This window comes from Sphingobacterium sp. 2149, assembly GCF_031455655.1.
Classification (GTDB): Bacteria; Bacteroidota; Bacteroidia; order Sphingobacteriales; family Sphingobacteriaceae; genus Sphingobacterium.
The window spans coordinates 1-115,343 of record NZ_JAVDTD010000016.1 but is presented as its reverse complement, the minus strand read 5'-3'; the positions used below and the strand labels follow the sequence as shown (position 1 = coordinate 115,343).

At 40.8% G+C, this 115,343-nt stretch carries 88 protein-coding genes and 4 tRNA genes (1 of these 92 running past the window's edge); 55 read left to right on the top strand and 37 right to left on the bottom strand.

The window, feature by feature from the left end; all coding sequences use genetic code 11:
• The 6 genes from J2X77_RS21150 to J2X77_RS21125 form a co-directional block, all read right to left on the bottom strand.
• A protein-coding gene (locus J2X77_RS21150; RefSeq protein WP_209578676.1) for a glycerophosphodiester phosphodiesterase family protein crosses the window boundary here: on the bottom strand, positions 1–116 show its beginning. The gene continues 724 nt to the left of window position 1, outside the view; the window shows 116 of its 840 coding nt (coding positions 1–116); the start codon lies at positions 114–116; its stop codon lies off the left edge, out of view.
• Between the two features lie 27 nt (positions 117–143).
• Entirely contained in the window at positions 144–1,337 is a 1,194-nt protein-coding gene (locus tag J2X77_RS21145) for a metallophosphoesterase family protein (protein WP_310082354.1), read from the bottom strand.
• Positions 1,338–1,403: 66 nt separating this feature from the next.
• Complete coding sequence (locus J2X77_RS21140; protein WP_310082352.1) at positions 1,404–3,056, bottom strand: SusD/RagB family nutrient-binding outer membrane lipoprotein; 1,653 nt, start codon at positions 3,054–3,056, stop codon at positions 1,404–1,406.
• 12 nt (positions 3,057–3,068) lie between these two features.
• Positions 3,069–6,722, bottom strand: a complete 3,654-nt coding sequence (locus J2X77_RS21135; RefSeq protein WP_209578679.1) for a SusC/RagA family TonB-linked outer membrane protein — start codon at positions 6,720–6,722, stop codon at positions 3,069–3,071.
• Positions 6,723–6,838: 116 nt separating this feature from the next.
• Complete coding sequence (locus J2X77_RS21130; protein ID WP_209578680.1) at positions 6,839–7,819, bottom strand: FecR family protein; 981 nt, start codon at positions 7,817–7,819, stop codon at positions 6,839–6,841.
• A gap of 62 nt (positions 7,820–7,881) precedes the next feature.
• Complete coding sequence (locus J2X77_RS21125) at positions 7,882–8,502, bottom strand: RNA polymerase sigma factor (RefSeq protein ID WP_209578681.1); 621 nt, start codon at positions 8,500–8,502, stop codon at positions 7,882–7,884.
• Positions 8,503–9,076: 574 nt separating this feature from the next.
• Between J2X77_RS21125 and J2X77_RS21120 the strand changes: the two genes are divergently transcribed.
• The 3 genes from J2X77_RS21120 (at position 9,077) to J2X77_RS21110 (ending at position 12,903) form a co-directional block, all read left to right on the top strand.
• Positions 9,077–11,002, top strand: coding sequence for a heparinase II/III family protein (locus tag J2X77_RS21120; protein WP_209578682.1), 1,926 nt, complete (start codon positions 9,077–9,079; stop codon positions 11,000–11,002).
• 150 nt (positions 11,003–11,152) lie between these two features.
• A complete protein-coding gene (locus J2X77_RS21115; RefSeq protein WP_293939505.1) occupies positions 11,153–11,800 on the top strand; it encodes a hypothetical protein in 648 nt (215 codons plus the stop codon).
• A gap of 14 nt (positions 11,801–11,814) precedes the next feature.
• Positions 11,815–12,903 (top strand): Gfo/Idh/MocA family oxidoreductase, encoded by a 1,089-nt coding sequence (locus tag J2X77_RS21110; RefSeq protein ID WP_310082349.1) that lies wholly within the window; start codon positions 11,815–11,817, stop codon positions 12,901–12,903.
• Positions 12,904–12,951: 48 nt separating this feature from the next.
• Here the strand turns inward: J2X77_RS21110 and J2X77_RS21105 are convergent, their stop codons facing one another.
• The 9 genes from J2X77_RS21105 to J2X77_RS21065 form a co-directional block, all read right to left on the bottom strand.
• Positions 12,952–14,472 (bottom strand): RagB/SusD family nutrient uptake outer membrane protein, encoded by a 1,521-nt coding sequence (locus J2X77_RS21105; protein ID WP_209578683.1) that lies wholly within the window; start codon positions 14,470–14,472, stop codon positions 12,952–12,954.
• Positions 14,473–14,607: 135 nt separating this feature from the next.
• Positions 14,608–17,859, bottom strand: a complete 3,252-nt coding sequence (locus tag J2X77_RS21100; protein ID WP_310082347.1) for a TonB-dependent receptor — start codon at positions 17,857–17,859, stop codon at positions 14,608–14,610.
• A 138-nt stretch (positions 17,860–17,997) separates the two neighbouring features.
• The gene (locus J2X77_RS21095) at positions 17,998–18,315 is read right to left on the bottom strand and encodes a hypothetical protein (RefSeq protein ID WP_209578685.1); all 318 of its coding nucleotides are present in this window, start codon (positions 18,313–18,315) and stop codon (positions 17,998–18,000) included.
• A 124-nt stretch (positions 18,316–18,439) separates the two neighbouring features.
• Positions 18,440–18,814: a hypothetical protein gene (locus J2X77_RS21090; RefSeq protein ID WP_293886544.1), complete on the bottom strand. Its 375-nt coding sequence runs from the start codon at positions 18,812–18,814 to the stop codon at positions 18,440–18,442.
• 108 nt (positions 18,815–18,922) lie between these two features.
• Complete coding sequence (locus J2X77_RS21085) at positions 18,923–19,684, bottom strand: hypothetical protein (protein WP_209578687.1); 762 nt, start codon at positions 19,682–19,684, stop codon at positions 18,923–18,925.
• 7 nt (positions 19,685–19,691) lie between these two features.
• Positions 19,692–20,345: a hypothetical protein gene (locus J2X77_RS21080; RefSeq protein ID WP_310082344.1), complete on the bottom strand. Its 654-nt coding sequence runs from the start codon at positions 20,343–20,345 to the stop codon at positions 19,692–19,694.
• Complete coding sequence (locus J2X77_RS21075; RefSeq protein WP_209578689.1) at positions 20,329–21,018, bottom strand: hypothetical protein; 690 nt, start codon at positions 21,016–21,018, stop codon at positions 20,329–20,331. Before J2X77_RS21075 ends, J2X77_RS21080 begins: the two co-directional genes overlap by 17 nt.
• A gap of 16 nt (positions 21,019–21,034) precedes the next feature.
• Positions 21,035–24,532 carry a DEAD/DEAH box helicase gene (locus tag J2X77_RS21070; protein WP_310082343.1) on the bottom strand — a complete coding sequence of 1,166 codons (3,498 nt, stop codon included), beginning with the start codon at positions 24,530–24,532 and terminating at the stop codon, positions 21,035–21,037.
• A 10-nt stretch (positions 24,533–24,542) separates the two neighbouring features.
• Positions 24,543–26,282, bottom strand: coding sequence for a hypothetical protein (locus J2X77_RS21065; protein WP_310082342.1), 1,740 nt, complete (start codon positions 26,280–26,282; stop codon positions 24,543–24,545).
• A gap of 575 nt (positions 26,283–26,857) precedes the next feature.
• On the opposite strand from J2X77_RS21065, the gene J2X77_RS21060 reads away from it, so the two are divergent.
• The 8 genes from J2X77_RS21060 (at position 26,858) to J2X77_RS21025 (ending at position 39,420) form a co-directional block, all read left to right on the top strand.
• Entirely contained in the window at positions 26,858–27,928 is a 1,071-nt protein-coding gene (locus tag J2X77_RS21060) for a S41 family peptidase (RefSeq protein WP_293939494.1), read from the top strand.
• A gap of 34 nt (positions 27,929–27,962) precedes the next feature.
• Positions 27,963–29,054, top strand: coding sequence for a DKNYY domain-containing protein (locus J2X77_RS21055; protein ID WP_293939492.1), 1,092 nt, complete (start codon positions 27,963–27,965; stop codon positions 29,052–29,054).
• Positions 29,055–29,422: 368 nt separating this feature from the next.
• A complete protein-coding gene (locus J2X77_RS21050) occupies positions 29,423–30,886 on the top strand; it encodes a hypothetical protein (protein ID WP_310082340.1) in 1,464 nt (487 codons plus the stop codon).
• A gap of 127 nt (positions 30,887–31,013) precedes the next feature.
• Positions 31,014–31,541 carry an RNA polymerase sigma factor gene (locus J2X77_RS21045; protein ID WP_293879525.1) on the top strand — a complete coding sequence of 176 codons (528 nt, stop codon included), beginning with the start codon at positions 31,014–31,016 and terminating at the stop codon, positions 31,539–31,541.
• A gap of 98 nt (positions 31,542–31,639) precedes the next feature.
• Entirely contained in the window at positions 31,640–32,587 is a 948-nt protein-coding gene (locus J2X77_RS21040) for a FecR family protein (RefSeq protein WP_209578697.1), read from the top strand.
• Between the two features lie 67 nt (positions 32,588–32,654).
• On the top strand, positions 32,655–35,999 hold the full coding sequence (locus J2X77_RS21035) for a TonB-dependent receptor (protein WP_310082338.1): 3,345 nt from the start codon (positions 32,655–32,657) through the stop codon (positions 35,997–35,999).
• A 53-nt stretch (positions 36,000–36,052) separates the two neighbouring features.
• On the top strand, positions 36,053–37,573 hold the full coding sequence (locus J2X77_RS21030; RefSeq protein ID WP_209578698.1) for a RagB/SusD family nutrient uptake outer membrane protein: 1,521 nt from the start codon (positions 36,053–36,055) through the stop codon (positions 37,571–37,573).
• The gene (locus J2X77_RS21025) at positions 37,567–39,420 is read left to right on the top strand and encodes an alkaline phosphatase (RefSeq protein ID WP_293879523.1); all 1,854 of its coding nucleotides are present in this window, start codon (positions 37,567–37,569) and stop codon (positions 39,418–39,420) included. Before J2X77_RS21030 ends, J2X77_RS21025 begins: the two co-directional genes overlap by 7 nt.
• Positions 39,421–39,579: 159 nt before the next feature.
• Here the strand turns inward: J2X77_RS21025 and J2X77_RS21020 are convergent, their stop codons facing one another.
• Positions 39,580–41,355, bottom strand: a complete 1,776-nt coding sequence (locus J2X77_RS21020) for an aminopeptidase P family protein (protein WP_209578699.1) — start codon at positions 41,353–41,355, stop codon at positions 39,580–39,582.
• A 237-nt stretch (positions 41,356–41,592) separates the two neighbouring features.
• Here J2X77_RS21020 and dacB point away from each other — a divergent pair, with 237 nt between their 5' ends.
• From dacB to J2X77_RS21000, 4 genes are all read left to right on the top strand, one after another.
• Positions 41,593–43,017, top strand: a complete 1,425-nt coding sequence (gene dacB / locus J2X77_RS21015) for a D-alanyl-D-alanine carboxypeptidase/D-alanyl-D-alanine-endopeptidase (protein ID WP_209578700.1) — start codon at positions 41,593–41,595, stop codon at positions 43,015–43,017.
• A 93-nt stretch (positions 43,018–43,110) separates the two neighbouring features.
• Positions 43,111–45,393, top strand: a complete 2,283-nt coding sequence (locus J2X77_RS21010; RefSeq protein ID WP_209578701.1) for an NADP-dependent malic enzyme — start codon at positions 43,111–43,113, stop codon at positions 45,391–45,393.
• Positions 45,394–45,425: 32 nt separating this feature from the next.
• Entirely contained in the window at positions 45,426–46,007 is a 582-nt protein-coding gene (gene ruvA / locus J2X77_RS21005) for a Holliday junction branch migration protein RuvA (protein WP_209578702.1), read from the top strand.
• Positions 46,008–46,206: 199 nt separating this feature from the next.
• On the top strand, positions 46,207–46,683 hold the full coding sequence (locus J2X77_RS21000; protein WP_209578703.1) for a GAF domain-containing protein: 477 nt from the start codon (positions 46,207–46,209) through the stop codon (positions 46,681–46,683).
• A 66-nt stretch (positions 46,684–46,749) separates the two neighbouring features.
• On the opposite strand, the gene J2X77_RS20995 is transcribed toward J2X77_RS21000, so the two are convergent.
• The 11 genes from J2X77_RS20995 to J2X77_RS20945 all read right to left on the bottom strand — a co-directional run bounded on the left by J2X77_RS20995 (position 46,750) and on the right by J2X77_RS20945 (position 56,411).
• Positions 46,750–47,652: a WD40 repeat domain-containing protein gene (locus J2X77_RS20995; protein WP_209578704.1), complete on the bottom strand. Its 903-nt coding sequence runs from the start codon at positions 47,650–47,652 to the stop codon at positions 46,750–46,752.
• 254 nt (positions 47,653–47,906) lie between these two features.
• Positions 47,907–48,491, bottom strand: a complete 585-nt coding sequence (gene hisIE / locus J2X77_RS20990) for a bifunctional phosphoribosyl-AMP cyclohydrolase/phosphoribosyl-ATP diphosphatase HisIE (RefSeq protein WP_209578705.1) — start codon at positions 48,489–48,491, stop codon at positions 47,907–47,909.
• A gap of 123 nt (positions 48,492–48,614) precedes the next feature.
• Complete coding sequence (gene hisF, locus J2X77_RS20985; protein ID WP_209578706.1) at positions 48,615–49,367, bottom strand: imidazole glycerol phosphate synthase subunit HisF; 753 nt, start codon at positions 49,365–49,367, stop codon at positions 48,615–48,617.
• Between the two features lies 1 nt (position 49,368).
• The gene (locus J2X77_RS20980) at positions 49,369–50,121 is read right to left on the bottom strand and encodes a HisA/HisF-related TIM barrel protein (protein WP_209578707.1); all 753 of its coding nucleotides are present in this window, start codon (positions 50,119–50,121) and stop codon (positions 49,369–49,371) included.
• A gap of 21 nt (positions 50,122–50,142) precedes the next feature.
• Positions 50,143–50,733 (bottom strand): imidazole glycerol phosphate synthase subunit HisH, encoded by a 591-nt coding sequence (hisH, locus tag J2X77_RS20975; RefSeq protein ID WP_209578708.1) that lies wholly within the window; start codon positions 50,731–50,733, stop codon positions 50,143–50,145.
• 1 nt (position 50,734) lies between these two features.
• Positions 50,735–51,874: a bifunctional histidinol-phosphatase/imidazoleglycerol-phosphate dehydratase HisB gene (gene hisB, locus J2X77_RS20970; RefSeq protein WP_209578709.1), complete on the bottom strand. Its 1,140-nt coding sequence runs from the start codon at positions 51,872–51,874 to the stop codon at positions 50,735–50,737.
• A gap of 4 nt (positions 51,875–51,878) precedes the next feature.
• Entirely contained in the window at positions 51,879–52,937 is a 1,059-nt protein-coding gene (gene hisC / locus J2X77_RS20965) for a histidinol-phosphate transaminase (RefSeq protein ID WP_209578710.1), read from the bottom strand.
• Between the two features lie 82 nt (positions 52,938–53,019).
• Positions 53,020–53,931, bottom strand: coding sequence for a ribonuclease Z (locus tag J2X77_RS20960; protein ID WP_209578767.1), 912 nt, complete (start codon positions 53,929–53,931; stop codon positions 53,020–53,022).
• A 1-nt stretch (position 53,932) separates the two neighbouring features.
• Positions 53,933–54,313 carry an STAS domain-containing protein gene (locus J2X77_RS20955; RefSeq protein ID WP_209578711.1) on the bottom strand — a complete coding sequence of 127 codons (381 nt, stop codon included), beginning with the start codon at positions 54,311–54,313 and terminating at the stop codon, positions 53,933–53,935.
• Positions 54,314–54,346: 33 nt separating this feature from the next.
• Positions 54,347–55,297: a phosphoribosylaminoimidazolesuccinocarboxamide synthase gene (locus J2X77_RS20950; RefSeq protein WP_209578712.1), complete on the bottom strand. Its 951-nt coding sequence runs from the start codon at positions 55,295–55,297 to the stop codon at positions 54,347–54,349.
• A 148-nt stretch (positions 55,298–55,445) separates the two neighbouring features.
• Positions 55,446–56,411 carry a PhoH family protein gene (locus J2X77_RS20945; RefSeq protein WP_209578713.1) on the bottom strand — a complete coding sequence of 322 codons (966 nt, stop codon included), beginning with the start codon at positions 56,409–56,411 and terminating at the stop codon, positions 55,446–55,448.
• Between the two features lie 351 nt (positions 56,412–56,762).
• On the opposite strand from J2X77_RS20945, the gene J2X77_RS20940 reads away from it, so the two are divergent.
• The 18 genes from J2X77_RS20940 (at position 56,763) to J2X77_RS20855 (ending at position 75,140) form a co-directional block, all read left to right on the top strand.
• Positions 56,763–57,560 carry an S-adenosyl-l-methionine hydroxide adenosyltransferase family protein gene (locus tag J2X77_RS20940; RefSeq protein ID WP_209578714.1) on the top strand — a complete coding sequence of 266 codons (798 nt, stop codon included), beginning with the start codon at positions 56,763–56,765 and terminating at the stop codon, positions 57,558–57,560.
• A 329-nt stretch (positions 57,561–57,889) separates the two neighbouring features.
• Entirely contained in the window at positions 57,890–58,441 is a 552-nt protein-coding gene (locus tag J2X77_RS20935; RefSeq protein ID WP_209578715.1) for a hypothetical protein, read from the top strand.
• A gap of 158 nt (positions 58,442–58,599) precedes the next feature.
• Positions 58,600–60,435: an ABC transporter ATP-binding protein gene (locus J2X77_RS20930; protein WP_209578716.1), complete on the top strand. Its 1,836-nt coding sequence runs from the start codon at positions 58,600–58,602 to the stop codon at positions 60,433–60,435.
• A 103-nt stretch (positions 60,436–60,538) separates the two neighbouring features.
• Positions 60,539–60,937 (top strand): hypothetical protein, encoded by a 399-nt coding sequence (locus J2X77_RS20925; protein WP_293879502.1) that lies wholly within the window; start codon positions 60,539–60,541, stop codon positions 60,935–60,937.
• Between the two features lie 78 nt (positions 60,938–61,015).
• Entirely contained in the window at positions 61,016–61,675 is a 660-nt protein-coding gene (locus tag J2X77_RS20920) for a heme exporter protein CcmB (protein ID WP_310082328.1), read from the top strand.
• 37 nt (positions 61,676–61,712) lie between these two features.
• Entirely contained in the window at positions 61,713–62,378 is a 666-nt protein-coding gene (gene ccsA, locus J2X77_RS20915; RefSeq protein ID WP_209578719.1) for a cytochrome c biogenesis protein CcsA, read from the top strand.
• An 86-nt stretch (positions 62,379–62,464) separates the two neighbouring features.
• Positions 62,465–62,674 carry a CcmD family protein gene (locus J2X77_RS20910; protein ID WP_209578720.1) on the top strand — a complete coding sequence of 70 codons (210 nt, stop codon included), beginning with the start codon at positions 62,465–62,467 and terminating at the stop codon, positions 62,672–62,674.
• A gap of 18 nt (positions 62,675–62,692) precedes the next feature.
• A complete protein-coding gene (locus tag J2X77_RS20905) occupies positions 62,693–63,676 on the top strand; it encodes a DUF6427 family protein (protein ID WP_209578721.1) in 984 nt (327 codons plus the stop codon).
• Positions 63,677–63,851: 175 nt separating this feature from the next.
• A complete protein-coding gene (locus tag J2X77_RS20900; protein WP_209578722.1) occupies positions 63,852–65,177 on the top strand; it encodes a hypothetical protein in 1,326 nt (441 codons plus the stop codon).
• Positions 65,143–65,811 (top strand): LPS export ABC transporter periplasmic protein LptC, encoded by a 669-nt coding sequence (gene lptC, locus J2X77_RS20895; RefSeq protein WP_310082326.1) that lies wholly within the window; start codon positions 65,143–65,145, stop codon positions 65,809–65,811. Before J2X77_RS20900 ends, lptC begins: the two co-directional genes overlap by 35 nt.
• A gap of 293 nt (positions 65,812–66,104) precedes the next feature.
• Entirely contained in the window at positions 66,105–68,204 is a 2,100-nt protein-coding gene (locus tag J2X77_RS20890) for a SurA N-terminal domain-containing protein (protein ID WP_310082325.1), read from the top strand.
• Positions 68,205–68,265: 61 nt separating this feature from the next.
• On the top strand, positions 68,266–68,787 hold the full coding sequence (locus J2X77_RS20885) for a DUF2480 family protein (RefSeq protein ID WP_209578724.1): 522 nt from the start codon (positions 68,266–68,268) through the stop codon (positions 68,785–68,787).
• A 118-nt stretch (positions 68,788–68,905) separates the two neighbouring features.
• The gene (locus J2X77_RS20880; RefSeq protein ID WP_209578725.1) at positions 68,906–69,691 is read left to right on the top strand and encodes a DUF3108 domain-containing protein; all 786 of its coding nucleotides are present in this window, start codon (positions 68,906–68,908) and stop codon (positions 69,689–69,691) included.
• Positions 69,692–69,696: 5 nt separating this feature from the next.
• Positions 69,697–70,263 carry a DUF3109 family protein gene (locus J2X77_RS20875; RefSeq protein WP_209578726.1) on the top strand — a complete coding sequence of 189 codons (567 nt, stop codon included), beginning with the start codon at positions 69,697–69,699 and terminating at the stop codon, positions 70,261–70,263.
• Between the two features lie 47 nt (positions 70,264–70,310).
• On the top strand, positions 70,311–71,282 hold the full coding sequence (locus J2X77_RS20870; protein ID WP_209578727.1) for a polyprenyl synthetase family protein: 972 nt from the start codon (positions 70,311–70,313) through the stop codon (positions 71,280–71,282).
• A 1-nt stretch (position 71,283) separates the two neighbouring features.
• Complete coding sequence (locus J2X77_RS20865; protein ID WP_209578728.1) at positions 71,284–72,336, top strand: TerC family protein; 1,053 nt, start codon at positions 71,284–71,286, stop codon at positions 72,334–72,336.
• A gap of 266 nt (positions 72,337–72,602) precedes the next feature.
• Positions 72,603–73,790 carry a C1 family peptidase gene (locus tag J2X77_RS20860; RefSeq protein ID WP_310082321.1) on the top strand — a complete coding sequence of 396 codons (1,188 nt, stop codon included), beginning with the start codon at positions 72,603–72,605 and terminating at the stop codon, positions 73,788–73,790.
• 111 nt (positions 73,791–73,901) lie between these two features.
• Positions 73,902–75,140 carry a thioredoxin fold domain-containing protein gene (locus tag J2X77_RS20855; RefSeq protein WP_310082319.1) on the top strand — a complete coding sequence of 413 codons (1,239 nt, stop codon included), beginning with the start codon at positions 73,902–73,904 and terminating at the stop codon, positions 75,138–75,140.
• A 115-nt stretch (positions 75,141–75,255) separates the two neighbouring features.
• On the opposite strand, the gene J2X77_RS20850 is transcribed toward J2X77_RS20855, so the two are convergent.
• Positions 75,256–77,379, bottom strand: a complete 2,124-nt coding sequence (locus J2X77_RS20850; protein ID WP_310082318.1) for a prolyl oligopeptidase family serine peptidase — start codon at positions 77,377–77,379, stop codon at positions 75,256–75,258.
• A gap of 320 nt (positions 77,380–77,699) precedes the next feature.
• On the opposite strand from J2X77_RS20850, the gene J2X77_RS20845 reads away from it, so the two are divergent.
• From J2X77_RS20845 to J2X77_RS20805, 9 genes are all read left to right on the top strand, one after another.
• The gene (locus J2X77_RS20845) at positions 77,700–79,868 is read left to right on the top strand and encodes a M1 family aminopeptidase (RefSeq protein WP_310082316.1); all 2,169 of its coding nucleotides are present in this window, start codon (positions 77,700–77,702) and stop codon (positions 79,866–79,868) included.
• A gap of 59 nt (positions 79,869–79,927) precedes the next feature.
• Complete coding sequence (locus J2X77_RS20840) at positions 79,928–80,683, top strand: UDP-2,3-diacylglucosamine diphosphatase (protein ID WP_209578733.1); 756 nt, start codon at positions 79,928–79,930, stop codon at positions 80,681–80,683.
• A complete protein-coding gene (locus J2X77_RS20835) occupies positions 80,665–81,255 on the top strand; it encodes a Crp/Fnr family transcriptional regulator (protein ID WP_209578734.1) in 591 nt (196 codons plus the stop codon). Before J2X77_RS20840 ends, J2X77_RS20835 begins: the two co-directional genes overlap by 19 nt.
• Positions 81,256–81,316: 61 nt before the next feature.
• The gene (locus J2X77_RS20830) at positions 81,317–81,646 is read left to right on the top strand and encodes a multidrug efflux SMR transporter (RefSeq protein ID WP_209578735.1); all 330 of its coding nucleotides are present in this window, start codon (positions 81,317–81,319) and stop codon (positions 81,644–81,646) included.
• A 98-nt stretch (positions 81,647–81,744) separates the two neighbouring features.
• Entirely contained in the window at positions 81,745–82,818 is a 1,074-nt protein-coding gene (gene prfA / locus J2X77_RS20825; protein ID WP_209578736.1) for a peptide chain release factor 1, read from the top strand.
• Between the two features lie 73 nt (positions 82,819–82,891).
• Positions 82,892–82,965 (top strand) — tRNA-Asp (locus J2X77_RS20820).
• Positions 82,966–83,024: 59 nt separating this feature from the next.
• Positions 83,025–83,101, top strand: a tRNA-Asp gene (locus tag J2X77_RS20815).
• Positions 83,102–83,132: 31 nt separating this feature from the next.
• A tRNA-Asp gene (locus J2X77_RS20810) sits at positions 83,133–83,206 on the top strand.
• Positions 83,207–83,230: 24 nt separating this feature from the next.
• A tRNA-Asp gene (locus J2X77_RS20805) sits at positions 83,231–83,307 on the top strand.
• Positions 83,308–83,412: 105 nt separating this feature from the next.
• On the opposite strand, the gene J2X77_RS20800 is transcribed toward J2X77_RS20805, so the two are convergent.
• Entirely contained in the window at positions 83,413–87,459 is a 4,047-nt protein-coding gene (locus tag J2X77_RS20800; protein ID WP_310082314.1) for a glycoside hydrolase family 2 TIM barrel-domain containing protein, read from the bottom strand.
• A 392-nt stretch (positions 87,460–87,851) separates the two neighbouring features.
• Here J2X77_RS20800 and J2X77_RS20795 point away from each other — a divergent pair, with 392 nt between their 5' ends.
• Entirely contained in the window at positions 87,852–88,424 is a 573-nt protein-coding gene (locus J2X77_RS20795; RefSeq protein WP_209578738.1) for an RNA polymerase sigma factor, read from the top strand.
• A 24-nt stretch (positions 88,425–88,448) separates the two neighbouring features.
• On the top strand, positions 88,449–89,555 hold the full coding sequence (locus J2X77_RS20790) for a serine protease (protein ID WP_293879483.1): 1,107 nt from the start codon (positions 88,449–88,451) through the stop codon (positions 89,553–89,555).
• 163 nt (positions 89,556–89,718) lie between these two features.
• Here the strand turns inward: J2X77_RS20790 and J2X77_RS20785 are convergent, their stop codons facing one another.
• Complete coding sequence (locus tag J2X77_RS20785; RefSeq protein WP_209578740.1) at positions 89,719–90,354, bottom strand: peroxiredoxin; 636 nt, start codon at positions 90,352–90,354, stop codon at positions 89,719–89,721.
• 316 nt (positions 90,355–90,670) lie between these two features.
• Here J2X77_RS20785 and J2X77_RS20780 point away from each other — a divergent pair, with 316 nt between their 5' ends.
• Positions 90,671–91,807, top strand: coding sequence for an acyl-CoA dehydrogenase (locus J2X77_RS20780; protein ID WP_310082312.1), 1,137 nt, complete (start codon positions 90,671–90,673; stop codon positions 91,805–91,807).
• 156 nt (positions 91,808–91,963) lie between these two features.
• Here the strand turns inward: J2X77_RS20780 and J2X77_RS20775 are convergent, their stop codons facing one another.
• The 4 genes from J2X77_RS20775 to uvrB form a co-directional block, all read right to left on the bottom strand.
• The gene (locus J2X77_RS20775) at positions 91,964–92,371 is read right to left on the bottom strand and encodes a hypothetical protein (RefSeq protein WP_209578742.1); all 408 of its coding nucleotides are present in this window, start codon (positions 92,369–92,371) and stop codon (positions 91,964–91,966) included.
• Between the two features lie 12 nt (positions 92,372–92,383).
• Positions 92,384–93,634, bottom strand: coding sequence for a glutamate-5-semialdehyde dehydrogenase (locus tag J2X77_RS20770; RefSeq protein WP_310082309.1), 1,251 nt, complete (start codon positions 93,632–93,634; stop codon positions 92,384–92,386).
• On the bottom strand, positions 93,631–94,662 hold the full coding sequence (gene proB / locus J2X77_RS20765) for a glutamate 5-kinase (RefSeq protein WP_209578744.1): 1,032 nt from the start codon (positions 94,660–94,662) through the stop codon (positions 93,631–93,633). The genes J2X77_RS20770 and proB overlap by 4 nt, the downstream gene beginning before the upstream one ends.
• A 148-nt stretch (positions 94,663–94,810) precedes the next feature.
• Positions 94,811–96,844 carry an excinuclease ABC subunit UvrB gene (gene uvrB, locus J2X77_RS20760; protein WP_209578745.1) on the bottom strand — a complete coding sequence of 678 codons (2,034 nt, stop codon included), beginning with the start codon at positions 96,842–96,844 and terminating at the stop codon, positions 94,811–94,813.
• A gap of 284 nt (positions 96,845–97,128) precedes the next feature.
• Between uvrB and upp the strand changes: the two genes are divergently transcribed.
• The 8 genes from upp to J2X77_RS20720 all read left to right on the top strand — a co-directional run bounded on the left by upp (position 97,129) and on the right by J2X77_RS20720 (position 105,782).
• Entirely contained in the window at positions 97,129–97,776 is a 648-nt protein-coding gene (gene upp, locus J2X77_RS20755) for a uracil phosphoribosyltransferase (protein ID WP_209578746.1), read from the top strand.
• Positions 97,777–97,880: 104 nt separating this feature from the next.
• Positions 97,881–98,354 carry a ribonuclease H-like YkuK family protein gene (locus J2X77_RS20750; RefSeq protein ID WP_310082306.1) on the top strand — a complete coding sequence of 158 codons (474 nt, stop codon included), beginning with the start codon at positions 97,881–97,883 and terminating at the stop codon, positions 98,352–98,354.
• A 74-nt stretch (positions 98,355–98,428) separates the two neighbouring features.
• On the top strand, positions 98,429–99,031 hold the full coding sequence (gene pnuC / locus J2X77_RS20745) for a nicotinamide riboside transporter PnuC (protein ID WP_209578748.1): 603 nt from the start codon (positions 98,429–98,431) through the stop codon (positions 99,029–99,031).
• A gap of 23 nt (positions 99,032–99,054) precedes the next feature.
• Complete coding sequence (locus J2X77_RS20740) at positions 99,055–99,588, top strand: AAA family ATPase (protein WP_209578749.1); 534 nt, start codon at positions 99,055–99,057, stop codon at positions 99,586–99,588.
• 146 nt (positions 99,589–99,734) lie between these two features.
• Positions 99,735–100,145 (top strand): BrxA/BrxB family bacilliredoxin, encoded by a 411-nt coding sequence (locus J2X77_RS20735; RefSeq protein WP_209578750.1) that lies wholly within the window; start codon positions 99,735–99,737, stop codon positions 100,143–100,145.
• A gap of 292 nt (positions 100,146–100,437) precedes the next feature.
• Positions 100,438–102,093 (top strand): amidohydrolase, encoded by a 1,656-nt coding sequence (locus J2X77_RS20730; RefSeq protein ID WP_293879480.1) that lies wholly within the window; start codon positions 100,438–100,440, stop codon positions 102,091–102,093.
• Positions 102,094–102,216: 123 nt separating this feature from the next.
• A complete protein-coding gene (locus J2X77_RS20725; protein ID WP_310082302.1) occupies positions 102,217–103,122 on the top strand; it encodes a GLPGLI family protein in 906 nt (301 codons plus the stop codon).
• Positions 103,122–105,782: a hypothetical protein gene (locus J2X77_RS20720; protein WP_209578753.1), complete on the top strand. Its 2,661-nt coding sequence runs from the start codon at positions 103,122–103,124 to the stop codon at positions 105,780–105,782. The genes J2X77_RS20725 and J2X77_RS20720 overlap by 1 nt, the downstream gene beginning before the upstream one ends.
• Before the next feature lie 278 nt (positions 105,783–106,060).
• Here J2X77_RS20720 and lipA read toward each other — a convergent pair whose 3' ends face one another.
• Positions 106,061–106,942, bottom strand: a complete 882-nt coding sequence (gene lipA / locus J2X77_RS20715) for a lipoyl synthase (protein ID WP_046672297.1) — start codon at positions 106,940–106,942, stop codon at positions 106,061–106,063.
• Positions 106,943–107,091: 149 nt separating this feature from the next.
• On the opposite strand from lipA, the gene J2X77_RS20710 reads away from it, so the two are divergent.
• Both J2X77_RS20710 and carB read left to right on the top strand, forming a co-directional pair.
• On the top strand, positions 107,092–109,350 hold the full coding sequence (locus J2X77_RS20710; RefSeq protein ID WP_209578754.1) for a beta-N-acetylhexosaminidase: 2,259 nt from the start codon (positions 107,092–107,094) through the stop codon (positions 109,348–109,350).
• Between the two features lie 262 nt (positions 109,351–109,612).
• The gene (gene carB, locus J2X77_RS20705; protein WP_209578755.1) at positions 109,613–112,432 is read left to right on the top strand and encodes a carbamoyl-phosphate synthase large subunit; all 2,820 of its coding nucleotides are present in this window, start codon (positions 109,613–109,615) and stop codon (positions 112,430–112,432) included.
• 44 nt (positions 112,433–112,476) lie between these two features.
• Here the strand turns inward: carB and J2X77_RS20700 are convergent, their stop codons facing one another.
• Complete coding sequence (locus J2X77_RS20700) at positions 112,477–113,514, bottom strand: formylglycine-generating enzyme family protein (RefSeq protein WP_293879475.1); 1,038 nt, start codon at positions 113,512–113,514, stop codon at positions 112,477–112,479.
• A gap of 67 nt (positions 113,515–113,581) precedes the next feature.
• Positions 113,582–114,988, bottom strand: a complete 1,407-nt coding sequence (locus tag J2X77_RS20695) for a Gfo/Idh/MocA family oxidoreductase (protein ID WP_310082292.1) — start codon at positions 114,986–114,988, stop codon at positions 113,582–113,584.
• Positions 114,989–115,343 lie beyond the last annotated feature (355 nt).

Below are 115,343 nucleotides of genomic sequence, written 5' to 3'. Positions count from 1 at the left end.
ATGTGAACACTTTGTTGATTTAACTTTTTAATCAAATCAGCCGACTGACCATATACCGCTGTTGTCAAACTCACTATCATACTCAGTAAGATAGCAGAAAATAAAATCTTTTTCATTGCTATATAGCTCTTTTTTCAAAACTTCTATTTTTTTGTCATTTCAAAAGAATCAAACAGCTGACCATTCAGCATGTAGCTTGAAAAATACAGCTTATTGTTGTTCAGTTTAATGACCTGATATAGTTGCGTCTGTGAGGTTGCGCGATCCATCCAGCGTTCGGAATCTGACGCATACATTTTCGGTCCGGCGACGGATAAAACGTAAATAGGACGCTTTTTACCAAGCCCTCCACGTGCATAGGTATGATCATGTCCCTGAAGGACCAAATCCACTCCATATTTCTCAAAAATAGGTTTAAAGCGTTCTCTCAAGATGGTATTGTCACGATTTTTAGCCGTAGAGTATACGGGATGGTGCATGACAACAATGTTCCATTTTTTTGGTGATGATGACAACACATTCTCCAGCCATTTTTCCTGCACTGCTGCTGCGGTGGAGTCTAGCATTATCAATTGAGAATTTAGGGAAATGATTCGCAGATCCTGATAATCCAAATAATAAACAGCATCCTGCATGTTCTCAGGGCCATTCTTAGGCAAGTTGAACTGTACTTTCCAATGCGGATCCAATACCAGTTTGCCAAGCGAGTCGCGGCGGTACTCGTGATTCCCAGGTGTTGGGATAGCCGGAATTAGCTGATGTATAAATCCTGCGGCCTCATGCCATTCTGCCCACTCTTCGTCGGCATTCGAGCGATTGATCAGGTCGCCGGCATGAACAATAAAGCGAGCATTCGCTTCCTGTTGAAAAGCACGACGGATGGCACGTGCCCATCGTGACCGTAGGTCATTCTGCGCATCGCCCAAATAGATAAACGAAAAGGCGCCAGAATTCTCCGCAGTTCTGAATTGATTCCAGGAACTCCAAATGGTGCCATCTCCTACCCGATAGGCATAGACGGTTCCGGGTTTCAGGTCACGGAAGGTTACCTGTCCATAGGTATCGGCTTGTTGCCCTTGCTCGAGAGACACTCCTATTCCCTGTGCTGAAATCGCTTTTGCTTCAAGTTCAGGATTACGCTGTTCTTCAACAACCTGACCAATAATTTTAGTCTTATCGGCATTGACACGCCACGAAACAGACTGCGTGTGGCTGGGATCATCGGACCAGGTCAATGTAATCCGGTCTGGCTGTTTATACGCGTTGGCGGTCTGGCTTTTTGCTTCAAATAAAGTACAGCAAACGCCGATGACAAGTAGAATATGTTTTATTTTCATTTTTATATTGATTTTATAAGCGATTGAACCGCTTGTTTTACTGACTTTCCATTTTACGATCAGTACTTACCATGGCTTATTAGTTCCTTGTAGTAACCAAGTTTTTGACCATGCACTATTTTCATTATCTGCCTGTGAATATGCTGTCTTTTCAATACGCTTTAAGGTCTCTTCTGCATTTTTTTGATTCACACTCATTTCGGTTTGCATATAAGGCACACGCACAGGAAGTTGTGTACGAATAGCTGCGGGCCCTGCTTTGAGTGCAGGATATCCCGTCCTTCTATAATCAAACCACGATTGTGCGGCAGTAGACCAGCTTGCGATCCATTTTTGTTCAATAATTTGCGCTTGGCTATTTTCAAAAATTACCCCTTTCTGACGGATATAATTGGAATATTCTGTTGCCTTACCCCAACTGGTCAAAGATTCTTGAATGGCACGCTCATAATAGGTTTTAGCTGCCTCAGGCATCTTCCATCCTTTCCAGGCGGCCTCCGCTAAAATGAAATTTACTTCTGAAGCCGAAAGTAGTCTCGCCTTCAATAAACCTCCTTTTGCCGAGCGATAGCTATCATTTAGGTAAGAAACATGTGGATTGATTGAAGTCTGCCCCGGCGTCGGATTAAGGTTGTAAGCCGAGGGATTTTTAGAAACACTTGGCGGCAATCCAACATATTCTTTGTCTGTATCAACAGGTACCCCTTTGACTATGTCAGGCGACACAATACGAACACCGTTGACGATCTTATCTGTCCCTGAGGGTTCACTACTGCGGATCTCAATGGGGATATCAATTTTTCTTGCCCAAACCATTAGACGAGGGTCGCCAAGCTCCTGTAGTCGATCGACCAATGTTGCACACATTTTCATTCGTCTAAAATTACTGCCGCTGGCATCATACAACGTATTGGAAGGCCAGGAATCATTCGCATTATTTCCAACAAAATCCATGAGTACATCATCCGTCGAACTAGTAATTAATGGAAATTTGTCTGTATTGGCAAGCATACTTTCAATACCCTGTTTGGCAAAAGCCGGAGACTTTTCCGAAAGACGCATGTAATACCGCAAAGCTAACGAGTTGGCAAATCGCCGCCATTTAGAAGCCTTACCTCCAAAATACACATCCGCATTGGCTAGCACCTCATAAGAGGCATCAGGCCGCGATAGGATTTCATTAGCCTGTAACAATTCGTCGATTATACCGCTGTAAATAACTTCCTGGCCGTCATATTTCGGAAAATTATATACTGCATCTCCGAGTTCCGCCTTTAACGCGTCGGTATAAGGCGCATCCCCCCAAAGATCACTCACCAGTCCAAATAAATAGGCGCGCATCACCAACGAAACTCCTTTATGGAAATCCAGTCCTAATTTCTCCGCTCGTCTGCGCATAAGCTCATTGTCCCGTAAAAAGCCATAATAAGCATCCCAGCTCAAAATTCCCCCAGTCCATTCATAATCATTATGTGAATTGAACCAGGCATCTAATTGCGTATGCTGCATCACTCCGCCAAGATCTGAGAAACTTAGTTCATTATATTTCTTTGCCGCCCCTGTTAATATTGTTGGCAATAAAAGATTGGGATTTGCATCCTCTTCACTTACCCCATTCGGATTAATATTAAGTTCGGTCAGATCTTTACAAGCTGAAATATTCCATACGATTCCAAGGCCCACTAACGCCATGGTAAAGCGCTTCAACTGATTTTTCATTTATGTCGTGTATTAAAATGTCACATTTACTTTAAATCCAATAGGCATGGACCAAGGGGTAACGTTATAGCGTTCAATCCCCTGCTTGAATCCAATACCAGTTTCCGGCTGAAAGGCCATTTCCGGATCTATACCCACTTTCGCTTTAGTCCATAAAATCAGGTTACGGGTATAAACGCCAACACTACCATTTTCGATCCCAACACGTTTCAGCCATTTTCCCGATAAATCATAGCTAAAGGACAGTTCCCGAAGCTTAATAAAAGAGGCATCAAATGTTGCAGCGTTCATAAAATCCCAAGGATAATTGTCCGAATAAGCGATATATTTTGTTCCCTCGGCGCCTAGATTTTCTGTATACCCTGTTACATTGCCTTTCGTATCATATTGCGCGATAACACCGGGATTAAACACCCCAAAATTTCCAACTAGGCCTCCTACGCTGATAGGATAACCGCCATACTCTTCACCAGGTCCACCAACAATGGGATAGCGGTTTCCTTGCACACGGACAAGATCATTATCAACCAAGTAGTTCCGTAACGTTTCGCCGGTCATTCCATTAGGATTGATCATCTGGTCAAGAAAGCGTTGCGTCGTCAAGTTAGATTCGAAATAGCGATAGGTCTGGGACATGAACTTTCCTCCAAAACGCATATCTGCGGCGATATTCATCGTCCATTTTTTATAGCGAAGACTTGACTGCAGACCCATGGTGAAATCTGGATTGAAATTCCCGATTTTATTGCGGCTATTGTTTATCCTTACCGCCTGCCACGAACCATTTTTATTAAGAATAGGAAAACCATAATAAGGTGATGACTGATCCTCCACAGTCACTAACTTAGAATCGTATAGATCCCCGATCTCTTCCCCCACGTAGGTACGTGCGCCACCGCGGCCGTCGGTCCAAAACGTATAAAATTCTACTCCTTCAGAGAGTTTGTCGATACGAGTACGATTGCGGTGCCAATTGACACCAATATCCCATGTCCAATTTTCCTTGGCAATAGGCCGTCCAGATACTGCCAGTTCAATACCTCGGCTACTCAACAAACCGGCATTGATATTTTTGGAGTTGAAGCCGCTTGAACCCGGAAGCGTTGTCGAAATAATTTGGTTTTTGTTTTCCAGTTTGTAATAGGTTCCCTCAAACTTGAGTCGATTATTCCACATACCCAGATCCAGGCCAAACTCGTAAGATGTTGCAATTTCGGGCTTCAGATTGGGAACCAGAAGTGAACCCGAACGTGTTAGCCGTAATACGTCACCCCAGCTACCAGGGTTGCTCAAGACGTTGGAAAGATTGTAGGGATACGTGTCATTTCCAACACGTGCAATACCTGCTCTCAATTTTGCTAAATTGATTGTTTTCGGTAAAGAAAACACTTGGTTGGCCAGTACACTCAAGGAGGCCGAAGGATAGAAATAGGACCGATTGTTCACAGGTAAGGTACTAGACCAGTCGTTGCGCCCGGTTACATCGAGGTAAACCATATCCCGATAACTTAGATTGATCAGTCCATAAACACTGTTTATGGCTCTTTCAGAAATTGTGCTGTAAAAATCCAGATTGAGTGGACTGATATTAGCCAATGTATAGAGCCCCGGTGTGATGAGTCCAGCGCCATTTTTTGACGTGTTTTGCACCGATTTTCCTCGGTTATAGCGCAGATTTCCACCCAATGAGCCTGTAACCTGAAAAGCATCCAATTTTTTGGTGTAAGTTGTCAGAAAGTCGATATTCTGCTCCATATTCATTAAATTGACAATACCGTATGCCCCTCTCGGTTCGTTGGTGTAACTGTAAGGGATTTTCGTCTCCCTATTTTCCCAATAAATATCTGTTGCATACCGAAGCATTGCAGTCCAGTCTTTTTTGATAGCCCAATCCAACCTCAGGTTGCCAAAGATCCGGTCTCTCGTAAATGCATTGTTCACCCCATAAGCAAGAAAATAGGGATTGTTATGGTTACCGATAGACTGCGAGCGCTGTTGAATCTGTTCCTGTCCCGGCAGCCAATAATCCTGCAAGTCTAGTATATTGATATGTGGAGCAACTTCATAGGCCGCTTGCATCGGATTGGTTCCTCGGTTTCCTGCGGGCCTATTGTTGGCGTTATTTCTACTGGCATCCAATGCTAGTCCCAATGTCAGGCTGTTGCGAAGGCGCATGGTTGAATTAACATTCAAGGTATTTCTGAACAGGTCCGAATTGGGGATAATTCCTTTATTGGCCATATTGGAATAAGAGAAACGATAATCCAGTTTTTCACTTCTGTTGCTCAAGGAAATCCCGTTGGTACTCGTAATCCCTGTTTGAACAAAGTTTTTGATATTATCTGGGTATGCTTTTAATTCGGTCGGGATCGGCTTTCCATTTTCATCAAGGGGGCTATTCCATTGCACAGCTTTATAGCCCTTATCCAGCGCTGGTCCAACCATTACACTCGATTCTTCCTCGATCACCAAATTACCTAGTAGATCACCGGGTCTCCACGGTAAAGTACCACTAGCAAATTTGTTATGCAATTCAATAAATTTATAAGGAATATCAAATACCGTATTACTTGTAACGGCAATTGTCATCTTCTCTGCATTTTTGCCACTTTTGGTGGTGATCAGCACCACGCCATTCCCTGCGCGTGAGCCGTAAAGCGCGGCTGCGCTAGGTCCTTTCAAGATAGAAATATTGTCGATATCTTCGGGATTGATATTGGCAATTGCATTACCATAATCGACTTTATTATCATCACCGATCTGACCGATATTATTTAAACTGTTCATCAAGGGTACACCATCCACTACAAACAGCGGCTGGTTGTCTGTACTCAGCGATGACGCTCCACGAATCACCATATTCACGCTTGAGCCAGTGGGCCCTGTCGCGCTAATCGATACGCCGGGCACTTTACCTGCCATACCAACCAAAAAATTATCGTTATTGACGCGATTGATGTCCTCACCTTTGATTTTACCAACGGAATAACCCAATGAGCGGTCCTGACGTTTGATGCCCAACGCCGTCACAACGACCTCATCCAGCTCGTTGTCATCTTCATTTAAGATCACTTGACGTACAGCTGCTGCACCGGCATCGAGCTTCAGACCAGTCAATTCTTTCAGTTCATAGCCAATGTGGGATATCAGTACATTGTACACGCCCGCAGCCAATTTGATGGTTACTTCACCATCTGCATTAGACAAAGCACTTTCTCCCGTGAGCGGGATACGCACAGAGGCTCCGCGAATTGGCTGTTTGGTGCGATCGACCAACTGTAACTTCAAGTCATACAGCTCTTGTTTATTCCCATTTTTAACAAGTACGACACCTCCTAACACTCTTTTTGATTGAATGTTTGTTCCTTTCAGGATATACGCAAGAACTTCCTCGAAACTCGCATGCTGAAATGTCTTTTGTGCAATTGAAATTCGCTCTAGCTGTAGCATTTTTCTATCATAGCCAATGGCTTGACCTGTTTCTTTTGAAAGCTGTGCTATCGCCTGAGCGGCATTACCATTCAAGAGATGGATATTGATCGTATCCCAATGTGCGGCGCTGCCCCTATCCAGTACCCTGGCCTGGCTGTCGACTACAGCACAAGACACCAAGGAGCAAAGCGCAAGCTTGGTGGCAAGGCCGGTAAGCTTAATTATTTTATACATATATTTGTATGATTGTTTTAAACAAGAATATTCAGGTGCTCACTGGTTGATTTAGCGGTTTGCCAGATGAGCACTTTTCTTGAGCAGATAACGTATGCTGATCTGCTCCTTACAGCTTATTTGTACAAGATTATTTCATTTTTCTCCCTCCTAAATTTGATTTGATGAATATTGCAAACGATAGTCAGCACCTGATCCAATGATTGTACTTGAGGTATCATCAGCGAATAGTTGAATGAATCGGTATTCAGATTGTCGGTAAGTAGAACAGCTCCAAATCGACGATATATCAACTCTTTAAGCTCCTCAAAGCCAACGTCATTCACGACTATGCTGCCCTGTGTCCAAAGATTGATCAATGCCGGATCTTTATCGAAAGTTTCAAAATGATTTTTAGTAAGGCTATACCTGATGGCCTTACCGCGCGTAAGAATATGGTTTTCCCCATTTTTTTCACTTGAAACACGCACACGCCCGGTTTTAACCTCTATAGTGACATGTTTGGTATACATTGATTTATTGACATTGAACGATGTTCCAAGAACGGCAACAGAAACGCCGCCGGTTTCGATCTTAAATGGATGCAAAGTATCCCTTCTGACCCGAAAGAATGCTTCCCCCTGATCTAACAACAATGTTCTATTTGACGCAAAGCTTTTACGGTCGTAGCGGATACGTGTATTTCCGTTTAAAAAGATAGATGTTCCATCTGGTAGCTGAATTTCTCTCAATTCTCCTGCCCTTGTCCCCTTTTCAGTAAGCAATGCAGCTGTTTCTACTTCTTTTCGAGATAGGATCCCTGGGTTACGCTGTAGCAATAGCAGGCTGCAGCTAAACAGTATCAAAGCCGCCGCTGCTGAAGATAGCCAGGTGAATTTTCTGACCGTCTTCTTTTTGGCCTTGAGCGATGGAGCAACTCCCTCCATACGCAGCAATAATTCACGTTTGATCCTATCCCTGTGACTATCATCAGCAAAGGGCTTACTGTCTTCATTTGAGATGGACTCATACCAGTCGTCCACATGTTGCTTCTCCTGGTCGGTCAACTTTCCGCCAAGGTAATCCGTTATGATAAGTTTAAAGCGTTCTAAATCCACCTGCAATAATTTTATACTAATACAGGTCAGAACATCGAAAGTACTTTAATTAAATATGTTGTTTATATTAAATAATGATGAAGAAAACAACTACCGATAAGCAATAAAAATATAGGATCGTGGTCTGCAAATCTTCGCGTTAATTCACGGCGCATGATCTTTTTGGCTTCCGACAGATAGTTTTTAACAGTCTGTTCTGCGAGATTGAGCTCAACGGCAATTTGAGTGATTGAATAATTGTCAGCCCGCATCAAGTAAACGGCCTTCATCAATTTAGGTAGTTTTTCAATCGAATCATCCACAATTGCTTCCAAGGCTTGATACCTAGCAAAAGCGTGACTGTCTAAATTGGAAAATATATCCATTTTCTCCATGGATTTTTCCAATGCTTGTTTTCGAACACGTTCAGTAGCGTAGTAATTTAGAATTTTGTTTTTGAGTGCTTTATGGAGATAGAATTTTATGGAATCGTATTCACTATTGATGAGCAATCGTTTTTCCCAAATATGAATAAAAACTTCCTGCACAAGATCTTTAGCCTGAGCCTCCTCTTGAAGATGCCGATAAGCGACGATGTATAGCCCCTCCCAATACTGCTCAAAGAAATAGGCAAAGGCCATGGGGTCACCTTCTTTAAAGCGCAGCACATGGTGGTTATCAAATTTGGCTTCGGTAGTGTTCACTTGACAAAGATAGCCCCCGTAGATTATCAAAATGTTAATTTATCGGGAAACTTTTACTTGGATCTAATCTGCAATGAACGTTGTAAAAAAACATCCTAATAATTGTTAATAAACATGTTAATACACTCATATAGAATGGCCTTTTTGTTAAAAACATTTATTCTATCTTATTTTACCAAGGTAGTCAACGTTATGGAAGGCAATACAAAAAAAATGTTAATAAGCTTGTTAATTTACTTATAATGAACAGACTTTTTGTTAATAACTACGTTATAGTGAAAAATACTTAAAATTCGGTCAATTGGCCGAGATCAGAAGCTATCATCCAGCTCATTGTCAGCAAAAGATCCAGTTCATTTTACATTTGGTCTTTCCATTGCTTTCATCGGCCACAACGTAAAGACATCCTAAGCACTGCCTGTTCAGGACAGCGCACACGAAAACGATTTCGGGAAAATGTTATTGAGGATGTTTGGTAATACTGTAAATTCACGCTATAGAAATTCATTTTTTCAAATCCAATTAAAACTAAAATCTACTGGCCGCTAATACCACCAAATTAAGACTTGTAATCATGAAAATTCATTTCATTCTATTATGCTCTCTTTTCAGCGTGTTTTTCCAAACGCTACAAGGAAAAGATCTGAACCTATTGACAGGAGCTTTTAAGCTAGAGCACCTGAAAGCCAATATAGGGAATGACAAATCATGGGTGCCCTATCCGTCTTATTCCGATCGGGTAGCCTGGAATAAGCTGACGGCTCCTTTTAGAGACCGCATCATAAAAAAGGGGAACGAGGCTCTGTCCTATCAATGGCAGGTAGTCAAAGCAACCGACTATCTTGAATACGAGCGCTCAGGCAACCGCAGTATAATGGAAAAACCACTGAATGAAAATTGCACCGCGTTGACCAATCTGCTGCTAGCAGAACTTGCTGAGGGAAAAGGACGGTATGTGGATCAAATCCTGAACGGCAGTTGGCAACTGACAGAAATGGCAACATGGTCTCTCTCAGCCCACCTTGGTGCCTTTCAGTCCAGCAAACGGTCGTTGCCGCAAGAGCGCACAGCAGTGGTCGATCTGATGGCCGGTGATATTGGATCTCTTTTGAGCTGGATTCATTATTTCTTTCGCGATACATTCAATCAAATAAATCCAGCAATCAGCATCCGTTTAAAACAACAGATTCAACTACGCATCATACAACCCTACCTAGACCGGAACGATATGTGGTGGCAGGCATTTGAACTTAAAGAAGGACAATTGGTCAATAATTGGAACCCATGGTGCAATTTTAACGTCCTGACAGCCCTACTTTTGGTTGAGGATAATCCCGACATACAACTTGCAGGAATCTATAAAACGATGTCTTCTGTGGATCGCTTCATCAATTATGTCAAGACAGATGGGGCTTGTGAAGAGGGCCCTTCCTATTGGGGGCATGCTGCAGGCAAGCTTTACGATTACCTAAAAATACTTGCATTAGCTACCAAGGGTAAAATCACTATTTTTGATCAACCTATTATTCGTGATATGGGCGAATACATTGCGCAATCCTATATTGGTGGTGATAAATGGGTCGTCAATTTTGCAGATGCCTCTGCCAAAAGTGCCAGCGATCCATTACTGATTTACCGCTACGGAAGGGACGTCAACAGCAGCGAGATGATGCAATTTGCCCGATATATGGAAAGACTTGGTGACAGAAGCTTAAATTTCAAACCCACAAGAGATATTTTCCGTGTCTTCGAAGACCTCCGATGCTATCCGCAGCTGGAAGATATTACAGCTGCCCTCCCACACAACAATTTTAAATGGTATCCCGAAACACAATTCATTTACCTGAAAAAGGCGCCATTTTTCTTTGCTGCGAAAGGTGGTTTCAACAACGAAAGCCACAATCATAATGATGTTGGAAATTTCATTTTGTATCAGGATCAACAGCCATTATTCATTGATGCGGGTGTTGGCACCTATACAAAAAAAACATTTAGTGCCGACAGATACAGCATCTGGACTATGCAGAGTGCGTACCACAACGTTCCGGCGATCAATGGAACGGATCAATCCTTTGGAAAGGAATATAAAGCCGAAAATGTCGTATTTATGCCTGATCAAAATAGATTCCAGCTTGATATTGGAAAAGCTTATCCAAAATCAGCCAACATCACATACTGGAAGAGAAGTTACACACTTTCGCAAAAAGGATTGGATATTCAGGATGAGTTTAAAATTATTGATCCTAAGCAGGCTAATATCATTCATTTTCTGGTTGCACGGGAACCAAAAATAGGGAACGGAGCCATCAGTCTAAAAAATGTAGGCGCAACTTTGTATTTCGATCCTGCACAGTTCACTGCCAGCTTCGATGTCATTCCACAGGAGGACTCCAGGCTGAATCAGGTATGGGGGAAGGAACTTTATCGCATTAAACTCACCGCTAAAAACATCAATCCGACTGATAAATATAGCTTTACAATTCGTCAAGAGAGTTTATAATAAAAGAATCGTGATATTATGTAACTTCATGGAATTATAAGCCGGAAGTGAAAAAAAGTCCTGCATTTGCGGGCCGAAACCGGGCTTTCTAGACAGCATTTTTAATGCTGCTGACACGGGAAATCAATTTTCGGAACAATACGAATAGAGATGAAAACAGATGAAAGAAAAATTGTAGGTACGCTAGCTCATCTTTTGGTAAACGATTCCGATAGCGTTGAAGTGAACACATTTCTGTATTCATTAATCGGTAACCTAAGTAAAAATCGAACTGCGCTTGTGCAATTTGTGAAAAGATGGCAAGATAAAGAAGATGGCTCAGCTATTCTTAGAAAGGATCTTTGGACGGATTTCAAGCAGCTTGTGGGCGGTAATCCTGATCTTGGTATCGCTATGATTGACGGCATTAGGATCAACAACATTGCCGGTTTTTTCGATGAAATCAATACAGTTTACATGTCTTTTGAAAACTGGAAGATAGGAAGTCTAGACGGCTTTGACGATTTACTGTACGGTGGATTTGGCAGGTTTAAAGACGCCGCCTCACATGCTATTGTTTGGAAAGATATTGCCCATAGCAGCGCATCTTTGGGTACCGAAACAACTTTGGCGTATTATCAGCAAAAACTCGGGGCAGGTTCGCCTTTTAATCAAACACATTTTCAAAGGAAACTGGAAGAGCTAAAAGCCGGCCAAGGAGAAACGTATTTTGACATCGTTGCCGAAATCATCCGATCTCATCGCAAGATCACCTGGATCTACAAAGGACATCCTCATAACAAATCATTCTATTTATAAGAACTAAACTTAACATGATGAAGCATCTGATCAGAATAACTTTCCTGCTTATTATATTATTCCATCAAGCTGCGCTAGCGAGTGAACGACTCAAAGTGGCTGTAGCGGGACTTAACCATGACCATGTATTCTTGCTGCTCAATTTATATAAGGATAAAAAAGTGGATATTATTGGTATTGCTGAGTCAAATAAAACGTTATCGAAAAAGATACAAACGCAATATAATCTACCCGCCGCCCTCTTCCATCAAGATTTACACAGTTTATTGGCGCATGTTACACCGGATGCGGTGTTGGCTTACAATCCCACCGATGAGCATATCCATGTGGCAGAGGCCTGCCTCCCGCTGAAAATCCCTGTGATGGTGGAGAAACCCCTCGCAACCACTTTATACGATGCAAAACGGATCGCACATTTATCCAAACAGTTTGAGACTCCCTTTTTGGTAAATTATGAAACGACGTGGTATAAAAGCAATCAGAAACTGAAGGAATTGGTGAACAAAGGTGAAGTTGGACAAATCACACGTATGCTTGTAAAAGACGGACACGAAGGTCCCAAGGAAATAGGATGCAGCGATTACTTTTTGGATTGGCTCACTGATCCGAAAAAAAATGGTGGGGGTGCAATCATGGATTTTGGCTGCTATGGTGCCAATCTCATGACCTGGCTCAAAAATGGCGAAAAACCAATTTCCGTCACAGCATTCACACAACAGTTAAAACCGAAAGTCTATCCTAAGGTCGACGACAACGCCACTATTATTCTTAACTATCGAGATGGCAGTACAGGCATTATCCAAGCTTCCTGGGCTTGGCCATATAGTGTTAAAGATCTGCAGATCTTTGGTACAAAAGCCCAGCTCTATGCCAAAAACGATAAGGAGCTCCTAAAATACACGCAACAAAATGGTCCGCCTACGGATATACCGACGACAATTCCTTACTTTGAGCATCACATTGCTTACCTTGAACAGGTCTTGAAACATAAAATAATCCCAGAAAATGATCTCGGATCAATTAATAATAATGTCGTCGTAGTCGAGATTCTGGAAGCTGCAAAACGATCGGCTACAGCAGGAAAGACCATCGTTCTAAATTAAGCAAGGTCAGTAGACAGCTAATCTACCGACCTTGTGTGTACTATTCAATTAATATCCTGGGTTTTGATACATGCGCGCCGGATCCAGTTTATATTCATCAAAAGGAATTGGATAGTATCGATCTTTTGTGGATATATTGGAGATTTTGGCATTGCCGTAGTCAGCCTGGCTTTTGGTCTTAAAATAAGTCACCAGTTCCTGCGCATTATAATTACGGATCAAATCAAACCAGCGTTGGTTTTCAAATGCCAGTTCCACACGGCGTTCATGCAATATGGCCTCTTTCAAGGTTGGATATTTACTACGATAGCTCGTATTCAGCATAGCTGTTGCATAAGATGGCAACCCTGCACGCTCACGTACTTCATCTAACAGCACAATAGCTTCAGCATCTTTGCCCAAGCGATATTTTGCTTCTGCCAATAACAGCATGACATCGGCGTAACGGATCAAGATCCAATCGTTTCCTCCCCAACCATTGGTACCTGCCCCGTCACTATTATCCCTAAATTTGGTTACAAACCAATCGTTAACTTGCGTATTCGCGGCAAACTTTACGGAGAAATCTTTTCGGATATCGCTTTGTTCGTAATCTTTGACCAAATCGAGTTTTGCCACTTCACCAGCACCCGTCGAATTGTAGCGTGAATTGATGGTCTCCCCCCGCGCTTGGTAGTTACGGGCAATACTTGAACTATAGTTTTGGTCTCCTTGTTTGTACTGAATCTGAAAAACAAGTTCTTTACAACTATTTTTCTTGGTCACATCGAAAACATCGGCATAAGGAATTTCGTTTAGTTTGCCGAAAGTACGCATTTGGTAAGCCGCATTGAGGTACTGCTCTGCTTTCGCAAAATTTTCCGCACTCCCCGATGTCTGCGTAGCGCCCAAAGTCAGATATACTTGTCCCAAAATCGCATTGACGGCCGCTTTAGACGCTCTGCCAATGACATAATCTTTTTGTGTATTGGGAAGATTGCTGGACAATGCCTCGGTCAAATCTTTAATGATCTGCTCGTAAACAATTGATTCTTTCTGCCGAAAAGCCAATTCATTTGCTTGCTCTTTACTTATCACCTGTGTTGTAGCTAATGGAATATCTCCGAATTTACGTACCATGTGGAAATATAATAATGCACGTACAAATTTTGCTTCCGCAATATAACGTCCTTTTAATTCTGCACTAGTAAAGGTCACATCGTCCACATGCGAGATAACAACATTACAGCGACTGATTGCGGCGTACATAGCCGACCAATGTGTCTTGAGGTAGGTATTGCTTGGTAGCAACGAAAAGTCATTGAATTGGAAAGGCTCCCCGGCATTGGATTGATTATCATTACGTCCACTATTATCAGAACGTTCCTCGTTATATAATGTACTCGATTCCCCAAGTGTACTCCCCGAACGAAGTGACTGGTAGAGCCCATTGACGGCCAAAAGCACATCATTTTCCGATTTGAAATAATCATCGATTGTGACAGCATTGGGGTTTTTCTGATTTAAGAAATCTTTGGTACATGAAGACAACGCCAACAAAACAAAGGGTAATATATATCTTTTTTTCATCCTGTTATTTTTTTATTTTTCACCAGTCCATGCAACCCAAGGGTGCTCATAGTACTGCATTTTACTATACTGAAGCTATTAACATAGGTTTTTGCTTAATATTTCCGCTGCACAAATAGCTCCTACATACTGCTATTAAAAAGTGACTTTCACGCCAAGGTTATATGATCTCACCAATGGATAAAGCCCATAATCCACACCCGGAGTCAAATTACCACGCTGATTGTAATCCGGTTCTGGATTGTAGCCTTTGTATTTAGAAATCGTAAATGGATTGTCTACAGTAGCGTAGACTCTTAGCCCAGAAAGCGTTAATTTTTCTACCAAACCTTTGGGAAGATTGTAGCCCAAAGCAATATTTGTCATCCGCAAGAATGAACCGTCCTGCAAATAAAAATCGGAAAGGCGTGTACTGTTACTTTGCGTACCACCACGTGATGCACGGTATACTTTACCATTTCCGGGATTTTGAGCTGAACGGTAACGTTGTGCCACATCTGCATATTGATTGCCGGAGCCTTCCATATTGTAGAGGTAATAATCATAGCCATCCAATACTTTATTTCCTTGGGAACCATTAAATGATGCCCTTAGATCAAAAGCCTTATAGCGCGCATTAAGAGCAAAGCCATAGGTGAAATTAGGATGTGGATTGCCGATCACCCGTTTATCTGCATCATTGACGATACCATTGCCGTCTACATCTTCAAAATAGAGATCTCCAGGTTGTAGCGGAGTGGTTGAAGCCGCTGAAGGTGCAACAGTTTTATAATTCTCTTCAGTTGCGACACCCAGAACTTTAAAACCGTAGAACATACCAATTGGACTTCCCTCTTGCGTAATATGCGTTAAGTAAGAGCGTTCAGCACCATTCGTCAAGATGGTAGAAGCCCCGCCAAGATCGAGCACTTTATTTCTGTTTACATTGATATTCCCGCTCAAGCCTAGTTCAAATTCATTTTTACGAATCAGCGTAGCATCAACCTGTAAATCAAAGCCTTTATTCTGCACCTTCGAATTAGGGAGATTGGTCAAGATCGTCGTTGATCCAGATACAGCAGAGAGTGGTTGGTTGAATAATAAATTGAAGGAACGGCTCAGGTAGAAGTTGGTCATAATGTTGAGGCGGCCTTTCAACAAACCGAGATCAAGACCGGCGTTGTATTGCGAGGTTGTTTCCCAGCTCAATTTTGGATCGAGTAGATTGCCTGCCGTATACGAGGTCTCTACTTTATCGCCAAGGATTACACCTGCTGGTGAGTTGATCACGGATATCGCATTGTAATCACCAATATTATTATTTCCACTACGTCCCCAGCTCGCTCTTAGTTTGACTGTCGATTGTTGCCCTAACCAATCCGTATAAAATTCCTCCTTGGAGAGAGTCCAACCAGCTGAAACCGATGGAAAAGTTCCCCATTTACTGTTCGGTCCAAAGCGTGACGAACCGTCTGTACGAATGGATGCCGAAAGGAAATATTTCGAATCGAAGCTGTAATTTACGCGGCTAAAATAAGACTGGAGCGTGGTGATGCGTTTGAACGTATCGTCTTTTAGCAATTGGAAATTAGATGGATCAGCACCCTTGTCGGTAATTTCACCTATGGCATTATTATTAAAACCGTTGGCTCTCACACCTTGATAATCGTAATCTGTTCGTTGAGCCGAATAACCTAATAATGCGGATACCTGGTGTTTACCACCAAAGGTTTTGTTGTAGTTTAACGTTGTTTCCAGCAATTTGTCCAATTCACTTTTTGTCTTGGCATCTGCATAGGCCGCAGAAATTGCCTGCGGTGAAAACGGTTTGTTGTTTCCATCGGATATACTTGTCGGACGGAAATAATTATACTTCTCGTCATAAGTAGACAGTCCACCGTTTACTTTGAGATTTAGGCCATCGATAATGGAAAAATCAGCAAAAGCATTGTATAAACCACGCTTTCCACGACGGTTATTTTTAATCTCAGTGACATAAGCCAATGGGTTTTCTGGATTCTGGATACCATAATTATTGGCAGAAAGATCGGCCATCAGATATTTAGCATAAGTCCCATCTTCATTATAAACAGGTAACGTCGGCAGATAGATCAAAGCCGCCATGGATGGACTTCTATCGTAACGTCCGGTAGTTACCTCATTATTGTCGTTATACGTGAACGATACATTAGCGCCAACGGTCAGTCTTTTACTCACTTTGCTATCGATATTGGCCCGGAAATTAAAGACTTTCTGATCCGTACCAAGCATGATACCCTGCTGATTCTGATAAGATCCACTTAGGAAATAGCGATTTTTTTCGTTACCGCCATATGTAGAGAGATTATGACGTTGGAAAGGTGCATTACGGTATAGCGCATCCTGCCAATCCGTATCGTATTTCGCTTTTTTTGCTGTACCAGACGCAAAGTCATAGTAATCTTCAGGAATACTTACTGAGCCAGCATTTCCAACATTGGCGATACGTGTTTTATTATCATCAAAGCGCCTACTGTCGCTCCAGCCGATCCCTTTCGTGGCCAACAGGTCTCTATAGGAATTGTTACGACCATCAATCAGCAGATCAATAAACTGTTCTGAATTTAGAACATCAATTTTCTTGGAAAGCTGACCAAAGCCACCCAATACTTCGTAGTCTACATTACTTTTACCTTCCTTGCCACGCTTGGTTGTGATCAATACAACACCGCCGGCGCCACGCGAGCCATAGATGGCTGCAGAAGCAGCATCCTTTAGCACATCGATAGATTCAATATCATTGGGGTTGATATTCAAATTGTTTCCTGCAGGATAGCCATCAATAACGTACAGTGGATCCGAACCAGCGTTGATCGATCCCATACCGCGGACACGCATTTTGGTACCATCGTATGGGGCACCACTTGTCTGCATGACTTGTACACCTGCTACCTTACCAACCAACGCCTGGGATAACTTTGGTGCGCTCAAATTGAGTTCCTCGGCCTTAACGCTAGCGATCGCGCCAGTAACATCCGACTTTCTGATTCGCTGATATCCGATAGAGATGGTCACCTCTTCCAGTGTGTTTTCATCGGTCTGTAAGGAAAATATCTGCCCATTGGATTGGGTAACAGCTTGCACAAGTCTGCTATACCCAATAAAGGAAATACTTAGGTTGTCGCCCATTTCGGCTTCGATCTGAAAATTTCCTTTTTCGTCAGACTGAACAGATCTTTTACTTTTCAAATTTTGGACGGTTGCTCCAGCTACAGCACGTCCTTGGGCGTCGACGACACGACCTTTTACGATTCCCTGTACATGCGTAAATTGCGATGAGGTTAGTGTGAGTGGTTTGGCTTGAACAGCTGGTGAGCTTGCTGCGATAGCACATAACAAACAAAAGACATTGTCGGCTTTAAATTTCATAAGTAGCGCATTTGATTTATGGGTACAAGATTACAAATGCTATATGAAGGCAGGGTCAATAAAACATTAACAGTTTTTAACTAAACCGGGTTAGCAAACTACGAAAGCTTAACAAAAGGATAACAATACACCTAGCATTTATTGCTTAGGCTTCCTGCTAACAAAACTATAAATCCATAAAATCAGAAGATATAAAGTAGCCGCAAAAAGAATATTGCCGATCAAATTTAGAGGTTCAAACTCATGGTATCCGACCTGCTCATTAAGATCAGGGCTATAGCCGCTTCCCTCCCTATAGAATATCCATGGAAACCCTACTGTTAAATTGCCATCGACATCCAGTTCATTCTGATAGAAACAAACTGTCATAATAGCAAAAACACCAATAGTACCAACAAGCACTTTGAATAATGCTGGTACTATTGATGTTTTATGTTGTTCAGGTTTTGCGTGCATGATTAAATATAGCAATTCATTTTGATTGCATGTTATAATCACTATAGGTACCTTGGTATTGACTAGCTCGTTCTACACATTTTGATCGTCGTATTTTACAAGGTTGATCAAACTTAACATAGCGTTATACTATATCCTTCCCTTCATCTCCTTTCATGATAAGATGGATGCGGTCCTCTAAAACTCTTTTATGCCAAGCATCCAATAGCGATCTTGTTTTTCCGACAAGGTCTCCCCCCTCATTCGTCTCCATCATTTTCACCCACTCTTCTGCAAATTCCCCATATTCAACGATACTATTTTCGGACTGCGTATATTGGATCAAATATTCCATCGCAAATACATTAGCCCAACGGTCGGGGTGTATTGGATCACACATATACTCAGCAATGTCAATCTTATCAATAAATTCCTGTACAACTTCTTCCGGTGTGAAATTGAACAGGTCGCAAAATTGCTTAAATGCTGGCGTTAATTTAATATTTTCTAATGTTTTCATATTTATTCATTTAAAAAGTCATTAATGGCTTCATCCATATCGTACCTGTCTAACCACTTTGATGCAAGTCCTCCTTTATAAAAAGACAAGTAGCTTTCCACAATTCATTTATAACTCAAACTCTTCATCTTTAGATTCCAAAATACGATCGAGCCAGGCCTCATACAGCGCTATTCTTTTATCGAGGTCGCGATAAAAAAAATAGCGTTTATTGAGTTCCTGTAAATCCATAATAAATCGTTTAAAAAAAGGCGTATGGCGATATTCCCAATCAATAAGATCTCCATAACCATCATGGACACGATGAATAAGTCCCAAAACTGGATTATAGGTAGCTTTATCCAAGTGCATTGTTGCTAAAAAGTCGGGTGTAGATACCTGTTGCATCATGGTGTTGATATAATGCGCTGGATGAACACCATTTATCAGGCAAGTCAGCAGAAAACCCTTACTCAATTTAAAGGATATGTTTTCGTTTAAATAGATGCGGTCTTTAAGCCGCACTTTTGTAGCAAAAAGGTCATAGATCTGTGCAGTGATCATACGGCCTTTATTTCTGCGCTCGCCCGTGCTATAATTTCTATTGATTGCCAATTTTACCTGACGTCGCAATAATTTCACCACCATTTCCTTTTCGTTCTTTTCGAATTCAATTTTTAAAGGATTATCGACTTTAGGAATTTTATCGTTGACATAACGTACGGCTCTAGTGGCAATATTGTAGCTTGAATTATCTGTAAAATTTTGATCTATAAAAGAGTAATGATCTAGAAACAATTGAATAAAAGCTGGTGCAGCGATGCCAAAAAGCTCGCATATTAACCGAAAATTTCGCGGTACCTCTAAAGGTACTCCAGTAATATCTTCCATATTTTTTTTATTTATGTTCAATATAGCGGAAGCCAAAACTTTTGGCTTTAGTTTTCCGCAGCGGTGCGCTTCCCTTCTTTCCTACCAACACCACCAGTTCCCGCATCAAGCTTTTCACGCGGATATTTTCTTCCAGGTATTTTTCCGTATAGCGCCAAAGTTCAAGCGGCGTTCTGTATTTCTTAAAACAATCTTTTTGGATAAGCTTATCCAAAAGGAGTTCCACGGCCATGCAATCACTTGTATACTGTTCAACTTGTGCTGGATCTTCGGGGCTGATTTCTTCCATTAACTGGAAAAAAGTTATGGTTTCTACGGCATTGATAAAATATTCCATTTGGTAGTGGCGGATACCTTTTTCTTCCCAAATCGAGAACTCAAACTGATAGCTGATTTTATTATCAAATTTACTGATATCTACTTTCCTAATGTTGAAAACCCAATTCAGGTGGACCATAACTTCAAGATTTCCGGCCGGTATTTTGAGTTCTTCCATTTCCTTAACGTAGGTTTCCTTTTGTCCCATTAAGAAAGCCATTTCTTCACGAGTAAATCCGAAGCTGATCCGATTTAATATCAGGAGATAAATAATCCCCGCATAGTACATAGAAAATTCTGCACGAAATCTCTCTCTGCCAATATCATTAATTAAATTTTGCATGCTCCTCCTTTCTATCGACCGGATAAAAAGAATACCTTCCTTCCACATTTCTGACGACCAACCTGTTTTGCTGAATGAGTCCATACAGCACATTTTTCAAATGCCTTGGATAAATCTGGAGATGAACCTGTCCCGTTTCCTTAACTTTCCGAAACAGTTGCCAAGGAGCTGCACCATGCACAAAGAATTCCAGATCCAATAGCCCTTCAATCTTTTGGCGTACATGTAACATCGCATCCGATTCATGTTGGATATCTTTTTCAGCTTTCCATTCCTCAAATTGCAATGCAATTGAAGACTTTTTTTGCGAGACAAACTGCCAAGGAATTTCGATAGAATAATGCCACCTGACCTCGTCCTCTTCAATATGAAGACGGACGAGACGTTCTTCGGTAGCTTCATATCTTTCGCGATGGAATTCCATCGGTTCAATGCATGAGCTCATGTATATTCGATCCAGTGAGATCGATTCCTGAGCCAAAAAACTTCGCACCTGATACATTTTTTCAAAGTCTAAATACGCGTGATCAGGTCTACCAACCAAGAACGACAGTTCTTCAGGTCTCCAGCCCTTTTCTATCCTCCGTTTTAGATAGGTGTACCATAGTTGAAAGTCGTGCGAATACATCATTCCCCCATAGGATGCTTTTTGTGGAGATACTTTTTTGATCATTATAGTGTACAATTGGTTATTCAAATAATTTAAGCAGCTCATCTTTACTGATCGATTTCATTAGATTAGCCTCATCTAAAATCAGTCCTTCGGATATTCGTTTTTTACTTTCTTGAAGGGCTAAGATGTGCTCCTCAACGGAATCCCGACAAACAATCTTATAAGCCATCACATGCTTTTCTTGCCCTATTCGATAACAACGATCTATCGCCTGTGCTTCGGCAGCAGGATTCCACCAGGGGTCTAAAATATAGACATAGTCGGCAGCCGTTAGATTTAAGCCGGTTCCTCCCGCTTTAAGGCTAATGAGAAACACACGGCATTCGTCCTCGTTCTGAAATCTTTCGACCGCATTTTGCCGCTGATCTTGATTCATCTTACCATCAAGGTAGACATAAGCTATTCCCTTATTTTCGATTCGTTGAGCCACCAGCTTAAGCATGGAAGTATACGCCGAAAAGAGAAGAATCTTATGATTTGGAGCTACTTCATCCATGATCTCATCAATAAAATCCAATTTAATAGATTCATGACCGAAGCCGCCATCTTTCATCAGAATGGGCGAGTTGCAAAGCTGCCGTAGTTTTTGCAGGGCCTCAATCGCCAAAAATTTGGATTTCGTGGAGTCAGCGCTATTCAGATTACTTTCAATCTCCCCCTTGAATATCTTTCTGACCTTATCGTATATCTTTCTTTGCTCCGGAAGCATATCCATATACAGAATTGTTTCGGTCTTTTCAGGAAGGTCCAAAGCAACCTGTTTTTTTGTACGCCGAAGGACAAAAGGTTGGATCATCTTTTGGAGGCCAAGGACAGTTTCTTGCGCTGTATTTTCATCTTTGATCCCCCGATAGGTATTATTAAAATTGCCATAAGTTCCAAAAAAACCCGGGTTGACCATACTCATTTGTGCATAGATATCCTCCACGCCATTTTCAATAGGTGTTCCTGTCATCGCTATGCGATAGCAGGATTTTAGCTCAGTGAGCGATCTAAATCTTTTTGAATTACGATTTTTTATCGCCTGCGACTCATCTAAAATCATGTAACTAAAGGACTGGGATTTAAGAAAATCAAGCTCCATCATAACTGTTCCATAGGTCGTAATCAAGATGGATTCGTTCTCTATTTCTGTGATTTCCCTCCTTTTTTGTCCATGATAAATAGCTGTCCGACGATTTGGGGAAAATTTCTTAAATTCTGCCAGCCAATTGAATAGCAGGGAATTGGGTACAATAATAATTGAGGGGGCTGCTTTTGGATTATTTTGATAGAAATATTCCAAAAGCGTTATTGCCTGTAAGGTTTTCCCTAATCCCATATCATCAGCCAAGATACCGCCCCATTGAAAATCGCTTAAGAATACCATCCAGCTAAATCCTGCCTGTTGGTAAGGGCGCAACTCTGCCTGGATCTCTTTCGGAACATCCAACAGGGCTATTTCATCCGTATCCAACAGTTTCTTTCGACGTTCAGCTAGGCTATTTTGAATAATACGGGGATCAATTCGATCCAGCCGTGTTTGGAAAGATAGCAATTGGGCTGAAGTGAGTTTAAGACAGTCGGTTTCAACCAGCGCATACTTAAACAGGACATCAAATAATGCTTTATCTGAGGCTTTAATATATCCGAAAGATTTATCTGCCAATTGGATGCTACTGTAGTCGTTTATGATCTTTTCTTCAAACTCTCCCGGTAAATAGGTCGTTGTTCCAAATTTGAAAATCATGTAAATGGAAAATACATTATTGTCCTGACGAATATCCAATACTTCCCATTTCAGTTGGTGTGGCAGCAAATAAGCTCCCTTTGAAATATTGTTCAGAATAGTTTTGTACCCCTTGCTCTTACATTTTTTTATAAATTCATACAGTCTATTTCTGTTGCTATGCGCCTGCCATTCCAAGCGCTTAACCATTCTATTGGTGCAGCTTTTCAAATTTGGCAACTGAGCTTCAATAAAGGTATTAAACTCATGCTCGCCAACAAGATCTCGCTCAGTATACAGGCAGGTTCCATTTTCCGGTTTTAAAATCAAGTTTCCTCCATATGGAATTACATATTCTTCCTTTTCACTCAGCGTAGCTTTCAATTCGAAATTTAAATGATCATCGTCGTCTTTCTCCACCACAACCTTAAATTGAGGCACATGATGAGCGGTATTAAAAATAAAAACTGTATCCTTGTTTAAAGGTTCAAGGTCTATGTGAAAGGATGTTGACAATGGAATCAACATACGCGTAAAGAAGTCTTCATAGTCCCGCTTTAACACCGTTATTTTAGTAGAAATACTGTAAAAGAAACGTAATAGAAACTCCTTTTGAAGATTATCAACAAAAAGACACTCGTCTTCATTTAGATTGATAAAGAAGAAATTGGACCGACATTCGGATGTATAGTCTTTCAACTCCTCTCCTTTGTAGACAAGAATTAACGATAGAAGCAGGTGATCGCTGCCTTCTTTCAAATGAAATTTCAGACTAAGATCATCGCCCGCCAAAATCACATTCCGATACGTTGTACGATATTTGGATGGATATTTGAAGTTTTCAATTGTAGTTTTAAAATTATTTCTATCGACAAAAGCAACACGTAATCTTTGATCCGATTTTCCTTCCAAAAGTTTACGCCAAGCACTGATGATAATATCCTTCTCCACACGATCAGCGTCATTTCGCATCTCATCTTTTTCCCTATCCCCTAATTGTCTTTGTGGACTTTTGGAAAAAGCTAAAATCTTACGACATAAATCGATTTTTAAAACATCACTATCAGCAAAATTCGCCAACTTATTACCAAATTCTCCTAAATAATTTATCTTACTGTTTATTTCAAAAGGTATTAAAAAGGGTAGTCCGTCCACCTGACGCTCTCTAGGAATAACATACATAAAATTCGGAAAAGGCGCCTCATGCTGTTCCATCCATCGGTTTTCAGATGCTGCATCTAGCAATTCCGATTCAAGCTCCTGGTGGTCGAAATAATTATATACCTGACCAAATTGATTATGATTTTCAATACAAACCTTGTCCTTGCGGTAATATAGCCTAGAAATACCCAATTGAAAGTACTTATGCTGACTTTCGGGTAGGATGGCAATATCTTTTGCATATAAATCATGTAAGAATTTATTACTGACTAAAAACTTACGATAAAGTCCAATAATTACATAATCACACAGACTATCATGACGCTTTTTACAATCGCACTTAACCTTCAATCCGATTTCTCGGATCTCGAGATCAATTTTGAGATTTTTGTTTTTATAATTTCCGTCTCTTCTTAGAGAAAATGGCCATTTAAACTTGTTGACTTTGATTATCCTAACGCTGTAACTATAAAGCTGAAAATCCGTCAGTGGTATTTCTCCTTTATAGCGCTTAAGAAAGTAGTCTGATGAAATATAAAGATCCTCTTGGTTTTCCCAAGGAATAATAAAGCTATTCTTCTCTTTGTCAGGTATAATCGGAACAACATCTGTTACTAACTCCAGATTTTCAACACTATTTTCCATAAATCCTCCTTTATTGTTTATTGGACTTAACCTCCGATTTCAACTCCATATACCGTATGCTCTGATCGCAGAGATCGACAAAGAAATCCGTAATTTCCTTCGCTTTTGACTTAAAGTAGTCCATATCAAGCTGAGCCAATTGTGCAGGAAGCTCATAGACCCGCCCTTTCATGTGTTTTAACAGCTCTGCATTCAATATTTCCTCCACCTCACTTCTTATTGTAAAAAATTCTTTCACCTTTTTATCACAGATACAGGTCCAGTCCACCAGATCGGCTATAGTCACATTCATTGGGGCATAACCGACCCGTAGGTAGAGGTAACTGTATAGTCCAATTGATGTCAATTGATTTAAAAATAATACAGCCAATTGTGGACTAGCAAGTCCTTCAAAAGCAAATACACCCAGCAGATCCTGCATGAGTTTTGAATTGCGTGTCCATGAAATAGATGTCTTAAACAATGTATCATGCCAATTGATCGGAGAAACGGAATACCTCGGTTTATAACTCGGACGACGGTAAACAACAACAGATTCATTCCAGATGGTATGTGAGAAACGGCTGCCTAGATCCAGTTTTGTTGCCAGGAAATCTGTACTCATAAAAGCTACAATTGCAGTAACTCTACCATAAACGATTTTTCGAAAATGACAGTGACCTATTTTCTTTTTTATTACTGCAAGGTATATTTCTGCCTTTTCATTTTCCACCGCAGGAAAATGAAAAAGTCCTTTCCCATGTGCATCGCTGACGTAATAATTGAGCAGCATCATTTGTTCGGGATTATTCTCCTGACGAATTTGAGCCAGCACATGAAGTATATCTGTCTCATACCGCTCCGGCCAAGGAAATGCATGAAACTGCGAGGCCGTAGTACTCGATAATGTAGTCTCCTTCGCCCCCAGATTACCTGCTACAACTTCGACGTTTTTATTTACGACTTTTTGTTGCTCTTTTGCCAACAATTTTTCATAGCCCGTTTTAAGGCCTTCCATAAAACTCAAGTACAGCTGTTCAATCGTATGAAGAACAAACTTGCAATGCTCATAAAGCCAGGAGGCATCAAAGGCGGAGATTTCGAGATCCTTGTTTTGTTTCACCGCATCAAAGGCACTGTCCAATAATCTAAAACGTTTCTTTTCTTCCTCATCCTTTCCGACAAGGGACTCCCTTAACATGGAAAAATGCTCATTGACGCTTTTAATTCTGTTATTAACATGATGTACATTATTGGCTTTTCCGTCAATCATTAGCTGTAAAAAACGCAAGTGGTTTTCCATACTTTGATGTAACATAAATATAGCCCTTTGATAGTTGCCCTGTTGACCAAATGTTTCAGCCCCCTGTAGGAATCCCGCTGAAATAGGCAAGAGCTTCTGGTAATATTCATCAGCTATTTCTAGAACACTTTTTAGTTCTTTCGCCTGAAGGGGTGGGTTCTTTTTGTTACTAGCCTGATGAACAGTATTTTCAGGTAGGGAGGCATAGGAATAATACAGACTACCCACTTTGACTTTACTGAGCATTTCAGCAATTGGAACCAGCTCAAAGGAAATATTCTTCTGGTCCATTAAACATAATTCCACAATAGGCTTTAATACCTTCGGTGAAAGCCCGCTCACATGCTTGAGCGCAAGAAGCAAATGATAATGATCCTGACCGAGAAACTGATATTTAAAAAGATAGGCACGATCGAGATCCATACGCTGAGAAAGCCGATCGATAATTAATTGGCTATTAATTTCCATACTAAATGATTTAAGATTAAAAATTTGGCACAATAAATTACTCCAACAGATCAGACTGTTACAGATCATTATTGCAAATAATCAATACTTTATTGTAAAAAAACAGTATTACAACCAAGGAGACTAAAGAGGGGTTAACACATTACTACATATAGACGTTCGCCCCTTGGCTTTTCAGGAAATACCAGCATTTAAATCAACATGTATTCAAATCATTCATTTAGCGAAAAAGTGTTTCACCGTCGCTGGCAATATAGACAGAGAAAACACTTTGTTTTCCCATTAAAAGAAAAACAAAATAGAATACATTAATATAGTTTATATATACAAATATATAAATAAACAAAACCAAATCAAAATATTATTTATCATTAAAATTTTAAATAAAGGATACCAGCCTGTACATAGACAGATGACCATTTATTTCTAGCTTTTACAAATTATAAATTTATGCTGCGAATTGTAAACAACTCACGAACCAATTATATATTTCTATTATTTTTAGGCTATTCAATTTTTAAGCTATCAGAAAATACGCTATTTCTTAAATTGCATTAATTTTAACAACAATATCCATGACCAATACCAAATTATTCCTCATCTTTTGTCTTGTTTTCTTTGTTCGACCAATATATGGTCAAACCACCTGCAACTGCTCACAGGCACTTAAGCAATTAATTGTAAAAATAGAGAGCGAGTACCCCGGTTTTCCAGAAAAAACCAAGCAGAATAAGGACCTGTACCAAGTTAAAAAAAATATATTGACAAAGAAAAGCTTGCTGGTTTCAAATTGGACCTGCATGCAACTTTTGCAGGAATATCTTGACTTCTTCCACGATGAACACATTGTCTTAGATGATCTTTCCAAAAAGAAAAATGCTCCACAGACAAGTACCGAAAACCCAAAGGTAGAACCAGAAGAGGAAATAAGTTCAAAATCGATCAGTCCCGATATATTTTATATTAAGATCTCAAGCTTCGGGTACGAAAACATAGCCCCTTTCAAAGAGCTGATCGAAAAAAACAAAGAAAAGATCGAAAGCAGTAAAGGACTTATTATAGATGTACGAAACAACGGTGGTGGAACGGACGATGTATACCAGCCGCTGTTGCCTTACATCTTAACTAATCCCATCCGAATTATGAGTGTTGAGTTTTTTGCGACACAGACCTTAATCAATGGTTTGCGTGATTATGCCATCAAGAATATCAAGCAGGATTCTCTGAATGAAGTAAAAAGAATTGACGAAGATCTTCGGGAATACAGGGAGAATATCGGAAAATTTGTACTGTATGGTGACAAGAAGGTAATCATAGATACGATTGCTATTAATAAAAAAAGTCCGCAGCAGGTCATTATCCTAGCCAATAGAAACGTAGCCAGTTCAGCAGAGAATTTTTTATTCAGTTCCCGCCAGAGCAAAAAAGTAAAAATCATGGGAACCCCGAGCATGGGCGCCCTTGACTATGGCTCTATACGTGAATTCAAATTTGGTTGCGACAACTACCAGCTCCTTTTGCCGACCTACCGATCTACCCGTTTACCGCAATATCCGATTGACAATATAGGTATACAGCCCGATATCTATATGGATGAATCCATTTCAGACTGGATCGATTTTGCGGTGCGTTACATCAATGAATAATCAATAATTGCGATAAGGTATAACGTTGGCGAGTATGAAAAATATCTTAAAAATGGGAATAATAAGTGCTTTGATAGGTCTGCTCTTTTCCTGCAAAGAGCAAGTGAGTCCTTTGTCTGAAGATTACTACAAAAAGAGCGGTGCGATTTATTTTATACCGGGCGGAAACGGCTTTGAACGAGGCTCGAGAAAGATGGTTGCAGATCTGGCAAGTTTTGCTGTGATCAAAGAGGTCTATGCCCGCGATAAAGATCGCGTCTATTTTATGGGGTGCCCGCAAGAGCTGGTCGATGTAAAGACCTTTCAACTGAAAAACAACATTCCAATCGATCAGGAGCATGTATTCAAGTTTGAAGGTTTTGCTTCGGCTACTTCATCTTGTAGCCAAAATCAGCTCACCATTATCGAAGGTGCCGATCCTGCGACTTATAAAACGTTATATCATAAACTTCCAGCACTAGCTAAAGATAAAGCACATTACTTTTATAGGTATCAACCGCTGAACGTCGACTATGCTTCATTCAACGTAGTTAACAGTAATTTTGTAAAAGATAAAAATCAGCTTTTCGTAGTAACAGACAAAGCGATTCTTCCGCTCCACTATAAAACAGAGAACGTTAAGTCTCTCAATATAGCCTATCTACTACTGAATGACCGAATACTGCTCTACTACGAGCCTTATCAAAACATCGGTATACTGGAGATCGAACTTCCCTCGTCAAACAACATAAAATTCCTTAATGATAAGACAGTAATCATTGACCAATTGGTGATTATCTCGGGTAAGCAATTTGAATATGCAGCGGTCGATGCCGAAAGTTTCGAGCTATTGGAAGGGGCAAATGGAAAAGTCCTTTGGTCGCGCGACAAAAATCATGTCTATTACGAGCAACGATTATTTGCTGAAGCAGATCCGAAAACCTTCGAGGTTCTCAAGTTCGCTGTAGCAAAAGACGCGAACCACATTTTCATTGGAAATAAAATATTCAATGGCCCTGATGTAAAAAGCTTCAGAAAGGTTGATAAGTCGCGAGTAAACCATGATTTCGAAGATGACCTAGGCAACAAATACTGGTACCAAACCGACAAAGGGGAGGTTATTTTGGTTCCGGTTACTAAAAAGTGATCACACTAATCGGCTCAACAATAAGCAAAATTTGAGCCGATTAACCAATTTAATCGGCTCAACCCCAAAATTAGCGCTGCTCCTTCCCGATATCATCTGTCCAATGAACGGTCAATATTACACGCCAACAGGCTATAACTTACAATATGCGGTATTCTATTTCACTTTCATTACACTAAATCTTCCCTGATTGCCGCCAAGATAATCACTGAAATCGGCTATTTTTCTAAAGCTTGTTTTCCACTACTTTAGCTTCGAAACCAACGCGTTTCAGCGCGTGTACGATTCGCATTCGGCTCGATCAACGAGAGCAATTGCAATAACATGCGAGCTGCAAACAAGTAGGTCCAATTTATAGAAAAAAAAGGATGATCAAATCATTATTGCTAAGTATAACAGCTATGCTATGTATCACAGCATGTGCACAGGAATCCGCCATAATCACAAAAAATGACCGGGTTAAATGGATTCCCTATCAAACCAAAAACAAGCAGTTTGTCTATGTCGACAGCGCATTCCATAAGAAGCTATCCCAAGAGTTCCATTGGGCTCAGCCTTTCACGTCCACAGGATATGCACTGGTAGCCAATGAAAAGGATCAAACGGGGATCATTAACAGCAAAGGTGAATTTATCGAACATTATTCCGACGCAGATTTACAGCTCTTAGAGCTCGAACAGCTGACTCTCGTAATGAAACGCCAGGAATATGAAAAGAATTTACCCTTTTGGAAGTGGGACTGGAATATCCTAAGCAGCTATATCAAGAAAACAGGCACCTATGTAAAACTAGAAATACGGGTATTGGAAAGTAATCAGGTTCTGTTAAAGAAAGACATTCCTTACGATGAAAACGAATATAATCTTGCGGCTTACCCCTTAGACGATAAGCATCTGATCCTCAATGGAAACCTATATCTACTAAAAGATCAAAAACTTAAGAAAATAGAAGAACACATTGAAGTGCCCTTGGAAAACGGACGTTATATTCCAGCATCAACAAACAGTTTTGCTATCCATGATGTCCAAAGCAAGAAACCGGTTTTATCTGCTTTGACTGGCATAGACAAAATAGACCTACTTTGGAAAAATAAGATTATACAGCTCGATTCCATCAATCAGGAGCGCTACAGTCCAGCAATCCCAAAACTACTAAAAGACAATAATACAGGTAGCATATATGCCTTTCCACAATACGACAAAGCTTTTCCACAACAAATTAGACAAGCCAATACGACACAGATTGCCTTTCTAAAAGAAATATCCTTAGTTTATTCGGTGACTAATTCGCCCTATTTTATTCTAGGCAGATTTAACTACGATCATGCGATCTGGGCTTATGATTGGCTATATATGGATAAAGATGGCAACTTATTAGACACCATCAAAGCCCCGAATTTCTATATCCTGGATCAGGTGGGTAATTTGGTCTGGCCAGACAAACACATGTTACTCACCTCGAATGCCATGAAAAAGAATTGGAAGACCGGAAAAATAAAATATGTCGATTCATCAGAAGATCTTTATTTAATTGATGTAAAACGAGGTGATCTAGAACCCACAAAAGGCCTATGGAATTCAAGTACAAAGACTTGGGATATAAACCCCGATTTCGAACATATCGAAACCTTAGATGGTAAACGACAAATCTTTGCATTACAGGACCATAAAGATGGTCGCTGTACTTTATACAACAACAAGACAAAACAACGAATCGGCAACAAAAGCTACATGACCATCAATCCCAACGGGTGGGTACAACATAAAAATGAGCGCAATCGGGACGAAGGCTATTTTATTGACATTGCTACGGGCAAGGAATATAAAGAATAAAAATATACCGCTCAATCTCAGCAAAAATTACCAAGATCAATTTATACCAGACAACATATATGCTTTAAGATTTATTAACCTTAAAGGAATACTGAGTTAGTAGCTTTGTCCAACTAAAACTGATCTTGTGAGCGAATTACTGATAGCATCATTGAAGCAGGGTGATCACTTTGCCATGGAACAGATTTTTAATTTGTACTGGGAAGCCATATTTGATGCCGCTTTTAAGAAAATAGGTGACGAAAATGTCGCTCAAGACATCACTCAGGAAATTTTTATCTCCTTGTGGGAAAATCGTGAACAAGTCATCATATCTGGCGGTTTGGCAGCCTATCTGCATGGTGCAGTAAAATTTAAAGTCATCAACCATTTTCGGAGTACGACGGTTAAAGGTGGTCATAAAGCCGAACTAGCATCTTTAATGAACCAGCAATATGCAGATTCAGCCGATGACCTGCTGATCCTTAAAGATGCACAGCAAAAAGTTGAAGAAGCTTTAACGCAACTTCCCGAACGTATGCGATTGGTCGTCACCATGCGCCGAAAGCAAGAAAAATCGATCAAAGAAATTGCCAGCGAGCTGAATGTCTCCGTACAAACTGTTAAAAACCAGCTTACCTCAGCTATGAAACTGCTCAAAAAAAGTCTTTCTTAACTAGCCTTTCGATCTTTTTTCATTAGTTAACAATAAATTCATATACTCCTAACATTTTCAGCTAGTACCATCTCCCATTTGAAGTGACATGTATTCAAATGACAGAAGAAAAAGCAAAGCAATTACTGCAAAGGTATTTAAATGGAGAGGCTACCGCCGCTGAAATCAGACAAGTTGAAGATTGGTATGCTCAACTGGATAATACTGACAAAAAAATCCCGCAGGAACGCAAAACCGCACTGCGTCAGCAATTGCTGAGCAACATCCAATCAGCCACTTCAGAAAATAAAAGTAAACGGCTTTCGCTGCGCTATTCTTCCCTTTTCAAAATTGCAGCTACTATTTTAATGATTGTTTCGGCAGGACTCGTTTATTGGACAGTGAACAATCAACCTATCGCAGCCTCTACACAGCTCGTCACGACGACCCTTGCAGATGAACATAAAAAGATTGTATTGGCAGATGGTTCGATAATTAACCTGGAACCCTCTTCAAAAATCAGCTATCCAAGTAAATTCGAGGGAAATATCCGTGAAATAGCACTGACTGAAGGGGAAGCCTTCTTTGATATTGCCCACGACGAGCAGCGCCCATTTCAGGTACAGCTTGCATCCAAGCTAGCGGTTAAAGTATTGGGAACCTCTTTTCGGATAAAAGCCTATCAGGCTTCCGACCAAGTCGAAGTCACTGTTGCTACAGGTAAGGTTGCTGTACAGCAACAAGATAAGACCTTGGGTATATTAACCAAAAACCAAAGTTTACGATATAGCAAACAAACTGCACAATCTTCCCGTAGCGTAGTAGAAAAAAATACAGCCGTCGCCATTGCGTTTGATGGAACAAGTCTCAAAGAGGTGGCAAAAAGACTGGAATATATCTACAACATTGAAATTATCTTAAAAGACACATCGCTTTCAGCGCTAAAAACAACAGCCACATTTAATAGCACACAAGATCCGGCAGAAATACTGGATATCATCTGTAGTCTACACCACCTTAAATACAGTACGATAGAGCAAGATAAAATATTTAAAGTCTACAAATAATGTTTAAAAATTTACCTAAAACATCTTAGTCACCATGCGTAATTCATTACCTAATTATCACAAAAAAATGAAAACACCTGCATTCAAGAGAGCATTCTCTTTTTATCGGATTATGAAGTATCCCTGCATCGCATTTTCGATTACTTCAGTATTCTGCAGTTCATTGATGGCCTCCCCAAGCCTGGCCCAACGTTTGGACAAAAGCAGCGTAAACATCAACATAAGCAAGGGCGAGAAACTCGATGTGATCCTTCACAAAATCGAAAGTCTTTCGGGTCTTCATTTTGTTTACAACCCTGATCTATTGCAAGAACGGAATACAGTCTTAAGCGGCAGTTTTAAAACTGAACCCGTTCGTTCTCTCCTGAATAAACTTGGAATCAGTGCGGTAGAAAAAGAGGACTATGTGATCCTGAACACGAAAGGAAACATCAAAGCAGATCGGATCGTCACAGGTTTTGTAAGAGATACACTGGGAGCTGCCATAGCAGGTGTATCAGTAAAAGTAGTAGGTACGCAGACTGGAACCACAACAGATGCAAAAGGAGCATTTCGAATCGAAGCAGGACCGCAAGCCGTACTTTCCTTTTCGATGGTCGGATTCCATTCTAAAGATGTTTCTGTTGCTGAAAATGAAGTTATAAATGTAACGCTGAGCGAAGAACGTTCCACCTTATCCGAAGTTGTTGTCGTAGGGTATGGAACGCAGAAAAAAGAAACATTAACAGGTGCTGTCAGCTTGGTATCACTTGACAAATTATCGTCTAGATCTGTCAACAGTGTTGGCGAAGTATTGGCCGGTAAATCACCAGGTGTTATTGTTACGAATGAAGGTGGTGACCCAACTTCAACGCCACGTATCAATATCAGAGGTGCCGGTGGTATCAATGGCGAGAGTGTACTCTACGTTATTGACGGTTCAATTTTCCTAGGCACCCCACAGCTCAATCCGAACGATATCGAATCTATTTCGGTCCTTAAAGATGCATCGGCAGCAATCTACGGTGCCAGAGCTTCTGGTGGTGTGGTATTGATCACCACTAAAAAAGGAAATAAAGGACAGATGCAAATTAGCGTTGATGCCAAGTTAGGGCAACAAAGTGCTTGGCGAAAATTACAACCGCTAAATGCCGAACAACGGGCACAAGTAGCTGCAACAGCTGCTAAAAATGGTGGAACGACCATCCTTCCTGCTTTTGATCCAACGAAATACCCAGAGGGTCTAGTGACCAAAACAAACTGGATGGATGAAGTTTTTAGAAATGCTACACTACAGGATTACAATGCTGCAATTAATGGCGGTAGCGAAAAGTCTAACTTTTACCTGAGTTTTAATTACCGCAACGCCGAAGGTATCGTATTGAATACCAAAACCAAGCGCTATAATTTCCGGATAAACTCAGAACATCAAATCACACCATGGTTAAAAGTAGGTGAAAATTTATCCTACAGCAGTACCAATGGAAATGGTGCGAACACGAGCAGCGATTATACAGGAGCACTATTGTCTGCCATCTATTATCCAACTAATGGAACTCCTTACAATGCAGATGGAAGCTTTGCTGGTCTACCGGGTCCATTTCCGGGCGATTACGGTGACATCATTAATCCTGTTGCCGAACTGATGCGCATCGACATCAACAATCCAGTCAATGTCCTTGTTGTCAACCCTTATGCTAGCATCCAATTGGCAAAAGGCTTAACATTCAGATCCAACTTAAGTATTACTAAATCAAACGCTAGATATAAAAGTTTTACACCACGACGTCCTGAAATAGGTAAACCGGTTTTGAGCAATAGTCTAGTGGAACGAGCAGATGATGCAAATGATATTCTTGCAGAGCAAGTTTTAAATTACAAAACGTCATTTGACAAACATCAACTTGACCTAACCGGTGGTTATACCTTTCAAAAAACAAAAAGTACCAGCCTATACGCTTCAGGATCTGGATTTGACGATGAATCTAAACAATATCGCTATTTAGGAAATGCCAACACCTCCCAACCTTCCGAAAGCGGATTGAATGCCACAGCAATATCATCACTATTCTTACGAGCAAACTACAGTTATAACGACAAGTATTTACTATCGTTGATTGGTAGACGAGATGGTTCATCCATGTTGACAAAAGAAAATAGATTTAAAAACTACGCTTCTGCATCAGCAGGTTGGGTGATCAGTAAAGAAGAGTTTTTAAAATCAGCAACTTGGTTAGATCAATTAAAATTACGCGGTAGTTATGGTATTTTAGGTAATCTTGCCAGCTTGTCGCCGGCGGCTGTAAACCCGCTACTCGCCATTACCCAAAGCTATTTTGGTCAAACACCGGCTTTGCAAAAAGGATATGTTCAAACTATTCTAGCGAACAAGAACCTGACTTGGGCTGAAAGTAAACAGACCAATATAGGTTTAGATTTAGGAATTTTCAACCATTTTAACTTAGTCGCCGATTACTTTATTAAAGAAACAAATAAAATGATCTTGACGAGATCGCTTCCAGGCACAGCGGGTTTAAATAGTCAAACGATCAACGCGGGTTTAGTCAATGACAGAGGAATTGAGCTGGGATTGACGTACAATAGCTCAAAAAACGCTGACTTTAGCTATTCCATCAATGCGACCTTGACCAAATTGAACAATAAAGTTAAAGAATTGGATGCGGGTTTATCAACAATAGCGGTGCCTACAAATTTCAGGAATGAATTGGCTCCGCTCTCTATTACTGTTGGTCAACCGCTCTACAGCTACTATGTGCTCAAAACAGATGGTATCTTCCAGAGCCAGGCCGAAGCTGATAATTACAAAAATGCCAATGGACAAAAAATTCAGCCGAATGCAAAAGCAGGAGATTTCAAATTTGTAGACATCGATGGCAATGGTTCAATCGGCTCTGAAGATCGTTATTTTGCGGGCAGTGCATACCCTGATTTCTCCTATGGATTGAGCTTTAATGCAAATTATAAGGATTTTGATTTCAATATTTTTGCTCAGGGTGTTCAAGGCAATAAGCTTTTCAACGCTATCAAAAGAACAACATATAGTGCAAGCGGACCTTCTTACAATAAGTTAACGGGCATTTTGGACGCCTGGTCTCCAGAAAATCCAAATGGTAAAGTGCCCATCATTTCCACTTCAGATGCAAATGGCAATTTTAATGCGTCCGATTTTTACATCGAAAATGGTTCTTACCTCCGCATTCGTAACGTCACATTAGGCTATACCCTCCCAAAATCAATTGCGAATAAATTTAAGATGGGCACAGTGCGGATATACGCAACGGCCAATAACTTATTCACCATTACGAAATATACAGGTTTCGACCCCGAGATTGGAATGGATAACAATGGTCTTGACGTGGGACGTTACCCACAAGCCAGAAGCTTTATTGTTGGTTTAAATGTCAATTTTTAATCTTAAAAAAATGCCGATGATGTATACTCATCAGCCATTAAAAAAATAAAACGATGAAAACAAATGTAAAATACCTTGCAATAGCAGCAGTAGCGCTTTTTGTATCGTGCAATAAACAGTTAGATATAACACCAGAGGGCTCTCCCTCCGCACAGAATTTCTGGAAAACGGAACAAGACGCGATCAAAGCAGAAGCCGGGATGTACGAAAAGTATAATGAAGAGGATTATTACGGTCGTGGGATGTTTTGGTTTATTAATGCCAGTGACGACATGGTGACGGGACGTAACAAGCCCGAAGCCGACAATATCAAAAACTTCAACCGCAATTACATCGGCGGTGGTTATACCGAATCGCAATGGAGCATGCGTTATGCGATTATAAAAAGGGCCAATGATATTATTACCCATGTTCCCAATATCAGCATGGATGAAGCGCGAAAAAAACAGATCATTGGCGATGCCTATTTCAATGCAGGTCTGGTTTATTTTCAATTAGCGGCAAACTATGGTAACGACAAGGCAGGTGTGCCTATTGTTACTCCTGAAACAGATGCTTCCGTTCCGGTAGCCAGAGCCAACAACGTTAACGAAAACTACGATTACATCATTTCACTGTTATTAAAAGCGGCCGACAACCTTCCTTATTTTTCGGAAATGAAGGATACCGATTACGGTAAAGCGCACAAAACTGCAGCATGGGCCTATTTATCAAAAGTATATCTGTACAAAAAGGATTATACCAATGCGGCGAAGTACGCGGATATGGTGATCAGTTCGGGCAAACATGAATTATTGACCAATTTTGTGGATGTGTTTAAAGCCGCCAACAACTGGTCCAAAGAATATATCTGGTCGGTGGTCTGTACGCCAAATGGTGGTGGTACTGGCTGGGGCAGCAAACTTCCCGGTGTGATGTTGACCAACAAGGCCTGGGGAATCTACAATGGCTGGGGCTACTATCTACCGACAAAAGAACTTTACGATTCTTTTGAAACAGGTGACTTGCGTCGTGAAGCAACCATCTTAAAACCGGGCGACAAATTCCAGTTTTTTGGCGCAGAACGTACATTTACAAAAGATGGTGGAGCGACTTCAAACTATCAGTTTAAAAAGTATATGGAACCATTTTCATACGCCAACCCGATTCCTACACACGTCAATCCAAATGGCGACAACGGAACAACAGATCTCAATGTACCCTTGATGCGTTATGCCGAAGTATTATTGATTAAAGCTGAGGCTGCTATTAATTTAAATGGTGCTGGGGCCGGTGATACTGAATTAAATAAAATCCGTAAAAGAGCGGGCTTGTTGGCAAAAAGCGGAATGGGTCTTATGGATCTAAAACGCGAACGCCGCAATGAGCTTGCGGGTGAATGGGCAGACCGTCACCGTGATTTGGTCAGATGGGGTGATGCGCAAGCGACCTATGCCAAACCTTTACACGATTTCGACGGTGCTGTCATTTGGCCAGCTAGAAATTTCAATCCGCAAGTACATGATGTTTGGGCTGTTCCACAACGCGAGATCGACAACAGTGCTGGTGTCATTAAACAAAATGCAGGATGGTAAAAAACACTAAATTCATGTGGCTGCTATTTGCCGGCCTAAGCATTCAGTCGGTTTCTGCTCAGCAGAAACTGACTGCCAATGCAGGACATAGTCATAATGATTACAAACAGCAAATCCCACTATTAGAGGCTTACTATGCAGGAATGGGATCAATAGAAGCAGACGTCTTCTATCGCGACGGAGAGCTTTACGTTGCCCATGAAAGCAGCGAAATCAAAGCAGGGAAGACGTTAAAAAAACTTTACATCGATCCCTTGGTTACTTTCTTCAAGGAAAATGGCAATAGGCCCTATGCTAAGCCTGAACAAACATTACAGCTGGTAATCGATATTAAGGAAAACTACGAACAGGTATTGGCTAAATTATTGGCCGATTTGAAAGGCAACGAATCTATATTCGATCAGCAGAAAAATCCTTCCGCCATTAAAATTGTCGTCAGCGGTGAAATCCCACCGCCCGAAAAGTTTGAAAATTATCCATCGATGATCTATTTTGATGGTCGGCCAGAAAAAGACTATACGCCGGCACAGCTCAAACATATCGGGATGATCAGTCAGGATATTAAGCAGTATTCTGTCTGGAATGGTAAAGGAACACCTACGCCACCCGACCTTGAAAAAATGAGATCTGTGATAGACAAAGCGCATAAATTGGGAAAACCTTTTCGCTTCTGGGCGACAAAAGACAGTCCCAACAGCTGGAAGGAGCTTGGCCACATGGGGGTTGACTGGATCAATACAGACCACCCTACGGCACTCAAGAATTTCTATCTGAACAATGCCAAAGTCGAATACGCAAATCCAAAGGCCTACGCTCCCTATCAGCCAACCTATAAAAATGATGGTGCAACGAGCAAGGTCAAGAATGTTATTTTACTCATCGGTGATGGGATGGGTTTGGCCCAAATACAGGCAGGTTTAAGTGCCAATTTTGGCCAATCTAATATCATCAATATGAAGTATATCGGTCTTTCGCGCACAGAAGCTTCTAATTCGGATTTTACCGACTCTGCTGCAGGAGGGACAGCCTTGGCTACCGGACACAAAACAAATAATAGGTACATCGGTGTGGACGCCAATGGCAAACCGATCAGTTCGATTCCAGATACACTCGCTCAGCATGGGATCAAAAGCGGCATCATCAGTGCCGGAGATATTACAGATGCCACTCCTGCGGCATTTTATGCGCACCAGATCGACCGGACTATGTCGGAGGAAATTGCAGCAGATTTCAAAAATAGTCATGTGGATATTTTAGTGGGTTCGCGTCGCGAAAGCTTTGTAAAAAACAAGGATAATACATTAATGCAGCAACTGACTGAAAAAGGTTATCAGCTTCAGCAAAATTTAGATGACTTTGAAAAAGCGACATCGGGCAAACAGCTGGTACTGCTAGCTGAATCTGCGACAAGAAGAGTGCTCGACGGACGGGGAGAAATGTTAAAAACTTCGCTCTCAAAAACGATTGAGCTTTTGTCTAAAAATAACAATGGCTTTTTTATCATGGCAGAAGGCGCACAAATTGATTATGGCGCTCATGCTAATGATCTTCCCTATGTTGTTACCGAGCAGCATGACTTTGATAGGCTTGTGGGAGAAGCTCTTAAATTTGCAGACCAAGATGGTGAGACGCTTGTCATTGTCACTGCAGATCACGAGACGGGTGGGCTATCATTATTGGATGCCAATTATAAAAAAGGAACTGTCAGAGGCAATTTCAGCAGCGATGACCATACCAATATTATGGTACCTGTCTTTGCTTATGGCCCAGGTGCACAAAACTTTATTGGCATCTACAACAATACAGCAGTTTTTAAAAAGATTATTCAAGCGTATCGGTTGAAATAATCGATTGTAAGCCTTCAGACAACGCAAAACCCCTCGGTGTTTATACCGAGGGGTTTCATTTTTATATTGGATCAATGTGAATGGTCGACTTGCTCCAGATCGCCTGCTTAGAACAGCGACTTTGAAAGCTATTGCGCTTTAATCTTCAGTTTATGGAGATTAAATTGCTTGGCACTTATCTGCCAACCAGTTCTTTTCCTCCGCATTAAGATGCGTCGATAACTGATCAAAAACCCATTGATTATAATTATTCAACCAGGCAATATGTTTCTTATCCAATAGGGACTTCTCGATCAAATCAGTTGCGATATAACATATCGTTAATGTCTCAAAGTCCAGAAAGTCGCCAAATTCAGAAGAACCTGCTTTACGGGTCAATACTAAGTTTTCAATACGGATCCCATGTTTGCCTACACGGTACAATCCAGGCTCTATTGAAGTAATCATGCCAGGTTCAACCGCAACATCGATTGCCGCCGGGTTAAACACCTGAGGCCCTTCATGCACATTCAGAAAAAAGCCTACCCCATGTCCGGTACCATGCCCATAGTTGCGTAACGTTTCCCACAATGGACGACGGGTAATTGCATCGATCTGATAGCCGCGCGTTCCAGTCGGAAAAATGGCCTGAGAGCCTTCTATCGTTCCTTTGAGCACCAATGTATAATCTTCTTTCTCCTCTTGGGTCGCAGCACCCAGGGTTACTACCCGTGTAATATCTGTTGTGCCCGTTTGATATTGACCTCCAGAATCCACCAATAGCAAACCCTTAGGCTGTAAGATATAGTTTGATTTTTCATTCGCCGAATAGTGCGGTAGCGCACCATGGTCCAAATATCCTGCAATTGTGGTAAAAGAGACGTCAACAAAGCCCTCTTGACTTTCGCGCAACTCGCGCAATTTATCTGCGATAGATAATTCGGAAAGTTCACCGGAAGAAACATTTTCTTCCAGCCATTTGAAAAAACGAGTCAATGCGACGCCGTCTTTGACAAAAGTATGGCGATTATTTTCAATTTCAACTGTATTCTTAATAGCTTTTAAACTCGTCGAAGGGTTTGTTTTCTCTACAATTTTAACCTGTTTAGGTACGCTGTCGAAAACGGCAAAACAGGTACGTTTGGGATCAATAAGAATTGATGCCACATCCAATGCTGAAATCGCTTTAAAGACATCTTCATAGGGCGCCACACGCACTCCATAACCTTTCAGTTGCTCCGTCGCCTGAGCACTTAGCTTCGATGGTTCGATATAAAGTGTAGTATCTTCGGTTGTGATCAGTACAAAGCCCAAAACAACAGGGTTACAGGGCACATCCTGACCACGGATGTTTAATAACCAGGCTAGGTCATCCAAAGATGAAATCAGATGCGCCGCCGTCCTATTCTTTTTCATTTCGGCACGCACAGCTTCAATTTTAGAAACGGTAGATTGTCCTGTCGTATCTTCATTCAATAGATAAGCTTTCGCTTGGGGCAGCGCTGGACGTCCTTCCCATAAGGAGGACAGCAGATCAACATGACCATCTACTGTAATCTCCAAAGGCTCCAAAGTATGCTGAACAGATTGGGCCACCAATAAAGAAGCGAGATTGCCGTCAAAAGCAACTTTAGCGCCAGCACCCAGCTGCTCTCCCAACCAATCAGCGTACTCCGCGGCGCCCTGTGCTTTCAATTTCACCAGTTCAAAACCTGTTCCTGCCAACTGCTCTGCCGCCTGAACAAAGTAGCGCGAATCTGTCCATAGACCAGCAAAATCTTGCGTGATAGCCAAAGTGCCTGCGGATCCTGTAAACCCCGATGCCCACGCTATACATTTGTAACGTTCTGGTAAATATTCACTAATATGAGGGTCTGATGACGGGATAATATAGCCATCGATTCCTTGAACCTTCATCGCCTCACGAATAGCAGCTAATTTTTCGATATGCTTCATGTCGTTTATACAATTTTATGCAAGTTAGGATTTTTTAGGGGCGAATGCCTAACTTTAAGCCAAATAAAACAAACGAATACAGCGAACGTTTTCCCCTAAAAATAGGCAGCGTTCAAGTCATCATGATAAATCCGACGAAATATCCATGATTGCCAGCACGAATGTAGATAACCGTGTTTGGTCGAATCTAATTCAGGATATGAGGATATACCATAGGACAATAAAAAAATAGGATATATGAACCAATTTGTGCTAAGTACTATAGCTTTTTCCACTTACGCGTTAACGACCGTTACCACTCCACTATTTGCACAGGATCTTCGCAGTAAAATCCAGGATGCTTTTACACAGTTTCAAAATCAGGAAAGCCTCAGGAATGGTTTGAGCTCATTGATCGTATTCGATGGAAAAACAGGACAAACGGTATTCGCAGCAAATGAAAATATCGGCCTGGCGACCGCCTCCACCATGAAAGTAATCACTTCGGCAACAGCGCTAGATTTCCTGGGCAAAAATTATCAGTTCAAAACCACCTTGTATTATACCGGTGAGATTGACGAAAACGGTGTGTTAAACGGAAATATTATTGTAACAGGCACGGGTGACCCCACCCTTGGCAGCGCCCGCTATCCAGAGACTCAAGCAAAAACGATACTGAACAAGTGGCTTGCAGCAATCCAAAATGCCGGTATCAAAAGTATTCATGGTGCCATCATCGCCGATGACAGGCTTTTTAATGGTAACCAGCTTCCGGGCGGGTGGATCTGGACCGATATGGGGAACTATTACGGTGCGGGAATTTCGTCACTCAATTGGTGTGAGAACGCCTTTGGCGTAAATTTCAGTCCAAGCAATAAGGTTGGCGCCAAAGCGGAGATCCTGAGCTATACCACTCATGTTCCCTACCTGGAAATTATCAATGAAACAACTACGGGTAAAACAGGCAGTGGCGACAATGTTTATGCTTATTCGGCGCCATATTCAACCAAAATTTTTGTACGTGGCTCTTATGGACAAGATCTCAAAAAAACAATTGAGCTATCATCGCCAGATCCGGCTTATGATCTCGCTTATCAATTGAACGACATCCTAACCAATAGTGGTATTGTGGCTCTTGAGCCTCCCGCTACAGGTAGAAAGATGGATTCAGTAGATGTCTCTAAGAAGCAGACGTTAGATATTCACCTCTCCCCGACTTTAGACAAAATTGTCTATTGGTTTAATCAAAAAAGCATCAACCTCTACGGAGAAGCCTTATTAAAGGCAATCGCGTATACAACAGCGGGTAAAACCGGGACTGATGATGGGGCGTATTATATACAGAAATATTGGAATGCAAAATTAGGCATCAAATCGGGCGAACTCAATAACATGGATGGTTCGGGCCTATCGCCTCAAAATCGAGTGACTACATCAGCCATGAATAAGATCATGCAGTATGCCCAAAAGCAAAGTTGGTATCCTGCTTTTTATGAAAGTCTTCCCACCTATAACAATATGAAGATGAAAAGCGGAACAATTGGCGGCGTTCTTGGTTATACAGGTGTGAATACCAATAAGTCAGGACAGTCGTTTACTTATACGTTGCTGGTCAACAACTATTCGGGACCAGCTTCTGGTATGCGGCAGCAGATGTTTAAATTACTGGATGTCCTGAAGTAACATATTATTGTCTAATAATAATAAGATATTGGTAAAAATTTCCAATTATCAAAAAGAATGATAGATTTGTAGCCTTAAATTAATAAAATCGTAATGAGTAACACTAATCGTAAACAGGCAGCATTAAATTACCACTCTATGGGTAGACCTGGTAAAATAGCTGTTGTTCCGACCAAACCAACAAATTCGCAAAGAGACTTATCGTTAGCATATTCTCCTGGTGTAGCGGAGCCATGTTTGGCTATTGCTGAGAACAAAGAAGATGCTTATAAATATACCGCAAAAGGAAACCTTGTTGCCGTTATCAGTAATGGTACAGCAGTATTGGGTTTAGGCGATATCGGTGCCCAAGCTGGTAAACCAGTCATGGAAGGTAAAGGTTTATTATTCAAAATTTTTGCTGACATTGATGTATTTGACATCGAAGTGGACACCAAAAATGTGGATGAATTCGTCAATATCGTTAAAGCTTTAGAACCGACCTTCGGAGGTATTAACCTGGAAGATATTAAAGCACCGGAATGTTTTGAAATCGAACGTCGCCTAAAAGAGGAAATGAATATCCCTGTGATGCACGATGACCAACATGGTACGGCAATCATCTCAGGTGCAGCATTGATCAACGCTTGTGAAATTATCGGTAAAGATATTTCTAAAGTTAAAATTGTTGTCAATGGTGCCGGGGCTGCAGCGATGTCATGTACAGCAATGTATATCTCGGTTGGTGCAAGCAAGGAAAATATCGTCATGCTGGATAGCAAAGGTGTTATCCGTAAGGATAGGGAAAATCTGGATGGTATGAAGGCACAGTATGCGACCGATCGTGATATACGCACCTTAGCAGATGCAGTAAAAGATTCGGATGTATTTATCGGCTTATCTGCAGCGGATGTTATGTCGGCTGACATGTTGTTATCAATGGCTCCCAATCCGATTGTATTGGCAATGGCAAATCCAAATCCTGAAATTGCTTACGATTTGGCCATGGCGACACGTAACGATATCATCATGGGTACTGGTCGTTCTGATTATCCAAATCAAGTGAATAACGTATTGGGTTTCCCATATATCTTCCGTGGCGCGTTAGACGTACGTGCAACTTCCATCAATGAAGAAATGAAAATTGCGGCAGTACGTGCGATTGCTGACTTGGCGAAACAACCTGTTCCAGAAGAAGTTAATCAGGCTTATAACACCAATAACTTAAAATTCTCGGAAGAATATATTATTCCAAAACCTACAGATCCACGTTTGATCACAGAAGTTTCTATGGCTGTTGCAAAAGCCGCTATCGCATCAGGTGTAGCAAAGACAGTAATAGAAGATTGGGATCAATACAGCGATGCGCTACGTAAACGCCTGGGTAAGGACGACGCCATCATGCGTAACCTGACCATGGCAGCAAAAAGGGATCCGAAGCGTGTTGTTTTTGCGGAAGCAGACAATTACAAAACACTGCGCGCGGCACAGATTGTCAAAGAAGAGGGCATTGCGGTCCCTATTCTTTTAGGCCGAAAAGATAAAATCGAACGCCTAATTAAAGAATACGCTTTTGAATTGGATGGTCTTGAAATCATCGATCCCGTTGCCGAAGTAGATGGTGAAACAGAGCGTTCTCAGAAATTCATTGAGCATCTGTACATCAAAAGACAACGTCGTGGTATATCCAAATACGACGCCCGTAAGTTGATGTATGACCGCAACTATTTTGGAGCCTCTTTAGTGGAATTTGGCGAAGCTGATACATTAATTTCTGGGATGACCAAAAATTATGCGAATACGATTCGTCCGGCATTGCATGTGATTGGTGCTAAACCAGGAAGTCGCGTCGCAGGTATGTATATGATGTTAACCAAAAAAGGTCCGATTTTTATGGGAGATACAACGGTGAACGAAGATCCAACTGCACAAGAATTGGCCGACATCACCTTGCTTCTGGATAAAGCCGTAAAGCGCATGAATATCCAGCCACGTATCGCTTTATTGTCGTATTCTAACTTTGGTTCAAGTGAAGGAAAAACGCCTACAAAAGTCAGAGCTGCAGCACAGATTTTACACGATCAATATCCTGATATCATTGCTGAGGGTGATTTACAAGCAAACTTCGCGTTAAATAGCGAAATGTTGACAGCAAACTTCCCTTTCAGCTATTTAAATGGCAAATCAGCTAATACACTTGTGTTCCCTAATCTAGAATCAGGCAATATTGCGTATAAATTATTGCAAGAAGTTGGTGAAGCGGAAGCTGTAGGCCCGATTCTTTTGGGTATGAACAAACCAATCCACGTATTGCAATTGGATAGCTCTGTACGCGAAATCGTCAATATGGTCACCATTGCCGTCGTAGACGTACAGACACATCTTAAAAATTTATAGAATAGCTTAAAATCTTCCTATATTCGTATACTATGTACGAATATTTCAACGGAAAATTAACATATAAAGCCCCCACTCACGTTGTTATCGATGTGAGTGGGATTGGCTACTATGTCCACATCTCTCTTTATACCTTTTCTCAAATCAAAGATCAGGAAAACTGCAAATTATTCATTTCACTTCAAGTTCGGGAAGATTCTCATACACTGTATGGCTTTGCAACTGAAGGTGAGAAAAAACTATTTGAAAATTTGATCTCTGTTTCTGGGATTGGTCCAAATACAGGCCGTATGATACTCTCGTCAAACACACCAGATGAGATCCAGTCTGCCATTGTTAATGGGCAGGTTGCACTGATTCAAAAGATTAAGGGAATTGGTCCTAAAACAGCACAACGTCTTATCTTGGAACTTCAGGATAAATTAAAGAAGCAGGGATTCGAAGCTTTGGCAACATCTATTCAGTCCCAATCGATACCAGACGAAGCGCTATCCGCACTTGTTATGCTCGGGTTCAACAAAGCCGCAGCAGAGAAAGTATTAAATACCATTCTAAAAACAGAAAGCAATCTTTCTGTAGAGGATATGATCAAATTAGCACTGAAACGACTTTAACCGATGGAATTTTGCATTCAAGGATAAGAAATAATAACATTTGCTTATGCAAAATTGTTCATATTCTTTTTAACTTTGAACAGCATATTACTGCTTTTGCATGGTATGGGTTGCATATCACAGGATTTAGGCTTACTTAAAAAGCTGACCATATTCAGCATTTTAAGTTGAACGCGCCGTTATTTTTTTTATCAATTTTATGGCAGAGGATTTACAAATAGCTAAAGGTAGCAAAGAAGAACAATATCAAAATTTACTTCCTCAGATTGAAGGATTATTGACTGGCGAATCCAATCAAATCGCCAATCTGGCTAACATAGCCGCTGCGTTGAAGGAACAGTTCAATTTTTTTTGGGTTGGTTTCTATCTTGTAGATGGAGATGAACTTGTATTAGGACCTTTTCAGGGGCCTGTTGCATGCACGCGTATCAAAAAAGGGCGTGGTGTATGTGGCGGAGCTTGGGCACAAGAAAAAACATTAATTGTTCCTGATGTGGAACAATTTCCGGGACACATTGCCTGTAGCTCGCTCTCACGATCGGAAATAGTGCTACCCATTTTTAAAAGGGGAGAAATTATCGGTGTACTGGACGTTGACAGCAGTGAACTAAATAGTTTTGATGAAATCGATGAGAAATATCTCACGCAGATCCTACAACTTTTAGGCAGCGAGTAAAAGATCTTTGCGACAGCGTATACATGGCGTAAGTGTCAGATGGGAGTTCAAAATAGGGCAACTCCTTTATAAATGACATTCCCAGACTTTAACGAGTTTGTCATCGCTCACACTAAAGAAATATTTTCCATCTTCGGACCATACTCCCGCATTTACAGATAAATGATGACCATCCTGCATTTTCTCGCGGCTCATATTTTTCAATAATGCAAAGTCGTCAGCCGACCAGAATTTTAACGATTTATCCCGACTGACAGTTGCAAAAATCGGCGCTTTAGGATGGGGATATATGCCGTATACGGTAAAAAGATGAGGTACAAATGAAAAATTACTTGTCAATTGGTTTGGGTCTGAAATCACCAATTGCGCATCCCGTCCACCGCTTAATAGTTTATTATTGACAAATGCCAGCGAGGTAGCAGGCATGCTATGCAACTGTACATCGGCGATAGGCTGAAAGTCAGTGCAGTCTAAGGTATACACTTTTCCATCCTTATCGCCCAATGCGATCTGCCCAAGTGCTTCGTCAACTGCAATCGCCCGAATTGTCGTAGGTGATATACGCTTTTCGTAAATACTTTTATAAATTGACAGATCAATCACATACAACGTCCCTTCTTCACCTGCCGCCAGAAGTTCATTTTTCCAAGGCATATGCGCCAATGCAAAAATAGCCTTGGTACTTAATTGTGTACTGGCGACAAGTTTTTGCTCTTGCACGTTTACAAAAAGCAGTTTACCCTCACGCAAAGCGATGGCTAAAATCGGGGTACCCTGTATCAACCGGAGCGCATAAACGGATGAACTAACCGCACATAGAATGCGTTTAAACGCATTACTCTCCACGTCCCATTCAACAACGCCTTTATCGTTACCACCTGTAAAAAAAGTATTTGCATCATAACCTTTCTCAACACAGAAAATAGGGTTCTGATGTCCTGGTAACGTCGATCTCAATGTAATATCCATAGTTATTTCGCTAAAACTTCTTATTTATACGTATCGTGCATTTTAACATGCTTTTTGATCAATTTGGTTCAATTTATCACTGATCAAATCTTATGCAGTAAAGGTCAACACATCAACGTACATTGTAAACGGTAAAAAAATAAGTGCAGTATATCCACAAATATACTGCACTTTTAAGATTCTTTTGTCATCTTAGCTTAAAGCCTGCTGACCGTTTCGAATTTTGTTCAACGGCAATCCCTTTGCCCAAACACCTATTGATGTCTACTTTCCAGATTTTTCGCTATTGTTTCTAAAGAAAATCCTTTCTCCCGCAACAATACGATTAAATGAAACAATAAGTCTGACGTCTCATTGATAAAATCAGTATCAGTTTCGGTCAAAGCTGCAATTACTGTTTCGACGGCTTCCTCGCCCACCTTTTGCGCAATCTTATTGATGCCACGAGAACGCAGGCGGTTAACATAAGATTCGTCTGACGGATGCTCATATCGATTGTTAACAATACGCTCTAGCTCCAACAGAAAATTTTGATTAAAGTCTGTACTGAAACAACTTCTGCTCCCTGTGTGACAAGTCGGACCAATCGGGTCTGCTTTAATCAAAACGGTATCTTTATCGCAATCAATATGAATGCTTTTTACATTCAAAAAGTTACCACTCTCTTCGCCTTTTGTCCAAAGGCGATTTTTGCTTCGGGAGAAAAACGTGACACGTTTCTCTGCTTGAGTCTTCTGCCAAGCTTCCTCATTCATATAGCCCAACATCAAGACTTCCAACGTTTGGAAGTCCTGCACAATCACTGGAACGAGACCGTCACTTTTTGTAAAATCTAACATGATTTTAGTATTTCAATTTTTAATTATTTTCCAAAGAGACATGGCTCCATGTTGTATTTTAAGATATTATTCAGCAAATTTATAATTTGCTGCTACTGGATGATTGACCTTTCATCCTAGATTTTATCGTACGATAATTCCATTTTGCTGCAACGTGGCTTTAAGATCTGGAATCAATATTTCGCCATAATGGAAGACAGAAGCCGCCAAAGCAGCATCTACGTTAGCTTGTTGAAAAACATCCACGAAATGCTGTTGATTACCGGCACCGCCAGAAGCTATAAGCGGAATATGGATCTGATCATTTATGGTTTTTAAGAAGCCATTATCAAAGCCATTTTTTGTACCATCATGGTCCATCGATGTGAGCAAAATCTCTCCTGCTCCTCGCTCCTGTGCCTCAACGATCCATTCCGATGTATTCAACTCAGTCTTTATCCGTCCACCGCTCAAGTACACAAAATTTTGTCCTTCAATAGATCGGGTATCTACTGCTACTACGACAAATTGAGCACCAAAAGCAGCTGCCATTTCATTAATCAAAGCCGGATTACGTACCGCGGCTGAATTGATGGAAACCTTATCAGCACCCGCATTTAATAAAATTTCTGCATCCTTGATTTCATTGATCCCCCCACCGATTGTAAATGGAATATTCACTTGACGGGCTACGGCCTTAACCAATTCAATCGTTGTTTTACGTCTTTCATGTGTCGCTGTGATATCTAAAAAAACAAGTTCATCAGCTCCCTGTTGGGAATACGCATACGCTAGCTCAACAGGATCACCCGCATCACGCAAGTCTACGAAATTGACGCCTTTTACAGTTCGTCCATCTTTAACATCTAAACAAGGAATTATACGTTTTGCAAGCATGCTAAAATCTGATTAACGATTTTAAATTCCAATCTTTTATTTCATCGATCGAGATTCTATTTTCATAGATTGCCTTTCCAACGACCACAGATTCTACTCCACCCAATTCCTGCAATTTTTGGATATCGTTCATTGAACTGATACCGCCGGACGCGATCAATTTGATAATCGGCGAATGGTTCAATAGTTTTTGATATAACTCAACACCAGCACCGCCCAATTTGCCATCTTTACTGATATCCGTACATAGGAATCTAAAGAATCCCAATACCAAACATTTATCGATATACTCGATCAATTTAATTGGCGAGCTTTCCAACCAGCCAGAATATTTAATGACTTCATCCAATACGTCGATTGCTATTACAATGTGATCCGCGTACTTCACTTTCCCTTCGTTCAAGGTAGCCAGTTCCTCCAGAAAAGAAGGATTTGTAATCGCCTGTGTTCCCACAATAACACGGTAAACACCAGCATCGACCAGTTCCTTTACCTTTTCTATACTTCTAACACCACCTCCATATTGAATTTTCATTTCCGTTTTTTGGATGATATCAAATAGGTAGGCCTGATTGCTGAAGTCTCCTTTTGCCCCGTTTAAATCAATGATATGAACCAACTCGGTACCATTTGCATGATAGTTTTCGATCTGCTCTTCTAAGCTGATTGCATACGTTGTGACGTCGTCATAGTTGCCTTCTCTCAGACGGACAACCTTTTTGTCCAAAACGTCTATTGCTGGAATGATATACATAGTTGAATGTTTTTAGTCAATTTAAATAGTTGAAAAATTGAGCAATAATTGCTCACCTGCTTTCCCGGATTTCTCTGGGTGAAATTGTACACCAAAGAAATTGTCTTTGGAAATTGCCGCTGAAAAAGGCTGCCCATAGAGACATTTTGCAGCGGTATACCTGTCGTCGAATTCAATGAAATACGAGTGGACAAAATAAAAATAAGTCTGATTTTGAATGTGTGCAAATAAAGGATTATTTGCTTGTACAGTAATGCTATTCCACCCCATATGTGGCACTTTACCAGCCTTTTTGCTATCAAAATGAAGAGTTTTCAAAGGAATTAACTTTAACATTTCTGCATTTCCCTCTTCTGAAAAGTCAGTCAGCAATTGCATTCCTACACAAATACCCAATACAGGCTTACGCAGCGCTTTGATAGCAGGTACGAGCCCAGACTCTTGCAATTTATCCATGGCTGCACCTGCATGCCCAACTCCTGGGATGATAATCCGATCGTACTGATCGATCTCCTCCGCCGAGTTGATCATCCCATAGGTGAGTCCTACCCGATCTAAGGCCGCTGTTAAGGAAAAAATATTCCCCGCACCATAATTAATAATTCCTATCATTTTACAATACTCCCTTCGTACTTGGCAACTGCATGTGATCAGCATCGCGTCTCACTGCTTTCTTGATGGATTTAGCAAAAGCTTTAAAGATTGCTTCGATCTTATGATGCTCATTTTCGCCTTCCGCTTTTATATTTAAATTAGATCGCGAAGCGTCCGAAAAAGATTTAAAGAAATGAAAAAACATCTCTGTAGGCATATCTCCAATTTTTTCCCGTTTAAAAGCTGCATCCCATACAATCCAGTTGCGACCACCAAAATCCAATGCAACCTGAGCCAGACAATCATCCATTGGCAACGTATACGAATAACGTTCAATACCTCGCTTATCACCAAGGGCTTTCAAAAATACCTCACCCAAAGCGATACCTGTATCTTCTATGGTATGATGTTCGTCTATATGAAGATCCCCTTTTGCTTTTATCGTCAAGTCTAATGCCCCATGCCGAGCCAATTGATCCAACATATGGTCAAAAAATGGTAATCCTGTATCAATGTCAGACTTTCCTGAACCATCCAAGTTCAAATGAATGAAAATATCTGTTTCATTGGTCTTACGATGATGTTCGGCGGTACGCGTGCGCAATTTAAGAAATTCATATACGCTCTTCCAATCTGTTGTTTCTAAAGCTATAACAGTTGAATCGATCGCTAAGTTTTCCAATGCACCTAATTGATCATTGGCACGGAGCCAGATCGCCTTAGCCCCAAGATTTTGAGCTAGTTTAACATCGTTTACACGATCACCAATAACAAAAGATTGGCTCAAATCATATCTTGATGCATCAAAATACTCCCCCAGCATGCCGATCCCCGGTTTACGCGTGTCCGCATTTTCATGTGGAAAAGTTTTATCGATATGCTCTCTAGCAAATACCACCCCTTCCCCTGCAAACGTATCCAGCACAAAATGATGGACTGGCCAGAAATTCTCTTCCGGATGGGAAGAAGTTCCTAAACCATCTTGGTTGGAAACCAAGATCAATTCGAAATCCAGTTCCTTTGCGATACGTGGCAGATACTGCAAGGCACCGGGATAGAATTTTAATTTGGCAAAAGAATCGATTTGTTCATCTTCTGGTTCCAAAATTAATGTTCCGTCTCGGTCTATAAACAGTACACGTTTTAAGTTATCAGGCATAGTATTATTTATTGATTTGATTAAGTTTTTCTAACAATGTTTGATTTTCAGCCGGTGTGCCGACAGTGATCCGCAAACATCCCTCACATAATTCGACTTTAGATCGATCCCTCACGATGATTCCATATTGAACCAAGTAATCGTAAACGTCCCGAGGTTGATCCATTTTGACCAAAATAAAGTTAGCATCGGAAGGTGTGATATGCTGCACAAAGTCCAGTTCAAGCAATGCGCGCACGAGTTTTTCGCGCTCCGCTACGGTTTCTTTGATCCAGTCGTTGACTTGATCCACTTGATCCAATGCTTGTAAAACGATATCTTGTGTGGCCTGGTTAATGTTATATGGAGGTTTAATTTTATTAAAAACAGCGATTACCTCTTTACTCGCAAACGCCATACCCAAGCGTAAGGCTGCTAAGCCCCAGGCTTTGGACAATGTCTGCAACACGACTAAATTGGGGTATTCTGCCAGTTCCTGTGTAAATGATTTTACAGCGGAAAAATTGATATAAGCTTCGTCCACAATCACCAACCCTTGAAAATTAGTTAAGATTGTTTCGATATCTTGGCGACGGATTGAATTCCCTGTCGGATTGTTTGGTGAACAGATAAAAATTAACTTGGTATGTTCATCTATCGCATTGGCGATACCCTCCAAATCCAATTGATAATCTGCCGTGAGGTTGACTTTCCTGCAGGCTACATCATTGATGTTGGCTGAAACTTCATACATACCATACGTTGGTGGAACTAAAATCACATTATCCACACCTGGCGTACAAAAAGCACGATATAAAATATCAATTGCTTCATCGCTTCCATTTCCCAAAAAGATATTTTCTGCGGGTACGCCTTTTATTTTAGAAAGCTTTGTTTTAACTTGATGTTGGAGAGGGTCTGGGTATCGGTTGTAATCATGGCTTAGTGGGGATCCAAAAGGATTTTCATTGGCATCGATCAATATGGATGCCTCCCCTTTAAATTCATCTCTTGCGGATGAATAAGGTACGAGCTTCTTAATATTTTCCCGTAATAGGTTGTTTAAGTTGAATGGATTATCCATTATAAAAAAATTAGAGCCGTAAACTTAGATAAATTGTTCATCATATGCAATATAATAAGCAATTATTCATCGGAGAGCTTATTTATACTGAAAACCATTTCCCCTCTATCGAAAGCTCAGTATTGGGAAATACCGACCTCGCTTCTTCCAATAGTGGATGTAAATCTCTATATCGTGCTGAGTAATGCCCCAAAAGCAATTTTTTGGCATGGGTCTCTTTCGCTATCTCGCCGGCTTCAAAGGCTGTTGTATGAAATGTTTCTTTAGCACGATCAACCATATCATGTAAGAATGTCGACTCATGATACATGAGATTTGCCTTCTGAACAAAAGGGAGATAATCTGCTGTACGTACCGTGTCCGAACAATAGACATAGCTCCGCGGCAGTGGTGCAGGAAGACTTAGATCATCTGCAGCATATACTTTACCGCTTTCGCCGACATAATCCATACCCTTTTTTATCATAGGATAATATACTGTAGGAATATTCAAGCCTTGTACCACATCGGCGAGCAAAGTTCTTGCCCGCGGTCCCTCATCAAAGCGAAATCCCGTACAGGCAATTCGATGTTTCAGCGGGAATGTACTCACCTTTAGTGTCCTATTTTCAAAAATAACACCCGGCGTCTCTGGTGAAATTGGATGAAAAACAAGATTGTAGCGTAAAATTGTCTCAGAATGTAGAAATTGTAAATCTAAAATTTCTTTTAACGCGGCAGGACCATACAGATGGAGATCACTTTTTCTGCCGACAAGATGCATGGATGATAGCAAACCCACCAAGCCCAAATAATGATCTCCATGTAAATGGCTAATAAATATATGTCCGATACGATTGCTCTTGATACCATACCTACTGAGCTGCATCTGTGTGCCTTCTCCGCAATCGATCAAAAACAATTGCTCATTAAAGTTCAACACCTGGCTAGTCGGATGACGATCAAACATTGGCGTTGCCGAGCTATTTCCTAATATCAGAACTTCAAACTTCATATTAATCCTCAATTGTCCCCCGATATTCAGATTCCAGTTCATGCGCAAAGATTAAATCTTCAGCAACCTTTAATGATGGTGCAATCTTTAGCGATTTATCTAAATGTGATACACGAACCATATCCATTAATGTAGGACAAAGATTCACAAGAATAAATATGCCACCAACCGATTGACACAACCGATGTGCTAGTACCCCTAACCGGATGCCAACTTCGTCTGTTTTCTTAACATGAATCATATCCAGCACAATATTTCGTTGTCCAATCGTATTCCGCAACAAGAACTCTCCTTTGAGTTTAGCTGCATTATCCGCATCTATCACATCGACATGTGGTTCTATGACAATATAGCGATCGTGTTTATCAATGGTATACTTCATGAGGTGATCTCCTTTATTTAAGGATACAATGTACTAATAATTTAGCGTTTTTAAGGCGTTTGCCACATTTCTTTCTACCCGTTCAAGCACATTTTCTTGATCTGGGTAAACAAACTTTTCTCCGACAATATGTTCGTATAGTTCAATATAACGCTCAGAAATCGAAGCTACAATTTCATCCGTCATTTCCGGAACAGCCTGACCGTCTTTTCCTTGAAAACCGTTTTCGATTAACCATTTCCGAACAAACTCCTTCGATAATTGCTTTTGTGGCTCATTTTGATCTTGGCGTTCTTGATAACCTTCGGCATAAAAATAACGCGAAGAATCCGGTGTATGAATTTCGTCAATCAACACGATTTGACCATCTTTTTTACCAAACTCATACTTCGTATCCACCAATATTAACCCCCGTTGTGCGGCAATTTCGGTTCCTCTTTGGAATAAAGCTTTCGTATATTTTTCTAGCTGAACATAATCTTCTTCACTTACGATACCCTTATTCAAAATATCAGCACGTGAGATGTCCTCATCGTGGCCGACCGCTGCCTTAGTTGTCGGCGTAATAATAGGTTCCGGCAACTTGTCGTTTTCCTTTAACCCTTCTGGCAATGATTCACCACAAACTTCACGTTTACCTGCCGCATATTCACGCCAGGCATGGCCTGATAAATAACCACGGATAACCATTTCCACTTTAAACGGTTCACACATTTGGCCGATTGTCACACTTGGATCCGGAACAGATACCACCCAATTTGGAATAATATCAGCAGTAGCCTTTAAAAATTTGGCTGCAATTTGATTCAGAACTTGCCCTTTATACGGAATAGGACGTGGAAGCACCACATCGAATGCTGAAATACGGTCGGAAGCTACCATCGCCAAATACGTATTGGCAATTGTATACACATCACGTACCTTTCCTCTGTAAAAAGCAGTCTGGTTTTCAAAATTGAAATTTGTTTCTTTTATAGCATTCATGTTCAAAGTAAAATACACCTGTAAATAATTATTTTAATCCGCAAATGGCACCTTCATGCCAGGCAGGATCATACAGCATTTATTTTATGAGCCCGCTGTACTCATTTGTTTCTAGAGGGAACAACACCTTACTTTCCGCATTGGCCTATTAAATATCGCCATATGCTTCTAATATGCGACGCACCAATTTATGCCGTACCACATCTCCGCCGCTGAGGTGAACAATATCTATCCCTTCGATATTGTCTAATAAGCGAATCGCTGTTGACAATCCAGACTGATTTTTCTTCGGCAAATCCACTTGTGTCATATCACCAGTAACAATAAATTTAGCCGTAGGTCCCATCCGCGTTAAAAACATCTTCAACTGCATATCTGTTGCATTCTGAGCTTCATCCAAAATGACAAAACAATTGTCGAGCGTACGTCCCCGCATAAATGCTAATGGCGCAACCTCGATGGTGCGGTTTTCTAAATAAACTTTGAGCTTTTCGGCAGGAATCATATCATCCAAGGCATCATAAAGGGGCCTCAAATAAGGATCTACTTTTTCCTTTAGATCGCCCGGTAGAAATCCCAAATTCTCTCCCGCCTCAACGGCTGGCCGCGTCAAAATGATCCTTTTGATTTCTTTATTTCGGAGTGCCCTAACAGCCAAAGCAACTGCAGTATAGGTTTTTCCCGTTCCTGCAGGTCCGATAGCAAATAAGATGTCATTTTTGGAAATACTATCCACCATCTTCCGCTGGTTGGCGGTGCGTGCACGTACAATCAGGCCATTAGGGCCGTATACGATTGGTTCGGAACCAAAAGCCGCATTTTTGGAAGCGAGTTCTTTTTCCTGTTGAGCGGCAGAACCTGCGCTTGCACCCAGCAGATTTTCAAAATCCAACAAGGTAATGTTGTTAAATTTCTCCAAATGAGCCACGACTTCCTGAAAAGAGTGTTCAAACAGGTCCAATTCCTTCGCATCTCCTAGCACCTTCATTTCACTTCCGCGAGCTACAATCCGCAGTTTTGGGAATTGCTTCTTCAAATAATCGAAGTGCTCATTGTCTGCTCCCCACAATACGGGCAAATTCAGACCATCTAATGCAATTAGTAATTCGTTCAAATTTTATCTATTTAGAATTAATTAGATTGTAGCCATTACACAATATCATTCCTGTATAACACTATTCAAAATTAACGTATTCTAACGAAACCACCAAGAATATAGCGCGTACAAACAACGAGAATAAGAATGAGTATTTGGAGGGCAATGTCTATGTTGCAAACATTTCAATATATGCGAAATATCCGCTATGTAGGTGTATATCAACCGAAAAAAAAGATAATCAAAATAAGTTCTCCAATTAGCTTTACAAATCACCTGATAAATAGTAATTTTGTTCTCTATTTAAATAAATTACGGGGTATATTTTACGGGAATTCGACAGCAATTCAATCTAGGATTTAGATTATAATGGCAGTAATTACATTAACAACAGACTTAGGACATAAAGATTTTTATCAAGCTGCGCTAAAAGGGAGTCTTTTAACGCAGTTATCTGATGCCAATATTGTTGATATTACTCATGAGATCCCAGCATTTAATATCCCTCGAGCCGCATTTGTATTGGGCAATGCTTATCATTATTTCCCCAAAGGAACTGTCCACATCATCGGGATCAACACCTTATTTCATGAAGAATCCAGGTATATCGGCATGAAATATAATGATCACTATTTCGTTGGAGCCGACAACGGCATCTTCAGTCTATTGTTGAATGGCAATGAACCACAAGAACTCTACGAACTCAACTTAATGCAGGATTTGCGGTATCTACATTTTCCACTAGCAGACATTCTATCTAAATCTGCCTGTCACATCGCAAAAGGCGGAAAACTGAAAGATGTCGGAACGCCAATGCAACAGCTGATTGAAAAAGTGACCTTGCAGCCCATCTTTGACAAAGATATGATCAGAGGCAATGTCATTTATGTGGATGCCTTTGGTAATGCCATCACCAATATCTCCAAAGATTTATTCAATAAGGTACAGAAAGGCCGGCATTTTGTACTCTACTTCAAACGCAATGAGACCATCACCAACCTTTCCTGGCACTACAACGAAGTAGGTGAAGGAGAAAAACTTTGCTTATTTGGCATTTCCAACTATCTTGAAATCGCCATCAATAAAGGCAATGCAAGCCAGCTCCTTGGACTTCATGACGATGACTCCAACGTAATTCGCATAGAATTCAAAGATTCCGTACTGTAAAACAATTATCAAACTTCAACCCACAGTCATCATTTACTGGCAATTGCTTCGCTAATTGTTCGCACCTGCTTCGCTTCTTATTCGGAGCCGCTCCACTCTGCGCCCACTGATTGTCCACCTTGCGCCCACTAATTAGGTGGACAATCAGTGGACAATCAGTGGGCGCAAGGTGGACAAGAGGTAGACAATTTCCGAACAAAGGGCGAATAGATGGCGAACGAAGGGCGAAGTGAGCTACTATCTGATGACAAACACGATAATAAAACAAAATCTTACGGCAAACGTTAGTTTTAAATTAGATATTTGATTATACAAATTGTTAAACATACATGAGATCGCTAAAATTACTTTTTCTGCTCACCATTCTATCCGGCTTCCTTAAACAAGTCAACGCTCAAACCAATCCAGATTCCAGCGCTTACGAAGTACAGCGGAACCATGTCAATGAGCTACTCAATGCCCGGCAACAAAAATTTGGTGCTTATGACACCAGTCTTACCCAAAAAACGGGTCTTTTTGGTCTATTTAAATCAAAAGGAGATATGCAAAAGAGTATCGACATCCTTAAAGATATTGTGATTACCGATAATAACATCTTTCTCGAAACACAAAAACTTCTTAAAATCAAAGATTTTGAGAAAGATAAATTTCAGCAGCTGGCAACAGATTATGACAAACAGGTTTCTGCTTATATCGGTACCATAAGCAAGCTTCAGAAAGAAAACGAAAAATTGCGTAGCCAAGTTGACAAAACATCGGGTAACGGAGGCCTAAGCAATATTCTCCTTTATATTGCTTTAGTTGTGATCGGGGTCTTAGGTTATCTACTCTACACGGCCAAAGCAAAACACGCCGCTGCAAAACAACAAAATATAGGATAAAATAGGCGAATACCAGTCTCAACATAATAGCCAACAAGTCAAACAGCCCTTAAGGTATTAAAAAGTCATCTTGATGCTAAAAATTGACTATAGTATGATAGCAAATTGTTTTTAATCTCGTTACATTTGTCCTCGCAACAAAATTTGAAGTAGCGGATATGGCAAGAGGATTCAACAGCGGTAATAAACAAGAAGAGGATCTACCAAAACCAAAATTGAATAAGGAGCTCCTGTTGAGAGCTGCAAAACTAATGACCTATTTAAAACCTTATCGGTTTAAATTTGGAATAGGGATGTTTTTCTTGGTATTATCCAGTTTAGCCATGTTAGCGTTCCCGGCGCTGCTTGGGGCTATGATCGATGCTGCTCAAGGTAAGCAAAAATATCTCTGGCTTCCCCCAGAAGTATATTACATCGGTGGCATTGCATTTATTATATTATCTTTTCTGTCAGTCGTTTCTTTTTTTCGCATCCGTATTTTTGTTGAAATTGCAGAACGTACATTGGCTGCCCTTCGCAAGGATACTTATCTAAAACTGATTTCATTACCGATCGAATTTTTTGCCAACCGTCGTGTTGGGGAACTAAACAGCCGTCTGTCTGCAGATCTTTCGCAGATCCAGGATACCCTGACCACCACACTAGCTGAAATTCTAAGGCAGTTGATCAGTCTTTGTTTTGGTGTTTTTCTATTGGTTTGGGTATCTCCCAAACTTGCTCTTATGAACCTTTGTATTTTACCGATCATCGTGGTGGCGGCCATCATCTTTGGAAAGTTTATTCGCGAACTATCGAGACAGGCCCAAGACAAAATGGCTGAATCAAATAGTATCGTTCAGGAGACTTTATTAGGGATCAGCAATGTGAAGGCTTTTGTCAATGAATACTTCGAGTTTAACCGTTACAGCAGACAGATGGATTCTGTCGTCAAACTTGCGGTTAAAGGTGCAACCTTTCGTGGTGCATTTGCTTCATTTATTATCTTCTGTATTTTTGGTGCAGTAATCGCCGTTATATGGTATGGAGCGGCACTAGTTGCTATCCACGAAATGACTGTCGGCGATCTGACGACCTACATTTTATATTCGATGTTTGTTGCAGGATCCATGGGCAGTTTTCCTGAACTCTATGCCAATATCCAACGCTCCTTAGGGGCAAGTGAACGCATTTTGGAAATTCTGGATGAGCCTCAAGAAAACCTCAATGTGAAACCGACTTGTAAAGAAGTTCACGAAGTAATGACCGGCAAACTAAGCTTCAATCATGTTTCCTTTGCCTACCCAAGTCGTCCCGATATTGAAATTCTAAAAGACATCAATTTTACGGCCAATGCAGGGGATAAAATTGCCATAGTCGGCCCCAGTGGAACAGGAAAATCAACAATCGCTTCATTGATCTTACAATTCTACACGGTTAATAGAGGTGAAGTCTGCTACGACGACAGACCAGCATCCGATTTTGAATTATGCGATATCCGTAATCAAGTCGCTATTGTACCGCAGGATGTATTGCTGTTTGGAGGTACTATACGCGAAAATATTGCGTATGGCAAGCTCGATGCCTCAGAAGATGAAATTATAGCCGCTGCTAAACGTGCCAATGCACATCAATTTATCTTAAATTTCCCTGAAGGCTATAACACGCTCGTTGGCGAACGTGGCGTAAAACTCTCTGGCGGGCAGCGCCAGCGTATTGCCATTGCCCGCGCACTGTTAAAAGATCCGGCCATTCTTATTTTAGACGAGGCGACTTCATCATTAGATTCTGAGTCTGAGCGCCAGGTACAAGAGGCATTGGAAGAATTAATGCGCGGACGTACTTCGATTATCATTGCTCATAGATTATCTACCATTATCGATGCTGATAAAATTATCGTTATCGAGAACGGCATCGTATCGGAAAGCGGGACTCACTTTGAGCTGCTCCAAAAAGAAAGCGGCCTCTATCAACACCTCTACAACCTCCAATCGAAACAGCAAAAGATTGATATGTAAAATTTTGTTAATTATTGATTCTTTTTAAACAAAATCACCTTGTGATTGTTCATTTGGTATTATACTTGATTATCATTTGAATATATAACAAAATAGAAGAATTATGAAAAATAGCAAAAATGGATTAGTGGCATTTGCTTTGGTAGGATTAGCTGCGGGAGCTGCTGCATGGTATCTTTTAGGAACTGACGATGGAAAAAAACAATTAGATCGTGCAAATGATGGCATCAAGAGCTTAACTAAATCATTGAAAGATCTTTCTAAGAAAGAAGCTAAAAAAGCGCAAAAACTAGCCAATAAAGCTTCGTCTGAATTAGATAATTTAAAATCGAAAGCTCAGGCTGCCTTTAGCAAAGCTACAGAAGATGCAGATGCACTGAAAAACAAGGCGAAAGAAGCGGGCAGAGAAGCTTTGGAACACGCCAACAGCGCAGCTCAAAACTTGGCAGGCAAAATCGATGATACAACTGACGCTGCCAAGTCCAAAATTTCTAACGTATAAGTAAAAATAACGTCTTTTTTAGGAATTGATGTTGTTGGTCACTCTCGCGGTTAAAATACATTTGTATCTTTGCTGCATATGACGTTGATGCAACAAGTAAAAACTTTAATTCTTAAAGACATCATTCTGGAATGGCGTTCAAAATATGCTATTAACGGAATTCTACTATATGTCGTATCAACTGTTTTCGTTTGCTATCAAGCATTTAAATCAGTTGATACGACTACTTGGAACGCATTATTTTGGATCATTATGCTCTTCGCTTCGATCAATGCAATCAACAAAAGCTTCGTCCAAGAAAACCCCAATCGGCAACTCTACTATTATTCACTGGTTGATCCTCGAGCGATCATTTTAGCAAAAATCATCTACAATACCATCGTGATGACGCTATTAGCCACCATCGCCTATTTTGTATATTCAACCATATTTAAAAATCCCATCGGTGACCCGATACTCTACTTTTTATCGGTCCTGCTCGGCAGCACTAGCTTTTCAACTGTATTTACCATGATTTCTGGAATTAGCGCTAAAGCAGGAAATAACAGTACGCTAATGGCCATACTTAGTTTCCCGGCAATTATCCCGCTATTAATCGTATTAATAAAGCTATCACGCAATGCAATAGAAGGTTTGGAAAGAGCTTCAAGCAGTAAAGAAATAATCGTATTACTTGCAATTAATGTAATCACGATCACTATTTCTTTGTTGTTATTTCCGTACCTTTGGCGAGATTAAATATGAGCATTGACGACAAACTAAATTCAATATAACCATGAGAAAAAAATGGTGGAAAGTATTAGCAGTATTGATTATCTGTGGTGTTATTATCAATGGTCTTTTAGGCCCTGTTCCCCGTCTATTTATCCTACACGAAAGCATCCGTAATGTCTATTTTCATGTTCCGATGTGGTTTGCTATGATTTCGATGTATTTCGTTTCTGTAGTATACAGCATTAAATACCTTAATACTGGAAAACAAGCATACGATTTAATGGCTATAGAGGCTGTAAACACGGGTATTACCTTCTGCTTCTTGGGACTTGCGACGGGTATGCTATGGGCAAATATCACCTGGGGTGAACCGTGGCCAAACGACCCGAAACTAAATGGCTCTGCGATCGCAACATTGATGTATCTCGCTTACCTTGTTCTCCGAAATGCCTTGGAAGAAGAACAAAAAAGAGCGAAGATTTCTGCAGTATATAATATTTTTGCCTTTCCGATTATCATTGTACTCATCTATATCTTACCTAAACTGACAGATTCCCTACATCCAGGTAGTGGGGGGAATGGAACATTTGCTGATCTTCAGATGAGTAACGAATTACGCCCGACGTTCTACAGTTCTGTTATTGGATGGATTTTGATAGCGACCTGGATCTGTACAATGCGCTATAGGATGCGTTTATTAGAGAGAAAGCAAGAATTAGGCGCATAAGTATCGAAAATTTGTATTCATCAAACACCTGTCATGTTGCGCATAAAAATGGACAACATGACGAATAATAATATATAGAAATAGAAATGAAAAAAATAGTATTGTCAATCGTCTTACTCATATTATCTACCCTGAGTACATTTGCGCAAGAAGATGTCGATATGGCGACCGGATTGCGTAGCGAAGGAAAGATCTACGTCGTAGTATTGGTCATGTTGGTCATTTTTCTTGGCTTAGCTTTCTTCCTTTTTCTGCTTGACCGCCGCATTAGCAAATTGGAAAAAAAGAATAAATAGCACATATTTATCCATACCATGATTATCAGTCAGTTTAGGAATTATTCACCCATTAATATTTTATTTCTATCGCTCGTAGGCTTTGTGCTATGTTTAGGGATATTTTTGCATCTTCCGGATAAACTTGACTCTGTAATTTTTGAACCTGCATTGGGCAATCTATTGGGAGAAAACAACTTAATCAACCTTTCTCCTGCCACCAATGTTTTTATTACGCTGATCTTGACGATCTTCCAGGCGACAATACTCAATCGCATCACAAGCCATTTTAACTTACTAGGGAAACCTAGCTTTTTGGTCGCTTTGATGTACATGACACTGGCCAGCTTGTTTTTACCATTTTTGGTGCTGTCTCCAACGCTGATCTGTAATTTTATCTCGATATGGATGTTAAGCAAGTTGCTCTCCCTCTATCGGCAGACGGATGTTAAAGCGGAAATGTTCGATCTTGGTATGATCGTAGGCATCGGAAGCTTGGTCTACTTTCCATTCTTGAGTATGTTTGGCTTATTGTGGATAGGTTTACTCATTTTTAGGCCGTTCAACTGGCGCGAATGGATTACCCCACTCCTTGGCTTGGCCACGGTGTATTTTATCTTGGCGGTAATCTATCTTTGGATGGGCAAAATGGAGCAGTTTTATACGATTTGGCTGCCGTTTACGTACAAATTTCCTACGGCTATCCGTATTCAATTAGTTGACTATCTGGTACTCGTGCCGGTCATCTTTACTTTAATACTCTTCTTAATGGTCTTAAAAGACAACTTTTTTAAAAGTGTCGTGCATATTCGCAAGTCATTTCAATTGTTGTTCTTTATGTTATGCCTGGCGGTAGTCTCGTTCTACTGGAATAAAAAACTAACAGAGGCCCATTTTTTACTTTGCGCACCTTCTATCGCCATCTATATGGCGTACTATTTCACTTATGCCAAAAAGAAATGGTTTTTTGAGGTCGTATACGCCATTATAACCCTCACTATAATCTACTTTCAGTTTTTCTAAGCTGCTGTACAATAAGCGTTTAACCTTTTTTAACAAAATCGGCTTAACAAGCTCGCAAAAATTGAATAGTTTTGTATGCGATTAAAAGCAAAAAACATTTAATATCAGAGTCAAATAACTCGAAAATTTCACTAAAACTAAATAAACATTAGTTTCTCAATTTTATAGATTGACCATGCAGAAACGCTTTACAAGCTCTCTAAAAAATAAATCACTCCAACTGTTGTTAGCAGGGGGAATTTTAGCTAGTTCTACTACCGCATTTGCCCAAAAAACGACATCCGCATCACCCTACTCTCAATTTGGACTTGGTCAGATGCGAGAGGATTTATTGCCACAATATAGAGGTATGGGGGGCGTGAATACCGCTATCCGAAGAATCAATGGCGTATACAACACCAACCCGAGCAATCCTGCATCTTACTCTGCCACACAGTTTACCACCTTTGATGCTGGTTTATATGGCAATTACACGCAATTAAATTCGACAACCCGATCAGATAACACGGCTGACTTTGCCTTTAGCCACATCACCATGACTTTCCCCATGAAACGATTTGGAGGAATCAGTTTGGGTATTCTTCCCTACTCTGATATTGGTTATCGGACATCTTCAACAGGAACTTCAAATACTGATCCCTACACGAAAGTTTTCACCGGCGAAGGTGGTTTAACAAAAGCCTATGCTGGTTGGGGGGTACGCATCGTGAAAGGCCTGAGTATCGGTGCCAACATGTCCTATCTATTTGGAACCTTAAATGATTATAGCCGTGTAGAATTTCTCCCTTCATCGGGGGCATTGAATACCCAGCAACAGAATAAACGCGAAATACAAGGTATTATCTTTGATTATGGTTTACAATACGAGCAACCGTTAAATAAGGAATACTCGCTGACCTTTGGTTACTCTGGTTCATTAAATAATGATATTAAAGAGAGAACAACAATATTTAATACGAGAACTACACCTTCTTCTGATCCGGACAACCAAAATATCCCGTTGGATAGCACCTTTATTTCTGACCGCAGTAGCAGACATTTGACCCTTCCACTGAAGCATAATGTTGGTATCACGCTTGCGCGTAGTAACCGCTGGTTGGTTGGTGCTGATTTTAAATACGCAGATTGGTCGAGATTTCAGACTAGAAAAGGAGAAAATGAGCTCCGCAAGAATTACGGCGTAGCGATTGGGGGTCAAATTACGCCCGATGTCACCTCGCTTAAGTATTTGAACCGAGTAGATTATCGACTTGGCTTTAGATATAACAAAACACAATATTTCTTAAGTAACCAAAATATCAACGATATGGCTGTTACTGTTGGTGTTGGTTTCCCATTTGCAAGAAATCAATTTTCGGGAGCTTTCTCTAAAATAAACTTTTCGGCAGAATTTGGACAAATGGGCAAAATCAGCAATAGCCTCTTACGTGAACGTTATATTAACTTTAATATAGGCTTTACCTTAAATGACCGCTGGTTTAGAAGAACTCAATTTGATTAATCCGATGGTACGCAAGACATTTGCTTCGACCATAATCCAAAATATATCGCCCCTAGTAATCGTATCTTTACTAGGGGCGCTCTCATTGACTTCGTGCGAACCTGATTTAAAAGAGGTCGACCGGATTGCCAACATGAAAAAGGAAGAGGCGGTCGACATCTCACGTCATGTAGACATCATCTACAGCGATTCGACACGGGTAAAAGCCAATCTTACGGCGCCAGAAATGCGTATCAAACACGATAGTACTGAAGTATATGAATTTCCCAAAAGCATAAAAATCATCTTTTACGATGACAATTTAAAGGAAACTCAACGCATCACCTCCGACCACGCCATTCGTAGGGAAAAAGAAAAGACGACCACTTTCACAAAAAACGTTGTAGTAACTATGGCTGACGGATCGATCATCAAAACTGAAGAGATCATCTATGACGAAAGTCAAGTTGATAGCAATAGCAACAGGATCTTTTATAATCACGTGCCGATAACGGCTTTCTTTCGCGATAATCGGGGTAATTTACAGGGGTCATCATTTACATCAGACAAAGATTTCAAACATGTCAATATAGCCAATGCCACTGGTTACACCATTATTACCAACAACAATCTGTTCCCTTCTTTAGGAAAATAGCTCATCGTGGGTCATAAACCAGATTCCGGTTTGGTTTAAAAGCAGCTATGGATCTGATACAATGGCCGCAGACTGTTTATTTATACGATTAAGTTATTCAAAACGAATCATTTGAACTAAAAGAGAACAAAAAACTTCAGTTTATACAATTATTTTTCAAATTTGTTTTGCTACATTCAGGAAAATATTCCATTTTTTTTTATAAAAATTGTATCTTGCACCGCATTTTGCTATGCTATGCATAAATTAACGAAATACAAGTATTTACACAATATAAACACAATAAGCAGACTATGGGATTAATGGGCTTTTTGCGTAACAAAGCGGGTGTCATCTTGACCGCAGCTATGGCTATCGCAATTTTAGCATTTTTACTAGGCGATGTCGTTCGGGGAGGAGCTCCTTTTTGGGCGAGACATCAAAATCGTGTAGGGGAAGTCAACGGAACTGAAATTGAATATCCTGCGTTCAATCAACAAGTTGAACAAACAGAAGAAATGTTCAAACAACAAATGGGAGGTGCAGTGACTCCTCAAATGAGAACATACGCTGTTCAACAAGTTTGGAATCAATTTTTGTCAAGAGAGATCTTGAAAAAAGAGATTGAAAAAATCGGTTTGACTGTCGGTAAAGAAGAATTAAATGATTTAGTAAAAGGGCCAAATCCTTCACCTCAAATCGTTCAGGCTTTTACTAACCCACAAACGGGACAGTTTGACCATAGTCAATTGATGACCTTCTTAGGGCAGGTGAACAATAATCCTGCTGTCTACGACCAATGGAATACATTACTTGAAGGCGTTAGAGATGAACGTTTAAGCAGCAAATATGGTGAATTGCTTTCCAATAGCGTATACGTTACTTCATTGGAAGCAAACGAAGAATACCAAGAGCGCAATAAATTGGCAAACTTCAAATACATTCTTTTAGATTATGCTTCTGTCAAAGATGCAGATGCTAAATTGACGGATGCTGATTACCAAGAATATTATGATGAACATAAAAACATGTTCAAAACCCAAGAGGAAACTCGTGCAATTCAATATGTAACTGTAGATGCAAAACCTCTTGCTAAAGATTCTTTGGCCGTAAAAGAAACCATCAACAAATTGAAACAGGATTTAATCGTTGCCAAAGACGACTCCTTGTTTGCTTCGATCAATTCAGACAACAAATACCCGTTCACTTATGTGAAAAAAGGACAGTTGAGCCCTTCTTTGGATTCAGTTGTATTCAATGTGGCTGCTGGCACAACAGTTGGACCTTTTTTAAACAACAACGCGTATGAAATCGCAAAAGTTGTTTCGACGATCGTAAGTCCTGACTCTGTGAAAGCATCTCATATCTTACTAGACCCTACAGCTGAGGGTGGCGTAGATAAAGCCTTGGCGAAAGCAGATTCGATCAAAGGATTGATTCAAAAAGGAGACAATTTTGCAGCATTGGCCGTTCAGTTCAGTAAAGATCCAGAAAGCAAAACAAATGGTGGCGAACTAGGGACATTCACAAGAGGTCGTATGGTTCCTGAGTTTGAGAATGCCGTATTCGAAGGAAAAACAGGTGATATCAAAGTTGTAAAATCTCAATTTGGTGTGCATGTCATTAAAATTGAGAAACAATCAGGTAGCTCAAAATATGCGAAAGTTGCCATCATTGATAAAGTGATCAGCAGTGGAAAAGAAACATTAAACAATGCACATAGCAAAGCAACAGCATTCTTATCTGCGGCCACAGCACAGAACTTTGCTCAAGAAGCGAAAAAACTTGGTCTAGAAGCAAAAACAGCTTCACGCGTAACAGCGATGGACAATGTATTAGATGGTAATGAAGCGCCGCGTGATTTAATTAAATGGGCTTTCGAAGCGAAAAAAGGCGATATCTCAGACAAAGTATTTGAGACTGAAACTTCTTACATCTTAGCAAGTTTGGTTGATATACAACCTAAAGGAACGCTTTCTCTGGATGCCGTTAAAAAAGATATTGAGCCTGCAGTAAGAAATATGGTTAAAGCGAAGATCTTGAAAGAGAAATTTGACAAAGCTTTAGCAGGTGCATCTTCTATAGATCAGGTTGCTCAAAAAGTAGGTAAATCAGCTATTCACGTTGAAAATGTTGTCTTCGCAAACCCAGTTATCCCTGGTGTTGCATTGGAAAACAAGGTTGTAGGAACAGTTTTTGGACTTCAACCAAACAAACCTTCCAAAGCGATTGAAGGAAATACAGGTGTATATGTAGTACAGGTCAACGGTTTTACCAATCCTGCCGCTATCTCCGATATCAATGGACAAAAGAAACAAATGCTTGCAGCTAAAGCACAACGCGCTTGGGGATCTATTTTCCGCGCATTACAAGACAAAGCTGAAATCATTGACAATAGAGTGAAATTCTTTTAAAAGATTTTTAAGTAAATTTGTAGCCGGACGAATTTTCGTCCGGCTTTTTTTTGATGTAAATATGGATATTCAAACAAATATTGTCAACAAAGTTGCGCAAAGTGGGTTAGTCACAGTTGACTTGGCCAACTACCATCCTCAAGCAGACAATGTGGTATATGATATTAAGGATAATCTCTTCCATGGCTTGATTCTTAAAGAAAAGGATTTCCGCGAGTTCATTAAGACAAACGATTGGTCGCAATATGCCGGTAAACATGTAGCAATTACCTGTAGTGCAGATGCTATTGTGCCCACCTGGGCTTACATGTTATTGGCCAATAAATTGGAACCTCATGCAGCAACAATCATCTTCGGAGACGCGGATGAACTGTTACGCATGCAGTATGCTGCAGCTATTGAACAGATTGACATGGAACAATTTCGGGATCAGCGTGTAGTTGTAAAAGGATGTGGCGACACTTTTATTCCAGAGTCCGTATTTGTACAGTTTACGGTAAAACTAAGCAAGGTGGCAAAAAGTATTATGTATGGTGAGCCTTGTTCTACCGTACCTGTATTTAAACGAGTACAGCCTAAGTAATCCAATCACATCAATGTATAAGTCATTGTCTATGAACGTCTCATTTAATGTCAAAAGTTAAATTTATTTGAATGAAATTAACATTTCTTTTTCAAACAAATTTCGTAAACTTACCTACATGAAACTTATATCGACTTTGCTCTTTTACTTATCCGTGGTAGTAAGTACTGCTTTTGCTCAAGAATTACCGCATTTAAAGGAATCTGCATTTAAAGGTGGTGAGAAATTAAAGTATAAACTCCGTTATGGCTTTATTTCCGCCGCAACTGGAACATTAACTGTTGAAGACACAAAGGATGGAACTGGAAACCCTTCCTTTCATTTATATGCAGCAGGTAAGACAGCAGGTGCCTTTGCGATATATACAGTACGCAATGAATACAATTCGTATATTAACAGTAAAACATTTTTACCCTATTATTATACGGAAAACATTCGCGAAGGGGGATACAGAAGGAATGATAAGGTACGCTTTAACCAAGCGACAAATACCGTTGTCGGTAATAAAGGAACATTTAATTCGAAAGTAGATCAAACTTTTGACTTGCTTTCCTCCTACTATTTTGCGCGCAACCTGGATCTGTCAACGGTTAAACCGGGAGAATCTTTCAAGCTGACTTATTTTCTGAATGATGAGATTGCTACCTTAGGCATACAATATATTGGAATAGAAAAGATAAAAACCGAATTAGGCACATTAGAATGCCTCAAATTCAGTCCCGAAATCAAACCGGGACGTATATTTAAAAAAAATAGCAAGCTTTATTTGTGGGTAACCAATGATGGCAACCGTATTCCGGTCAAAGCCAATGTAGATATTTTAATCGGCTCCGTAACGTTAGAATTACTGGAAGCAAGCGGATTAAAGTACAAATTGGGACAACGAGCAAGCTACTCAAAATAATTAGAATGATTGAAGTAGGAAATGTATTGGTACACGAAGATCTAATCAATAATGACTTTGTGTGCAATTTATCAAAGTGCAAAGGAATCTGTTGTATTGAAGGCGATTCGGGCGCCCCGTTATTGGAAAGTGAAAAGGCCATCCTGGAGGAGATCTATCCTAAAGTAAAGCCTTATATGACAGAGAAAGGTATTGAAGCGATTGAGGAGCAAGGCAAATATGTAATTGATGTAGATGGTGATCTGACGACTACCTGTGTCGATGGAAATAAAGAGTGCGCCTATGTGACCTGGGAAAATGGCATCACAAAATGTGCTATTGAAAAAGCTTACGAACTCGGCGAGATCCATTGGCGAAAACCTGTATCATGTCACCTATACCCTATCCGGACAACACATTATCCCGAATTTGACGTACTTCACTATGACCGTTGGCATATCTGTAAAGATGCCTGTTCATTCGGGAAAGAATTGCAGGTCCCTGTCTTTAAGTTTTTAAAAGATCCGTTAATCCGCACCTACGGTGAGGAATGGTACAAAAATCTTGAGCGAGCAGCCGAAGAGTTGTCATAAAATCACTATCTTTAAGCTTTAACTATTTTGGTATTTCACCCTAATTCATGTCAAAATTAAGAGAGATTCAACGTCCTATTGTCCATGAACTTGAAGCTTTTGAGAAAAAATTCAAAGCTTCGATGAAAAGCTCCGTCCCCTTGTTGGATCGCATTACACAATACTTGATCAAACGTAAAGGCAAACAAATGCGGCCTATGTTTGTGTTCTTTTCAGCGGGCATATGTAACGGAATTAATGAATCCACTTACCGTGGTGCTGCTCTTGTAGAGTTGTTGCACACTGCCTCTTTGGTACATGACGATGTGGTGGACAATTCCTACGAACGTCGAGGATTTTTTTCGATCAATGCGCTATGGAAAAATAAAATTGCTGTTTTGGTGGGTGATTTTCTATTGTCAAGAGGTTTACTCCTTTCGGTAAAACATCAGGATTATCACTTACTAAAAATTGTATCCGAAGCTGTTGAACAGATGAGCGAAGGTGAATTGCTTCAGATCGAAAAGGCTCGTAAACTGGATATTGAAGAGTCTATTTATTTTGAAGTGATCCGAAAAAAAACAGCCTCGCTAATCGCTTCTTGCTGTGCTTGCGGGTCGGCCTCGTCAAATGCAGATCAAGGAACAGTAGATAAACTTCATCAATTTGGTGAAAAAATTGGAATTGCATTCCAGATCAAAGACGATTTGTTTGACTTTGGCTTAGATGACGTCGGCAAACCGCTCGGCAATGATATCAAAGAGAAAAAAATAACTTTACCGCTCATTTATGCATTACATCAAGTTACTGCAAGCGAAAAACGAAGAATCATTAATTTAGTTAAAAACCACAATGAGGATGCTCAAAAAGTTGCTGAAGTCATTGATTTTGTCCGTAAGAGTGGTGGGTTAGCATACGCAACAAATAAGATGCTAGAATACCAGCAAGATGCATTTCGAATATTGGAAGACTTTCCAGACAGCGAATACAAAGCCGGACTGGAGCAATTGGTAAAATACACAACAGAAAGAAAAAAATAAAATGAGTCACGAATTAATGTTTTTTGGTGGGTTCCTAATATTTATTGCGCTTATGCTTGCAATAGATCTTGGGTTATTTTCTAAAGGCGACAAACCTGTCAGCCTGAAGATGGCTAGTATTATGAGTGCCATTTGGGTCTTATTCTCTTTAGGCTTCTATTGGCTGCTACGTCACTATGGATTTGAACTGCACAATATCCATGATTTGAATCACCTCCAAGAGGTCATCGCCAAACACCACCACGATATTAAAATTATTCCCGGAGATCTAGCGGCCAGTCTCGATGTCTATAATAAGAATCTTGGTCTGGAATATCTTACCGGTTATGTTGTGGAATACGCCTTGTCAGTAGATAATATCTTTGTGATGGTCTTACTGTTCACCTCTTTCGGTATTCCAGAGCGTTATTACCATAAAGTTTTGGTTTGGGGTATTTTGGGCGCAATCATTATGCGTTTCCTATTTATATTCCTTGGCGCCACCCTTATTGCTAAGTTTGGCTGGATTCTATATGTTTTTGGCGCTTTCCTAGTCTTTACAGGTGTAAAAATGTTTATTAACCGCAACCAGGAAGAGGAAGTTGATCCACAGAATCACCCAGTCGTTAAATTCGCTTCGCGCTATTTTAAAGTAACTCCAAAATTAGATGGTGGACACTTTTTCCATGTAGAGAACGGTGTTAAATACATGACTCCGCTCTTTCTTGTATTGCTGGTAATTGAATTTACAGATCTCATTTTCGCTGTGGATTCTATTCCTGCGATTTTCTCCGTTACCAAAGATCCCTACGTTGTATTTTTTTCTAACATTTTTGCGATTCTAGGCTTACGGTCAATGTTTTTCCTATTGGTCAATATCATACACAAATTTCAATACCTCAAAGTAGGTTTAGCCTTTTTACTGGTCTTCATTGGACTAAAGATGCTGCTACACCATTGGTTGGCCGAAGTTGGTTTTACGACAACACATTCACTGATTGTTATTATCGGCATCCTCGCTTTAAGTATCATTGCCTCGCTGCTTTTTCCAAAAAAGTCTTCCATTGCTGATTAGACGAAGCTGATTGAAAAACTATGCTTATCGCTGTAAAATGTTGTCGCAAGGGGCAGCACATAATAGACTAAACATCCTATAATGGTCAGAATGAAAATTCTGGCCATTTCTATTTAACCTTAGAAAACTTCTATCATTTCTTTGCCTAGCAGGACATTAAGATACAAATAGGAGATTTTTCAGCACAATTATTTTACAGAGGAATTGATCTTACTCAATTTTATTTATTTATTTTAGCACCACATTAAATTAACAACATACTAACAATGAATTGGAATAAAACGATTGTACTAGCCGCTTCACTTTTTGCAGCGTCTTTCCAAGTACAAGCACAAGACAATTTGATCAATGCGCTAAAAGCAAATCAAAATGACAATAGCAAATCTGGATTTACCTTTACTGAAGTCATCAATCTAGGGAATACATCCATCAAAAATCAAGGTTCATCAGGTACTTGTTGGTCTTATTCAGGTAATTCTTTCCTAGAGTCTGAGATGATTCGTATGGGTAAGAAACCGGTTGAGATATCCCAAATTTATACTGCGCGGAACACATACTTAGACAAAGCACGTACCTATGTACGCCTTCATGGTGGATTGTCATTGGGCGAGGGCGGTCAATTCCATGATGTATTGAACTCCTTTCGTAAATACGGAACAATGCCACAATCGGCGTATACGGGTCTCCACTACGGTACTACCCGTAACAACTTTGGCGAAATGACTTCTATGTTGGACGCTATGTTGGGTGCAGTAGTGAAGGGCAAAACATTGACGCCAAACTGGGAGAAAGCCTATACCGCTGCCATGGATTCTTACCTTGGAGAAGTCCCTGAGCAATTTGACTATAACGGTAAATCCTACACACCACGTACCTTTGCAGATCAGGTAATCGGTATCAATCCAGACGACTATGTCGGTATTGCTTCCGTAACCGATCATCCGTATTACAGCCAGTTCGTATTGCTGATTCCAGACAACTGGTCATTCGACCGTTTTTACAATGTTAAAATGAACGATTTAACGGATATCATTGACAACGCTTTACAAAAGGGTTATACTGTGGCTTGGGCAACTGACGTATCTGAAAAAGGTTTCTCCTGGAAAAACGGGGTTGCTTATGTACCTGAAAAACCTTTCGAGGAAATGACAGAGCAAGAAAAATCAACCATGTTCGTTGGTCCTAAACCTGAATTAAAAGTTACAGCCGAAGAACGACAAAAAGCTTTTGAGAACTGGCAAACAACTGATGACCACGGTATGCATATTGTTGGTCTTGTGAAAGATCAAAATGGAAAAGAGTACTACATTGTTAAAAACTCTTGGGGAACAACAAATGACTATCATGGTTACCTTTATGCCACAAAAGAATTCGTACGTTATAAAACAACTTCTTTGATGTTACACAAAGATGGCCTAACAAAAGATTTAAAGGCTAAGATAAATATCAAATAGACGATTTATCAATCCACAAAAACACCTCTGAAATTAAAACATCCGAGGTGTTTTTGTTTTCAGATTAATTTGATAACTTAAGCATAATTATGAATCTTTTGTTGAGTGAGTATGAGAAGTATAATCGCATTGTGCCTTACGATTTTATTCGGGAATTTGGCTCACGCCCAGACTAAGGGTGTGAAATTTATAAATGGATTGAGTTGGAAACAAATAAAGGAGCGCGCAGAATCTGAAAACAAATATATCTTTGTAGAGCTATTTGCAACCTGGTGTGGTCCATGCCAATATATGAGTAATGAGATCTTTCCGTTAGAACAGGTGGGGCAGCCAATTAATGAAAACTTTATTAGTGTTAAGGTACAAATGGATTCCACAGAATCTGACAATGCCAACGTCAAAAAATGGTATGCCGATGCGCGTGCTATTTCCAATGAATATAATATTCAATCGTTTCCTACATTTCTTATTTTTAATCCCAATGGACAAGCTGTACACCGCATTGTTGGAGCAAGTGATGCGCCTGAATTTGTCGGCCATGTAATGGATGGGCTAAATCCTGAAACACAGTATTACACCCTGTTAAAAAAATTCGATAAAAGACCGCAGGATATTTACACGGCCAAGCAGATGCTAAAAGCAGCGAATATCGCCTACGATGAAAACACTGCGCGCAAGGCGGAAAATACGTTAGCAAATTCACTAGGAACAGATGAGTTGTTCAAAAAGGAGAACGTGCATATTCTATTGGCTGCAGCAAAATTTACCAATTCGAAAGCTTTCAATCTTATCCGGAACAATAAAGAAAAAATTGATATCCTATTAGAGTCACCTGGTATTGCCAACCGTACGCTGGCAAATGTTGTCGTTAACGAATTATTCCAGATTAAAATAGATGCCAAGCACGAACCTAACTGGGATAGTTATCAAAATGAACTGACGGCAAAATATCCGGACATCGATTTCGTTCCGATGTTCAAGAAGATTAGAGCACACTATTACCTTCAGGTCAAAAATTATGTGGCGATGAAGAATACCATCAATGATTATCTTTCATCAGAAGATTTTACTCCACATCAATTAAACACTTTTGCCTGGACTATCTTTAATAACAGCAGCGATCCGGCCTGTATCGAATCCGCACTAAGCTGGAGCAAAAAATCGATCATTGAAGATCCGAGCAGCGCATTCTTGGACACCTACTCCAATCTACTCTATAAAAAAGGTGAAAAAGAAAAAGCGATAAAGTGGCAAAACAAAGCCGTCGAAATGGCCAGTGAGGACGATCGTCCTATCTATCAAGAAACGCTTGAAAAGATGATGAAAGGAATAAAAACTTGGGAAAACTAAAAGCCCCCCATAAGAGCCTATGCTGATCATCTATAAAGACAAAAGTCCCGATCCAATTATGGATCGGGACTTTTATATAGATAGAGACCTCACCCTGAAGCTTCAAGCTGCCTGGTTACTTTAATGCCTTTATTCCCATGTTCCAAAGCGCAAAAGCATACTTATCCACAGTACTATTGATCAGAACTTCTGTAGACCTTCCAGCACCATGACCAGCTTTCGTCTCAATACGGATCAATACAGGATTATCACAACCTTGCTTTGCCTGCAGCTCTGAAGCAAATTTATAGGAGTGTGCTGGCACTACCCGATCATCATGATCTCCGGTAAACACCATTGTTGCTGGGTAGCAAACGCCAGATTTCACATTATGCACCGGAGAATACGCTTTCAGATAATCAAACATTTCTTTGCTATCACTGACCGTACCATAATCATAGGACCAACCTGCACCAGCCGTGAAAGTATGGTAACGTAACATATCCAAAACACCAACCTCTGGAAGAGCCACTTTGGCAATTTTAGGATCGATTGTCATTGTCGCCCCAACAAGCAAGCCGCCATTGGATCCCCCGTTTAAAGCGGTATACTCCGGTGATGTATACCCATTCTCCTGCAGGTAACGGGCAGCTGCAATAAAATCATGAAAGACATTTAATTTGTTGAACTGCCTGCCGCCATCATGCCATTTCTGACCATATTCGCCGCCGCCACGGAGATTCGGAACAGCATAAACACCACCGTTTGCTAACCACACAGCAACGGAAGTGCTGAACCCAGGGGTTAAGCTGATATTAAAGCCCCCATAACCATATACAATCGTCGGGTTTTTACCGTTCAAAGCAATCCCCTTTTTGTGGGTAATAATCATCGGAACTTTCGTACCGTCTTTCGAGGTGTAGAACACCTGTTTGGATTCATACTGATCCGAGTCAAACTTTACTTTAGGCTTGATATAAAGCGTAGCGTGCCCAGAACTCACGTCGAACTTATAGCTCGAAGACGGTGTAATGTAATTTGAAAAACCAAAATAGATTTCTTTTTCTGTCTTTTTACCCGAAAAGCCACTCGCTGTACCAATGCCAGGCAATTCTATTTGTCGAATCTTCTTACCGGTATAATCGTATTGAATCACAACAGAAACGGCATCCTTCAAATAATTTGCAAAAAGATAGCCCCCTCCAGTACTGATCGAAAGGACATTTTCAGTCTCTGGAATAACATCTTTCCAATTCTCTTTTGCAGGATTCTTCAAATCTACTTTAACCAAACGGTTGTTGGCAGCCTTATAATTTGTCTCCAATAAGAAACTGTCACCAATATTGTCAACGACACCTGTGTTGGCATCAAAATGGTCCTGCAAGCAAATAATCTTGCTATTCGGCTGCTTGAGATCCTGATAATACAGTTCATTTCCCGTTGTCGTATTTGCGGCGGAGATAATTAGGTACCGTTGATCATCTGTCAATGAAGCACCTACATAACGCCTCGGTGTTGCAGAACCTCCAAAAATCAATTTATCTTCAGACTGTGCTGTGTTGAGTTTATGGTAAAATAATTTATGTTGATCTGTTTTTTCAGAAAGTTCAGACCCCTTTGGCTTATCGTAGCTTGAATAATAAAACCCATCATTTCCTTTCCATGCGATACCGGAGAATTTGACATCTATGAGGGTGGCCCCCACAGGTGACTTATCTTTGGCATTCAGCACAATGACTTTCCGCCAGTCTGATCCGCCTTCAGAAATAGAATAGGCGACTAGGCTACCATCTTTAGAAAATGAAACGTCCGCTAATGAAGTCGATCCATCTTTCGAGAAAGTATTTGGGTCCAAGAAAACTTCCTCTGTCCCTTTCTCCCCTAGTTTGCGATAAAGCAGCGCATGCTGCTGTAAGCCATTATTTTTAAAAAAATATGTATATCCACCTTCCTTAAAAGGTGTTCCTATTTTTTCATAATTCCATATTTCGGTTAATTGATCTTTCAGTTTTTTGCGGAACGGGATTGCATTCAAATAGTCAAATGTGACCTTATTCTCAGCCTCTACCCAGTTTTTTGTTTCAGCTGAACGATCATCTTCCAGCCAGCGATAGGGGTCTGCAATCTTTTCCCCCCAAAATTCATCCACGACGGTTCCTTTCGTTGTCGTGGGATATGTTAACCGTTGTCCATAACCAGTTGTCGCCGTACCTGCCATACCCATCATCATTAGGATAAGACCAAAATTTTTCTTTATCATAAAATCGTATACTTGTTTCAACCAATCTAAGTTCAATTCACCTAGTATCTGAAAATTTGAGTTGAATATAAACAAATTTATCGACCTCCTATGTTTCTCAGGCTGTATTTATCTTGCAAAGCATACCTTAAAAAGCGCGAGTTCATCGTTACCCGACGACCACAATATGGTGCGAAAAGCGCTACAACAAAATCGCTGTCTGTTTATCAGCGATAGAGCAATCGAGAAAACATCCAACAGCAGTTGCATATTTCTTCGCAGCATATTTCTTGGACAGCCGAAATTTCTTTAGATTTATTTAAATCTTGAATTACTAAACCATGTTTAAAAAAATCATATATCTTTTAGTAGGAATTTCCATGCTGCAAACGGGTGTCAGCAATGGTCAGCAACTACCGGTGGATCAACAGTATAGAGCCACCCCTACCAAGATCAATAATCTTGTTCACACCAAGCTGGATGTACGTTTTGACTATACAAATCAATTCCTCTACGGAAAAGAATGGGTTACATTGCAACCCCATTTTTATCCGACGGACTCCCTTCGCCTCGATGCAAAGGGAATGGATATCAAACAGGTGTCTTTGGTTAATGACCAGCAGCTGGTTCCATTAAAATACAACTATGATAACAACTCGCTTTTGATCAAGCTCGACCGCAAGTATCTCGCAAAAGAAAAGTACACCATTTACCTCGATTATACTGCAAAACCCAACTTATTAAAAGCACAGGGCAGTGCAGCAATCAATGATGCAAAAGGGCTTTATTTTATCAATCCTGATGAGCGTACGCCAAATAAGCCACGCCAGATATGGACACAAGGCGAAACCGAAGCATCTTCAGCCTGGTTTCCGACAATCGATCGTCCAAATCAAAAAACCACGGCCGAAATCTCCATGACTGTCCTTGATAACTATGTGAGTTTATCGAATGGAGCGTTGATAAACCAAGAGAAGAATCAGGATGGTACACGCACGGATACCTGGAAAATGGATCTACCACATGCTCCCTACCTGTTTATGATGGCCGTTGGCGATTTCAAAATCTATGCCGATAAGTACAACAATATCCCCGTTGACTATTACCTAGAGCCGAAATATGCGCCCTATGCCAAAGATATTTTTGGGAAGACGCCGGCCATGATGGACTTCTATAGCAAAACGCTGGGCGTCCCTTACCCATGGAATAAATATGCACAGATCGTCTGTCGTGATTATGTTTCAGGTGCAATGGAAAACACCAGTGCAACATTGCATGGGGAACATGTACAAAAGACGAAACGTGAATTGTTGGACGATAATCAGGAGGGAACGATCGCCCATGAACTTTTTCACCAGTGGTTTGGCGATTTGGTCACAGCAGAATCTTGGTCCAATCTGACCATGAATGAGTCTTTCGCCACATTCGGCGAGGTTATCTGGCGTGAACACGACGCAGGTAAAGATCGTGGGGATAAATCGAGGTTTGAAAAACTCCAGTCTTACCTTAACACGACTAAACATGGAAAGAGTCCGGCTTTAGCGCGCTATTATTATCACGATAAAGAAGATATGTTCGATAACATCAGCTATGCGAAAGGATCATTGATTCTCTATGCCCTAAAGGCGCAGATGGGGGATGACGCATTCTATCAATCGCTAAAAAAATATTTGACAGACAATTCTTTTAAAACCGGCGAACCGCAACAGCTGCGTCTCGCTATGGAAGAAGTGACCGGCAAAGACTGGGCTCCGTATTTCAATCAATGGTATTACCAAGGTGGGCATCCAATTTTGAAAATTACGACAAGAACTGGAGAGAACAGTGTTATACTGAACGTAGCCCAAATTCAAGATTCTACCGTGCAGACATTCCAGGTCCCTTTGACCGTCGATATCTATACCAAAAATGGTAAGATCAGACAGCACTTTCAACTCAACAAGCGGAATGCCCAATTTATGGTTCCCGTACCTGCTGCCGTTGAATTTATCGATATTGATCCCGAAAAAGTGCTCGTTGGCCAAATTCAAATCGCTAAGTCAGCTGCCGACTATCTATATCAATATGAGCACGCCCCTTCATTTGCCAACCGCGTCGGTGCGATTGCTTATGCCTCAAAAAATCCGACAAATGCCATCAGCCAGCAAATCTTAACAAAAGCATTGGCGGATACCGATGTGGATCTTGCCGCAACAGCGATTCAAGGTCTCGATCTAAGCAATCCCGCAGTCCGCAAGTCAGCCGAAAAAACCATCTCGGCACTTGCAGAGAAGTCCGAAGCCTCTGTTATCCGTGCCTCTGCGATTCAAAAGCTTGCACAGACAAAAGATAAAAAATACAAAAGTCTAATTCTGCATGCTGTAACCGACAAATCCTATATGGTTATCGCAAGTTCAATCATGGCAATAAAAAGTGCTTATCCAGATCAACTTCAGCAGTCCTTGAAGCGCATTGATCCCGATGCTACGGAATATCTAAAAGCGCTCATCACCGAATTATCTAAATCATAGCAAAATATATTGTGGAGGCGAATTTTGTATTCGCCTCCATTTTTTTTAGTTTTGGCCACATGTCAACAAGAACAAAAATTTATTTTGCCTCCGACTTTCATCTTGGATCTTACCCCTTGGAACGCTCACGGGAAAGGGAGCTGCAAATTATACAGTGGCTGGACCAGATCAAAACAGATGCTGCACAGCTCTATCTTGTTGGTGATATTTTTGATTTCTGGTTTGAATATGCGACTGTTGTCCCAAAAGGCTATATCCGCTTTTTGGGTAAATTAGCCGAAATTGCAGATCTCGGCATCCCCATTACTTTATTTAAAGGCAACCACGATATGTGGATGTTTGATTACCTCAAAAAGGAATTGAACGTAAAAATCATAGACGATGAATTGGAAATGCAGCTCAATGGCAAAAAGTTCTATATCCACCACGGCGATGGACTAGGTTCGGGAGATTACAAATACAAAATACTCAAAAAAATATTTCGGAGCCGCATCTGTCAATGGTTATTTGCACGTTTACATCCAAATCTCGGCATTGGAATCGCAACGCGCTGGTCTAAACATAGTCGTCTGTCCAGCAATACGGACGAAAAGTTTTTGGGAGAAGACAAAGAATGGCTAATTGGCTATGCGAAGGAAGTGGAGTCTATGCAGCATCACGACTATTATATTTTTGGACATCGCCATCTTCCCTATGATATTAAGCTAAATCCCAATAGCCGCATCATAAATTTAGGCGAATGGATAAACTACCATACCTACGCCGTATGGGATGGTGAAAATTTACGTTTGGAGAAATGGGCGAGCAAATCCTAATTTCATTATCGGATTGCCTCAATGGCTATCACTTTCTTTCGGTGGAAAGCACTTCAAAATTGGAGCAGCTTAGTCAAAAGATCACAGTGAAAAGAAATAGCCTATTAATCGAACAGGACAAAACTCAAAAAGACATCTATTTTTTGGCCTCGGGTTTAGCCCGGGTGTATTACGAGACGCCCCGACGTCAAATTACCCTTGATTTTGTTTCCCCAGGAGGAACACTCATCTCCATGAATAGTTATGTGCATGATACACCAGGTTACGAAAACATCGACTTGCTGGAGGACAGTGTAGTCTATCGCATAAACCAGCAACAGCTTTTTGAACTCTACGAAAGTGATATCGCGATTGCCAACTGGGGGAGAAAGATGGCTGAACTCGAATTTATAAAAGCTGAGCACCGCACAATGGCGAAGCTTTTTAATACTGCGCAGGAGCGTTATGCGGAACTACTTCAAAAATACCCCCAATATATACAGCGCATCAAACTGGGTTACATCGCCTCCTATCTCGGTGTCAGTCAAGTTACTTTAAGTCGGATTCGAGCAAATATTCATACAAGTTTTTAACATTTGTAAAAACTATTATCGCCCAAAAGAAGGAACTTTGTATTTAAACAAAGAAAAGGGTATGAACTGGATATTTTTAATATTGGGTGGATTATGTGAAATTGGTTTCACCACCTGTTTGGGTAAAGCGAAAGATGCGACCGGGACTGGGCAATGGCTCTGGTATGGGGCTTTTGTGATCTTTCTTTTTGCGAGTATGGGCTTATTGATCAAAGCTACACAGACACTTCCTCTGGGTACAGCTTACGCTGTTTGGACGGGGATCGGAGCAGTAGGTACGGTTTTAATGGGAATCATTTTCTTCAAGGAGCCAGCAGATTTCTGGCGCATATTCTTTATTTTCACACTCATTGCCTCTATTGTGGGACTAAAAGCAGTTTCCTCTCATTAATAGCCGGCTAGGTAGTTTAAAAGCAACAAAATTTCCTTACTTTTGTACACTCAATAGTAACCTAGGGCATACATTCCTAGAAGAAGCATTTTTGAAATATGTTAGACAAATTACAAGCGATAAAAGAAAGATGGGAAGAAGTGGAAGCTGAATTAAGCAACCCTGATACCATGCAAGATATGAAACGTTTTGCCAGATTAAATAAAGAATACAAAGATTTGGGCAAGATTGTGGATCAGTACCATATTTATAGAAATATGGTCAGTAATATCGACACCAATAAGGACATCATCATGAACGAAAAGGATCAAGAGCTTCGTGAGATGGCCAAGGAGGAGTTGGATCTTTTATATGTCGCCAAAGAAGAGAAAGAAGAAGAGATTCGTCTGATGCTGATTCCGAAGGATCCTGAAGACGCGAAAAACGCCATTATCGAAATTCGTGGTGGATCGGGCGGTGATGAAGCAGCTTTATTTGCTGGTGACCTCTATCGCATGTACACACGTTATTTCGAGACCAAAGGCTGGCGTAATGAAGTCATGGATGTTACCGAAGGAACTTCTGGCGGTTACAAGGAGGTGATATTAAAGGTAATCGGTGAAGACGTTTATGGACAATTGAAATACGAATCAGGTGTACACCGCGTGCAACGCGTTCCAGATACTGAAACGCAAGGCCGGGTACATACATCCGCAGCTTCGGTAGCAGTTCTTCCCGAGGCGGAAGAAGTGGATGTTGAAATCAATCCCGGTGACATTGAATTACAGACATCCCGCTCGGGAGGTGCCGGTGGACAGAACGTCAATAAGGTAGAAACAAAAGTACAATTAACGCATAAACCGACGGGTATCGTCGTTGTTTGTCAGGTCGAACGTTCCCAATTAGCCAACCGTGAGTTAGCTATGGAGATGTTGCGTAACAAACTTTACGAGCTCGAGTTGAACAAAAAGAACGGCGACATCGCCGCAAAAAGAAAAACATTGGTATCAACAGGAGACCGTTCGGCAAAGATTCGTACCTATAATTACCCACAAGGTCGAGTTACCGAGCACCGTATCGGAATGACAATGTACAACTTACCGGCAATTATGGACGGTGATATTCAAGGAATTATCGATGCACTGCAATTTGCAGAGAATGCAGAGAAGATGAAAGACGGCCAAGTAGATTAGTTTTTTTTCAAAAAATCTTTGCAGATACGTAAACAAACGCTATATTTGCACACCTTCTGAGGAGAAGGGTTGAGGTCTGGTAGTTCAGCTGGTTAGAATACATGCCTGTCACGCATGGGGTCGCGGGTTCGAGTCCCGTCCAGACCGCTTCAAAAGAGAGAGAAATCTCTTATGTTCTTTAACAAAATAAGTTTTTAAGATTTTTAGGTCTGGTAGTTCAGCTGGTTAGAATACATGCCTGTCACGCATGGGGTCGCGGGTTCGAGTCCCGTCCAGACCGCCAAAAATTATTAAAAACAATCTTTAAGATTTTAGGTCTGGTAGTTCAGCTGGTTAGAATACATGCCTGTCACGCATGGGGTCGCGGGTTCGAGTCCCGTCCAGACCGCTAAAATTTTAAAAACACATTGTTGGTCTGGTAGTTCAGCTGGTTAGAATACATGCCTGTCACGCATGGGGTCGCGGGTTCGAGTCCCGTCCAGACCGCCAACAAAAAAAAAAGCATCATTTATCATTAAATGATGCTTTTTTTTGCTTTGATAAGCCAAATCCCACTTTTTTTAATTCATATTGACGGGCGTCCACAGGGTCGTTTTACTCCGCTATAACCATAAATTCAGCACCCGAAGCATAATCATCGCCCCGTTGTGAGTTAAGTCCTGTAAAACGGATATACCGTCCCTTAACAGGCTTCTCAAATCGAACAGTTTTTAGTTTTTTATTTCTTTCAAAAGATCCCGACATCACCTCTTCCCAATTCTTGCCATCCTTGCTTACTTGAATCTTGTAATCCTTAATATCACCATTCGGTCCATCCTGTCTTGGCAGGAAAGTGAACCCTTTAATTGTTTTGATACGCGCTGCGTCAAAATCAACCCAATGCGGGTATTGAGCTACCGTCACCGAATACATCGTGTGCCAGATCGAAGATGGGTCTCCATCCAATAGGTTTTTAGCATCACCTTCACCAGTTTCCTGACTTGAAGCAAAGACAACTTCCATTGGAATGGTCTCGATTTTTGTGTATTGTTGTGTTACCTTTAATTTCTCATTATGCTGATACCAAGCGGTTACGGTACCACCGGTCCGTAAATCAAAAGGAGCTTTATAGACACGTGGTTTTGCGTTGTTCAAACTGTACAATACAGGCTCACTTTTATTTCCTGCTAGCATCGAAACTTCACCATTGGAACTTCTCACGATTGATATTGGCGCATCTCCTGCAGTCGCTACCTGAACCTTCTCCTTCATATCATTGTTCTGAACCGGACGGATAATAAAGCCTATTGCAGTTGGTACTGCTTTCACACGATCTTTGTCCAACGGTGGCCCTTGTCCGCAGCTATTGCCACCCAATCCGGTTACCGCGGCATCAAGATGCACGTGGACGCCCGAACTCTTTGGCAATTGGGAAGGATGTGGTGCAAACGTCAATTCAAGCTCACTATAGTCCAAAGCCGAGGTCGCTAAATGCTCTTTCGCAACAAAAACAACTCCCTGTCCATTATCATTTGTCAATGCTGTCCAGCGCACATCTTCATTGTTGCTCATATTTTGCGGATTGGGCCACGGTATGAACTGATCTTTTACGGTGCTTTTGTGCATTTCAATAAATTGAGCAGTCTTCCGGTCAGCATAATTGTTGATCGGTCCCCGGCCATAATAACTATAGTTGCTGTATTCAGCAGGCAGTTGCAAAGAATAGCCCAGTCGCGCTAAGACCACACTCGCATTATTGGATGTAATACTCGAAGACAATTCAATGGAGCCATCCTTATAGATTGTCCAGATCTGATTGCTTGTAAATTTAAAGTCGTCCTTACCAAAAGGTTTGTCTTTATGTTCTCTAAGGGTGTAGGTTCCCGAAGTTCCGCCCAGCAAAGACGCACCGTAAGGGGCTTGCGACTCAACCGTAAACGCCAATACAATCGTTCCATCTTTCTTGGTATAGCTGTTTGAAGACAAAACCTTATGTTGCAGATTATGCAATCCTTTTTCAAACCATTGCTGGTAAGCCCAGTTATCATTGTCAACCGGAGCACGCAGGGCATCCAATTGAGGACCTTCGCCATCACGGATAATTTGTTTGCCTGCATAAACTAGATTGTAAATCGAGCCTGTCTTATTATCAAACTTAGCCGTAAACTGATCTCCCTTCACCACTTGTAAATCGCCTTCTTTGGAAAGCACCGGAGCTCCTCCTTTTGCAACAGATGAAATCAGCGGTTTATTTTCAGCAGCTTTGACGAAAAGCTGTTCCTCCATCTGGACAAAACCTTTTGTTGCCCATGGCCTATCTTCATGGAGTATAAATTGCACTTTCATAAAATATTCCGATCCAGCATCTAACTTCGCGTAATTTATCGGCAATAAAAGCTGCTTGCGTTGGCGCGCCTTGGGCAAATCCGCTGTACTGATAGTGCCTTTGCTATTTGTTACTTCTACACCGTCTTTGAATAACGACCATTTTACCAGATAATCGGATAGGTCCTTAAAATAATTTTTATTAAATAGTTCGATTTTACCCTGCCGCATATCAACAGCCTTTACACCTGCATTTTGGTACACTTTTTTCACCTCATAATACTGCGGTTTAGGTTTCATATCGGCAAAGATCAATCCGTTGTTGACAAAGGTTCCATCATTGGGTTTATCTCCAAAATCACCACCATACGCCAGAAAGCGTTCTCCGGTCTTTTTATCGTAATAATACATGGCCTGATCGATCCAATCCCAAATGGCGCCGCCCATAAAGAAATTTGTCGATTCGATGGCTTCCCAATAATCAATCAAGTTACCAACAGCATTCCCCATGGAATGTGCATATTCTGAGATATGGAAAGGATATTTCAATTTATAGGTACCTTTTACAGCACCTCTGACCCAGTCAATTGACGGATATTGGTTGGACCCCATATCTACGATTGCATTGTTACGCTCGTATTGAACAGGTCTTGATGTATCAATTTTCTTGATGGCCTGATAGGCTGCCACAAAGTTATCGCCAGGACCAGCTTCGTTTCCTAAAGACCAGATGACGACAGCCGGATGATTAATGGTCGAATGCACCATTTCGATATTACGGGCCACATGTGCATTCTTCCATTCAGGAACATGCGAAAGCGATTCTTTGCCATAATAATACTCATGACTTTCGATATTGGCTTCATCCTCCAAGTAAATCCCATATTTATCGCATAGGTAATACCAATACGCAGGTTCCGGATAATGCGAATTACGAACGTGGTTGATATTGGCTCTTTTCATCAATTTCACCTCAGCTTCCATTTGTTCTCTTGTCACCACTTTACCATGCTCAGGATTGGTCTCGTGCCGGTTGACACCTTTTAGTTTGACGGTTTTGCCGTTGATGTAATAATAACGGCCCGCTAGCCCAAATTCATCATCTGCCGCTTCGGTATCTTTGATCTCAACTTTTCTAAATCCGACATAGGTGGAAATAGTTTCAACCGTATTGTTTTTCTTATCCTTCAATTCAGCCACCAAAGTATACCGATACGGTAACTCTGCCGACCATTTATTCGGATTCTTCACATTCAATGTCGTGGCTACGCTATTAGAAGCCTGACTGCCCAACGCAGGAACAACTGCCGATGCTTCAGTTTGGTCTACAAGCGTATTTTCGTCACTATACAATTTATTTTTATAGAGTGAATATAGCACTTTATAGCCCTCAGCCTGCTTACTGCTGAGATTTCGTATCGTACTGGTAATTTTCAAGGAACCATTTTCATAGTTGCTATCCAAATCTGGAATAGCCGCCAGATCACGGATCTGCACTTTTGGCACAGAAGTCAGGGAAACGCCGCGAAATATACCGGGCAGTCTAAACATATCCTGATCTTCCAAAAAGGAAGCATCAGAACTACGGTAAACTTCAACAGCCAACACATTTTCAGCACCCTTTTTTAAATAAGGTGAGATATTGAAAGACGCAACGTTTCTTGAATTTTTCGAAAAACCGACATATTTACCATTGATCCATAGGTAGAAAAAAGAATCCACACCATCAAAATTGATAAATACCTCCCGACCGTCCCAATCGGCAGGGACTGTAAAATTGCGTCGGTAAGATCCAACTTCATTACGATAAACATAGGTCGTCCAATCCTCTGCAGGCGTACGCATTACCCCACCTTTCCAATCACCGACCTCTACCTGATGATGAAAGATAACACGCTGATTGGTATAAATAGGAACGCCATACTTTAAGCTTCCATCCTTTTGTATACCATAAATATTCCAGCTCATGGGCACAGGCACCGATTCCCAGCTACCAACATTATAGGTAGGATGATAAAAATCCTTTGGCCGCTCCTCCGGAGTCTTCACCCAGTTGAATTTCCAGGATCCATTGAGCGAAATCCAATAGTTACTGTGTTCGGGAAGTACTTTTCTTGCGCTTTGCACGTTTTTAAAAGAATAGAACGAAGCATGTGGCAGTTCTTTATTCAGTGATAATAATTGAGGCGATTCCCATTCATTCCCTTTTGGAGACGGTGAAGTGCCATACTGAAAACCGTCGATAGCGGATGTGGTTGTCTGCCCTATCGTGAAACTTGGGTTCAGAGATAGCAAGGAGGCTAGAATCGTTGAAAAAATAACAGATTTTCTTAACATAATGTCGTTGAACAATTTAGACTAGGAAACCAAATGTAACTTCATTTTATAGTAATAACAAGCAGATGATGAAAGCACTCGATTGCGAAACTTTTTCGATACAATCAAAGCTCGTTTCGCTCACTTTCGTGTGCTTCATCATTCGAGGAAAGTTCTTCTGGCAGATAAGATGCAAAGGAAAAAACAACATTAAAAAAAGATCCCCAGGAAAACTTGCAGCGCTGAGAAATAGATTGCACTATCCCAATAAAAAACAAATGCTTTCGGTTATCAGGAATAAGCAGTATTTTTGGGTAGATTTCGCTTTAAACAAATAAAAGTTTGCGTTTGAAATTATTTCGAATAATTTTATTTTTCAAAGGGTTACAATTTAAGCATTAAGGTATTAATAGGTGAGTAAATTCAGTAAATCAGTCCTGCTAGAAAATGATGAGCAAATCATTGAAGGCATCAAAGACGGCAACAGCTTGGCGATAGATGCTATCTATAAGCGTTACTATCCGTCTATAAGCCATATGATCTTGCAAAATAATGGAAGGGAGGATGAAGCGAAAGATATCTTTCAAGAAGCTGTCATTGTGCTCTACGATAAAGTTTCCAAAGGGAACTTTGAGCTCAGCAGCAAACTTAAAACATATCTTTACTCGATTTGCAGAAGGCTTTGGCTTAAGCAACTCAATCGTGCTGGTTTTGGCAACAGTGACATTCGCGGTTATGAAGATTCCTTATTTGAGGAAGAAGATCTACAACAGCATCAAGAACTTGAAAAAAAGTTCGACCAAATGGAGCTTGCCTTAGAGAAAATGGGAGAACCCTGTAAGACAATCTTACACGACTTCTATATCTTAAACCATTCGATGCAGGATATCTGTGAAAAATTTGGTTATACCAATACAGATAATGCCAAGACTCAGAAGTATAAATGCCTGCAACGGCTGAAAAAAATATTTTTTTCAACAGATTAAAATTTGAGTAACACCATGGGAACAATGAATCAAAAAGAATTTTTCGAATTAGCAGATCAATATCTTCGCGGCGAATTATCGGCCGAGGAACAAGCTGCATTTGAATCTTTCTGTGCTGAACACCCGTCCTATGCTGCCCAATTACAACAACACCGCGAATTTGTTGCCCATATGAAAGAAACTAGCCATCGTCTAGATTTCAAAAATGCATTGGCACAATCAGCAAAAGAATACCATAAATCCCAAAGTAAAACGACCAAGGTCGTTCCCATGAAGCAATCAACGGTGATTTCACTTTGGGAACGTATCAAAGCCAGTTCTTTGGTAGCTGCAGTAGTCGCGGTATTTGCAGTGTTTGGCACATTATGGTTGAGCGGTTATTACAGCAACCTCGAAAAGGCATCTTCCGATTACAGTGCATTGCGTAGAGACATGAACAATGTCAAAAAGAACGTCAATGCTCATAATGCTGCAATCAAAGATATCAACGACAAAAAATCAGTGAAAGGTACTGAGAGCCAATTTGGCGCAACAGGCTTTATGTTGACAACAGATGGTTATGTTGTCACTAATTACCACGTTGTTAGTGGTGCCGATTCGATTTATTTGCAAAATAATAAAGGCGAATCGTATAAAGCGCAAATCGTACATACCGATCCAAGCAAAGACTTGGCAATTTTGTACATCGCTGATAAGAACTTTAAGAAAGTTAAAAGCTTACCTTACACATTCAAAACATCAACTTCAGATCTTGGTGAAGATATTTATACCATCGGCTTTCCCCGAGATGAAGCCGTATATGGTCAGGGATATCTAAGTTCATCAACAGGTTATGCCGGTGATACCATCGCTTATCAGATTTCCGTACCTGTCAATCCAGGTAACAGTGGCGGTCCGGTATTGGATAGCAGAGGTAATGTGATTGGTATTATTTCTGGAAAACAACGTGGCATAGATGGTGCCGCCTTTGCAATCAAAACGAAATCAATCTTGAATGCTTTAGCGGACATTCCAACGGATTCTTTGGTTACGGGTCTTAAGATCAACAAAAAGAACAGTTTGGCAGGTTTACCAAGAACAGAACAAATCAAGAAAATGCAAGACTATATTTATATGGTCAAAGTTTATTAAGACCGGCATCTTTTAGCAACATAAAAAAGCAACGTTTTCCCGACGTTGCTTTTTTTGTACTCTGATCTTTAGCTAATTTCTCTTCCTTTGACCTCACATACCACTTCCGACTTACCGGACTGTTATAATGCAATGGAGGCTTTTGGACAACAGAACAAAATTACTATAAGTTTGGCTGCGGCGTAGTCCGCAAATACGGTTTAATTTCTTTAAATCCTTTTGGGAATTTAGCTGGAATATCTTCCGTTTTAATCGCAGGGACAACAATAACATCCTCCCCATGCTTCCAATCAGCAGGCGTAGCCACTTGGTAATCTGCCGTTAGCTGCAACGAATCAATAACACGTAAAATCTCATCAAAATTACGACCCGTTGAGGCTGGATAAGTCAACGTCAATTTGATTTTTTTGTCAGGCCCTATAATGAATACCGAACGCACCGTAGTTGTTGCAGAAGCATTCGGATGGATCATATCGTATAATTCGGATACATGATGATCTTCATCGGCTATAACCGGGAAATTCACTTCTGTATTTTGCGTCTCATTAATATCCTTGATCCAGTTTAAATGATCGTTTACATTATCTACACTCAGCGCAATGGCTTTTACACCCCTTTTGTCAAATTCAGATTTTAACTTTGCTGTGCGCCCCAACTCTGTGGTACATACCGGTGTATAATCTGACGGATGCGAAAAGAAAACGACCCAGCTATCTTTAATATAATCGTGAAAGTCTATTTCACCAATGGTTGTTTGCGCTTTAAAATTTGGCGCTTCATCTCCTAATCTTAAACTCATAATCTTATTTTTTAAATGTGTTTACATTATATAGTCTACAAATATAGTAGATTAAATTTAGCAAACAAGTAATTCTTCATTTTTTTAAATTAATATGAAAAAACTAAGGTCATCTCATCCACCGTTTAAATATGCAAAAGCACAAAAGTTAATCGCGTAATTACTATGCTTGCATAATATATATTTTGTATATTTGGGTATGGCTTTACATTGAGCTTCTAAACTAATCATGTGTTAGGAAAAACTTTTTGAGATCAAACCTTATTAGATAGCTAGTTATCGGCTTGGTAACTGATAAACCAAAAATAGGAATACCATGAATTTTGAATTAAGCGAAGAACATAAAATGATCCGCGATGCAGCGCGGGAATTTGCCCAGGAATTAAAGGCTGGAGTAATAGAACGCGATGAATCCGCTAAATTTCCTACCGATTTTGTCAAACAGATGGGCGAACTTGGATTTATGGGCATCATGACACCGGAAATTTATGGCGGTGCGGGTATGGATACGTTAGCCTACGTTCTCGTACTGGAAGAAATTGCCAAAATTGACGCCTCTGCGGCCGTTATTGTCTCCGCTCACAATTCTCTCGTATTATATGGACTTAATGCTTTTGGGACGAAAGAACAGAAACAGAAATACCTGATTCCTTTAGCAAAGGGGGAAAAACTTGGTGCATTTGCGCTATCCGAACCCGAAGCCGGTTCTGACGCCTCGTCACAACATACAACTGCAGAAGATAAAGGGGATCATTATTTACTAAATGGCACAAAAAACTGGATCACTAATGGGGGGCATGCCGATATCTATCTTGTCATTGCACAGACACATCCTGAAAAAGGCCATAAAGGAATCAATGTTTTAATCGTTGAAAAAGGACTGCCTGGATTTACCATTGGCCCTAAAGAAAACAAATTGGGCATCCGCAGTTCAGATACTCACTCGCTCCTATTTTCCGATGTTAAGATTCCCAAAGAAAATCGTATTGGAGAAGATGGTTTCGGTTTTAAATTTGCCATGAAAACGCTGGATGGCGGGCGTATAGGTATCGCTGCGCAGGCCTTGGGAATAGCTGCTGGCGCTTATAATCTTGCTTTGGCCTACGCAAAAGAGCGTAAGACCTTTGGAAAGCCAATATCGGAACATCAAGCTATTCAATTTAAATTGGCCGATATGGAGGTCGAGATTGAGGCCGCTCGGCTTTTGACATATAAAGCTGCCTGGACTAAAGATCAAGGACTTCCCTACGGTAAAGAAGCAGCTATGGCCAAATTACATGCGTCTGAAGTTGCCATGAAACACACAGTAGAAGCTGTACAGATCCACGGTGGCTATGGTTACGTAAAAGAATATCATGTCGAAAGGTTAATGCGTGATGCAAAGATCACCCAAATCTATGAAGGTACCTCCGAAATTCAACGCCTGGTTATTGCCCGAGAAATCTTGCGGTAGCATTCCGTTAAAAATCCCTTAATAAACGGGAGCCGCCAGTTTAATAACTGACAGCTCCCGTTTATTTTCTCTGCTAAGCGCAGTATCGTTCATATCACAACTCGAAGTTCCTATAGCACTTCAATACTACATGAACTTAGCAGACAGTTCGCTGCTCTAGTCTATAGTTTTCAATTTATTATCGATCATCGCTAGATACTGGTAATCTTGAAAAGCAAAGCTGGCTGTTTGGGCCATAGCTAGATTCAGAATGAGCTTTGCTTTACGAAGTAAGTTTTCCTGGCTACCATCCGTAGCATTCAACCCATCAAATAATAGCGTCAGCGCCAGTGGATGTAATTGTTGCGCATCCAGGTCATTTTTTGCATAAGCTGTGAGCTCAGCTTCGGAAATACTCAAATAAAAACTCCGATCCCTTTCAAAAAACTTCTGATAGGCTTCGGCAAACTGGGCCGGATCTTCAGGCTCAGCAAACGCATCGTAACCGTCAATCCATATCCGCAGAAATTTCCCGATGTCCTCCACCCAGCGTACCATCAAATCTCTTTTAAAACTTATTCCCATCGTATAGATCTATTATCGAATCTGACCGTTTCCACGGACAATCCATTTCTCTGTAACCAACTTTTCTAATGCAAATGGCCCCCGTGCATGTAATTTCTGAGTAGAAATCCCTATTTCAGCCCCAAGTCCAAATTCTCCGCCATCTGTAAAACGTGTCGACGCATTGCAATACACCGCAGCGGCATCCACAGTATTTAAAAACTGTTCAATATAAAGTTCATTAGAAGAGACAATACACTCCGAATGCTTGGAAGAATATGTTCCAATATGTTCCAGCGCTTCATCCAAACCGTCAACGGTTTTTACCGAACATTTCAAATCTAAAAATTCCTTTCCAAAATCCGCCTCTTCTGCTCGCTTTAAATTTGAAAAATTTTCATGTTTTAGTACCTGATAGGCAATAGCATCAGCAAAGACTTCAACTTGAGCCTCTTCGAGATACGGAGCCAGTTTAACTAAAAATTCCGTTACAACATCCTTATCGACCAAAACTGTATCCAAGGAGTTACAGACAGAAGGTCTAGAAATTTTAGCATTCGCGACAATCTTCGCTGCCATATCCAAATCTGCGGTACAGTCGACGTACGTATGGCATACTCCTGCCCCTGTCTCAATCACAGGTACCTTGGCGTTTTCCCGCACAAAATTGATCAATGACTGCGACCCACGTGGGATGATAATATCCACATAAGACGTCGCCTCCAGCAATTCTGAAACGTGCTTTCTGTCCACAGGCAACAGTTGTACAATATCCTTCGTAATACCTTGTTCGTTCAAAATTCCATGGATTACGGTTAATAAAGCTTGATTGGTATATTGGGCATCGGAACCGCCACGCAGCAAACAAACATTACCCGATTGAATACATAAAGCAGCAACGTCAATAGTAACGTTGGGCCGCGATTCATAGATTACCCCAACAACTCCAAGCGGAACAGTGATCTTTTCTATTTCCAATCCATTGGGTAGCACCTTTTTTAATAAGAGCTGGTTTGTTGGATCCGCTAACTGTGCAATCTGCTTCACACTATCAGACAAACTTCTTAGACGATCACCGTTGAGCAAGAGACGGTCTTTTTTGGGATCTTCATCAGACATGCGGTCCAGATCACTTTTATTGGCCTGTAATATAACCGACTCCTGTTCGACAAGAGCATCTGCAATAGCATTTAAAAGCGTTATTTTGGTTTCAGGTGCTAGCTTCTGCAATACATTTTTTGCGTTGGCCGCTGCCTGAAGTTGTTCTACAATGGATTCACTCATAACAATACGATATCATTTGCGTGTGCAATTTCTATATTTTTTTTACTGGATTGGGACAAAGCGGATGAATCCATTTTCGCCCGGGCAACGGCCACGGTTAAGCCTTCTAGATTGACAATATTTAACACTTCTCCCTTTTCAAAATGCTCGACGATTCGTGTAACACCGACAGCCAGAAGACTCTTGTGCTTTAATAACGCTTCCTCTGCTCCGCGGTCAACCATCAATTCTCCTTTAATTAAACTCCCGCTCGCAAGCCACTTCTTACGGGATGATATTTTCTTGCTTTCAGGTAGGCACAAGGTACCAGTCTCATGTTTCACTGCTTTCTGAATGGCATCCTCAGTTTGCATGCTAAAAATCACAACAGCAATCCCCATCTGATTGGCTAATCGGGCAAAATTCAATTTTGACGTCATTCCACCCAGTCCCACCGACGATTTGTCCTTCCTTGCCAATCCCAGGATGTCCCTGTCGATTGTTTCAATTTGCGGTATAATCTTGTTGTTTGTATCTAATACTCCTGGGACAGAAGTACTGAATAATAGTTTTTCGGCACCAAAGCCAACAGCAATCAAGGTTGCCAGCTCATCATTGTCTGAAAACTTTAGTTCTTTATTGCTCACCACATCATTTTCATTTGCGATTGGAATAACATTATTCTTCCACAATTCCTCGTATGTATTTTTCAATTGCAGAAATTGATCCCGATTGGAAAAATGATGTCGTTCACATAAGCTTTGCGCCAAAGAAATTTTGAAGGGTCGGAAATAAGTTGAATATGTATTGATCAGTATGGGGTTTCCAATTGCAGCGGCAGCCTTACGTTCTGATAATGTCCCCGTATAATTGGGCAAAAAACGTTTACCGGCAGCGACAGCCCCAGAAGACACCAAGACAATATTGTATTTCTTTTGTAAAGAAGCAATTTGCCTAGCGATCTCCAAAACAATACGTTCATCAACTTCTCCCTCTTTCGTGGTAATAGAAGCCGATCCGAATTTGACAACAAGAATTGGCTTTTTCATTTTCAAGTATGCTTTAGTTTAGATTTGAGCACTAATTTACTGAGAAGAATTTGATTTTTGCAAAATATGTTAACAATTGAACAATATAATTTTACAGAAAAAAACCACTTCACCCACAAAAAATAGGCACCTGAAAACAAAAGCCCCTTTAGAAGGAGAACCGTTCTTCATAAAGCTTCTCGAGGGAAAACATTTCATCACGATATTTCGCTGCTTCCAGAAAGTCCATATCCTTCGCAGCTTTATCCATTTTCTTACGGACGTTATCGATTGCTTTCTTCAGATCCTTCTCGCTCAGATACTGCATCACTGGATCAGCTGCAACAGCCTGCGATGGATCCGGTTCGACATAAATTTTAGGTTCAATACCTGAGAAATCGGCGACAGAGGTCTGCTCCAATATTTCCTCTCTAGTTTTGCCGACTGTACGCGGAGTAATGCCATGTTCCTGGTTATATTTCATCTGTTTGTCCCGACGTCGATTAGTTTCATCGATCGTCACACGCATACTGTCGGTCATTTTGTCTGCATACATAATAACCCGACCTTTATCATTCCGGGCAGCCCGACCAATCGTCTGAATAAGCGAACGTTCAGAACGCAAAAAACCTTCTTTATCTGCATCGAGAATAGCAACCAGCGTAACCTCCGGTAAATCAAGTCCCTCACGCAATAAGTTCACGCCGACCAAAATATCAAATTCACCTAATCGAAGGCCGCGTAAGATTTCTACCCGCTCCAAGGTTTTAATTTCCGAGTGTATATAACGAACTTTTAAGTTCAGCTTGGTCATATATTTGGAAAGTTCCTCCGCCATACGTTTCGTCAGTGTAGTTGCCAGCACACGCCCACCTTCTTTGATGGTCTTATCCACCTCTTCCAAGAAATCATCGACTTGATTGATCGCTGGTCTCACTTCAATAATCGGGTCTAGGAGCCCCGTAGGACGAATCACCTGTTCAACCACCACACCCTCTGTCTGTTGCAGTTCATAATCACCAGGAGTAGCTGACACATAAATTGTCTGGTTCGTCAAAGATTCAAACTCCGGAAAGTTTAAGGGTCTGTTATCCAAAGCCGCAGGCAATCTGAATCCATGTTCCACTAAAGAGACTTTTCGTGATCGGTCGCCACCGTACATTGCACGCAATTGGGGTAAGGTCACGTGGCTTTCATCAATGACCAACAGATAATCCTCCGGAAAATAATCCAGCAAACAGAAAGGACGCATTCCTGGCTGCCTACCGTCGAAAAAGCGGGAATAATTTTCTATTCCTGAGCAATAACCCAGCTCGCGCATCATCTCCAAATCATAATTGACACGTTCCTCTAAACGCTTTGCTTCGAGCATCAAGCCCTCGGCTTCCAATTGGGTTTTCCGCTGCATCAATTCATCTTGAATAGCCCAAATCGATTCTTTAAATTTTTCCTTCGGCGTAACGAAAAGATTGGCCGGAAAAAGGGCTAAATCTTCCATTTTATGGAGCGTTTTACCAGATACAGGATCTATCTCACTCAATTCATCAATTTCATCCCCAAAGAAGGACACACGAATTGCAAAATCCAGATACGCTGGATAAATATCCACAGTATCTCCTTTAACGCGAAATGTACCACGTTTAAACTCTGTGGTCGTGCGTGAATATAAAATTTCAACTAATTTATGCAGAAAAGCATTTCTCGTAACCGTCATCCCTACGCCGAATCGAAAGATAGAACGGGAGAAATCCTCTGGATTTCCCATACCGTAGATACAAGACACAGAAGAAACCACAACGACATCACGACGCCCCGACATCAAAGCGGAAGTGGTGGCCAAGCGCAACTTTTCAATTTCTTCGTTAATCGCTAAATCCTTCTCGATGTAAGTGTTTGTAGAAGCAATAAAAGCTTCGGGTTGATAATAATCGTAATAGGACACAAAATAGTTGACCGAATTATTGGGGAAGAACTGCTTGAATTCACCGTACAATTGAGCCGCCAACGTTTTATTATGGCTTAAAATCAATGTTGGCTTTTGCGTTTCCTGAATCACATTGGCCACAGTAAAGGTCTTACCCGATCCTGTCACTCCCAAAAGCGTTTGGTATTGCTCTGCCTGCTCTACTCCAGCAACCAATTGCCTAATCGCTTCGGGCTGATCGCCGGTCGGCTTATACTCTGATGTCAATTCAAATTTCATATACTTCCTATTTCTTAAACAAAACTATCTCGGCCTTTTCCAGCAAACATTGCACCAGTAATAGTTTGAGCGGCAAGCACAAAACTGTTCTTTTTAAACCGATGATTTTAATCTGCAAACAGGACGTTTTTTCGAGATGCGATCCAGGCCACATCCAGTAGTGTTGTAAAACAAATTTACTAAAAATTTTACCATTTGAGTGCAAACTATAATAATACCGTAGATGTTATTACTTTCAATTGATTATTTATTATCTTTAGCTTCACTGAACTAGCACACACGTCATGGTTACTATTCTATCTACCCAAAATAGCATTGCAAATCATTTTATCGCCGAGTTGAGAGATATTCATATTCAGCAGGATCGCATGCGTTTCCGCCGGAATTTGGAACGATTGGGTGAAATCTTCGCTTATGAGATCAGCAAGACGATGACCTACACGCCCATTGAAGTTGAAACTCCGCTGGGTGTGGCCAAAACTCAACTCCTGATGGAACAACCCGTGCTCGCTACGATTCTGAGAGCGGGTCTTCCGTTTCATCAAGGGCTATTAAATGTGTTTGACCGCGCCGACAATACGTTTATTGCCGCCTACCGACATACCAAAAAAAGCGGCGAGTTTGAGATTCACAAAGAATATGTGAATACCCCCAATTTAGACAACCGCACCGTGATTGTAGTGGACCCAATGCTGGCGACAGGAAAAAGTCTCGTGTTATGCTGCCGGGATCTTTTGGCCGAATATGACATCAAGGAATTGCACATTGTTGCGGCCATCGCTTCCGAAGAAGGAATAAATCATGTGCAGGCGTTTATTCCAACAGCGCACATCTGGGTAGGTGACGTCGATCGCGAACTGACCTCCAAAGCCTATATTGTGCCGGGACTCGGCGATGCAGGAGATCTGGCCTATGGTGCAAAACACCACTAATGTGGATAAATTATTTAAAATTAAATTAACACTTAGCTCATTGAAATTCAGTAAATTTATGTCAATGATGAAGTTGAATTTTGTTATATCTAATTTATATCGCTATGAGATGGCAAAAATACAATGGCGAATCCATTCGCTCCACAATTTTCGATGCTGTTGAAGAAGTCATAAAACGCGAAGACGCCCTCGGGAATAAGCTCAAGGTTTACATCGGCACCGATTCCCAAGTCAAGCGGGGCATCATCGACTTCGCAACAGTCATCGTCTTTCTCAGGGAACATAAAGGTGGATTTATGTTTATCCAACCTGACAAAAGGCATCACCGAATGAGCATTAAAGAGAGGATGCTGCTCGAAGTGCAAAAATCCATCGATATAGCCTATCAACTCTGCCCCCTCCTCGAAAAACACAAAGTGGACCTTGAAGTCCACGCCGACATCAACACCAATCCAAGTTTCCAGTCGAATGTTGCTCTAAAAGAAGCCATGGGCTATATTATGGGTATGGGATTTGTCTTTAAGGCTAAGCCGGAGTCTTTTGCCAGTACCAACTGTGCCAATAAACAGGTTCAATAATCGACTATTGGATAAACAATTACTGACTATTGGTTGGACTTTGTATATTTAGGGTGTAATTTTTAACACACCACATGCAGGATTTTTTTCAGCAGATTGCCCGCCAATTTGCCCATACCTCTTGGCTCGAATGGTTAGGTACACTGACAGGCTTCCTTTGTGTCTATTTGGCCGCTAAGCAAAACATATGGAATTGGCCCATTAGTATCATCAGCGTGGCGTCCTATGCTATTCTGTTTTATGATGCCAAACTATACGGAGACACTGTCCTGCAATTCTACTTTTTATCTACTGCTGTTTACGGCTGGTACTATTGGATAAAACGAAAAGAGGAAAAAAAGAAACCCATCGTCAATGCTAACAGCAATCAATTGCTTCTCTGCTGTTTAGCCATATTTATCCTCACCATCTCCATCGGGTACCTTCTCGACCGCAAAACTAATTCGGATGTGCCCTACATTGATGCATTCTGTACATCGGTAAGTTTTGTCGCCCAATTCCTGATGACCAGAAAAGTCCTCCAGAACTGGCTACTTTGGGTGTTTGTAGACATTTGTTATATCCCACTCTACATCCATAAAGATCTTATGTTGACAGCCGTGCTTTATTTTGTCTTCGCGGTCATCGCCTGGAATGGCTACCGCGATTGGCAGAAAACCTATAAAAATTTTGCGTAATATTGCCTATCAAAACGATCGATGTGGGAAAAGAATTTATAAAAATTGCTGTTGTTGGCCCCGAGTCTACTGGAAAATCAACGATGGCACAGTTTCTTGCCAAAGAGTTTAAAACGGTATGTGTACCCGAATATTCACGCTATTATTGTCAAGGCCTCAACAATAAATACACCTTACAGGACGAAGTCAATATGTTTTATGGACAGGTCGCACTTGAAGAAGCACTGGTTCCATTAGCTCAAGGACAAATTCTTATTTGCGACACGACCTTCCTTACCGTAAAAATCTGGTCTGATTATCTATTTGGCCATACTCCAGAAGAAGTTACCGATAAAATCCAGCAACATCCCTACGACCTTTATCTCCTGATGGATATCGATCTGCCCTGGCAGGATGATCCGTTACGAGATTTCCCCGAACAACGGGATCATTTTATGGAAATCTGGAAAGGTGAATTGACAGCCCTTCATGCACAATATCGCATTGTGTCTGGGCTCGGTGAGCAGCGTCTTGAAAATGGACTTCGCGCAGTAAACGATTTTCTGACATTGATTTGAGACAAGCATCTTGACGAAGCTGCCTTTTACAGCTATATTTGTACAAGTGAAATAGAACTTGCGGTGCCTGACCCGATCTAGGTCAAGGATAGGAAGTTTTATCACACACAATTGAAATAGAATATTAACATTTTACTTAAGAAATAATGTATCCAGAATATTTAGTAGCTCCAATGCGTCAAGAATTAGTTGATGCAGGATTCGAAGAATTAAAAACACCTGAAGCAGTTGATCAGGCGATTGCATCAGAAGGAACCGTTTTTGTGGTTGTAAACTCTGTTTGCGGTTGTGCGGCAGCAAATGCTCGTCCTGCTGCAAAAGCTGCTGTCAAAAATGAAAAACACCCTGCTAAATTAGTAACTGTTTTTGCAGGTATGGAAACGGATGCTGTTAACACTGCTCGTAATTACATGTTGCCTTATCCGCCATCTTCTCCAGCAATGGCTTTGTTCAAAGACGGAAAACTGGTACACATGATTGAAAGACATATGATTGAAGGTCGCCCAGCTCAAATGATCGCTGACAACTTAGTCGCAGCATTTGACGAGTACTGTTAATCACGTATTTTGATTTTTGAATTGAAAAGGCTATCCAAATTTAATTGGATAGCCTTTTTTGCTTTTTAAAATGCAGCAGCATACAGTGTATCCCCATATCCTTCCTTCAAGGAACGTTTCATATTTCATTACTTAACAGGTTATCTTTTTCTTAGCCATACACCATAAAATAGCCTAGGTTCTTTGCCAAAGGGCATTCCACCAACCTGTCAAAACCTCAAACCTGAGCTCCAGTATACCTTGCCACTAACTCAGATGCAGTTTATTAAAAGCTTTTTTCTATTTTTAGGCTATGAAAACCCTTCCAATAACCATTCTTTTTTTCTGCTTGACGATCATCGCATGCTCTCCACAAACCAAAGTGGACTTTATTGTATATCATGCGCAAGTATATACCGTAGATTCCACATTTAGTACAGCACAGGCATTTGCGGTCAAAGATGGTAAATTTATAGCCATCGGTTCGGATGATGAAATACAGCGGAAATATAAAGCAAAGGAAAAGATTGATGCAGAAGGAAAACCCATTTACCCCGGATTTTATGACGCCCATGCGCATCTGTTTGACGAAGCCGAATTAATGGATCAAGTCGATCTAAACGGGGCTGACTCCTTTGAAGAGATCATTCAACGTGTCAAAAACTACAGGCAGAAGAATCCAGACAAAACCTGGCTGATCGGTGCAGGTTGGGACCAAAATCGCTGGAAAGATAAAGCTTTTCCCACCAAAGATTTGTTGGATAAAGCATTCCCTGATATTCCCGTTTATCTTATGCGGGTAGATTATCATGCGGCCGTCGCCAATTCCAAAGCGCTGGAATGGGCCAAATTAACCAGTACTCCCAGCATCCGCGGTGGGGTGGTCGGGGGGATCAATAACATACCAAATGGTCTGTTGATCGACAATGCAATGGAGCTTGTCAATAAGACAATCCCTGTTCCCAACGAAAAGGAATACTTAAGAATGATCAAACGCACACAGGACTCTTTACTTTCTGTAGGTCTTACCTCAATTGTTGATGCAGGTTTATCAAAAGAGAGACTCGAACTTTTAAAAAAATACTACCGCGAAGGCCAGCTAAAAATCAGAGATTATGCCATGATCCTCGGTAGTCCTCAAAATATAAAATCATTTATCGACCAAGGTTTCTATGAGACCGACCGGTTCGAAATCAAAGGGTTTAAACTACTTGCCGATGGTGCGCTGGGTTCCCGTGGAGCCTGCCTCCTCGCCCATTACCATGATGCACCCACACATGGTTTTTTACTTCATAGTCCGCAGGAGTATGAAGAAATGATCAAACAGATCGCTGCAAGCAAATTTCAGGCAAATACCCATGCCATAGGCGATTCGGCCAATCGTATTATCTTGGATATCTACGGCAAATACCCGCACAATAACAATGACCGGAGATGGCGTATTGAGCACGCTCAGATTATATCGCCTACAGATTTTGACAAATTTAGAGAGTACCAAATCATCCCTTCAGTACAGCCCACACATGCCACCTCAGATATGTACTGGGCCAAAGACCGGCTAGGGGCAGAACGTATGAAAGGCGCTTATGCTTATAAGCATCTGTTGGAAGAATACGGGAAACTCGCTTTGGGAAGTGATTTCCCGGTAGAACACTTCAATCCTTTATATGGTTTCCATGCAGCAGTGGCTCGTGTCGACAAAAAAGGGTATCCAGACCAGGGATTTCAGATGCAAGACGCGATAAGCCGTGAAGATGCCCTGCGAGGAATGACCATATGGGCGGCATTCTCGTGCTTTCAAGACAAGAAACGGGGCAGCATCGAAGTTGGAAAAGATGCGGATTTTGTTATCCTCGAAAAGGATATCTTGAACATCCCGAATGAGCAACTGCGAAATGTAAAAACAGAACGGACAGTCATTGCTGGCGAGACGGTTTTTAATAGCAACACGAATAGAACCACTCAATAACCCGTTAGTAACGAGCCTTGTACTGATCTCTATTTCCTTTGCCTTCCAAAAATCAAGCGCGAAAATGAAATAAATCTTGATTATTACGAATATTTCGTACATTTACGATATAAACATAATTTTATGAAATATACATTATCATTTCTACTAGCTGTCATGACACAGTTATCATTTACACAAGAAAGTGCCCCAGCTATTGCCAAGGTTCACTACGAATTCAAACATGTAAACGATAGCACCCAACTGGATCAATTTATACGAGACGAAACTGTTACCTACCTCAATCAACAAGGAAGCTATTATACTTCCTACTCGACCAAGCGTATGCAGGAAGAGGTCAAGAGACAAATGGAGGGCCCTGGCTTCGACGGTACACTAACCATTACTAAGCGCTCTACGCCATCAAGTTCTTCCTATTTATTAGACGCCAATCAAAACAAAATGACCGAAGTGATTAGTGTTGCCAGCGACAATTTTGCCATTCCACAGTCCTACCCCACACAAGATTGGGAAATGCTGGGTGAACACAAAGAAATTGGTGGCTATAACTGTCAGAACGCGAAAACAACATTCAAAGGCCGGACCTATATTGCCTGGTTTACAACCGAACTGCCGTTTTCTTATGGACCGTGGAAACTCCATGGTCTTCCTGGCCTAATCCTGGATGCCCGAGACACAAAAAATGAAGTCATTTTTGCTTACGCTGGATTCGACAAAATTGAAGATGGCAAAACATCGGTCGCTCTGCCGCAGAATGTCATCACAACCACTGCAGAAGAAGTAAAAAAAATTCAGGAAGCCTTCAAGGCCAATCCACAAGCTTATATGCAAGCGCAATCGGGAAAAAACAGAACCATCAGTGTAGGTTCATCAGGAAACATGGCCGTGGTTAGATCCAGTTCCGGCTCTGGAGGGGGCTCCCCGGTTGGTGCTTTGGATCCGTCAAAAATAAAGAGTTTCAATATTTCAAAAGACGATAAATACAAACCTTCAAAAGTTACCAATAATCCGATAGAGCTGACGCCTTAATGAAAGTATTTCTATGTTTATTAATAGTCGTATTGCTTGGGCAGAGCATCTTTGCCCAGCAAACGATTAGTGGAACAGTCCAAGTGGATAAAACATTTCGTACTGTACCCTACGCCAGTGTTAATATCCTCTCAGGAAATAAAATTATTGCCTTTAAACCGACGGATAAAGAGGGTCGCTTTGCCGTTACCTTAACGAAGGACTACACAAACATCTACCTGCAGATCAACCACCTAACCTATGAGAAATTTGAACGTAAACTTGGTTCTCAGACCTCAAATCTCCGGATTATACTCCTTCCAAAAAACAATCTATTGCAAGATGTCGTTGTAAAAAGCAAGCCAAAGGTCACCCGTTCCAATGATACCATCTCCTACGATGTTGGCTCTTTTGCCAAAGAAGAAGACCGAAATATCGGTGATGTCATCAAGCGCCTTCCTGGCATGGAAGTGACTGAATCGGGTCTTATTAAATACCAGGACAAAACCGTTTCTAAACTTTACATCGACGGGGACGACCTATTGGAAAATCGCTATGGAATCGGTACACGGACTATCCCACACAAAATGGTGAAGGACATTCAGGTGCTCGACAACCATGAACATTATAAGGTTCTCAAAAATAAAAGATTTACAGACGACGTTGCTATTAACCTGGTTATTAAAGACGAAGCGAAGTTAAAACTCACGGGACAGGCTAAAATCGCTGCCGGTCCCCCTAGTCTGTACGATCCCGAACTGAATTCAATCTTGTTTAACAAGAAAGTAAAGATGCTAAATGTTCTTAGCGGAAATAGTATCGGCAGAGATCTTTCTGGAGATATCATTGGTGACAATCAGTCGTCCTTATTGGCCAAATTTGGCCGATCACCCGTCAATAACCTCCTGAGCACCAACACAACAGGAAGTCCCAACATTCCTAAAAGCAACTATTATTTCAACAATACAGGTTCGCTAAACACCAATAACCTATACAACCTCAAGAATCATTGGCAGCTAAAATCAAATATTCAGGCATTATACGACAACAATAGGCAAAATAATGCCTCAAACACACAATACCTGCTCGATGATGGCGACGTCTATTTTAATGAGCAAAATCATCTGAAAACAGCGCGATGGCTTGGCACAGCCAGACTTTCGGCGTCCACCAATACCGAACAGCAGTATGCGAGCAATGCCTTGTCACTTGAGTATGAAAAGAGCGATATAAGAGCCCTATTGACAAACTCTTCCGGCCAGATCGACCAATTTCAAAAACACCACATCAAGGGATTCAGCAACCTTTTCAGCTATATACCCCAACTTGAAAACAATGACATTATTGCAATTAACTGGTCTTTAAATTACGGCAACAAGCCCCAGTCGTTGCAGATCTACCCCGGTCTTTTTCCCGAAATACTAAACGATAATACGGCCTATAAAAGTATTCTTCAACACATGGAAGTACCTTCATTTTTTACAGAGATCAGTACAGGTTACCGCTTCAATAAAGGAAAGTTCAAGCAATACTATCAAATTGGGGTCAATATCGACCGCCAGCATTTCAACTCTTTGCTCAGCATAGATGACGAGGACCACGGTATTCGGACACTCGGAGAAAGGATGCGTAATGATCTGCATTGGAGCAGAACCCAAGCATTCATTACACCTCAATATTCCTGGAAAACAAATCGGTTTGAAACCCAGTTGGATATTCCGGTGACCTATTTATTTACGCATTATGAAGACATCAGTCATCAGCTGTCCACTTCCAAAAATTCCGTGCTGATCAATCCTAATTTAAAAGCGAGATGGCAGGTTTCTCAAGAAGACTATTTTCAATTTAACTATCAATTTGCGCAGGACATTGGCAACATAGAAGATATATACCGTGGTGCGGTATTACGGAACTATAGAATGCTCAGCCAAAATAATGCAGCGCTAAATGAATCTCAAAAGCATTCATTTAATCTGAATTACAATCTGGCACGTACCCTAAAAGTATTATTTGCACATGCTGGTATTAGCTATTCAAGATCACTTTCCAACACGATATTATCTTCCGTTATAAAAAAAAACATCACCGAGAATATCCTGGTCAATATGGATAACCTGCAGGAGCGCTGGTCTTCACAGATCGGGTTTGATAAATACATTTTCCCCCTGGCAAGTACCCTCAAACTAAAAGGAAGCATTTCTTACTTCAAATACAATCAATTGTTAAACAATGCCCTAGTCCCTATTCGAAGTATAAGCTATCAATTTCAGCCTAGTATAGAAGCTAAAGTCTTTCAATCTTATCACATTTCCTATTCAGGACTATTCAATTGGAGCTGGAGCAAACAACAAGGGCTGGGTAATGTGATCCAAAATAAAACCACCACAATGATGCATAATATAGGCTTCCCGGCTAACCCCTTCCAAAACGGCTTCATGCGTGTGAACATCCGCAATCTCGCTACCTTCCAAACAGACATGAAGAATGCAAGTTATACCTTCATAGACTTTTTTGCGCGCTATAAGGTCAACAAATGGAAAATGGACTTCGAATTGGAAATGAATAATTTGGCCAATATTAAAAACTATCGCACCTATATGATGACCGCCAATATGATTTCTCAGCATGAATTTGAACTTCGCGGGAGAACAGTTTTACTCCGTACAATTTTTAACCTATAAGGCCTCAGGCCATATCGGAAAGAAACAATTGCGATGGCCTAATGCTCGCCTACCTATAGACCAATCTGTTCCAATCGAAATCTTGCTATTTTAGCAAATTCATCAATAATGAACATAAGTAGTGGTTTCTTCAAACCCAAGAGGCAGACCGGTTAATAAAAAAAGCAGAAAAAAGAAGCCTGAGCAAAAAAATCACTCAGGCTTCTTTTTTTTATATCGTGCAAAGATAATTCCACTATAAGGCGAAATATACCTTCAAAAAACTTTAAAACCGTTTTCTATTGCATATCGAATAGATGTTTTTCAGCATGGTAGGATGAACGTACCAATGGTCCAGACTCCACATACTTGAATCCCATTTCCAAACCAATTTTCTGATATTTCTCAAACTGTGCAGGTGTAATCCATTCGATTACAGGATGGTGAGCTTTCGTAGGCTGTAAATACTGACCCAATGTCAAAATATGTACCCCGACGTTATATAAATCTTGCATTGCCTCGATAACATCTTCCTCAGTTTCACCTAAACCAAGCATAATACCTGATTTTGTACGGAGACCCGCTTCAGAAATTCTGCGCAGACATTCCAATGAACGATCATATTTAGCTTGAACACGAACCTCTCTTGTCAGACGACGAACCGTTTCCAAGTTGTGTGAAACAACTTCGGGGCGAACTGCGATCACGCGGTCTAAATTATCCCATTGTCCTTTAAAATCCGGCAGAAGTGTTTCCAATGTCGTTTCAGGGCTTTCTCTGCGGATAGCGTTGATGGTCTCGGCCCAAATAATTGAACCACCATCCTTTAGATCGTCGCGATCTACCGAAGTAATCACACAATGTTTAACCTGCATCAACTTAACCGAATTCGCCACCCGATTTGGTTCATCCAAATCTACCGCTAGCGGACGGCCAGTTGCTACCGCACAAAACGAACAAGAACGTGTACAGATATTCCCCAAAATCATGAAGGTTGCCGTTCCAGCCCCCCAACATTCGCCCATATTCGGGCAATTTCCACTCTCACAAATCGTATGTAATTTATGTTCGTCTACAAGACTTCTGACATGTCTATATTCTTTACCAACAGGCAATTTGACACGCAACCAATCAGGCTTGCGCTGTGCAGGAGTTGCCGGAATAACTGGAAGTTCAATCATACAACAAAGTTAAGGATTAAAAATGTAATTTCTAACCGTCTATTTGTTGGTTTTATATCATAAAAAATGACCGTTTATCGGCATTAATAGAATAATGAAACAAAAATTAGGATATTTGTGTTGATTATCATTAATCTAATAACAAAACTATGCGACTGAGCCAATCTTTATCCATGTTGTTACTTGGGGGTGCATCTATCTTTGCTGCACAGGCCCAAACCAACTTTGACATTATACCCAAACCTTCGAAAATCACATTGGCCACGGGAACATATGCTATCCCTGCACATCTTCCGGTTATTGTTTCAGATGAGTTTCAGGAGACCACCCAATTGCTTACTGAACATCCTGCAATCAAAAGTCTATCCGTCGAAGTACTCAAAAAAAATAAAAAAGCACCAAAAGAAGGCTTTCGCATTATCAAAGCAGTCGATGCAGACAATCTCAGCAAAAATGCCTATTCCATCCAGATTGATGAAAAAGGCCTGCTGCTCAGGGCTTGGAATGTGCCTCAAATTATCAATGGGATTTATACCCTCATTCAATTAGGCTACCTACAAGCTGACCCAAGTAAAATAGCCTTTGCGACAATTATTGATGAACCTCGATTTACCTACCGTGGTCTACACCTCGATGTATCGCGCCATTTTATGCCCTTATCCTTTGTAAAAAAGTATATCGACATCATGGCCATCTATAAGTTCAATAACTTTCATTGGCATTTAACCGACGGCGCTGGATGGCGGCTTGAAATCAAAAAATATCCTGAATTGACGCAAAAAGCCGCCTGGCGTACCCATACAAGCTGGAAAGATTGGTGGAATAATGGTCGCCAGTATGTAGACAAAGGTACACCTAATGCCAGCGGTGGTTTCTATACGCAGGAAGAGGCTCGCGAATTGGTCGATTATGCCGCCAGAAAAGGAATCAATGTCATCCCTGAGATTGAAATGCCAGGACATTCTGAAGAAGTATTGGCCGTCTATCCGGAACTCTCTTGTTCAGGAAAACCTTATAGTCAAGGCGAATTCTGTATCGGAAATGAAAAAACCTTTGAGTTCTTAAAAAATGTCTTGGATGAAGTCCTTACGATATTCCCTTCTCCGTACATCCATATCGGCGGTGATGAAGCCGAGAAAAAGCATTGGGAAACCTGCCCAAAAGATCAGGCACTCATGCAAAAAGAAGAATTAAAATCTGTCGATGAACTGCAAAGTTATGCGATCAAGCAAATGGACGTATACTTGCAATCCAAAGGGAGGAAACTGATCGGTTGGGACGAAATTCTGGAAGGCGGCCTCACTGAAGGGGCGACGGTCATGAGCTGGCGCAGTGAAGATGGCGGCATAAAGGCTGCTAATGCCGGTCACGATGTCATCATGACTCCAGTGTCACACCTCTATTTTGATTCTTATCAGACAGACCCTCGTACACAGCCTGAAGCCATCGGCGGCTATCTGACTCTGGATAAGGTCTATTCCTATGATCCAATTCCATCAGCCATACAAGGAGATAAAGCCAAGCATATTCTCGGTGCGCAGGCCAATATATGGACAGAATATGTCCCTACCACCGAACATCTCGAATATATGGTATTTCCACGGGCGCTAGCATTGGCTGAGGTCAACTGGACCAACAAAGATGCGAAGAACTGGACAGATTTTCAGCGACGACTACAATCTCATTACAAGCTATTACAGGATCTGAACGTTAACTATTATCGTCCTTCCTATAATGTCGCTTATACGGCAACATACAATCCAGCAAAAAACAACAATAAAATCACGTTAACAACAGAACAACTTAAAACAGATCAGATTCGATATACGATAGATGGCAGTGAGCCTACCATCCAGTCAACACCGTATACGGGGCCATTTGAATTGAGCTCAACAGGACATATCAATGCCGCTTATTTTCAAGATTCGATCAAAATAGGCCCTACGATATCCTTTACTATTGATATCCACCGCGCCATTGGAAAAAAGGTAACCTACAATTCACCATGGTCGGGGTATCCGGCACAAAAAGATTCGACCTTAACAAACGGAATCATGGGCGGGCTCTCCTATCATGATGGGCAATGGCAAGGATTCACGAGCCCTATTGATGTTGTTGTCGATATGGAGAGAAGAGAAGAAATACATTTGGTAGCCATGAATTTCATGCAGCTTATTGGACCTGGTGTGTATATGCCCGGAGAAATGGAAGTGCTGCTTTCGGATAATGGCCGTACTTTTAGATCCGTCGGAACGATTAAAAATGACATCTCCGATAAAGAATCAAAATTGACTTTTAAAAGGTTTGAACTTAAGCTGGACAAAGCACAGCAAGCGCGTTATATCAAAATCAAAGCGAGCAACCCTAAAAAGGGCTTCCTATTTACGGACGAAATAATCGTCTATTAATAAAATCGAACACCCTTATCCAATACGAGTTGGAGAACATTTTACTTATGTTTTTCAACTCGTTTTTGCATTTTAAGGCGCACCTTTCCAACAAACCAAATGTTTTTTTTAAATATTCTTAAAATAAATACTTAATTTTCAAATTTTAAAATGTAACTTTGCACTCCGACAAAGCAGTCGGAATGACCCTTCCCCATGAGCTATTTTTGATTGTCTTTGCTCAGATTTACAATAGGAAATTTAATTTTTTGAACTAGATATAATGCCAAGAAACACTTCCATTAAGTCGGTTTTAATCATCGGATCAGGTCCCATCGTTATCGGTCAAGCTTGTGAATTTGATTATTCTGGATCTCAAGCATCCCTTTCATTGAAAGAAGAAGGTATTGAAGTATCCATCATCAACTCAAACCCTGCAACAATCATGACGGATAAAGTTGTTGCGGACAATGTCTACTTACTTCCATTAACCTGCGAAAGTATTGAAGAGATTTTGCAAAAACACAACATTGACGCTGTACTTCCTACCATGGGTGGACAGACCGCTTTGAACTTATGTATCGAAGCTTCCAACCTAGGTCTTTGGGAAAAATACAACGTAAAAGTTATCGGTGTTGATGTTGCTGCCATTGAAAAAACTGAAAACCGTGAAGAATTCCGTCAATTAATGGTTGATATTGGCGTGGGCGTTGCAACATCCAAAATTGCAAACTCATTCCTAGAAGGTAAAGAAGCTGCACAAGAAATTGGCTATCCGCTTGTTATTCGCCCTTCGTATACCCTTGCTGGTACTGGTGGCGGATTTGTTCACAGAAAAGAAGATTTTGATGCAGCCTTAAATAGAGGTTTACATGCTTCACCAACACATGAAGTTTTGGTTGAACAAGCTGTATTGGGTTGGAAAGAATTTGAGCTCGAACTGCTTCGTGATACCAACGACAATGTCATCATCATCTGTACCATTGAAAACTTCGATCCAATGGGTATTCACACTGGAGACTCGATCACGGTTGCTCCGGGCATGACATTATCAGACAAATGTTACCAAGATATGCGTAATCAGGCTATTCTGATGATGCGTTCCATTGGCACATTTGCCGGTGGTTGTAATGTTCAGTTCTCTGTAAATCCAGAAAACGAAGAAATCATTGCCATCGAAATCAATCCACGTGTATCACGCTCTTCCGCTTTGGCATCCAAAGCAACAGGTTATCCAATTGCAAAGATTGCAGCTAAATTAGCAATCGGTTACAACTTGGATGAATTGCAAAATCAGATCACAAAAACAACATCTGCATATTTTGAACCAACGTTAGACTATGTGATCGTAAAGATCCCGCGTTTCAATTTCGATAAATTCAAAGGAGCAAACAAGGAATTAGGTCTACAGATGAAAGCGGTAGGTGAAGTTATGGCAATCGGCCGTACATTTATCGAAGCTTTACAAAAAGCCTGTCAATCCTTGGAGACTGGCCGCGCTGGTTTAGGTGCCGACGGTCGTCAATGGAGAAACTTAGACGAGATCATGGATAGTCTGGAGCATCCAAGTGGTGACCGCTTGTTCCATATTAAAGATGCTTTCGAATTAGGTGTTCCTTTGGAATCTATTCGTAAAGCAACCCGTATAGACAAATGGTTCCTTGTACAGATCCAAGAGCTGGTACACCTTGAACAAGAATTGCGTCGTTACCAATTGAATAATATTCCACGCGATTTCTTCATGACCTTAAAACAAAAAGGTTATTCAGATGTACAAATAGCTTGGTTATTGGGCAATGTAACAGAAGATCAAGTATATGACCGTCGTAAGGAACTAGGCATCAACCGCGTTTACAAAATGGTAGATACTTGTGCCGCAGAATTCCCTGCACAAACACCATACTACTATTCGACTTTCGAAGAAGAGAACGAATCCATCTCTTCAGATAGAAAGAAAATCATCGTTTTAGGTTCCGGTCCAAACCGTATCGGTCAAGGTATCGAGTTCGATTACTCGTGTGTACACGGCTTATTGGCGGCTAAAGAATGTGGTTACGAAGCGATTATGGTTAACTGTAACCCAGAGACTGTTTCGACAGACTTCAATATGGCTGACAAATTATACTTCGAGCCCGTATTCTGGGAACACGTACGTGAGATCATTGAATTAGAAAAACCAGAAGGTGTTATCGTACAGCTGGGTGGACAAACAGCGCTTAAAATGGCTGAACGTCTAGAGCAGTTAGGTGTAAAAATTATCGGTACTTCGTTCGAAAACATGGACTTGGCAGAAGATCGTGGCCGTTTCTCCGATCTTTTAAAAGAATTGGAAATTCCATATCCAAGATACGGTGTCGCGACATCGGCAGAAGAAGCATTACAAGTAGCAAACGAAGTGGGATACCCAGTATTGGTCCGTCCTTCTTACGTGTTGGGTGGACAAGGAATGAGCATCGTTATCAACGACGAAGACTTAGAAAAAGCGGTTGTCAACTTGTTGAAAAACCTTCCTGGAAACCATATTCTGATCGATCACTTCCTGGATCGTGCCGAAGAAGCTGAATCAGATTCAATCTGTGATGGTGAAGAGGTACACATCATTGGTATGATGGAACACATCGAACCTGCAGGTATCCACTCTGGTGACTCATCGGCGGTATTGCCTCCATTTGGCTTGTCACAAGCTGTTCAGGACAAAATGGAAGAATACTCGATCAAATTAGCAAAAGCGTTAAATGTCCGTGGTCTCCTAAACATCCAGTTTGCTGTCAAAGGTGAAAATGTATATGTTATCGAGGCTAACCCACGTGCATCCCGCACAGTTCCTTTCATCGCAAAAGCTTATGATGTTCCATACATCAATATTGCTACTAAAGTCATGTTGGGCGCTAATAAATTAAAAGACTTCACAATCGAACGTAAGTTGAAAGGATTTGCAATTAAAGAACCGGTATTCTCTTTCAACAAATTCCCGGAGGTGGACAAACAATTAGGTCCTGAAATGAAATCAACTGGTGAAGCAATTCGCTTTATTAAAGATCTTCAAGATCCATATTTCAGAGAATTGTACAATAAAAAATCAATGTTTTTGAATGCCCAATAAGGCATATTAATCAACTAAAAAAGGCTTGCGATTGCAAGCCTTTTTTAGTTGATATCTTTTACACAACGAAACCCAACATTATTGGTGGGGCTGTTGACTTCGCCCTTTCCCCTACTTCCGGCTTTATACCTTTCACAATATTGATCATTGCAAAGAAATGATCCACCGCGCTGAACGCGTTTCTCCAGATTTGGTTCCTGCGGATCATAAGAATCTTGTGGTCCTTTGGGGTTAGCAATTGTACTATGCTGATAATAATCGGGTCTATATAAATCAGCGCACCATTCCCACACATTTCCTTCCATGTCATATAGCCCTAGCGCATTTGCCTGAAATGATTTAACGGGTGCTGTTCCTTCGAATCCATCTTCTTTAGAATCCTGAATAGGAAATTGTCCCTGGTAGATATTTGCTATCCATTGTCCATGAGGTTTCAAATCTTTGCCCCAGTAATATAGATCGTCGTTTGCATCGTTCCGTGCTCTTGCTGCATACTCCCATTCTGCTTCCGTAGGTAATCGTTTGCCTGCCCATTTCGCGTAAGCTGCAGCATCCTCATAGGCAACCTGGACAACCGGATGATTCATTTTGTTTTTTATCGAGCTATTGGGTCCTTCTGGATGCTGCCAATTTGCACCAGGAACGTATTCCCACCACATCAGATAATTATTTAATGAATTCAGTTCTTTGGGCTTGGAGAATACGGCTGAACCCGCGACCAACATTTTGGGATCAACTTCCGGAAAATCCTGAGGATCCAGTTCCCTTTCCGCCACTGTCACATAACCTGTTTCCTTTACGAACGCTGCAAACTGCGCATTTGTCACCTCGTGCTCATCCATATAAAATGAATGTAATTCAACCCGATGTAATGGCTTACTATCTTCAAAATTCGAACTCCCCATTAGAAATGTTCCGCCCTCGACCAATATCATCTTGTCAGCGGTATTTCTATTTAACTTATTGATTTGGGATTTAATTATGCCCGCCCGCGTTGGTATATTTTCCCCAACACAACAAGAAAGTGTATCATTTGCGGAAAACAACGATAAACAGGTCATTAGGGTTAGATTGAATAACATAATTAAAGATAAACATAAAAGGGGAACATTAAAAAGTTCCCCTTTTATTAATTACTAACATACCGAGCTATACACCCAATTGTATATTTTCTTTTTTTGCAGTTCTTGAACGAATAGGTGTATTACCACCACCTTTCAGCGTAATGTCGACAGGATTGTTATCTTTCCACGCTCCTTTCGTAAAATCCGGTATATCAACGGTCTTGCAGTTCTTCGCTACAGATTCAAAGCTCAATGGTACGACACAGCTCCACGAAGCAGCATCATAGACATCTTGATCCAGCGGTAATCCATTACGCAAACAGTCAATCAGACGCCAATCCATCATAAAATCCATTCCACCATGTCCACCCACCTGTTTTGCCTGCTCTCCAATATACTTCACCAATTCGGGCGTATATTTATCATACAGCTCTTTTAACTTTTGCTCTGAAATGAATTCATGGCCAAATGCTATATTTTCTGTCGGGTATTTTTGAGCAAAACCTTTCGTACCGCTCAGTGTATGTAATCTGGAGTAAGGTCTAGGAGAAGTAACATCATGCTGCAGCATAATCGTTTTTCCTTTTGCGGTACGGATAAGTGTTGTATTCATATTTCCGCGGTAGTTCTTTCCGACAAATTCCTGAAAAAAAGAATCCTTGGTGGCTAATTCTTTTGCCTTTTCACCCATCATGAAATCATTCGAAGACATGGCGACAAGATGATTCATTTTATCCCCTCTATTGATATTCAGGCATTGCGCTACAGGTCCGAGTCCATGCGTAGGATATAAGTTCCCATTCAGTTTTATATTCTCTCTCAAGCGCCACATGTTATCATAACCATTCTTTGCAAAATTCAGATCCAGCAAATCATGGATATAAGCACCCTCGGCATGGATAAGTTCACCAAGCAAGCCTTGACGTACCATGTTCAACGTGAGCATTTCGAAGAAATCATAACAGCAGTTTTCCAGCATCATACAATGCTTTTTAGTTGCCTCGGATGTCTTCACTACCTCCCAACAATCCTTGATTGTCAATGCGATCGGAACCTCACAAGCCACGTGATTACCCGCTTTCATAGCAGCAATGCTCATGGGCGTATGATAATCCCATGGGGTACAGATATAGACGAGATCAAGTTTCTCTTCTTTCAATAAGGATTTCCAGCCATCCTCTCCAGAATACGCTTTAGGCGCTGCCAAACCCTTTGATGTAACGATCTTAGTTGCACGCTCCACCCGGTCTAGATGCTTGTCGCAAAGTGCGACAATTTCGCAACCTTCAATATAAGACAGTCGTTCAACAGCTCCAGGTCCACGCATACCAAGTCCAATTACTGCTACCCTGACCTTATCAATTTTAGGAGCTGCATAACCGCACATATTAAACGACTCTCCTGATCCATTGGCATTCACCAAGGTAGGAAGTGAAACAGCCAGTGTTGACAAAATTCCGGCCTTTTTTAGAAAATCTCTTCTAGAATCCATAATTTAAAGTTCATATAAAATTAAAGGGACCAATTGGTCCCTTTAAAAAAATCACCTATTTTAAAACAAACTAAACAGTCAATAGAAAAATCCATTTTGGGGTGGATTTTATTCGGTTCTATTTAAAGAACTTAATCTCTGTGACAATAATAGGGCACTTTTTTCGAAATAAAAAATGAAATATGAAAGCAATCGTTTGCTCAATTTACACAAACGATTGCTTAATTTGTTATATTTATTGCTTTCTGCTATTGGCCACAACGAATTATTTCGCCATAAAATCTGTATTCCCAAATTACGATTATAGCCATGTTGTCCCTTGAAGCTAGATTGTCTAGATGGATACTATGCTGAT

What these genes read in the sequence shown, in the direction of transcription:
- J2X77_RS21145 (WP_310082354.1), bottom strand. Translation starts at nt 1,337, where the DNA reads ATGAAAATAAAACATATTCTACTTGTCATCGGCGTTTGCTGTACTTTA.
- J2X77_RS21140 (WP_310082352.1), bottom strand. Translation starts at nt 3,056, where the DNA reads ATGAAAAATCAGTTGAAGCGCTTTACCATGGCGTTAGTGGGCCTTGGA.
- J2X77_RS21135 (WP_209578679.1), bottom strand. Translation starts at nt 6,722, where the DNA reads ATGTATAAAATAATTAAGCTTACCGGCCTTGCCACCAAGCTTGCGCTT.
- J2X77_RS21120 (WP_209578682.1), top strand. Translation starts at nt 9,077, where the DNA reads ATGAAAATTCATTTCATTCTATTATGCTCTCTTTTCAGCGTGTTTTTC.
- J2X77_RS21115 (WP_293939505.1), top strand. Translation starts at nt 11,153, where the DNA reads ATGAAAACAGATGAAAGAAAAATTGTAGGTACGCTAGCTCATCTTTTG.
- J2X77_RS21110 (WP_310082349.1), top strand. Translation starts at nt 11,815, where the DNA reads ATGATGAAGCATCTGATCAGAATAACTTTCCTGCTTATTATATTATTC.
- J2X77_RS21105 (WP_209578683.1), bottom strand. Translation starts at nt 14,472, where the DNA reads ATGAAAAAAAGATATATATTACCCTTTGTTTTGTTGGCGTTGTCTTCA.
- J2X77_RS21100 (WP_310082347.1), bottom strand. Translation starts at nt 17,859, where the DNA reads ATGAAATTTAAAGCCGACAATGTCTTTTGTTTGTTATGTGCTATCGCA.
- J2X77_RS21095 (WP_209578685.1), bottom strand. Translation starts at nt 18,315, where the DNA reads ATGCACGCAAAACCTGAACAACATAAAACATCAATAGTACCAGCATTA.
- J2X77_RS21090 (WP_293886544.1), bottom strand. Translation starts at nt 18,814, where the DNA reads ATGAAAACATTAGAAAATATTAAATTAACGCCAGCATTTAAGCAATTT.
- J2X77_RS21085 (WP_209578687.1), bottom strand. Translation starts at nt 19,684, where the DNA reads ATGGAAGATATTACTGGAGTACCTTTAGAGGTACCGCGAAATTTTCGG.
- J2X77_RS21080 (WP_310082344.1), bottom strand. Translation starts at nt 20,345, where the DNA reads ATGCAAAATTTAATTAATGATATTGGCAGAGAGAGATTTCGTGCAGAA.
- J2X77_RS21075 (WP_209578689.1), bottom strand. Translation starts at nt 21,018, where the DNA reads ATGATCAAAAAAGTATCTCCACAAAAAGCATCCTATGGGGGAATGATG.
- J2X77_RS21070 (WP_310082343.1), bottom strand. Translation starts at nt 24,532, where the DNA reads ATGGAAAATAGTGTTGAAAATCTGGAGTTAGTAACAGATGTTGTTCCG.
- J2X77_RS21065 (WP_310082342.1), bottom strand. Translation starts at nt 26,282, where the DNA reads ATGGAAATTAATAGCCAATTAATTATCGATCGGCTTTCTCAGCGTATG.
- J2X77_RS21060 (WP_293939494.1), top strand. Translation starts at nt 26,858, where the DNA reads ATGACCAATACCAAATTATTCCTCATCTTTTGTCTTGTTTTCTTTGTT.
- J2X77_RS21055 (WP_293939492.1), top strand. Translation starts at nt 27,963, where the DNA reads ATGAAAAATATCTTAAAAATGGGAATAATAAGTGCTTTGATAGGTCTG.
- J2X77_RS21050 (WP_310082340.1), top strand. Translation starts at nt 29,423, where the DNA reads ATGATCAAATCATTATTGCTAAGTATAACAGCTATGCTATGTATCACA.
- J2X77_RS21040 (WP_209578697.1), top strand. Translation starts at nt 31,640, where the DNA reads ATGACAGAAGAAAAAGCAAAGCAATTACTGCAAAGGTATTTAAATGGA.
- J2X77_RS21035 (WP_310082338.1), top strand. Translation starts at nt 32,655, where the DNA reads ATGAAAACACCTGCATTCAAGAGAGCATTCTCTTTTTATCGGATTATG.
- J2X77_RS21030 (WP_209578698.1), top strand. Translation starts at nt 36,053, where the DNA reads ATGAAAACAAATGTAAAATACCTTGCAATAGCAGCAGTAGCGCTTTTT.
- J2X77_RS21025 (WP_293879523.1), top strand. Translation starts at nt 37,567, where the DNA reads ATGGTAAAAAACACTAAATTCATGTGGCTGCTATTTGCCGGCCTAAGC.
- J2X77_RS21020 (WP_209578699.1), bottom strand. Translation starts at nt 41,355, where the DNA reads ATGAAGCATATCGAAAAATTAGCTGCTATTCGTGAGGCGATGAAGGTT.
- dacB (WP_209578700.1), top strand. Translation starts at nt 41,593, where the DNA reads ATGAACCAATTTGTGCTAAGTACTATAGCTTTTTCCACTTACGCGTTA.
- J2X77_RS21010 (WP_209578701.1), top strand. Translation starts at nt 43,111, where the DNA reads ATGAGTAACACTAATCGTAAACAGGCAGCATTAAATTACCACTCTATG.
- ruvA (WP_209578702.1), top strand. Translation starts at nt 45,426, where the DNA reads ATGTACGAATATTTCAACGGAAAATTAACATATAAAGCCCCCACTCAC.
- J2X77_RS21000 (WP_209578703.1), top strand. Translation starts at nt 46,207, where the DNA reads ATGGCAGAGGATTTACAAATAGCTAAAGGTAGCAAAGAAGAACAATAT.
- J2X77_RS20995 (WP_209578704.1), bottom strand. Translation starts at nt 47,652, where the DNA reads ATGGATATTACATTGAGATCGACGTTACCAGGACATCAGAACCCTATT.
- hisIE (WP_209578705.1), bottom strand. Translation starts at nt 48,491, where the DNA reads ATGTTAGATTTTACAAAAAGTGACGGTCTCGTTCCAGTGATTGTGCAG.
- hisF (WP_209578706.1), bottom strand. Translation starts at nt 49,367, where the DNA reads ATGCTTGCAAAACGTATAATTCCTTGTTTAGATGTTAAAGATGGACGA.
- J2X77_RS20980 (WP_209578707.1), bottom strand. Translation starts at nt 50,121, where the DNA reads ATGTATATCATTCCAGCAATAGACGTTTTGGACAAAAAGGTTGTCCGT.
- hisH (WP_209578708.1), bottom strand. Translation starts at nt 50,733, where the DNA reads ATGATAGGAATTATTAATTATGGTGCGGGGAATATTTTTTCCTTAACA.
- hisB (WP_209578709.1), bottom strand. Translation starts at nt 51,874, where the DNA reads ATGCCTGATAACTTAAAACGTGTACTGTTTATAGACCGAGACGGAACA.
- hisC (WP_209578710.1), bottom strand. Translation starts at nt 52,937, where the DNA reads ATGGATAATCCATTCAACTTAAACAACCTATTACGGGAAAATATTAAG.
- J2X77_RS20960 (WP_209578767.1), bottom strand. Translation starts at nt 53,931, where the DNA reads ATGAAGTTTGAAGTTCTGATATTAGGAAATAGCTCGGCAACGCCAATG.
- J2X77_RS20955 (WP_209578711.1), bottom strand. Translation starts at nt 54,313, where the DNA reads ATGAAGTATACCATTGATAAACACGATCGCTATATTGTCATAGAACCA.
- J2X77_RS20950 (WP_209578712.1), bottom strand. Translation starts at nt 55,297, where the DNA reads ATGAATGCTATAAAAGAAACAAATTTCAATTTTGAAAACCAGACTGCT.
- J2X77_RS20940 (WP_209578714.1), top strand. Translation starts at nt 56,763, where the DNA reads ATGGCAGTAATTACATTAACAACAGACTTAGGACATAAAGATTTTTAT.
- J2X77_RS20935 (WP_209578715.1), top strand. Translation starts at nt 57,890, where the DNA reads ATGAGATCGCTAAAATTACTTTTTCTGCTCACCATTCTATCCGGCTTC.
- J2X77_RS20930 (WP_209578716.1), top strand. Translation starts at nt 58,600, where the DNA reads ATGGCAAGAGGATTCAACAGCGGTAATAAACAAGAAGAGGATCTACCA.
- J2X77_RS20925 (WP_293879502.1), top strand. Translation starts at nt 60,539, where the DNA reads ATGAAAAATAGCAAAAATGGATTAGTGGCATTTGCTTTGGTAGGATTA.
- J2X77_RS20920 (WP_310082328.1), top strand. Translation starts at nt 61,016, where the DNA reads ATGACGTTGATGCAACAAGTAAAAACTTTAATTCTTAAAGACATCATT.
- ccsA (WP_209578719.1), top strand. Translation starts at nt 61,713, where the DNA reads ATGAGAAAAAAATGGTGGAAAGTATTAGCAGTATTGATTATCTGTGGT.
- J2X77_RS20910 (WP_209578720.1), top strand. Translation starts at nt 62,465, where the DNA reads ATGAAAAAAATAGTATTGTCAATCGTCTTACTCATATTATCTACCCTG.
- J2X77_RS20905 (WP_209578721.1), top strand. Translation starts at nt 62,693, where the DNA reads ATGATTATCAGTCAGTTTAGGAATTATTCACCCATTAATATTTTATTT.
- J2X77_RS20900 (WP_209578722.1), top strand. Translation starts at nt 63,852, where the DNA reads ATGCAGAAACGCTTTACAAGCTCTCTAAAAAATAAATCACTCCAACTG.
- lptC (WP_310082326.1), top strand. Translation starts at nt 65,143, where the DNA reads ATGACCGCTGGTTTAGAAGAACTCAATTTGATTAATCCGATGGTACGC.
- J2X77_RS20890 (WP_310082325.1), top strand. Translation starts at nt 66,105, where the DNA reads ATGGGATTAATGGGCTTTTTGCGTAACAAAGCGGGTGTCATCTTGACC.
- J2X77_RS20885 (WP_209578724.1), top strand. Translation starts at nt 68,266, where the DNA reads ATGGATATTCAAACAAATATTGTCAACAAAGTTGCGCAAAGTGGGTTA.
- J2X77_RS20880 (WP_209578725.1), top strand. Translation starts at nt 68,906, where the DNA reads ATGAAACTTATATCGACTTTGCTCTTTTACTTATCCGTGGTAGTAAGT.
- J2X77_RS20875 (WP_209578726.1), top strand. Translation starts at nt 69,697, where the DNA reads ATGATTGAAGTAGGAAATGTATTGGTACACGAAGATCTAATCAATAAT.
- J2X77_RS20870 (WP_209578727.1), top strand. Translation starts at nt 70,311, where the DNA reads ATGTCAAAATTAAGAGAGATTCAACGTCCTATTGTCCATGAACTTGAA.
- J2X77_RS20865 (WP_209578728.1), top strand. Translation starts at nt 71,284, where the DNA reads ATGAGTCACGAATTAATGTTTTTTGGTGGGTTCCTAATATTTATTGCG.
- J2X77_RS20860 (WP_310082321.1), top strand. Translation starts at nt 72,603, where the DNA reads ATGAATTGGAATAAAACGATTGTACTAGCCGCTTCACTTTTTGCAGCG.
- J2X77_RS20855 (WP_310082319.1), top strand. Translation starts at nt 73,902, where the DNA reads ATGAGAAGTATAATCGCATTGTGCCTTACGATTTTATTCGGGAATTTG.
- J2X77_RS20850 (WP_310082318.1), bottom strand. Translation starts at nt 77,379, where the DNA reads ATGATAAAGAAAAATTTTGGTCTTATCCTAATGATGATGGGTATGGCA.
- J2X77_RS20845 (WP_310082316.1), top strand. Translation starts at nt 77,700, where the DNA reads ATGTTTAAAAAAATCATATATCTTTTAGTAGGAATTTCCATGCTGCAA.
- J2X77_RS20840 (WP_209578733.1), top strand. Translation starts at nt 79,928, where the DNA reads ATGTCAACAAGAACAAAAATTTATTTTGCCTCCGACTTTCATCTTGGA.
- J2X77_RS20835 (WP_209578734.1), top strand. Translation starts at nt 80,665, where the DNA reads ATGGGCGAGCAAATCCTAATTTCATTATCGGATTGCCTCAATGGCTAT.
- J2X77_RS20830 (WP_209578735.1), top strand. Translation starts at nt 81,317, where the DNA reads ATGAACTGGATATTTTTAATATTGGGTGGATTATGTGAAATTGGTTTC.
- prfA (WP_209578736.1), top strand. Translation starts at nt 81,745, where the DNA reads ATGTTAGACAAATTACAAGCGATAAAAGAAAGATGGGAAGAAGTGGAA.
- J2X77_RS20800 (WP_310082314.1), bottom strand. Translation starts at nt 87,459, where the DNA reads ATGTTAAGAAAATCTGTTATTTTTTCAACGATTCTAGCCTCCTTGCTA.
- J2X77_RS20790 (WP_293879483.1), top strand. Translation starts at nt 88,449, where the DNA reads ATGAATCAAAAAGAATTTTTCGAATTAGCAGATCAATATCTTCGCGGC.
- J2X77_RS20785 (WP_209578740.1), bottom strand. Translation starts at nt 90,354, where the DNA reads ATGAGTTTAAGATTAGGAGATGAAGCGCCAAATTTTAAAGCGCAAACA.
- J2X77_RS20780 (WP_310082312.1), top strand. Translation starts at nt 90,671, where the DNA reads ATGAATTTTGAATTAAGCGAAGAACATAAAATGATCCGCGATGCAGCG.
- J2X77_RS20775 (WP_209578742.1), bottom strand. Translation starts at nt 92,371, where the DNA reads ATGGGAATAAGTTTTAAAAGAGATTTGATGGTACGCTGGGTGGAGGAC.
- J2X77_RS20770 (WP_310082309.1), bottom strand. Translation starts at nt 93,634, where the DNA reads ATGAGTGAATCCATTGTAGAACAACTTCAGGCAGCGGCCAACGCAAAA.
- proB (WP_209578744.1), bottom strand. Translation starts at nt 94,662, where the DNA reads ATGAAAAAGCCAATTCTTGTTGTCAAATTCGGATCGGCTTCTATTACC.
- uvrB (WP_209578745.1), bottom strand. Translation starts at nt 96,844, where the DNA reads ATGAAATTTGAATTGACATCAGAGTATAAGCCGACCGGCGATCAGCCC.
- upp (WP_209578746.1), top strand. Translation starts at nt 97,129, where the DNA reads ATGGTTACTATTCTATCTACCCAAAATAGCATTGCAAATCATTTTATC.
- J2X77_RS20750 (WP_310082306.1), top strand. Translation starts at nt 97,881, where the DNA reads ATGAGATGGCAAAAATACAATGGCGAATCCATTCGCTCCACAATTTTC.
- pnuC (WP_209578748.1), top strand. Translation starts at nt 98,429, where the DNA reads ATGCAGGATTTTTTTCAGCAGATTGCCCGCCAATTTGCCCATACCTCT.
- J2X77_RS20735 (WP_209578750.1), top strand. Translation starts at nt 99,735, where the DNA reads ATGTATCCAGAATATTTAGTAGCTCCAATGCGTCAAGAATTAGTTGAT.
- J2X77_RS20730 (WP_293879480.1), top strand. Translation starts at nt 100,438, where the DNA reads ATGAAAACCCTTCCAATAACCATTCTTTTTTTCTGCTTGACGATCATC.
- J2X77_RS20725 (WP_310082302.1), top strand. Translation starts at nt 102,217, where the DNA reads ATGAAATATACATTATCATTTCTACTAGCTGTCATGACACAGTTATCA.
- J2X77_RS20720 (WP_209578753.1), top strand. Translation starts at nt 103,122, where the DNA reads ATGAAAGTATTTCTATGTTTATTAATAGTCGTATTGCTTGGGCAGAGC.
- lipA (WP_046672297.1), bottom strand. Translation starts at nt 106,942, where the DNA reads ATGATTGAACTTCCAGTTATTCCGGCAACTCCTGCACAGCGCAAGCCT.
- J2X77_RS20710 (WP_209578754.1), top strand. Translation starts at nt 107,092, where the DNA reads ATGCGACTGAGCCAATCTTTATCCATGTTGTTACTTGGGGGTGCATCT.
- carB (WP_209578755.1), top strand. Translation starts at nt 109,613, where the DNA reads ATGCCAAGAAACACTTCCATTAAGTCGGTTTTAATCATCGGATCAGGT.
- J2X77_RS20700 (WP_293879475.1), bottom strand. Translation starts at nt 113,514, where the DNA reads ATGTTATTCAATCTAACCCTAATGACCTGTTTATCGTTGTTTTCCGCA.
- J2X77_RS20695 (WP_310082292.1), bottom strand. Translation starts at nt 114,988, where the DNA reads ATGGATTCTAGAAGAGATTTTCTAAAAAAGGCCGGAATTTTGTCAACA.